At 57.7% G+C, this 115,343-nt stretch carries 96 protein-coding genes and 5 pseudogenes (1 of these 101 running past the window's edge); 53 read left to right on the top strand and 48 right to left on the bottom strand.

Annotated features, from left to right (window positions below):
• Window positions 1-137 carry the 3' portion of a hypothetical protein gene (locus P0D84_RS18980; RefSeq protein WP_408338856.1) on the top strand. It extends 577 nt beyond the left edge of the window, so only the last 137 of its 714 coding nucleotides appear in the window; its start codon lies off the left edge, out of view; its stop codon occupies window positions 135-137.
• Between the two features lie 333 nt (window positions 138-470).
• Here the strand turns inward: P0D84_RS18980 and P0D84_RS18975 are convergent.
• Window positions 471-1,076: pseudogene (locus P0D84_RS18975) on the bottom strand (ATP-binding protein); the annotation flags it as partial.
• A gap of 504 nt (window positions 1,077-1,580) precedes the next feature.
• Window positions 1,581-2,114 carry a helix-turn-helix domain-containing protein gene (locus P0D84_RS18970; RefSeq protein ID WP_408338854.1) on the bottom strand — a complete coding sequence of 178 codons (534 nt, stop codon included), beginning with the start codon at window positions 2,112-2,114 and terminating at the stop codon, window positions 1,581-1,583.
• On the opposite strand from P0D84_RS18970, the gene P0D84_RS18965 reads away from it, so the two are divergent.
• The 6 genes from P0D84_RS18965 (at window position 2,113) to P0D84_RS18940 (ending at window position 7,126) form a co-directional block, all read left to right on the top strand.
• Window positions 2,113-2,496: a hypothetical protein gene (locus P0D84_RS18965; protein WP_408338852.1), complete on the top strand. Its 384-nt coding sequence runs from the start codon at window positions 2,113-2,115 to the stop codon at window positions 2,494-2,496. The two genes, P0D84_RS18970 and P0D84_RS18965, sit on opposite strands and share 2 nt — an antisense overlap.
• Before the next feature lie 201 nt (window positions 2,497-2,697).
• Window positions 2,698-3,381: a hypothetical protein gene (locus tag P0D84_RS18960; RefSeq protein WP_408338850.1), complete on the top strand. Its 684-nt coding sequence runs from the start codon at window positions 2,698-2,700 to the stop codon at window positions 3,379-3,381.
• A gap of 33 nt (window positions 3,382-3,414) precedes the next feature.
• Window positions 3,415-3,795, top strand: a complete 381-nt coding sequence (locus P0D84_RS18955; protein ID WP_408338848.1) for a hypothetical protein — start codon at window positions 3,415-3,417, stop codon at window positions 3,793-3,795.
• A 122-nt stretch (window positions 3,796-3,917) separates the two neighbouring features.
• On the top strand, window positions 3,918-4,472 hold the full coding sequence (locus P0D84_RS18950) for an HAD domain-containing protein (RefSeq protein ID WP_408338846.1): 555 nt from the start codon (window positions 3,918-3,920) through the stop codon (window positions 4,470-4,472).
• Between the two features lie 1,010 nt (window positions 4,473-5,482).
• The gene (locus P0D84_RS18945; RefSeq protein WP_408338844.1) at window positions 5,483-6,319 is read left to right on the top strand and encodes a hypothetical protein; all 837 of its coding nucleotides are present in this window, start codon (window positions 5,483-5,485) and stop codon (window positions 6,317-6,319) included.
• Window positions 6,320-6,346: 27 nt separating this feature from the next.
• Entirely contained in the window at window positions 6,347-7,126 is a 780-nt protein-coding gene (locus P0D84_RS18940; RefSeq protein WP_408338842.1) for an alpha/beta fold hydrolase, read from the top strand.
• Here P0D84_RS18940 and P0D84_RS18935 read toward each other — a convergent pair.
• The 9 genes from P0D84_RS18935 to P0D84_RS18895 all read right to left on the bottom strand — a co-directional run bounded on the left by P0D84_RS18935 (window position 7,123) and on the right by P0D84_RS18895 (window position 17,818).
• A complete protein-coding gene (locus tag P0D84_RS18935) occupies window positions 7,123-8,085 on the bottom strand; it encodes a helix-turn-helix transcriptional regulator (protein WP_408338840.1) in 963 nt (320 codons plus the stop codon). The genes P0D84_RS18940 and P0D84_RS18935 overlap by 4 nt on opposite strands.
• 244 nt (window positions 8,086-8,329) lie before the next feature.
• On the bottom strand, window positions 8,330-8,770 hold the full coding sequence (locus P0D84_RS18930; RefSeq protein WP_408338838.1) for a hypothetical protein: 441 nt from the start codon (window positions 8,768-8,770) through the stop codon (window positions 8,330-8,332).
• Window positions 8,771-9,063: 293 nt separating this feature from the next.
• Window positions 9,064-9,639: a hypothetical protein gene (locus tag P0D84_RS18925; protein WP_408338836.1), complete on the bottom strand. Its 576-nt coding sequence runs from the start codon at window positions 9,637-9,639 to the stop codon at window positions 9,064-9,066.
• 710 nt (window positions 9,640-10,349) lie between these two features.
• Entirely contained in the window at window positions 10,350-12,053 is a 1,704-nt protein-coding gene (locus tag P0D84_RS18920) for an SEL1-like repeat protein (RefSeq protein WP_408338834.1), read from the bottom strand.
• A 148-nt stretch (window positions 12,054-12,201) separates the two neighbouring features.
• Entirely contained in the window at window positions 12,202-12,765 is a 564-nt protein-coding gene (locus P0D84_RS18915) for a hypothetical protein (protein ID WP_408338832.1), read from the bottom strand.
• A 112-nt stretch (window positions 12,766-12,877) separates the two neighbouring features.
• Window positions 12,878-15,178 carry a CHAT domain-containing protein gene (locus P0D84_RS18910; RefSeq protein ID WP_408338830.1) on the bottom strand — a complete coding sequence of 767 codons (2,301 nt, stop codon included), beginning with the start codon at window positions 15,176-15,178 and terminating at the stop codon, window positions 12,878-12,880.
• Window positions 15,179-15,399: 221 nt separating this feature from the next.
• Entirely contained in the window at window positions 15,400-15,939 is a 540-nt protein-coding gene (locus P0D84_RS18905) for a hypothetical protein (protein ID WP_408338828.1), read from the bottom strand.
• Window positions 15,936-17,030: a sensor histidine kinase gene (locus tag P0D84_RS18900; protein WP_408338826.1), complete on the bottom strand. Its 1,095-nt coding sequence runs from the start codon at window positions 17,028-17,030 to the stop codon at window positions 15,936-15,938. The genes P0D84_RS18905 and P0D84_RS18900 overlap by 4 nt, the downstream gene beginning before the upstream one ends.
• 2 nt (window positions 17,031-17,032) lie before the next feature.
• Window positions 17,033-17,818 carry a LytR/AlgR family response regulator transcription factor gene (locus tag P0D84_RS18895; protein WP_408338824.1) on the bottom strand — a complete coding sequence of 262 codons (786 nt, stop codon included), beginning with the start codon at window positions 17,816-17,818 and terminating at the stop codon, window positions 17,033-17,035.
• A gap of 829 nt (window positions 17,819-18,647) precedes the next feature.
• Here P0D84_RS18895 and P0D84_RS18890 point away from each other — a divergent pair.
• The 6 genes from P0D84_RS18890 (at window position 18,648) to P0D84_RS18865 (ending at window position 24,281) form a co-directional block, all read left to right on the top strand.
• Window positions 18,648-19,352, top strand: coding sequence for a hypothetical protein (locus P0D84_RS18890; protein WP_408338822.1), 705 nt, complete (start codon window positions 18,648-18,650; stop codon window positions 19,350-19,352).
• Window positions 19,353-19,584: 232 nt separating this feature from the next.
• Window positions 19,585-21,315, top strand: coding sequence for a M30 family zinc metallopeptidase (locus P0D84_RS18885; RefSeq protein WP_408338820.1), 1,731 nt, complete (start codon window positions 19,585-19,587; stop codon window positions 21,313-21,315).
• Window positions 21,316-21,396: 81 nt separating this feature from the next.
• Window positions 21,397-21,708, top strand: coding sequence for a hypothetical protein (locus P0D84_RS18880; protein ID WP_408338818.1), 312 nt, complete (start codon window positions 21,397-21,399; stop codon window positions 21,706-21,708).
• Between the two features lie 55 nt (window positions 21,709-21,763).
• On the top strand, window positions 21,764-22,828 hold the full coding sequence (locus tag P0D84_RS18875) for a CAP domain-containing protein (RefSeq protein WP_408338816.1): 1,065 nt from the start codon (window positions 21,764-21,766) through the stop codon (window positions 22,826-22,828).
• 637 nt (window positions 22,829-23,465) lie between these two features.
• The gene (locus tag P0D84_RS18870) at window positions 23,466-23,750 is read left to right on the top strand and encodes a hypothetical protein (RefSeq protein WP_408338814.1); all 285 of its coding nucleotides are present in this window, start codon (window positions 23,466-23,468) and stop codon (window positions 23,748-23,750) included.
• Window positions 23,751-23,777: 27 nt separating this feature from the next.
• Entirely contained in the window at window positions 23,778-24,281 is a 504-nt protein-coding gene (locus P0D84_RS18865; protein WP_408339941.1) for a hypothetical protein, read from the top strand.
• Here P0D84_RS18865 and P0D84_RS18860 read toward each other — a convergent pair.
• Together P0D84_RS18860 and P0D84_RS18855 are read right to left on the bottom strand one after the other, a co-directional pair.
• Window positions 24,247-25,017: a hypothetical protein gene (locus P0D84_RS18860; protein ID WP_408338812.1), complete on the bottom strand. Its 771-nt coding sequence runs from the start codon at window positions 25,015-25,017 to the stop codon at window positions 24,247-24,249. The two genes, P0D84_RS18865 and P0D84_RS18860, sit on opposite strands and share 35 nt — an antisense overlap.
• 123 nt (window positions 25,018-25,140) lie before the next feature.
• Window positions 25,141-25,503, bottom strand: coding sequence for a hypothetical protein (locus tag P0D84_RS18855; protein WP_408338810.1), 363 nt, complete (start codon window positions 25,501-25,503; stop codon window positions 25,141-25,143).
• A 183-nt stretch (window positions 25,504-25,686) separates the two neighbouring features.
• On the opposite strand from P0D84_RS18855, the gene imuA (P0D84_RS18850) reads away from it, so the two are divergent.
• A complete protein-coding gene (gene imuA / locus P0D84_RS18850) occupies window positions 25,687-26,391 on the top strand; it encodes a translesion DNA synthesis-associated protein ImuA (protein ID WP_408339894.1) in 705 nt (234 codons plus the stop codon).
• 2 nt (window positions 26,392-26,393) lie between these two features.
• Here imuA (P0D84_RS18850) and P0D84_RS18845 read toward each other — a convergent pair whose 3' ends face one another.
• The 3 genes from P0D84_RS18845 to P0D84_RS18835 all read right to left on the bottom strand — a co-directional run bounded on the left by P0D84_RS18845 (window position 26,394) and on the right by P0D84_RS18835 (window position 29,159).
• A complete protein-coding gene (locus P0D84_RS18845) occupies window positions 26,394-27,086 on the bottom strand; it encodes an SOS response-associated peptidase (RefSeq protein WP_408339892.1) in 693 nt (230 codons plus the stop codon).
• Window positions 27,087-27,732: 646 nt separating this feature from the next.
• Window positions 27,733-28,050 carry a hypothetical protein gene (locus P0D84_RS18840; RefSeq protein WP_408338808.1) on the bottom strand — a complete coding sequence of 106 codons (318 nt, stop codon included), beginning with the start codon at window positions 28,048-28,050 and terminating at the stop codon, window positions 27,733-27,735.
• The gene (locus P0D84_RS18835; RefSeq protein WP_408338806.1) at window positions 28,047-29,159 is read right to left on the bottom strand and encodes a hypothetical protein; all 1,113 of its coding nucleotides are present in this window, start codon (window positions 29,157-29,159) and stop codon (window positions 28,047-28,049) included. Before P0D84_RS18835 ends, P0D84_RS18840 begins: the two co-directional genes overlap by 4 nt.
• 146 nt (window positions 29,160-29,305) lie before the next feature.
• On the opposite strand from P0D84_RS18835, the gene P0D84_RS18830 reads away from it, so the two are divergent.
• Window positions 29,306-29,524: a hypothetical protein gene (locus P0D84_RS18830; protein WP_408338804.1), complete on the top strand. Its 219-nt coding sequence runs from the start codon at window positions 29,306-29,308 to the stop codon at window positions 29,522-29,524.
• A 453-nt stretch (window positions 29,525-29,977) separates the two neighbouring features.
• Here the strand turns inward: P0D84_RS18830 and P0D84_RS18825 are convergent, their stop codons facing one another.
• From P0D84_RS18825 to acnA, 6 genes are all read right to left on the bottom strand, one after another.
• Window positions 29,978-30,322 (bottom strand): helix-turn-helix domain-containing protein, encoded by a 345-nt coding sequence (locus P0D84_RS18825; RefSeq protein WP_408338802.1) that lies wholly within the window; start codon window positions 30,320-30,322, stop codon window positions 29,978-29,980.
• Between the two features lie 135 nt (window positions 30,323-30,457).
• A complete protein-coding gene (locus P0D84_RS18820) occupies window positions 30,458-30,766 on the bottom strand; it encodes a hypothetical protein (protein ID WP_408338800.1) in 309 nt (102 codons plus the stop codon).
• A gap of 490 nt (window positions 30,767-31,256) precedes the next feature.
• Window positions 31,257-31,994, bottom strand: a complete 738-nt coding sequence (locus P0D84_RS18815; RefSeq protein WP_408338798.1) for an ABC transporter substrate-binding protein — start codon at window positions 31,992-31,994, stop codon at window positions 31,257-31,259.
• Window positions 31,991-33,157, bottom strand: a complete 1,167-nt coding sequence (gene prpF / locus P0D84_RS18810; RefSeq protein ID WP_408338796.1) for a 2-methylaconitate cis-trans isomerase PrpF — start codon at window positions 33,155-33,157, stop codon at window positions 31,991-31,993. The genes P0D84_RS18815 and prpF overlap by 4 nt, the downstream gene beginning before the upstream one ends.
• Window positions 33,158-33,160: 3 nt before the next feature.
• On the bottom strand, window positions 33,161-34,234 hold the full coding sequence (locus P0D84_RS18805) for a lactonase family protein (protein WP_408338794.1): 1,074 nt from the start codon (window positions 34,232-34,234) through the stop codon (window positions 33,161-33,163).
• 2 nt (window positions 34,235-34,236) lie between these two features.
• Complete coding sequence (gene acnA, locus P0D84_RS18800; RefSeq protein ID WP_408338792.1) at window positions 34,237-36,834, bottom strand: aconitate hydratase AcnA; 2,598 nt, start codon at window positions 36,832-36,834, stop codon at window positions 34,237-34,239.
• Window positions 36,835-37,059: 225 nt separating this feature from the next.
• On the opposite strand from acnA, the gene P0D84_RS18795 reads away from it, so the two are divergent.
• From P0D84_RS18795 to arsN2, 5 genes and pseudogenes are all read left to right on the top strand, one after another.
• Window positions 37,060-37,992 (top strand): GntR family transcriptional regulator, encoded by a 933-nt coding sequence (locus P0D84_RS18795; RefSeq protein ID WP_408338790.1) that lies wholly within the window; start codon window positions 37,060-37,062, stop codon window positions 37,990-37,992.
• Window positions 37,993-38,110: 118 nt separating this feature from the next.
• Window positions 38,111-39,403 carry an MFS transporter gene (locus P0D84_RS18790; RefSeq protein ID WP_408338788.1) on the top strand — a complete coding sequence of 431 codons (1,293 nt, stop codon included), beginning with the start codon at window positions 38,111-38,113 and terminating at the stop codon, window positions 39,401-39,403.
• A 406-nt stretch (window positions 39,404-39,809) separates the two neighbouring features.
• A complete protein-coding gene (locus P0D84_RS18785; protein ID WP_408338786.1) occupies window positions 39,810-41,741 on the top strand; it encodes a sensor domain-containing diguanylate cyclase in 1,932 nt (643 codons plus the stop codon).
• Window positions 41,711-41,992, top strand: a pseudogene (locus tag P0D84_RS18780) (MFS transporter); the annotation flags it as partial. The gene P0D84_RS18785 and the pseudogene P0D84_RS18780, both read left to right, overlap by 31 nt.
• A gap of 34 nt (window positions 41,993-42,026) precedes the next feature.
• Window positions 42,027-42,470 carry an arsenic resistance N-acetyltransferase ArsN2 gene (gene arsN2, locus P0D84_RS18775; protein WP_408338784.1) on the top strand — a complete coding sequence of 148 codons (444 nt, stop codon included), beginning with the start codon at window positions 42,027-42,029 and terminating at the stop codon, window positions 42,468-42,470.
• Here the strand turns inward: arsN2 and P0D84_RS18770 are convergent.
• The 5 genes from P0D84_RS18770 to P0D84_RS18750 all read right to left on the bottom strand — a co-directional run bounded on the left by P0D84_RS18770 (window position 42,467) and on the right by P0D84_RS18750 (window position 47,533).
• Complete coding sequence (locus P0D84_RS18770) at window positions 42,467-42,667, bottom strand: hypothetical protein (RefSeq protein WP_408338782.1); 201 nt, start codon at window positions 42,665-42,667, stop codon at window positions 42,467-42,469. The two genes, arsN2 and P0D84_RS18770, sit on opposite strands and share 4 nt — an antisense overlap.
• A gap of 178 nt (window positions 42,668-42,845) precedes the next feature.
• Window positions 42,846-44,315, bottom strand: coding sequence for an NAD-dependent succinate-semialdehyde dehydrogenase (locus P0D84_RS18765; RefSeq protein WP_408338780.1), 1,470 nt, complete (start codon window positions 44,313-44,315; stop codon window positions 42,846-42,848).
• A gap of 70 nt (window positions 44,316-44,385) precedes the next feature.
• On the bottom strand, window positions 44,386-45,735 hold the full coding sequence (locus tag P0D84_RS18760; protein ID WP_459252212.1) for an IS4 family transposase: 1,350 nt from the start codon (window positions 45,733-45,735) through the stop codon (window positions 44,386-44,388).
• Between the two features lie 272 nt (window positions 45,736-46,007).
• Window positions 46,008-46,721: a glutathione S-transferase family protein gene (locus P0D84_RS18755; RefSeq protein WP_408338778.1), complete on the bottom strand. Its 714-nt coding sequence runs from the start codon at window positions 46,719-46,721 to the stop codon at window positions 46,008-46,010.
• Between the two features lie 107 nt (window positions 46,722-46,828).
• Window positions 46,829-47,533 carry a glutathione S-transferase family protein gene (locus P0D84_RS18750; RefSeq protein ID WP_408338776.1) on the bottom strand — a complete coding sequence of 235 codons (705 nt, stop codon included), beginning with the start codon at window positions 47,531-47,533 and terminating at the stop codon, window positions 46,829-46,831.
• A 198-nt stretch (window positions 47,534-47,731) separates the two neighbouring features.
• Between P0D84_RS18750 and P0D84_RS18745 the strand changes: the two genes are divergently transcribed.
• From P0D84_RS18745 to P0D84_RS18735, 3 genes are all read left to right on the top strand, one after another.
• The gene (locus P0D84_RS18745; RefSeq protein ID WP_408338774.1) at window positions 47,732-48,307 is read left to right on the top strand and encodes a TetR/AcrR family transcriptional regulator; all 576 of its coding nucleotides are present in this window, start codon (window positions 47,732-47,734) and stop codon (window positions 48,305-48,307) included.
• Window positions 48,308-49,311: 1,004 nt separating this feature from the next.
• Window positions 49,312-49,815: a hypothetical protein gene (locus P0D84_RS18740; RefSeq protein ID WP_408338772.1), complete on the top strand. Its 504-nt coding sequence runs from the start codon at window positions 49,312-49,314 to the stop codon at window positions 49,813-49,815.
• A 79-nt stretch (window positions 49,816-49,894) separates the two neighbouring features.
• Window positions 49,895-50,599 (top strand): hypothetical protein, encoded by a 705-nt coding sequence (locus tag P0D84_RS18735; RefSeq protein WP_408338770.1) that lies wholly within the window; start codon window positions 49,895-49,897, stop codon window positions 50,597-50,599.
• Window positions 50,600-50,690: 91 nt separating this feature from the next.
• On the opposite strand, the gene P0D84_RS18730 is transcribed toward P0D84_RS18735, so the two are convergent.
• The 5 genes from P0D84_RS18730 to imuA (P0D84_RS18715) all read right to left on the bottom strand — a co-directional run bounded on the left by P0D84_RS18730 (window position 50,691) and on the right by imuA (P0D84_RS18715) (window position 57,279).
• A complete protein-coding gene (locus P0D84_RS18730) occupies window positions 50,691-52,436 on the bottom strand; it encodes an SIR2 family protein (protein ID WP_408338768.1) in 1,746 nt (581 codons plus the stop codon).
• Window positions 52,437-52,607: 171 nt separating this feature from the next.
• Window positions 52,608-53,360: a helix-hairpin-helix domain-containing protein gene (locus P0D84_RS49070; protein ID WP_459252214.1), complete on the bottom strand. Its 753-nt coding sequence runs from the start codon at window positions 53,358-53,360 to the stop codon at window positions 52,608-52,610.
• Window positions 53,248-55,143, bottom strand: a complete 1,896-nt coding sequence (locus P0D84_RS18725; RefSeq protein ID WP_459252207.1) for a PHP domain-containing protein — start codon at window positions 55,141-55,143, stop codon at window positions 53,248-53,250. The genes P0D84_RS49070 and P0D84_RS18725 overlap by 113 nt, the downstream gene beginning before the upstream one ends.
• A 35-nt stretch (window positions 55,144-55,178) precedes the next feature.
• Window positions 55,179-56,642, bottom strand: a complete 1,464-nt coding sequence (locus P0D84_RS18720; protein WP_408338766.1) for a Y-family DNA polymerase — start codon at window positions 56,640-56,642, stop codon at window positions 55,179-55,181.
• Window positions 56,566-57,279 (bottom strand): translesion DNA synthesis-associated protein ImuA, encoded by a 714-nt coding sequence (gene imuA / locus P0D84_RS18715; protein ID WP_408338763.1) that lies wholly within the window; start codon window positions 57,277-57,279, stop codon window positions 56,566-56,568. The genes P0D84_RS18720 and imuA (P0D84_RS18715) overlap by 77 nt, the downstream gene beginning before the upstream one ends.
• Window positions 57,280-58,041: 762 nt before the next feature.
• Between imuA (P0D84_RS18715) and avs1a the strand changes: the two genes are divergently transcribed.
• From avs1a to avs1c, 6 genes and pseudogenes are all read left to right on the top strand, one after another.
• On the top strand, window positions 58,042-59,220 hold the full coding sequence (gene avs1a, locus P0D84_RS18710) for an AVAST type 1 anti-phage system MBL fold metallo-hydrolase Avs1a (protein ID WP_408338761.1): 1,179 nt from the start codon (window positions 58,042-58,044) through the stop codon (window positions 59,218-59,220).
• Window positions 59,213-62,089: a trypsin-like peptidase domain-containing protein gene (locus P0D84_RS18705; RefSeq protein ID WP_408338759.1), complete on the top strand. Its 2,877-nt coding sequence runs from the start codon at window positions 59,213-59,215 to the stop codon at window positions 62,087-62,089. The genes avs1a and P0D84_RS18705 overlap by 8 nt, the downstream gene beginning before the upstream one ends.
• Entirely contained in the window at window positions 62,005-62,490 is a 486-nt protein-coding gene (locus P0D84_RS18700) for an ISAs1 family transposase (protein ID WP_408338757.1), read from the top strand. The genes P0D84_RS18705 and P0D84_RS18700 overlap by 85 nt, the downstream gene beginning before the upstream one ends.
• On the top strand, window positions 62,471-62,956 hold the full coding sequence (locus P0D84_RS18695; RefSeq protein WP_408338755.1) for an ISAs1 family transposase: 486 nt from the start codon (window positions 62,471-62,473) through the stop codon (window positions 62,954-62,956). The genes P0D84_RS18700 and P0D84_RS18695 overlap by 20 nt, the downstream gene beginning before the upstream one ends.
• A gap of 27 nt (window positions 62,957-62,983) precedes the next feature.
• A pseudogene (gene avs1b, locus P0D84_RS18690) lies at window positions 62,984-66,067 on the top strand (AVAST type 1 anti-phage system protease Avs1b); the annotation flags it as partial.
• A gap of 26 nt (window positions 66,068-66,093) precedes the next feature.
• Complete coding sequence (gene avs1c, locus P0D84_RS18685; RefSeq protein WP_207909690.1) at window positions 66,094-66,345, top strand: AVAST type 1 anti-phage system protein Avs1c; 252 nt, start codon at window positions 66,094-66,096, stop codon at window positions 66,343-66,345.
• A gap of 447 nt (window positions 66,346-66,792) precedes the next feature.
• Here the strand turns inward: avs1c and P0D84_RS18680 are convergent, their stop codons facing one another.
• From P0D84_RS18680 to P0D84_RS18660, 5 genes and pseudogenes are all read right to left on the bottom strand, one after another.
• Entirely contained in the window at window positions 66,793-67,377 is a 585-nt protein-coding gene (locus P0D84_RS18680; protein WP_408338753.1) for a hypothetical protein, read from the bottom strand.
• On the bottom strand, window positions 67,370-69,610 hold the full coding sequence (locus tag P0D84_RS18675; RefSeq protein WP_408338751.1) for a hypothetical protein: 2,241 nt from the start codon (window positions 69,608-69,610) through the stop codon (window positions 67,370-67,372). The genes P0D84_RS18680 and P0D84_RS18675 overlap by 8 nt, the downstream gene beginning before the upstream one ends.
• Before the next feature lie 2 nt (window positions 69,611-69,612).
• On the bottom strand, window positions 69,613-71,631 hold the full coding sequence (locus P0D84_RS18670; protein WP_408338749.1) for a hypothetical protein: 2,019 nt from the start codon (window positions 71,629-71,631) through the stop codon (window positions 69,613-69,615).
• Window positions 71,632-71,658: 27 nt separating this feature from the next.
• Entirely contained in the window at window positions 71,659-72,768 is a 1,110-nt protein-coding gene (locus P0D84_RS18665; RefSeq protein WP_408338747.1) for a site-specific integrase, read from the bottom strand.
• Between the two features lie 294 nt (window positions 72,769-73,062).
• Window positions 73,063-73,323 (bottom strand): annotated as a pseudogene (locus P0D84_RS18660) (ATP-binding protein); the annotation flags it as partial.
• A 105-nt stretch (window positions 73,324-73,428) separates the two neighbouring features.
• Here P0D84_RS18660 and P0D84_RS18655 point away from each other — a divergent pair.
• The 7 genes from P0D84_RS18655 to P0D84_RS18625 all read left to right on the top strand — a co-directional run bounded on the left by P0D84_RS18655 (window position 73,429) and on the right by P0D84_RS18625 (window position 85,187).
• Window positions 73,429-75,264: a recombinase family protein gene (locus P0D84_RS18655; protein WP_408338745.1), complete on the top strand. Its 1,836-nt coding sequence runs from the start codon at window positions 73,429-73,431 to the stop codon at window positions 75,262-75,264.
• A 2,308-nt stretch (window positions 75,265-77,572) separates the two neighbouring features.
• Complete coding sequence (locus tag P0D84_RS18650; protein ID WP_408338743.1) at window positions 77,573-78,463, top strand: LysR family transcriptional regulator; 891 nt, start codon at window positions 77,573-77,575, stop codon at window positions 78,461-78,463.
• A 288-nt stretch (window positions 78,464-78,751) separates the two neighbouring features.
• The gene (locus P0D84_RS18645) at window positions 78,752-79,966 is read left to right on the top strand and encodes an enolase C-terminal domain-like protein (protein WP_408338741.1); all 1,215 of its coding nucleotides are present in this window, start codon (window positions 78,752-78,754) and stop codon (window positions 79,964-79,966) included.
• Window positions 79,967-80,023: 57 nt separating this feature from the next.
• Entirely contained in the window at window positions 80,024-81,097 is a 1,074-nt protein-coding gene (locus P0D84_RS18640; protein WP_408338739.1) for a maleylacetate reductase, read from the top strand.
• A gap of 168 nt (window positions 81,098-81,265) precedes the next feature.
• Window positions 81,266-82,270, top strand: coding sequence for a TRAP transporter substrate-binding protein (locus tag P0D84_RS18635; protein WP_408338737.1), 1,005 nt, complete (start codon window positions 81,266-81,268; stop codon window positions 82,268-82,270).
• A 146-nt stretch (window positions 82,271-82,416) separates the two neighbouring features.
• A complete protein-coding gene (locus P0D84_RS18630) occupies window positions 82,417-84,174 on the top strand; it encodes a TRAP transporter large permease (protein ID WP_408338735.1) in 1,758 nt (585 codons plus the stop codon).
• A 41-nt stretch (window positions 84,175-84,215) separates the two neighbouring features.
• The gene (locus P0D84_RS18625; protein WP_408338733.1) at window positions 84,216-85,187 is read left to right on the top strand and encodes a 2-hydroxyacid dehydrogenase; all 972 of its coding nucleotides are present in this window, start codon (window positions 84,216-84,218) and stop codon (window positions 85,185-85,187) included.
• A 264-nt stretch (window positions 85,188-85,451) separates the two neighbouring features.
• Here the strand turns inward: P0D84_RS18625 and P0D84_RS18620 are convergent, their stop codons facing one another.
• Window positions 85,452-85,682, bottom strand: a complete 231-nt coding sequence (locus tag P0D84_RS18620; protein WP_408338731.1) for a hypothetical protein — start codon at window positions 85,680-85,682, stop codon at window positions 85,452-85,454.
• 601 nt (window positions 85,683-86,283) lie between these two features.
• Between P0D84_RS18620 and P0D84_RS18615 the strand changes: the two genes are divergently transcribed.
• The 8 genes from P0D84_RS18615 to P0D84_RS18580 all read left to right on the top strand — a co-directional run bounded on the left by P0D84_RS18615 (window position 86,284) and on the right by P0D84_RS18580 (window position 95,078).
• Window positions 86,284-86,841 carry a phage replication initiation protein, NGO0469 family gene (locus tag P0D84_RS18615; protein WP_408338729.1) on the top strand — a complete coding sequence of 186 codons (558 nt, stop codon included), beginning with the start codon at window positions 86,284-86,286 and terminating at the stop codon, window positions 86,839-86,841.
• A gap of 80 nt (window positions 86,842-86,921) precedes the next feature.
• A complete protein-coding gene (locus P0D84_RS18610) occupies window positions 86,922-89,912 on the top strand; it encodes a plasmid replication protein, CyRepA1 family (protein WP_408338727.1) in 2,991 nt (996 codons plus the stop codon).
• Window positions 89,913-89,996: 84 nt separating this feature from the next.
• Window positions 89,997-90,335, top strand: coding sequence for a hypothetical protein (locus tag P0D84_RS18605; protein ID WP_408338726.1), 339 nt, complete (start codon window positions 89,997-89,999; stop codon window positions 90,333-90,335).
• A gap of 214 nt (window positions 90,336-90,549) precedes the next feature.
• Window positions 90,550-90,792, top strand: coding sequence for a hypothetical protein (locus P0D84_RS18600; protein ID WP_408338724.1), 243 nt, complete (start codon window positions 90,550-90,552; stop codon window positions 90,790-90,792).
• Between the two features lie 359 nt (window positions 90,793-91,151).
• Complete coding sequence (locus P0D84_RS18595; protein WP_408338722.1) at window positions 91,152-91,745, top strand: tyrosine-type recombinase/integrase; 594 nt, start codon at window positions 91,152-91,154, stop codon at window positions 91,743-91,745.
• A 59-nt stretch (window positions 91,746-91,804) separates the two neighbouring features.
• Window positions 91,805-91,966, top strand: coding sequence for a hypothetical protein (locus P0D84_RS18590; RefSeq protein WP_408338720.1), 162 nt, complete (start codon window positions 91,805-91,807; stop codon window positions 91,964-91,966).
• 1,514 nt (window positions 91,967-93,480) lie between these two features.
• Entirely contained in the window at window positions 93,481-94,155 is a 675-nt protein-coding gene (locus tag P0D84_RS18585) for a hypothetical protein (protein ID WP_408338718.1), read from the top strand.
• Window positions 94,152-95,078, top strand: coding sequence for a hypothetical protein (locus P0D84_RS18580; RefSeq protein ID WP_408338716.1), 927 nt, complete (start codon window positions 94,152-94,154; stop codon window positions 95,076-95,078). The genes P0D84_RS18585 and P0D84_RS18580 overlap by 4 nt, the downstream gene beginning before the upstream one ends.
• On the opposite strand, the gene P0D84_RS18575 is transcribed toward P0D84_RS18580, so the two are convergent.
• The 6 genes from P0D84_RS18575 to P0D84_RS18550 form a co-directional block, all read right to left on the bottom strand.
• A complete protein-coding gene (locus tag P0D84_RS18575; RefSeq protein ID WP_408338714.1) occupies window positions 95,068-95,892 on the bottom strand; it encodes an SIR2 family NAD-dependent protein deacylase in 825 nt (274 codons plus the stop codon). The two genes, P0D84_RS18580 and P0D84_RS18575, sit on opposite strands and share 11 nt — an antisense overlap.
• A 12-nt stretch (window positions 95,893-95,904) precedes the next feature.
• Entirely contained in the window at window positions 95,905-96,612 is a 708-nt protein-coding gene (locus P0D84_RS18570; protein WP_408338712.1) for a hypothetical protein, read from the bottom strand.
• 29 nt (window positions 96,613-96,641) lie between these two features.
• Window positions 96,642-96,968 carry a hypothetical protein gene (locus P0D84_RS18565; protein WP_408338710.1) on the bottom strand — a complete coding sequence of 109 codons (327 nt, stop codon included), beginning with the start codon at window positions 96,966-96,968 and terminating at the stop codon, window positions 96,642-96,644.
• A gap of 117 nt (window positions 96,969-97,085) precedes the next feature.
• Complete coding sequence (locus P0D84_RS18560) at window positions 97,086-97,244, bottom strand: hypothetical protein (protein ID WP_408338708.1); 159 nt, start codon at window positions 97,242-97,244, stop codon at window positions 97,086-97,088.
• Window positions 97,245-97,299: 55 nt separating this feature from the next.
• Window positions 97,300-98,892 carry a hypothetical protein gene (locus P0D84_RS18555; RefSeq protein ID WP_408338706.1) on the bottom strand — a complete coding sequence of 531 codons (1,593 nt, stop codon included), beginning with the start codon at window positions 98,890-98,892 and terminating at the stop codon, window positions 97,300-97,302.
• Between the two features lie 157 nt (window positions 98,893-99,049).
• Window positions 99,050-99,388 carry a hypothetical protein gene (locus P0D84_RS18550; RefSeq protein ID WP_408338704.1) on the bottom strand — a complete coding sequence of 113 codons (339 nt, stop codon included), beginning with the start codon at window positions 99,386-99,388 and terminating at the stop codon, window positions 99,050-99,052.
• 1,533 nt (window positions 99,389-100,921) lie between these two features.
• Between P0D84_RS18550 and P0D84_RS18545 the strand changes: the two genes are divergently transcribed.
• Window positions 100,922-102,097, top strand: a complete 1,176-nt coding sequence (locus P0D84_RS18545) for a porin (RefSeq protein ID WP_408338702.1) — start codon at window positions 100,922-100,924, stop codon at window positions 102,095-102,097.
• Between the two features lie 43 nt (window positions 102,098-102,140).
• Complete coding sequence (locus P0D84_RS18540) at window positions 102,141-102,872, top strand: response regulator transcription factor (RefSeq protein ID WP_408338700.1); 732 nt, start codon at window positions 102,141-102,143, stop codon at window positions 102,870-102,872.
• Window positions 102,873-103,081: 209 nt separating this feature from the next.
• On the opposite strand, the pseudogene P0D84_RS18535 reads toward P0D84_RS18540, so the two are convergent.
• A pseudogene (locus P0D84_RS18535) lies at window positions 103,082-103,840 on the bottom strand (magnesium chelatase domain-containing protein); the annotation flags it as partial.
• Window positions 103,841-103,961: 121 nt separating this feature from the next.
• Entirely contained in the window at window positions 103,962-104,219 is a 258-nt protein-coding gene (locus P0D84_RS18530; protein ID WP_154564624.1) for an accessory factor UbiK family protein, read from the bottom strand.
• 398 nt (window positions 104,220-104,617) lie between these two features.
• Between P0D84_RS18530 and P0D84_RS18525 the strand changes: the two genes are divergently transcribed.
• The 7 genes from P0D84_RS18525 to ptsP all read left to right on the top strand — a co-directional run bounded on the left by P0D84_RS18525 (window position 104,618) and on the right by ptsP (window position 112,392).
• Window positions 104,618-104,956, top strand: coding sequence for a P-II family nitrogen regulator (locus tag P0D84_RS18525; protein ID WP_006048089.1), 339 nt, complete (start codon window positions 104,618-104,620; stop codon window positions 104,954-104,956).
• 43 nt (window positions 104,957-104,999) lie between these two features.
• Window positions 105,000-106,517 (top strand): ammonium transporter, encoded by a 1,518-nt coding sequence (locus P0D84_RS18520; RefSeq protein WP_408338698.1) that lies wholly within the window; start codon window positions 105,000-105,002, stop codon window positions 106,515-106,517.
• A gap of 233 nt (window positions 106,518-106,750) precedes the next feature.
• The gene (gshA, locus tag P0D84_RS18515; protein WP_408338694.1) at window positions 106,751-108,040 is read left to right on the top strand and encodes a glutamate--cysteine ligase; all 1,290 of its coding nucleotides are present in this window, start codon (window positions 106,751-106,753) and stop codon (window positions 108,038-108,040) included.
• 101 nt (window positions 108,041-108,141) lie between these two features.
• Entirely contained in the window at window positions 108,142-109,098 is a 957-nt protein-coding gene (gshB, locus tag P0D84_RS18510; RefSeq protein WP_408338692.1) for a glutathione synthase, read from the top strand.
• A 335-nt stretch (window positions 109,099-109,433) separates the two neighbouring features.
• The gene (locus P0D84_RS18505; protein ID WP_408338690.1) at window positions 109,434-109,961 is read left to right on the top strand and encodes a PTS sugar transporter subunit IIA; all 528 of its coding nucleotides are present in this window, start codon (window positions 109,434-109,436) and stop codon (window positions 109,959-109,961) included.
• A gap of 117 nt (window positions 109,962-110,078) precedes the next feature.
• Window positions 110,079-110,348, top strand: coding sequence for an HPr family phosphocarrier protein (locus tag P0D84_RS18500; protein WP_054035732.1), 270 nt, complete (start codon window positions 110,079-110,081; stop codon window positions 110,346-110,348).
• A 295-nt stretch (window positions 110,349-110,643) separates the two neighbouring features.
• Window positions 110,644-112,392 carry a phosphoenolpyruvate--protein phosphotransferase gene (gene ptsP, locus P0D84_RS18495; RefSeq protein ID WP_408338688.1) on the top strand — a complete coding sequence of 583 codons (1,749 nt, stop codon included), beginning with the start codon at window positions 110,644-110,646 and terminating at the stop codon, window positions 112,390-112,392.
• Window positions 112,393-112,474: 82 nt separating this feature from the next.
• Here the strand turns inward: ptsP and P0D84_RS18490 are convergent, their stop codons facing one another.
• Window positions 112,475-113,233 carry a HesA/MoeB/ThiF family protein gene (locus tag P0D84_RS18490; RefSeq protein ID WP_408338686.1) on the bottom strand — a complete coding sequence of 253 codons (759 nt, stop codon included), beginning with the start codon at window positions 113,231-113,233 and terminating at the stop codon, window positions 112,475-112,477.
• A gap of 234 nt (window positions 113,234-113,467) precedes the next feature.
• Window positions 113,468-115,054: a S41 family peptidase gene (locus P0D84_RS18485; protein WP_408338684.1), complete on the bottom strand. Its 1,587-nt coding sequence runs from the start codon at window positions 115,052-115,054 to the stop codon at window positions 113,468-113,470.
• Window positions 115,055-115,343: the final 289 nt, after the last annotated feature.

The following is a 115,343-nucleotide window of genomic DNA, read 5'->3' as shown; positions in this document are numbered from 1 at the left end:
CCCAACACGAAACGCGTACCGTCTATGCACGGCTGGTCGCGCGCGGCCGACATGTTTATCAGGCCGCGATCATTGCTTCCAAGCCATTGCAGCAGGAGCAGGTCGACCAATTTTTTTCGTCGTTCCAACTGTATTGAGAGCGGTAGTTTTGGCCGATTCGGCGCGCCGGTGGATCGTAGGGCACAGTGAAAGTTCCTTCGTAGCATCGCGCGCTAATTCCCGGTTTACGTTGAGGTTTTTTGGTTACTCACAGCTCCTGTGGATAACTCTGTTGAGAACTCCGCGCTTTTTGCCGCAGAGGCCCATCCGGTGGGCATTCTGTCAGAGTGAGGTTACTCAGGGCGTGCAAAAAAACCCAATTAAATCAATGTCATTTGGCCGCATGCTTCCGTGCGCCTTTCAGATGTTTCAAAATTTATCTGGAACGCGCACATGTGCATAAGTCAAGACTTGACAGTAGATTTTTCGCCTTATGGCGACCCAAAAGCCCGGCGATATTGAATGGCTTCACCAATCTGCGCGGCGCTCGGCATGGCGGTGCCGGCGAGGTCGGCGATGCTCCGCGCCACCTTCAGGACTCTGTAGTAAGCACGCGCCGACCAGCCGAAGCGCTCGCCGGCCTGACGCAGCAACGCTTCGCCGGCTGCGTCAGGCCGGCAGACCTCGTCCACTTCCCGCCCGCCCAGTTCACGATTGGTTTTACCTTGGCGCGCTAGTTGCCGCTCGCGAGCGGCATTTACCCGCAGTGCGATCGACGCACTCGATTCACCGGCGACGCTGGAGCGTGCCGACAACTCCGCCGGCGTAAGCGCGGGAATCTCGATCTGAATGTCGATCCGGTCGAGCGGCGGCCCCGAGAGTTTGCGCAGATAGCGCGCCGCGATCTCCGGCGTGCAGCGGCAACGGCCGTTGGGATCGCCGCGCCATCCGCATGGACAAGGGTTCATCGCGGCGATCAGTTGGCAGGCTGCCGGAAAGTCCGCTTGCAGGGCGGCCCGCGAGATTGTGATGCGACCGGCCTCGAGCGGCTCGCGCAGGGTTTCCAGCACATGACGTTCGAACTCCGGCAACTCATCCGCGTTTATGTTCGGGAATAAATCACCTATAATTACGTTTATTGAGAAAAATCATGCACTTACAATTGCGACTTGGGTGTTGAGCTAGCCGTAAGTTCTGAGCGGAAAATAGTCATTCAGTTGTGGCTAGCATGGTCCGTTTCGGCCCCAACCCCTTATGGCAACGTCTGTTGGACTCAGGGCGAGATGACCGGCGCGCGGTCGCGCGTGGTTTCGAGGCGGCGTATAAACACTTCTGGTCAATACCCAACGTTGCCCAACGTTGCAGCAGCGTTGAGCAACACGTCTTCTCGGAACCGCTGATAAGCGGGTGCCCGCCCCCTTGCGGTGCGGGCCCTGAGGTCGTGGACAGGGGATGCCCTTATGTCAGCGCCGACCACTCAAAGTATTCAGACAAATTGGTGCGGGGCCGATGAACCAACACCAGCAATGTTTCCAACGACGGGGTTTGAGGCGCATGTTGCACCAGTCAGGCGCTCTTCGAGATGTGTTGCGAAGCTCCTCTCACTTCTTTTGCGTGCGAGCGATAGTTTCTTCGAAGCTCACGGTGAGTTCGTTCAGCGTGATTCCTAGTGCGGCGCACCACTCTCGAACTTCAATAAAGTCGAGCCGGCGCTGTCCGCTCTCGCATTTACTGACAAACGGTTGGTCGACGTCAAGCCTCGCGGCTAGCTCGCTCTGCGGGATGCCTGCGGACTCCCTTGCCGCTCGGAGAGTGGCGAGAAAAAGGCCGTATTGTTGTGTGTAGATAGATTTTTCCACGGTCGGACCGAACTGGCACAAGGCAGACAGCTTGCAGTCCAAATCCGTATATGCCAAAATCGCATATGCGAAAATCGCATATGCGAAAATCGCATATCGCGGTTTATACGTGAACACGGTCAATGGCGAGGCGTCGGCGCCCCGGCATCCGGTCAGGCCCCCAAAGAGCAGCTCTCGCGGTTGACTTGTTGCAACCTTAAATGTTTTTTCGGTTGACTTGATGCTATTTACTGACAGCAGTTGGGAAGAGCCGCATCCCATAAAGAAGAGGCTCATGCAGCCACTTCTTGCGTGGCGCTGCGTTGGATGGACGGACCTCACGCCGAACTTCTTTGTCGTGGCCTCCTCTCGCGGTGCGGACTGCGCGAGCGCGGATGGTTGGGTGGTGGACGGTGCCGAGGCGCTGATTCAACTGGTACTTCAACTTGGCGATGTCAGCTTTTCGGTTCACCTGTTGGCTCGCAATGAAGCTGACGCTTCCGTCACGCTCTGCCGAGTAAGCGGGTTGTGGCAGGAGGCAGAGGGCAAAGATACGGACGTCGTGAACTACTGGTATTCGACCGCCGACGGGGAGACGAGACGGTGTTCGCCTGTCGCGTTCGGTCGGCGTGTTGAGAGACCACGGTTGGTGAAAGTAATGAGCTTCGAAAGCCGCTGAGTACGAAGCGAGAGTCGAAATCTGCTGCCGGCAGCTGAACGCGCGCATCTCGGAAGGACGTGACCTACGTCAGAAGTCAGGGGGGCGGAGCTCGGTTTAGTCCTGCGGCGACAGGGAGCGGCAGAGATACTGCAGCAAATTCGAAGGCGCAGCTTGGAGACCATGCAGGCCCCGACGGTCTCGCTTAAGTAAGGAATGACCATGCCGCGCGCTACGCGTGCTACAACGAACGAAACATCGCTCAATGACGAATGGGTGCAACATATCATCCGGCGCGCTGTCGTCGCGGCCATCTTGTGCGACCCGAAGGTCGTAGAAACGCTGCTGCAAATCCCCGATGCGGTGCTGGGCCAAATGTTCAAAAATCATCTCTGTGAAGTCACGGGCACAGCCATGGTGTTCGGAATTGACCTACCTGCGCTTCGAGAGGAAGGAGAGACTCTTCGCAAGCGCGTCAAACGTGCGTCGAAGGGGACACTAGGACATGAGCCTTTGCCGGCGGCTAATAAAGCGAACTCCGAGCGCTACGCTCTTGTGCTTCAAGGCAAAGTGCTTCGGACCCACGACTTTTGCAATGCCGCCGGCATCACGGAAAAGACGCTGGATAAGTATGTCGCCTCAAATCGCATGTTCCGTGTCTACTTTGGTCCCGACGCCTATTGCCCGGCGTTCTTCCTCTCGCCCATGATTTTCCGTGATGACTTCAGAAAAGTCATACGTGGTCTGGGCAAAATCGACTCGTGGACCATGTTCGACTTCTTCATGACACCGATTGAGTCGCTGGACGGCGCTACGCCGCTCCAGCGGCTATCAGCCGAAGATGTCAAGCCAGTAGTAGCGGAAGCCGCGAACTATGCGGAACAATATGCGCGACTGTTTCCGTAACTACGAGACCTCAGGTTCTAACGTCTGCCGGCCATGAAGGAACTCCTGACGTTCGCCCTCAGTAACTCCGCACTTCTGGTCGTGCCAGCAGTCGCGTTCGTACTCAGCTTGGTCATGCTGCGCATCAAAAAGAGGTACTTGAATGAAGGGATTTTGTTCGGATGCAAGCCTATCGCGGAACGCGACCGTTGCGCATCGAAAGAGGGAAATGAGATGAACTCGGGTACCGATATTGACCTGGAGATTGCGCTTCGCACGTTTCACCGGCTAGGCCTCGAAGGGGGCGATTTGGGTTACGAATATTGGCATGCAGTGGGACAGCTACTGAAACGAGCTGCTGGCATGCAGATGGAAATAGACTCGCTGAGCAGGGAACTCGAACGGTGTCGTGCAATGTGCCGGAAGGCGGATTGAAAGGGATGCAACATCACGGCAACCAACGCAACGCTTCGAACTGACCCTGGCGCCATCGGATACCGCGGTGTCTCTCGAGCCGACCGCTTCATATAACTCAAGCTATTGTCTGAGGCCGAACCATGAGCAATGACTCAAAACCGACGGCACTGGTGCTGGACGAACCGACACCGACTCTTTTCGTTGACTTCGATGGAACGCTTCACCGGGGTCGAGGACTCCTGGATGTCAGCGGCAGTATTTCGCTCGACACTGGCAACGCCCCCTTCGAATTCGCTCCTTTGCTTGCAGGTCTGCTCGAACCGTATCCACGGGTTGAAATCGTCCTGACCACCTCGTGGTTATACAAGCTACCGCTCGAGACAGTCGTTTCATATTTGCCAAAGCAATTGGCGATGCGTGTCGTTGGTTCGACGCGCGGATACAAGGCCAGGTTCGGTTATCTGCAAGACGGCTCTGCTCGAACGTACATCATTCGGTCGTACGTGTTTGAGCATAAGTTGAAACACTGGCTTGCTCTCGACGATTCGGTATTCGGCTCGCATCATCTGAGCACGGACTTCCTCAACCTCGAGCAACATCTTGTGTTGCTCGATAGTCAGCTGGGAGTTAGCGCCCCGGAAGCTCAGCGGCGAATTACTGATTGGTTGATTGAGGTGCACGGGGCAAACGCTTGACTGCAGAAGAGAGCTTCCACCGCACAGCGCGAAAAGGCGGTGGCCCTGCGTTGAACGAGGCATCCGGTATCCAACCCAGCCCTTAAATACTCAGCTGCTCTAACGCCTTGGTGGCCTCGAGCCCGGAAACACCAACCCCTTTTACAATCGATGCGTTGATGGCAGTAGTAGCGCCAGTAAGCGACGAGTAGCAATGGACTTGTTCCCTAGCTAACAGATTCGTAACGCAAAGGAATAGAGGCGTCTCAATAGTGGGGCGCCTAGCCGCGCTGTGGCGGACTGTACCGCCGCACCGCGTAAGGCGCTGCCGCCTCGATTTTCCATCTGGTTGTCTGCCCGGGAGCCGGCGGCATAGTGAATTTTTACTATGGTACAAACCTGCGGCTCGACCGATAAATGCAGTGAATTCGTTGAGGAGAACAGCTGCTGAATCGCTGCTCAACGGGTTTCAATCTATCGGAGCGGAGGCGCACATGGACCTGTTAAACATTCGCCGCAGGCAGATGCTAAGGATTGCAGGCGGGCTCGCATTAATCCCGGTTCTTCCCGGCTGTGGGGGCGGAGGCGGAACAGACGGCGGAACAGAGGGCGGCACAAATGCGTCCGCGGCCCCGGCTACGAACGCTCAAACTGACGCAGCGCCCTTCTCAAGCCTCCAGGTAACCGTGCCAGCCGTCCAGGCGGGCGATAGCTTTGAGGCGAGCTGGAGCAACCTGAAGCGGGCAGTCAAGCCAGCTGTGGTCGATAGCACCACGCTGGCCGTTCCGGTGCCTCCATACATGACATCCGATTCGGCTTGGAATGCAGGAAGCGCAACAGTCACGGTCGCGCGTTCAAGAGCTGGCGTTACGTCGACAGTGGCTACCCGACAAGTGACAATTTCGGCGCTGCAGCACAGTCCGTATCTAGCGGGAACCATGATACGTGAGACTGTTGCATTGAAGATGCGGCTCAGCCAGGCCTCTGCAACGAAGGTAATGCCAAGGTCCGGGAGTGGATACCTGGGTCGGATGCAGTTCCTGTTTGGTCCTCTCGGCCTGGGCACAATCTCGATGACCGCGGAGCAAATCGATGTGCTAGAGGCGATACTATACAGCTCGTTTCAGGCGGCCGGTTTGACGCTCCAGACTGCAACACGCAAGCTACTCGTTACGCCCGGCGCGGTGATACGCGCAGCGAGCATCGCGGATTTCTCGGCAGCCGACCTTGATTTGAAGGGCATGGCGGAAAACCTCGCCAACCATGTGCACGAATCCGCGGGCACGTTCATCAAATATGGCGGGGCCGCGATAATCGCCGGTGAAGTATTGGCGTTCGCGCCCCTCGCCGTAGCAGGGGCTGCTGCAGTCGCGACGGGTCTGCTGTTCGGCACAGCCGAGGGTGCGATACTGCAGAATGCCAGTGTTTTCGGAAGTCTTGATGCCGATACCCGGGTCCAATGGAAGGAGACCGTGCAGTTCTTTGTGTCAAACGTTTCCGCCAACTACTTCGACAATCTCCTTGCAAAATACACCGGCGTCGTCGGAGAAAACACATCAAACCACATCACAGCGTTTCTTACGGACCTCAGCAGGTCGCGCGTGGCAGACAAGCTTGGAGAGGCGTTTGCGAGAGCAACAACCAGCGTCACCTCATGGGTAAGCGACGATTATTCGCCGCCGGAGACATCCTCTGCCTGGCTTCAGTTTGACCAGACTCCAGATGGAGCGGCTATTAACGCTACAGGCGCAATTTCCGGCTCCAGCGACCCGTGGGGTATCCAGGCCGCCGATGCTGCTTCTTCGGCAGGAGGCGCAGGGCAGGTGGGTTATTGCCCAAGTCTGGTCTACGGTATCCCGTGCAATTGAATAAATTGTCGTAAATGGGAGGACCGTGTGAAACAGGCAACGACGCTATTCCTGCATGGCGGGCCGGGCCTATCGGCCATCGTGGAGCGGGCGCTGTACGGTGAGACGCTGCCGGTGGTCTGGTGGGACCAGCCTCGCTGCGAGGTGCTGTTCGCGCGGCCCTACCAGGCGCTGCTCGATGACGTCGCGCTTGAGGCAGAACACCTGGCCAGTCGCGGGGGAGGCAAAATCAATCTGCTCGCGCATTCCTTTGGCGCTCACCTAGCGCTCTACCTCGCCATGCTGATGCCGGAGCGAATCGGGTCGATAACGCTTCTTGCGCCTGTCTTCAATCCTGCAGACGCGCTGACGCGAGTCGGTGAGCACCTGACGTACCTCGCGCCGGACCGCGGGAGCCTGCGCGACGCGCTGGTGAGCAACCGTGAACAGAACAGCTTCGACTCGTTCTGGACACTGGTTGAGCGGATACTCGAGGTCCCAGGATTTCTTGATGTGTATTGGGGCCCCGAGTCTCATGAGCGCCGGCGCTGGTTCCTCTCGCTGATAGAGCGGGAGCCGTGGCTCGACATCAATACGCTGCGGACAATCCTGCTGGATTACTGGGCCGGTCGGGCGCTCACCGTCCGGACGACGGTGAGAGGACCAGTGGGCCTGGTGTTTGGCGTGCACGATGTGCTGGTCGACGCCGCGCAGGAGGCAGTCGCCTGGAAGCGATATTTCCCGCAGGCAACGTCGCGTCAGCTGAACGCCGGTCATTTCGTCCATCTTGAGACGCCACCTCACCTGTGGCTGCCGGGACGGACCTAAAAACGTGCGTACCGTAGCTGGGCGACCAACTCCGCATTGTTGCGCGCGCCTATCCGCTCATGAATTGTGTGAAGATGGTTGTTCACCGTAGACGGTGCGATGTGCAGCGCCTTTGCTACTTCCTTGTGCGTGAGGCCGGCGGCAACCAGTTCAGCAACTTCGCGTTCGCGGTGGGTCAGATTGTCGACCGGTTCCCGGGCCCGGCACTTCAGGAACATCAGGCTCCTGGTCGGAAAAGGCGCGACTACAATCCTGCGGCCGTAGAAAGGCTTGCAGGGCGCATCCTGCAGCGTTCGAAACAGCTCGCGCGGTAGAGAGCCGGACGACGTGCCGGGCCATTCCATGTCGAGCGTTGTCGTAAATTGCGCTTCGGCAAAGCAGAAGAGGCCGCCCCGGTCGACCACTGCCACGCTCCACCTGCTGTCATCGAGCTGCCGGATACGCTCAGCTTCAAGTCGTTGACTGATTTTCAAGGCCTCGAGCAGGTGCGGAAAGACCGTTTGCATGAGGCTGCGCTCGGCTTCTGTGAATGGTCTTCGCTCATAGGCGCCATACAGCGAGATGGAAGCCGCCAGTCCTGTTGCGGGATTTTTCAAGCCGGTAACGAGGCCGTGTTCATGCCGGTAACGATGAGCGTATCTCTCCAGTTCCGGCGCGTCGTGGCAAAGGTCAGGCAAATAGCAGTTAAGCGTCACACCCGAGTGCGTCGAGCAATGGAACGCGACCTTGTCATGGTGACGGACGGGCTCGTAGTCTTGCAGGCTTTCCGGTGAATCGTTGTAAAGATAGGGCGCATGGAATACGAGGCCGTGGTCGTCGAAGCGCCCGGTGCCCCACCTGGCGACATCAAATGGCAAGGACGCTTTAAGCAGGAGCAGCGCCCTTTCCTGAAACTGTGCGAATGGCACTTCATGCGCACATTGGTAAAGGCCCACTACCAACGCATTGAACTCATCCACACCTTCGCTCCCTGCTTATTGTTCGTGGACGATTTCGCCAATCGTGGGGCGTTTCACATCGATGAAATATAGCCGCATGTGCGGATTATTCACGTGGTAATTACACTTAGCTGTCACGGATGGAGTATTGAATTAGAAGTGACAGACATCAGAAAGCGGACCTGAAACTTCCTAGCCCGACTTCGGACTGCGGTGAAGAAGACCCGGACTGGGTAGTGACCAGTCCGGGAGAATTGATGCGCCTCTATTGCCTCGCCGGTTCCGCCATATCTTCCCGGGAGCGGGCGTCGAGAATCGTCAGGCGTTGCGGGTCCAGTGTGATGACGATGTCGACCCTGCTACGCAGTTCCTTCACCTCGATGGTGTCGCAGCCATCGGCCAGCAGCTGTTTGCGAACCTTCGTGTAAAACTCGCGCTCCAGCTCGCGAATCGCCCGCTCGTCGAACAGGTCGGCGCATTCCTGTCTGCACCGGCTATTCAGCGCCGCCAGCTCGCTCAGGGGCATCGCGTATGCGTTGCCGACATCCGCGTCGACCTCGAGGCAGCGTTCGCCATAGCGTAGCGCGAGGTCTGGCTGGACAGCCAGCCAGACACCGAGAAAGCTGTTGCCGGAGATGCCGGGGCGCGCACTGTGGTCCATGCTGAACCGCTCGAATACCGCGTCGGTGCCGTGAAGAAGCTTCATCTTTTCCTCAAGAGAGATAAGTCCAAGGGCGTATAGCGCCGCGGGCTCTACCGGGCGTGGCCCTGTAACCAACTCCCGGAGGACAGAATGGAAAAGCACCGTTGCACACTCTTGAATTTGCACCGATTAGCAATGCCAGGCGTCTCCAGCTACGCCGCGACCTGGATAACCTGAAGGCGACCGCGGCACGCAAGCAGGTCACGCTTGACCGTTATGACGAGCCGCCGACGACGACGTATCGAACGATTCCCCACTTAAACATCCTAAAACTCACTAGCGCTCCGTTCATTCAGTTACTTTTGCCAGCGCTGCGTGAGCACGACCATAGTGAAGGAGGCTCGAAATGGAACCACCGGAAGTTCGGAAATTTCGTCGGACTGCAAGGGACCGCCCTCCGCCAATGCCACCATTCCATCCCAGATGAAAGCGTCCGGCTCCTCTCCCTTGCCAAACCACCCGTGATATTCGAAAGGGTCAGTATTCGGCGGCAAATCAAATGTGCCAAACGTGGGACATTCCTGGCCTGCGCAGCCAGTGTCGAACAGTATGGGAACGCGTCCTGCTGTTTTCCACATGTCGATGGCTTCCCAGACTTCCGGGTCAGAGATGTCAACCAGCCAATAAAGTTCTACATCTCTAACCCGCAGTCGAATGAAAACGCTTGCGGCGAACTCATAAGACCCAAAGGTTAGGCAAGCCTCCTCTTGGCCGCTGGCCAAGAGGTCCGTTATAGAAGCTGGTGCTGAGCATGTGAGAACTGGCGTGTTTTCCCCCAATTTTCCCAGCTTGCGCGGTCCGGGCTTAAAAAGCCAAAGAGGCACCAACGTACCGAAGTTCCCACATCGACGATGTATATCAATCTTGCTCATTCGTTCTCTCTCCATCGCCGTCCTATCTTGAAGGACTTCCATTCGTATAGCGTTTTTTATAGGTGATGATTTGCTAGGAGCGACAGGATTTCGACTCAAGACTTTGCGTCGTGAGTAAGGCATTTCGACAGTTAGACAGCCCCTCACGACCGATGACTCAGTCGACGGAAACGCCGGCCGGGATGCACAATCCGCGCGCAGGTCAAAAGGACGAGCGAAAATCAAGGACATTTTCGGGTGCATGGGCGCGCGGCGCCTCGCGATATTCCGGATGAACATCGACACTCGAAAGCAGTGCCTTCGGACAGGGGCGCATGGCGATTGCTGATGTCGGTGGGAATATGGTAGGCGCTCGATACTTCGTAGTCGGTTCCTCTGTTCGAGCGCCTGGTCAAACTGACCATGAACTGGCCGAGCGAGATGCCGTACTCGCTCTGAGCCATGTCCGGGCGACGGCTAGATGCAAGCACGCAATGAGCGGCAAACTCTGCGTTCGGTCACGTTCTCGCGATGCAACTGTTCTGTGGAAGTTCATCGACATGACTTGACCTTCAGCCGACGAAGAGATGTATTGTCGTCGTCGGCTGGTCGAGGCTTGCCCTACAAGCTCCCAGTTTTTCCAAAAGCGTATTCTCATGCCGAAGGAAGCGCGAACCGAAGCGACGCTGCCTTCTCCAGTCCCCTTCCTGCATTTTTGAGCGCGTCTCGACTTAACGTCTTGCCCTCCAGGTGCGACTCTTTGTCGGCAATGGTGTACCAACATTCCAAGCTGACGATAGTGTCTGACCTTCCTCGACTTGCGCCGTTGTCAATTCATTTGCTAATTGCGATTTGCTGTGAATGGCGGATTCGTCGCCAGTTGCAGACGCCAGATTGAATAGTGTGTAAGCAATGACCTTGTCTTGCCTTACGGCCTGACCACTGTTATACAACACGCCAAGGTCGTACTGGGCAACCCCGTGACCTTGCTCGGCGGCCTTTCGAAACCAGAGGACGGCTACACTGTCGTTTTCAGGAACACCTTGACCCTTCAAATACATGAAGCCAAGATTGCTCTGTGCAAGAGCATCACCTTGCTCGGCGGCCTGTCGATACCAGTTAGCGGCTTCCTGGTAGTTTTGCGGAACGCCTCGGCCATCATCATACAGGATGGCCAGATTGGTCTGAGCATCAGCATCGCCTTGCTCGGCGGCCTGTCGATACCAGTTAGCGGCTTCCGGATAGTTTTGTGGGACACCACTACCGTGGTCGAACATCTCGCCTAGACAGAACTGAGCAGCCGCACTACCTTGCCCGGCGGCCTTCCGAAACCAGCGGAGGGCTTCCTCATAGTTCTGCGGAACGCCATTGCCATCCCGATACATGATGCCCAGATTTTTCTCGGCATCAGCATCACCTTGCCCGGCGGCTTTCCGAAACCAGCTGAGGGCCTCGTTGTAGTTTCGTGGAACACCTTGGCCGTAGAAATATAACTGGCCGAGAGAGTTTTGAGCATTAACTTGAGCTTGCCCAGCGGCCTTCTGAAGCCAGTCGACGGCTTCCCGGTAGTTTTGTGGAACACCTTGGCCATTGCGATACATCGAGCCAATGTTACGCTCTGCCTCAGCGTTTCCTTTCTCGGCAGCCTTCCGAAGCCAGTTGAGCGCCTCCTGATAGTTTTGGGAGACGCCCTGGCCATCGTAATACATTGAGCCGATGTTGTTCTCCGCGATAGCACTGCCTTGCTCAGCAGCCTTTCGATACCAGTTGAGTGCCTCCTGATAGTTTTGCGAAACGCCTCGGCCATTTTGATATAAGTTGCCAAGATTGGTTTGAGCATCGGCATAACCTTGCTCGGCAGCCTTCCGATACCAACTAGCGGCTTCCTGGTAATCTTGAAGGACACCACTACCGTTTGTGAACATCAGCGCAAGACTGTACTGGGCGCCCGCATTGCCCTGCCCGGCGGCCTTTCGAAACCAGTTGACTGCTTCCTCAAAATTTTGAGAAACACCTAGGCCCTGGGAGTACATTAACCCGATGTTGTACTCCGCATCAGCGTTTCCCTGCTCGGCAGCTTTTCGGAGCCATTCGAAGCCTTTTTGATTGCTTTGAGGAACACCGTAGCCTTGGGCATACATCAGCCCAAGGTGTGTCTGGGCGTCAGCGTTTCCTTGCGCAGCTGACTTCAGGAACCAGTTGAGAGCTTCCTGAGAGTTTTGAGGAGTGCCCTCGCCGTCGGAATACATTTGCCCAAGAACGGCCTGGGCTCTAGCATCACCTTGCATCCCGGTGTCAAGAAATTCATTAAACGCAGTTTTGTAGTCCCCTTTTTTATAGTCAGACAACGCTTTATCGAAGTCTGCATAGGCGGGAACCGAAATTGCACTTGCTACGACAGCATAAAGGAAGGTCGTCGAAAATTTGATTGTCATTAGGAGATTTCTGAAAAGGCAGAGTCTAACAAGTGGAACCCATCACTTAACGCGCAAAATTTGCATCTCGGACCAGCCCCGACGTCCGATGACCTTTCGAATGACGTTCAAGATGGTAATTCCTACGTCTCATTTTTCGAGCAACACATCAAAGCTGATTCGTCTTTTTCTGCGCCGATTCCTTCTGCTGAGCGGTAACCCATTTCTTATAACTGACCTCAGCGCCCGGTGACCAGTAATCCACGTCGAAACTGAAATTCATAAACGCGTATTGGAGTTCAATTGATGCATTGGGCGCTTTCCAGAGGGCGGAACCATCGGCAAGTTCAGGAAGATTCTTGCGCACCGGAGAGTATTTGCTATCAAGTTGATGGGCTGTCGACTGAACCGCTGGATTACCCATTCCTCCCTTGTTGAATGTCATCTCGACCAGCATCGTGACGTTTGATGGCCCGCAGACTATTAACATCTTCTGCAGACCGTCCACACCAAAACCATCTACCTTGTCGAGAACGAACATGGTCCCTTTCGACCAGGAGGACTGGTCCTTGTTACCGCTTACACCTTGCGTACCGTTCAGTTTGGCTTCCACTTGGTCGCACGTGGTTTTGCCTACCTCGATTCCCATGGGTGCGGCGACCGATGCAGCATAGCAGTTGGCGCCCCACGTGGTCACAGCGCTGATAACAATTGCTTGAACAAGACTTCGCATTTTTTAATTCCCCGTAGTGAGTGGATTTCTATTTCAAAATAGGACGGCAAGCCGTTCATTAGTCGCGCGCATCTCGGATGCGCGGCGGTTCCTTCTGCAAATGCTGTTGGTTCTACCTCGCAATACCATTTGGAATGGCGTCAACGCGCAACGGAGTATCATCTCCCGCGAGCAAAAATCCTGCCCAGGCGGACACTGGATGCCCCGTTTCGCGTAATGAAAGTTTTGCCAGCCTTAGCGCTTCGCCCTTCTTAAGCCCGCGCGATAGCGCGTTGTAAAACGTCGCCATCAGTTCGACGGTTGCATGGCTCGGCACGGGCCACAGTGACGTTACGGTGCCTGCTGCGCCGGCGCTTTCCAGCGCGCGGCGCAGGCTCGCCACGCCTTCTCCGATGTCAATGTCCCCGTTACCGGTGTCGCAACCGGAAAGAACGGCCAGTTGTGTTTGGTCGAGCGACAATTGTGCGATGTCGTTGGCAAAGAGAACTTCAGGTCCCGCTGTGCCCGCTAAAACCAAGGCTGCGCGACGCCCCGGGAAGAGCATGTCAAAGACGGCTTCACTCAATGGGTCGTGCTCCGTGTCGCTCGCGTCCGCAAGTGCTTTGTTGTCGAGAATCACTGCGTGACTGGCAACGTGAAGGACCGGGGGGGATGAGCGCAAATTCAATAAAGCGTCGCGGGTTGCATCTGCCCGTTCAAACGAAGTTGACGCGATTCCTATGCGGGCGAGACTACCTTGCACCGCGTGTGCCTCATCTGCCGTCTCCGGTAAAGGCGGAACGTCAATTTCGCTACGCGCAAAGATACCTGCGGACAGGCGCCATCCATCCGAGGGCGCACCGTTATCTGAGATGTTCCCGGAAGGTGGCGCGTACGTTGGGTTAGCGACAATGCAGGCGCGCGCAGTCGCTACCTTACTGGCGCGCTTTATAGTGAGTTGCGCGAGTGACGTTACATATCGGATTGAGCGATGAAGAAGTTGTAGTTGCCCTTTGTTATCAGGCAGCACCTCAAATGGCACCAAGGTGATGGGACCGTCGGGGTCAATGACCCATTGGGTATTCCGTTCGACTGTGGCGGGGAGTTCCCCGAGCAGATGCTGCGCAAGGAAGCGCCCCTGCTCAGTCCAGTCGCTGTTGGCCAGTATTGCACGCCGCATGGCAAATACCGCGCGGTCGATGTGGTCGCAGGCGCCGACGTCGCGGACTTCGATTATTGTGTTTGAGATGCAATACCGCAAATAGCGCTTCGATGTCAGGCTTCCGTTACCTTCCGTGAGCCCGGTGACGTATTGCGCGTAACCAATCGCCACATCGCCGTTCAATGCGGTGCGAACCTGGGGCAACAACGTGCTACCAGGTACAATAATGTCGCCGAGTCCACGTGCGCGAAGTTCCGGCATCGCCTGCTGCATGGCAAAGCCCTGCTGCATCGTCAGCTTGAACAAATTGGCGAGCCCACTATTTGTGGGCTCAAGCGCCATCATCTGGTCGTCTATCTCGCGCAGGCACTGCCGAACCTGGGCGGTTTCGGAGTCTGAGGAAGTTTCGAGCAACAGATTTGCCCGCTCCGCGTAGCGAAGACCAAGGCCCTTGTTCTGGATTACGAGTGCGACAATTTCCTCGGACACGTTTGCCGGAAGAATCCTGCTATCGGGTCCAGATAGTCTGAATCCGAGCCTGACCGCCATCATGTCCCGACTAAGGGAAAATCCAGCGAGTTGAGCGTGATAGCTTGGCACCCGTGCGACCATGCCTTGCTGCCGCTCAAAGCCCAGATTCAATGCTTTGTGAAACGCCTCATCGGCCAATTGCCGTTGTCCCGCACGCGCGAGGAGTACGCCAAACTGGAAGAAGCGATGCTCGGCCGCAAGGCGGGCATTGGCGTCGGCAGACGAAGGAAGGCGCACCCCGGCCGTACTATCCTGATAGAGCTGCGCGACGGACTCCGGCTTGCCACACGCCACATACGCGCGTGCAAGCATGAGCGGGATTTCGGCGGTATTTACGTTGCTTTCAGCAATCAGGTCGCTAATGGTGTGGACCTGCGGCGTGCCCAGCATGGCTTGGGCGATTGCACCTTGTTGCTTGAAGCGCCGGAATAGCTCATCGCCCATTAACTGAGGTGTAGCAAGCAAACTTTGAGAGATTGCTCCAGCCAACTGTAGCCTGAAGCTCTTGAACAGTTCTTTGCCCAAGGCGTCGTCGTGCATCTGCAGATAGCCATAGAAAGGCTCAACGCGCTCGCTGCGTAACCGCGCGTCGGCAGCCCTAGCCTGTTCGAGAACGTTGAGTGCATCCGCGTTGCGACCAAGAGAGAGGAGCGTGTATCCGTAGTAGAGGTTCACGCTCAACCGCCATGGCCAGCGAACCTCGGGCCGTTCTTCGACCAGGGCGTGAGCTTGTGCCAGCATCGGATATGCCTCAGCAGGCTCTCTCTTCTGGAGCAGGAGCATCGCAGGCCCAACCAACTCTCCAAGTTGTTGCGAAATGTCCTCAGACGTGCCGACGGCCGCTTGGCTAAAGCTCGAGCGAAATGGGAAAAGTGCCGCCAACCCGGCAAATACCAGGATTCGTCGTGCTCGTGATGGTGCACGGGTAGCGTGAACTCGTGTTGGGTGACACCTGAAGCGGTTCATGGCTTGTCATGTTTCATGTAGATGGCCACCCAGTGCTGCCACTCGTCAGCGGTAGGCGCCACGCCGATTGCGTTCGTGAGGCAGCTATGCAGTACACCCAGACCAGCTGTCTGGGATAGGCAATGACGAACCGGCTCAAGCGCCGCCGCTCGGACGAGTAGTTGTTGTTGCAGCGAGGCGCGTATTTCGCCGACCAGTCGGGTCGGTTCATCCGTGGACGCAATCGAACAAGTCTCTGCGGCATCGCGAATGCGATTCAGGGCAGGCTGCGGCACGTCGTCCTTGCCGGGCGACGCGATAGTCACGCCCTGCTGGCGCACGGTGGCATCGACGCAGACGGCGACGGCCGGGGGCAGCCGGTCATCCAGCACTTCGTCATATTGGATAAGGCGAAGCAGAAGTTGGCTCGCGGGCTCATCGATTGCTGCGGGTTGAGCTGCCGTAAAGGCAAGAGACATCCCGCAGACGGCAAGTCCCAATGAAATTCGAAGCGACCGTGCGACCCAGTCGGGACGGAAAAGCTTGATGCGAATCATGCGATTCCGTTGTGCGTCATCGGCACAACCATGCGCGCAATTACTCCGCCGCCGTGCGCCTGGGCCACCTGAAGGCTCGCCCCGGCGCCGTACAGGAGCCTGATGCGCTCCCGCACGCTACGAAGACCGAAGCCGGTCCCTCGAGTTGGCGGTGACTCCTGCAGTCCAACACCATTGTCGATGACCTCTACCACGACCCCGTCGACCGCGTTCTCATCCGTTCGCGCCTTGAGTGAGACCGACACAGGCCCCACCTTCGGCTCGACTCCGTGTTTGATTGCATTCTCCACCAACGTTTGAATCAGCAGGGGGGCAAACGGAATATTCCGAAGCGCAGGCGGAATTTCAATCAACAAAGTCAACCGTGCACCCATGCGAATTTTCATCAATTCCAGATAAGCCGCTGCCGAATCGAACTCTGAACCCAGCGTGGTGGAATCGCCTCTCATTTGCGGTACGGCGGCTCGCAAGTATCTAATTAAATGGGCAATCATGTGGTTTGCCTCGCCCGGACTCTTCTGAATCAGGAATTGCAGATGCGCAAGCGTGTTCCAGAGAAAGTGCGGCTCGACCTGAGCGCGCAGGAGCATCAACTGCGAGAGCGCGAGCTCTCTTTCGTGCTGGGCGACCGCCGTGAGGGCTTCGGCCGCCTTGAGTTCTGAGCGCATCGCACGGGATTTCTGCTCGCTATAGCGGTGCCAGCTCCGTAGGGCGACGAGGAGGCCAAGCCCGACCAGCGCAAAGACAATCCAATCCGTTGCCGAATTGCCATGAAATAGCCGGAAACTAATGGGAAACGGGAGTGCGAGTACCGCGATGGTCACAAGCCCGAAAAGAAGTCCCGCGCCGAGCAACAGTTCCACTGCAGCGCGCAGCGTTGCGTAAATGGAGGCGCTTAGCGGGGTGGACGAGCGGGTCAGGCCAACGGTCAAGGCAAGGACCGCAAGAGTCAACGCGACCCCAGTCAATACGCCTCGGCTACCGATTCCGCCCTCCATTGAGGACGACCACAGTTCCATCCCGGCAAGCGTGCCAGACAATGTAACCGCCGTGGTTACCCAGCCAACGTGGCTTAACTTCATCATGGCCATGCTTACATCGCCTTGAAAAGGTGATGATTGGCCACCGAAATTTTGATTCGTTCGCGTCGACCCCGCAATTCAATTTCCATTGACTCGCCCTCGCGATGAACCGCGCGAATGAATCTGCGATTGACCACCGCACTGCGGTGGGTCTGAAGGAATTGTTGGCTGTCGAGACGGTCCAGCAATTCCTTCAATGACACCCGAATCAAGCCTTCTGTGTCGTCACTGACGACGCGCGTATACTTGGTGTCCGACTCGAAATAGCACACGTCATCGACATGTACCATGTGAACGCGTTGACCAATCGCCACCTGCAGCCACTCAAGTCTGGGTGCGTTTGCGTCATTCGCGGACCGGGACGGCACGGCACCCAGAGCATGCACTCCCAGTCTGGACAGCGCCTCCGTGAGTTGATGCATGGAGAGGTGAGCGTCGGTGTCGAGTGATTTGCGGAGTTTCCCTATCATAGTTGCGAGGCGGGCAGTCTCGACTGGCTTGAGGATGTAGTCCAGCGCACTCGCCTCGAATGCCTCTACTGCATGCGTATCGTACGCGGTCACGAAGACTATCCGGCTCTGTACCGTCACGCCGCGGGCAACCTCGAGACCGGATAAGCCAGGCATACGGATATCCAAAAACGCCATATCTGGGCGGCGCGTTTCGATTTCCACCAGCGCCGAAGGTCCATCGCCGGCTTCTGCAAGAATCTCAAGCTCCGGCCAGAGCATATTGAGCTTGTCGCGCAGCATTTCACGCATGTGAGGTTCGTCGTCGGCGATGATGGCTGTGGGCATGGTGAGGGACCTGGAATCTCTTTATTGACAAGCCTGCGTTGACTGACCGCGCAGATATAGCGGAAGTCTATCTTTCGGTATTTTTCTCACCATGCCAGTGTGACGAACGGGCACCACGGGCGACGAATGGGTGCTAACGGCGACGAACGCCGTACCCATGAGCATTCGAGGGCCTGACGGTCTCGGGCACATTTGTGGCTGCAAGCCCTTGCGGTCGCTCTAGCCAACCTATATCGGCAACCTTCGTGGTTTCTTTAGCTCTACGCGGGCCGACTCCAACGCTCCCCAGATTCCTGTCACATGAGTGGTGAGCTTGACGCCTCTCGTATCCTGAGTTCGTCGGACGTAGTCGGGTGTTTGTCGCACTATGGCCTCGCCCGTCACACCGGACGCGAAGTCGAGACACCATTCCGCGACACTTGCCGTGTCGTCGTTACCACTAATTTCGACCGTCTCATGGAGCTAGCGCTTGAAGAAGAAGGGATATCGCCGGTCGTTCTCTCAAGCACTGACCAGCTTGTGGGAGTCGTGCCTCTGATATGCACCACGCATGTCCACTGCAACGTTTGTGGTGCGCTACGACGAAATGTTGAACTCTAATCTGCCACAAGGGATAGCGCGAAAGGCTGGATTGCTCCTGCAGAGGTGAGATTCGGTTGCAGCCACGCGAACGCTGCCGGAAATCAAAAAAAAATTTAAGTATTTACTAAAGATTTCACTCGGTGCTCCGATATCCGAAAGGTACTTCCGGTGAATTACCGAGGGTATATGAGACAGCGCGGACCCGGAGGGCTGGTCCGCGTGCATAGCTATATTCACGGGGAATCAGATGTCAAACAGAAAAATAACCAAGCTGCTCGGGCTATCGGCCTTGACCGGAATGAGCCTTGCGCTCGCCGGGTGCGGAGGTCTTAACCAGGTCCTTGCAGACCGCAGCGAGACGACTGAGCTGTACCATATCTTCGACATCAAGACGACCGCAGACATCGACACTGTCATCAACTCGGCGGCTGACGGACTGGCGCAGAATTCAAACAGCGTTCGTCAGAATCGCCCCTTGATGATGGGCGCGCCCACTCCGGCCGCGCCAGGAAGGTTCCAGCTCGTCGATATGTCGGCGGCTCTCCAGGGAACGGGAATGGGTGTATTCCTGCAGATGGCATCCAATAACGCTGGCGGCACGACGCTGCGTATGGCCAAGTGTGACGGTGCGGTGTGGACCTCGCATGCGACGCGTACGATTGCGGGCTACACCAATCTCAACCTTTACAACTGTCTCTATGAGTACAAGGGCGGTTACCAGCTAGACGTCTATGGAGTGTTCCAGAAAAATTCCGGTGGCCTCAACGGCCTTACGCAGAGTCTCGCCAGCGACCTCGTAGGTACCCCGGAGCAGTGGGTCAACAAGACGATTATGGATACGGTCCGGTCGATTTCAGCGGCAACCCATTCCCGCGTTGTCCAAATCGAGGGGCAGCCCAAAATCGCTGGCGACCAGTTGCCTTGGGTGGACAAGCTCTCGAACAACAACTAGCGTCGACCGGAGTCCCGGCTCGGACGTCGAAATATCCGGCTTGATTCTGCCCAACCATGTGTGGAATCGGCCGGGTTGTCCGGGTTGCCATGGCAAGCGAAATTCAGCCGCACGCCGCACACCGGGTGGATACGGGTGCACGACGGTAAGAGACTTGAGAACAAGAGAACCTCGCAAGGCCGGAAGAGCGGGCGAAAAAACATAGATATTCAACATTCAATAACAATAAGCTATGCAAAGTATTCGCATCGAATCAATCCTTGGAAAGGCTGCTGCTTTCGTTCTGCTCGCAAGCCTGGCCGCATGTGGCGGCGGCGGAGGGAGCGACTCCGCTGGTACCGTCACTCAGGGCAGCGGGGCGACGGGTAGCAGTGGTCCGCCGTCGACATTCACACCGACTGAAGATGGCAAGCTGCACGCCGCTTGTACGAACTGCGGCGCAGTTGACGACCAGACCTACGTGGGTAGTGGTGTCGGGCTGTGGCAGGCGCTCAACACGAGCGCTCATAACGACGTGGTCAACGTCGCGCTCAAGAACACTACCGGCCGTAACGTGACGCTCGTTTTCACGAACGAAGGCACGAATCAGGCGATGCACCCGGTGACCGTCAGCGAAAGCGTGGTGGGTGCCGCGAACATGAGCATGATGGGAGCCTCGGACCTGACGACTTCTGGCTCGTCGGAACCGGCGCAGCTCAAGGCGATTCACCAGTTCAATCAGAACGGCTGGACCTCCCTGACGACGCGTCAGGCTGACGCTGCGGTTGGCGTGGCTGCGCAACGCAACGTCGTGGGTGCCCCGTCGCAGAACGTGGTTGGGGTGGTGGGTACTACGACGCGCAGCTTCTGGCTGGCCGACGGCACCAATCGTGCAACCACGCTCGAGGCAACGCAGCAGACGTCGGACGGCACGACCGTCAACATCTGGGTGCAGACCTCCGAGTACACGGCGCAGAAGGTAACGCCGGCAATCGTCCAGCAACTGATGCAGAAGTACGCTGGCGCAGGCGGTGTTTACGACGTTGACACCAGCATCGGCGGTCCGTTCTGGGGGCCGAACAGCAACACCGGCATGATTGCTCCGACAGGTCAGCCGATTGACCTGGTGGTGGCGAACATCACGCCGGACGGAAAGCCCTACGGCGAGGTCGGCTACTACTACGCGCTCAACAATTTCGTGGCCCAGGCAAGCGGCCAGACGTACACCAGCAACCAGGACCTGTCGCTCTATCTGGACTCGGAAACGTTGTATCTGGGTGGTACTGCTGGCATGCAGGCGATGCAGACAACCATGGCGCACGAAAGTACGCACATGCAAAACTTCTATCGTCGCGGCATGCTGATGGGCTCGCAGTACATGTACGAGACGTGGCTCGAGGAAACGACGGCCATGATGATGGAAGACTGGGCAAGCTTCAATCTCGACCCGACCTACAACTCGGTGCGTGACACGCGCTTTCCGGCGTTCATGACTTACGCCGGTCAGGGCAGCTACGGTTGCGGGTTGACGACCTGGGACCCGATGGACACGACGTGTGACAGCTACTCGACCAATGGTGCGTTCGGCGGCTTCCTGAACCGTCAGCTGGGCCTCGGCTTCTACAAGGCGCTGCTGAACGACAAGAGCTCGACGGATTCTATGGCCATCCTCAACGACGCCATCAGCCAGTTCCGCTCTGGTTCGACCGTGGCACAGGAACTGCGTCACTTTTCGGCGGCTGCTGAAGGTCAGATTCCGCTGGGCGCAAACATGACCCAGTATGGCTTCCCGGCTCACTCAGAAGGCGGCTTCACGCTGCCGGCGATTGACCCGTCGGCCGTGACGCGAGACCTCCTGTCAGCGTCGCCGGGCGTGTTGTTGGGCCTGGCAAGCTTCCCGGCGACCCGCTCGCACGTGCCGAGCACGTATCAGGAAACGGTGACCGTGCCACCGGGGGTCACCCTGTCAGTGGTGGTCCGGTAACGTGAAGCAAGATTGATACAGATGGCTGTTCCCTCCCTCGGGACAGCCTTGACCTTCTAGTAACCACTGCGAGGTAGCGCGATGATTCGCCGCTTTGCGCCATACCTGTCTGCTTTGGTTTGCAGCGCTGCGCTTGCCGGCACGATAACAGTTGGTGCCCCGGTGGAACTGACCGGTCGGCTTGCCCTGCGCGGCAATGAGCCTTTCGTTTATGCCGTACTGTACGAGCCGACAGGCGTTTGGGAACTCCAGGGAATCGCCATCGAAAATGCCAGACAGCTGCAGGGAAACACTGTCGATGTAAAGGGCATTGTTGAACGAACCGGGTCGTCAGGCGTCCAGCTGCCAGCCCTATTGGTGAGGAAGATGGAGGTCCGTACCGTCGAGCCGTGACTGCAACACCTTCGTTGCTGCTGTAGAAACTACCAATCTGAAAGGGAGGAGTATCTTGAAATACGTTTTGCGGTCGTTCTCGAAGATTCGTCTTGCTTTTGTCGTGCTAGCCAGCTCGGTGATGATTGCAGCTTGCGGAGGTGGCGGTGGGGGTGGCAACTCCAGCCCGTCCACGAACAACAGCAATCCGAATTCGTCCAACTCGACACCGGCCACGCTGATGCAGCCGGCGGCAACCCCGCAGACTGTGATGGCCAGTGGTGACCCGACCGCTGATGGCATCGCGTTCATGAACGCGGTCCGCCAGAATGTGGGTTACACGACCCAGCTCACCACCGACGCTACCCTCGCATCGGCGTCGAAGAATCACACCGTGTATCTGGTTGACAACCAGGCGACCGGTCACAACGAAACGGCGGGCCTTCCGGGGTACACAGGACAAACTCCGTTTACCCGTGCACCGAGCGCTTCTGGTGAAGTTGTTGTCTCGGGCGACCCGCTCGCGTTTCCGACGACGCTGTCGCCTGTTGAGACCATCTTCAACGCACCGTATCACCGGCTGCTGATGCTCGACAACTTCGCGTCGATGGGCGTGGCGAGCACGACGGGCACTTCGACGGGCGGAACTCCGTGGGAGGCGTTCAACATTGACTTTGGCGGTGGCATTACCCCAGCAAACGCCTCCCAACTTGTTGTCTATCCGTATCCCGGCCAGACCAATGTTCCGACACAGTGGTTTGCAGCCGAAGAGCCGGACCCGTTTGCGTCGCAGACGAAATACGACAACACCTTTGTCGGCTATCCGGTTACGGTGCAGGGTATCCTCAGTGCTAAGCTGAGTTCCCTCAACATTGTGTTGACGGACAGCGGTGGTAACAACGTCCTGTGTCAGCAACAGACGCCGGACAACGATAACAACCTGACCAATGGTGCGATGTGCATTCCATTCAGCCCGCTTAAGCCGAACGCGACTTACACGGTGCATCTAACGGGTGTGTTGGCCTCGGATTTGGCGCAGGCAAGTCCGATTAATCTGACCTGGACGTACACGACGGGTCACGTGACTTTGAGCAACGAGATGGGTGTTGTACCGCAGCCGCGCAAGCTTCCGCAGTTCTAAGTTTGCGTACGTTAGCACGAGGTGACCGATTCCAGGTCAGCGGCTACCTCCCTGTAGCCGCTGTGAGGGTGCCTGACCGGCACATGTCGAGAACGAGTTTTTTGTAGAGAGCAAAGCTTGATTGAAGGGCGAAGATGACCTTGAATGTATTCGAGCGTTTGCCAGCTACGGCGTGCATAGCATGCATGGTGTTCTCCTGATAGGCGCACCGGCTGATTCCGGGCGTGCTCACTATCGCTGGAGAATCGCCGGCCGCCTATGACAATGTTTTACCACGCCATGGCATGGGCCTCAAAACTTGTTCCCATCCGACGCCTGCATGGCGTTGAGCCGAGTGGACCAAGCCTCGAGCTCCTCGACGCCTACCGATGCTGTCAATTAGCGAGCGGTCATTCGTGACCTTCTTGAACCACTTCTGAAGAACCGGTCCCGGTATGTTTTCTGATGACATGGCTTCCCCGAGGTGTGCCGCTCGCAATCAACTTTGAAAAATCAGCTTGCACCCAGAAGATTATGCGTGAATTGCCGTTAACGCGGCCAGCCACCGCGCGATACAAAGCGGGCAACCAGGCGAACGACTTGCCTCGCTCCGGCCGACCCGGCCGACTTGGAAATTAACAATAGAGGAAACTTTCAGATGCAAGAAACCCTTTTGTCATTGGCTGTACCCGTGTTCATTGCGGGCGTCGCCATTCTTATCGTGACGACGAGCATGAAACGCATGAAGCGCATGCGGGCAAAGAACTACCAGTGGTATCGCGCGACTTATCCGGAGGCTGTTCTGGGCAAGCGTGTTGCCTGCCATAGCTGTGGACACGACCGCATCCAGGTTCGTAATGTCATGCAACGAACCTTCATGCGCGAGCACTTCTGCGGCCAATGTGGCGAGAGTCTCTACTACAGCCCGGAAGGAAAGGCCTAGCCTTGGGAACGACAGTAGGTGACCACCATGACCTCAATTATGCTGGCTGCCTATGAAGCGCCGGTGTATTGCGCACTAGAGGCGCGGAAGCTTCTGTCCAATCCGTACGTCCAACAGACGATGCCGCCCGTGGACCGGCTTTCGTTCAAGGCGTTGCGCGATATTCTTGAGCGCTTCGAGGATGCGCGCCCGCCCACCACCGCGCCCTTGAGGCAGCCTGCGGCGTTTGCCGTGCCTGCCGTTGCGAAGGCCAGTGTCGTTGCAATCAAGGCGATTCTTATCGGGTTCGCTTTCATTCGACGATTCTCAGAGGTTGGATTTCTCGGATGTGGCGCCTTCCAGGGTCGTTTCAATACCCGCGCCAATCAAGACGCTCGCGCCACTCGTGCCCACGCCATTCCTGACGGCGCCATTCACGTTCACGCCACACGCGACGTTCGCGCAATTCGCGGGCTCGCCAGTCGTCGTCAAGCGAGCAAACAAAAAAGCGGGCCTATTAAACCGACTTATGTTTATCGAGAGCCTTCTTGAGAAAGAACTCGATGACGCTTACGCCTGCGAGCTGGAACAAAAGACGGTCGAGGCGTGCGAGTGTGATTCCAGCCTTTTCGCAGACCGTGCGCAACGCAGACTCAACCGATAGGTAGACGGCATCATTCCCTTGCACCTGAGAAGCCGTAAGGGGAAAAGCGAGGTGGTCGCGAAATACACCTACAACGCGGGTGTCCAAGGCGATGACGTCTTGCGATAAATGGGTCGAAATCATGAAGTCTGACGCACTCTTCAAGCGGAATCGGGGGCATCGGGTCATGAGCGCGGTACGTAGTTTTTCCCGTGGCATAGAGGCCGACAGACCTTTGAGCAGGACGACGCGGGTGCCTTGGACAATCGTAGGCGTAACGACCATTTCACGCAGCTTCTTGGCAGTCTTGGCGGGGAAGCGGCATGCGCTAGCCTTTCGCAAGACTTCGGCCATGTACTTCTCGTCAAACCCTACTTTGGACCACTTCCGAAGTGACGTCGCCTCCTTGAATGCAACGAAGTCATCTGCGTTTTCAGCTCTGGCAAGTTCTTCCATACCGCGGGCGCCACCCATCACACAGACTTGCGAGACAAGGCGATGCCAAAGGTCTTCGCTGCTATTCTCTGTCGGTGCCGGCATTTTGACGCTAGAAGCGAGCGCTTCAATCCCATACAGCAGCATGGATTCGCTGCGTCCGGAAATTGTAGTTTCGACGGTCCCGTTCTTATGGCTTGTAGTATTCATCTTTAGTCTTAGGCTTGCAGGTTCATACTGCCGACATCGCTGGCTAGGAGGTGTTCGGATAGTGGCTCGCGACTCAGGCAGATTTGGGACAGTCGCGGTACCGAGACAACGCGAACCCGCGCGTCACTTCGAGAATGCACTGTTACATCGCCTCCAGATTTTGGCAACAATGGGAGACGCGTATTGAACCGTCATTGCAGAAGTAAATAGCTGCTCGGGCCGCGCATCGCGTTCATCGTTAAGTTCATGCTCTACGACCGCGCGAGCGATTTCACGCGCCTCGGCGACAACTTCAATCCGCTCAAGCCAGCTTGCCGTCAGCCCGTTCCGCTGCAGCCAGATACGCGTGGACTCCACAAGGTGGTCATTGCTGAGCCAGTCCCCTTGCAACGAATAGGCTGCCACGTCGCTGACCGCGAGGTAGCAGCGAAGCACTGACTTGTGCGCGTCTGTGAGCAAAGGCAACCCGACGATGTCTTCAAACATGGCGCCCTCCACGCTGGGCAGTATCGGCTACGGGCATGAGTGTCCGTGCAGTTTCTGAACAATCGAATTTTGCGCCCGCTGGCGTCGGCGTGGCCGCTTGAGAAGCTGAATCCGGCGGCGACGCGCGCCAGTGCGCTGAATCGGTGTAGGATACTGTACATCCATACAGTATTTTCGGCAATCATGACAGCAACCGCGCCCGCCCTTGAAAGCATCCATCCATCCCTGTGGCGGGCTTCCCAGCTTGCCCGCGGTCGCGGAAATGCCATCGACACCGGCTATCCCACGCTTTCGGCGAAGCTTCCGGATGGTGGCTGGCCGCTGGGTGGACTGGTTGAGCTGCTTGTGCAGCAAGGCGGCGTCGGCGAACTCCGCCTCCTCCAGCCGGCATTGAAGTTGGTCGGCACACGTAGCATCGCGCTCCTGCAACCGCCGCACGTGCCCAATGGTCTTGGTCTGGGCTACATTGGTGTGCCGCCGCAGAAGCTGATGCACGTTAAGGCCAGCAAGACCGCCGATGCATTATGGTCCGCCGAGCAAATTCTTCGAACCGGGAGTTGCGGCGCTTTGTTGTATTGGGCCCAGCATGTTCAAGCTTCGTCGCTGCGCCGCCTGCATCTTGCTGCGCAGTCTTCGGACACGCTTTTCGTTATGCTGCGGCCGCTCGCTGTCGCGCAAGACGCGTCGCCCGCGATATTGCGACTTGCTCTAAAGCCCGCCGCGGGAGGCCTTACCGTTGAAATAGTTAAGCGTCGTGGTCCCGTCAGTATCGAACCACTTAACATCCAATTGCAACCGACACCTGTGCTTCTATCGCCACGGGGCCGCACCGTCAGGCCAATTGCTCCAGTGGCCGTTCCACGTGTCCCGGTGGAGCTGGCGCATTGAGGTCAATCAAGCAGCGACGGCTGCTGGTCGCCGTCAATCGGTTTCGGTTGCGGCGCTCTTGGCGGCACCGGAAACGCTTCTGCATGCATTTCCTCAGCCGGATAGAGCTGCAGGAATGACCTCGCCTCGTCTGTACTTCGACACGAGAGCCAGTCCTCATACGCGTCTGGCCGAACAATGACCACGGACCGCTTCTCGTCGCTAGGTTTGTGGAAGCGCCGCATGAGCGGGTGTTCATCTGCGTTCACCGTGAGCATAGTGAACGATACTGAAGCGGCGCCCTCAGGCTCGTCCCATACGCGCCACAAGCCAGCTATTGCGGTTGGCTGATTGCCAGCAAGGCGGATGCGCCAACGTACGGCTTTTCCCGTTTCATAGTTGGGCTCAAAAAATGCCCGACAGGGGATGAGGCAAAGCTGCAGTCGATTCCATGCACTGCTGAAGCTGCGCTTTTCACCGACCGATTCAGCACGCGCATTCATCGTGTCGAACGCCTTGACGTGCGGCGGAATTCGTTTGCGCGGCACCATGCCGAAACTGGCGCCGTCGGTCTTCAGGTCGTTGTCGACGCGTCGGAATATGGGAGCAATGTAGTCCTTGTATATTTCGCCTCTATAGTCAAAATCTGGCGATGGAAACATGCTGAAGGCGTCGAAGCGTTCCGCCGGATTGTTTGACTCGTAACTTGTGCACACCAGGTCGCCCTCCTTGGAAAGAACATGATATTCCACCTGAGCGATGTTCCCGTCCGCCGGCCATCGCACGCGAGTTATTCAATCGGTTTTACATTAGATATATGTATACGTAGTAGCAGTTAACAAGCACGCGTTGCTTCTGTGGACAACCGCCAAATCCGCATTGCAGTCAGACGGTTGCTGAACAGATAACTGTTTGTACGGGTTTTGAGAATGCGCCGGGAGGTTTGCATAACTCCGGTAACTTTCCCCGGCGTCGCCAGTTATCCAAAATCCACCCACAGCAATCGTGGCTGGCTATACCGAGGTTGTCCATATGGCGCTGTGGACAACTTCGTCACCGGCCGGCCACCCACTGGTCGAGACGCGACGCGCGGCATAGTCCGGTCATCGACAATAGTAGGAGCAACCACAGTGGCAAGCCGACCAAAAGGAAAGCGCGATTCGTGTGACGATGGCATCCAGATTTTGCGATTTCAATCGCAGCCGAGGATTTGGCCATGTCCGTACAAAAGAGCGACGGGCGCGGCGAACGTGTCCAAGTCTTGTAAAACAGGAACAAGCAAAGTGCTGGTGAGGACCAACGCCAGTAAGAACGAAGGCCACCCATCGGGTGGCCTCTTTCATTGCACGGTTTGCGCGTCGATTAGTCCGGGTACAGCGGAATGCCGTCCTCGTCTTCGTCATCCTGCTCGTACTCGGAGCAGATTTCGGCCGTCACATCTATTTCGAACCGAACGCGGGCCAGCAGCACCTTGAGCGGGATGCCGTAGCGCTGGCCCAATTCGCCGGCCTGCCATCCAGCCGCCGGAATGCTGGCATGCCGGAAGGACTGCATCTCGCTGAAGCCCTGAATGAAGCCGAGCACCCACTCCGGGTCGTGCGTGGACATCGTGAAGGCGTCCGGGGCGTCATCGGCGACAAGGCCGGCTTGGTAGCCGAGGTCGAAGAGAGTGCCGCTCATTGCGTGTCCTCCCCCGGAAAGAGTTCCGTCTTCGGGTCCATCCCGGCTGCAACGGCCATGAGCCGATGCTTCTCCGCGACGACCCGGTCCGACTCGACCGCGCCCCGCCAGAGCTGCGTCTGTACCGCACGGCACGCGAAGTAAACGTCGCGAGCGCTGGGCCCGTTACCATAGCCGGCGCCAGCCTTGGCTTTTTCAAGCGCCAGCGGCAGGTTTTGCGATTGGCCAGGCTGCTTCAGGACGTAGCAGTACGTCAAATAATACTCGATGTACGACTCATCATTTGTCCACGTGCACGTGGTCAGACTCTGGCCGACGAGTTCGAGCAGTGACTTCGCGCGCTTGAGCCGTGCGCTCTCCTTCATCCGGGGCGGCGTGCCCCAGCCATGCGCCAGCGCTTTTGCCAGCGTCACGCGCGGATAGGTGAACTCGCCGGTCGATGCCGCCTGAAGCGTATCGAGCAGACGGTAGCCAAGCGGGGCATAGCGGTTCTCGTAGTCATTAACAAGTTTGCATCCCAGCGGGCCCACAAACGTTTCAAGCCATTCGCGGATGGTCGTCCGCGCGCAACGCACACCGATGCGCAGCAACTCCACCTCAGCCTCGTTAGGAATCCGGCATTCACGCTCTAGCTGCTCGGCCAGTTCGAGGCAACGCTTGTCTTCCCCTTTTTTCTGCCACTTTGTGCGCCGGACATAGGCCAGTGCGGATTCTTCGGGCCGCTTGGCCGAAGGCTGCCAGCGGTCGACGATTTCGCGTGCTGCCAGCTCGAACTGGAACTGGCCGACGTATTCGGCGAGGCGCGCAGCCTGGTATTCGCGGCGCTCCTCGAGCTTTTCGAGGGTACAGTCCTCGTCGAAAGCAGACTGGTCCTGGGTCTGTGCGCAGGCGGTCGTCCACGCGGACATATCGGGGTGACCGAGTACGTAAGCCGCCGCGTTCTGGAAGTGGAATTCTACCGGCGGGATGACGCCGCAGTCTGTCAGCACGTCGCGCAGGACGTCTGCGGACTGCTTAGCTCTCTGCGGGTACTTAGAGAAAAATCTGTGCTGCATGTCAACCTCATGGGACGAAACAAACTGCAGCACCAAATTACTGGTGCCGACCAAGTTGTTCGCGCCGCCGATAGGCTGATGAGTCGCGAGGCAAGGAACACCCTTGCCAACCTAATCCCTATGGAAATCTTACCACGGGCGGCGAGGCCGTAGCGACGCCGACTAACGGGTCGAGGCAACTTCATAGGAACACGAAGACGATGCAGCAGGCTTCCTATAAAGGTTACGTGCTATGGGGCCACGCCATCGAGCAGCAGGAAGAGGTTCTCGCACCCGAGCGATACGCCGCGAGCGGAACGATTACGCGAGAGCGGAAATTCATCGAAGCCTCCGGAGTCCTCGGCGTCTATGACACCGAGGAAGAAGCGCAGGATGTCGGACTATCGTGGGCCAGAGCGTGGGTTGACTCGCATGGTTAGTTCTTCACTGGCTCGCCGCCGATGGGTCGAGCATAGTGGCGCGAGACGTAGGCATAGCGGATTGCGGACGCGGACTTTTCATAATGATTTCGCGTTCCGAGCAGCGAGTTGATAGCATCCGGGCATAACAACCCTAAGAGGCTCACTCATGAACCCAAACCACGTATCTTGCCGGGAAGTCCGGGCACAGCGAACCTTGGACCGCTTGGACATCGCAGTCGCCCAACAGAGAATTCAGTATTGCCGCTTCCGTGAGCGCCGAATCCGGCGCTGGTCGAAGTATCTTGACAAACTGTGCGCAAAAGCGAAGAAGCGCGGCGACAACGCGTCTGCTGTCTTGTGGGAGTTGCAACGCGTATATTGAATTCGGCCTGAATCATCAGGTATCCGAGGGCCGCCGACTGGTCTGCTTGCACACAGACTCGTCGCGCGGCGCCCGAACGCTCCCCGAGCCTAGAGCGCGAGCCTCATTTGCTGGCTGGCCGCCTCGCGGGGCGACTTCGAAGCTCTGGTGATTGCAACGCCCTCTGCCTTGTCCGTGAGGGTATACAGACCGACCGAGTGCAGCCGCCCGCACTCGGACGGCTGGTGCACCCAAGAGGTGTTGATACGGTATCCCTCCTTACGCAGCTCAACAATTCGCGCTCGAGGGTCGACGATGTCGAGAAACCGCACCGCCTCCAGCGTCGTTACCCCTCCGCGTACCCTCATTGCCTCAAGCAGGCGTGCGCGCTGATGCGCGGCGGTGTTATCGGGCCAGTTGTCGATGATGCGGTTGAACGACAGGAAATTGTGCATTCGAAGCAGTCGTAGTAAAGACAAGGCGTATTGTTCGCCTCCTACCTCGAAACACTGCTACCGAAATGCCCGGCAATTTCACGGGGAAATTATCCGGCCAAAATTCGGCAGATTTTGACGCCTATTTCGGCCGCCTCATTCTGGTGGAAAGTCCGGCTCTATTCCGGTTTCATGGCGAAGCATGTGCATGTAATTGACTGCCGCGATTGATGTAGTCTCGTCCGGAATGCGCTTCGCGAGCGCCAGCATTGTTTCAAATATCTCGCTGGTCGTCTGCGGCTCTTGGGTCTGAGGGGAAGCCTTCGGTGGAATGCTTGCGCGGCTCAGCAGCAAGTGCGCAGCGTTTTCGCTTTCAGCGATCCGCCGCCGGTTGTTCTCGGCGTGCCGCTTGATGGAGTCTCGCTCGTCGCCCGTCAATATCTTGCGGACAGTGCGGTCTCCCAAACACTTAGTCCTGCGTCGTGGCCGATACCTCCTCGCGATGAACGTTATGTTGAAGCTCATCGACACAACTTGACTTCCACCCACGTTTTACTTGTCCTTCACACACAGAAAACTTGTCCTTCACCCACATTTCACTTGCCCCTTACACACGGAAATTGGGTATCCACATCGGAGAACTCCGCTGCAGACAACGTGTTTTTTCGGCCGAACGTCTCGGTAATCTCTAATCTTTAATCCGTGTAATGACCTATGCGGAGGCGACACGGTCTCTGAGACACGCTTTGGCTAAAGTCGTTGCTCAACCGTTAAGGCTGGGATTTGGTTTGTCTGCGAGCGTGGATAACAATGGCAACCAGGGCGAGCGAGGGGCCGGTGCGCGAGTCGCTCGCATCATCAAATGTGTGCCACTTTCGCATTCACTCGCGACGCTGTTTCCTCCAGATGCGACAGCGCAATCCCTAGTTGCCCGTCTGCGACTTGCAAGCTTGTGTTACGGCGCCATCTGAGGCACGGACACACCATCAATTTGATGCCGAGTGATAGCGGCTCGCACAAAGCCGCCTCGGGTCGCCTCGGAAATGAATTCATCCAGCCACGCGGCGGCATCCGCTCCACGAGATTTCGCGATACCCATGGCCTGTCTAATGACCATGAAGTTTCCATGCAGCAGCCGGAGGCCGCCAAGGCGCTCGGCGTCAGCCTGAAGCTGCTGTGTGACGCCAGCCGCAACGTCAAGCTCATCGCGAAGAAACGTGTTCACGACCTCCGGTGAAGTTGAGCCCCGAACGATTTCAGCGTGCTTCAGTTCGCGGGTCAGAAACAGGTCGTACGCGCTACCTGTGCCGACGGCGACCCGCACGCCGCTCCTGTCTACATCGTCATTTGACTGGATGCGCGATTCTGCCCGGACCAGATAACTGCCTTCAATGAGCACATATGGGCTGGTGAACGCAATTTCTTTGCCGCGGACTGGGTCTATCGCGAAAAAGCCGAAGTCAGCGTCACCCGCCGCAACGCCCGCGACAGATTTGCCGGCCGCGTCGAAGGTCACGAACTCTAGCGGCAGCTCAAGCCGCCGCGCAATTTCAGTCGCCAGGTCGACGGAGATGCCTCGCGGCTCGCCTTTGGTCCCTTGTATCGCCAGAACCGGGTTACCGAAGTTTATCGACGCTCGCAGTACGCCGGTTGGCGCGAATGCCTCGCGCAGTGCGTTATCGACTGCGGTCATTGCTCAACCACACAAGAAGGGACAAGAACAAATCCTTCCATCAACCGGCGCGCACTGCGACTCATGATTGCTTTGGTGACCGTCCAGTTTCCATCGCTTTGTCGTGCCTCAGCGCCCACTTCGAGGCTACCGGACGGATGCCCAAAGCGGATTGAACCCGTCGAGTGTGGCACCAGCCGGTTGACCAGGGTCCCGGGGATAACGGCAGCAACCGCGATAGCCACGGCTCCTGTGCCCGTCATCGCGTGATGGAGCTTGCCCATCGAGAAAATACGAGCGTTGAGGTCCAGACTGGTCGCGTCGACCTCTTTGCCGCTGGAGGAGATGTAGCTCAATGGTTTTGCGACAAACGCCAGCTTCGGGGTATGAGGACGCAGGTTCGTCGCTTCTTCAGCGGACTTCGCGAGACCCATTCGAACCGCTGCGTGTGAGCGGATAGCTTCAGCCTTGCGAAGCAGCTCTGCGTTGCCATTCACATCGCGCTGCAGTTCGTTCCCTGTCAGGCCGAGTGCTGATGCGTCGACAAAAATTGCGGGGTTGCCTGCATTTATCATCGTCAACTCGACTGGGCCCACTCCTGGCACGTCGAGTGTTTCCAGGGCGCTTGACGTCGGAAACATGCTGCCGCCTTCGTCGTCGCCGTCCCCGCTGGGGTCAAGAAACTCAATCTTGATTTCCGCGGCGGAAAAGGTGACGCCGTCCAGCTCGAAGTCACCTTCCTCGATAACGGCACCATCGCGCATCGGTACGTGGGCAACAATCCTGGCATTGATGTTTGCTTGCCAGATTCGAACAGTTGCAATGCCATTTCGCGGTGCGTCAACAAGACCTTGAGCAATGGCGAACGGACCCACAGCAGCCGTGAGATTCCCGCAGTTTCCCGACCAGTCAACCACGGGCTTGTCGATGGCGACTTGACCGAAGCGATAATCGACATCGCAGTCGTCGCGCGACGAGGGTCCGACGATGACCACCTTGCTCGTGCTCGACGTCGCGCCACCCATGCCGTCAATCTGCTGGCCATACGGGTCGGGACTACCAATGACGCGCAACAGAATTTTGTTGAGCTCTTCGACTTTGGACGGCAGGCTGTCTACCCGGAAAAACACACCTTTGCTCGTGCCGCCGCGCATATAGGTAGCCTTGATGCCAATCTGTGTCATGTTCTAGTCCTCTGCAATTGCAAATGTGATGCTTACCGGGCTTCCCGTCTTGATGGAGCGCCCGGTCGCAACTGGGTTTTTACTGTCTGCGTCGAGTTGGTACTGCACGATACTGTGCGAGTTCTCGTTGGCGACGTAGAGCGTCTGGTTGTCTGGGCCAATGCATAAAAAGCGGGGGCATTGCCCTCTGGTCGACTCCCAATGCACATCGCCGGGCAGGCCAGTAAGCACGTCGAGCTGGAAGGTCGCAATCGTGTCGTGACCACGGTTGCTGACGTACACGGCACGTCCATCTGGAGATATGGCGATGCCGGCCGTGCGCGTGAAACCGTGGTGGTGCGAAGGAATTGTCGATGTCGTGTGCAATGCTTCGAGGTGACCTGTGCGAGTGTCAAAGGACCATGTCGTCAACGTTGAATCGAGTTCGTTGACGACGTAGACCAGCGGCAGCACCGGGTGGAACGACGCGTGCCTTGGACCGGCGCCTTCGCGAGTGCGCGCTGCCCGAACTGCCGGGCGGACGTCGCCAGCCAAGCTGATAGCAAACACGGTGTCGAGCCCTTTATCCGGCACGATGTGCCAGTCCGTGTCGAAGCGTTCTGTGACATATCGCGCGATGAAATGCGGGTGGGACGATGACTGTTCGATGCGATGCGGACCAGGCTCTCCCCCGAACATGTGAGGCGCACAGGGAGGTTCGAGTGACCCATCCTTCGCCAGCGGAAACAAGGTCGCAGTGCCAGTGGCGTAGCCAGCAACCGCAAGCATCGTCCCATCGCGGGTGAAATCAAGGTGTACCGGATTGCGGCCGGCGCCCGTCTGGCTATTGAGGAGCGTCAACAGTCCAGTACGCGAGTCGACTCTGAATGCACTGACCGCATCACCGTCGCCATGTACTGTGTAAAGTGTCTTTCGTGACCGACTGAAGGCGAGGAAGCTCGGGTTGGTGATGGGTTCAACTGTCTGCAGATGCTGCCAAGCGCCAGAGGCATGCACCTGATAGACACAGATACCCGTTCCCTCGGCGTGGCGCTCGCGCGTTGTGCGACAACCGACATAGGCAAAGGTGCGCATCATGATTAAGCCGCCTTGCAGAGCTCTTCTGCTATGCGCGGCAGCAACCCGCCAGCGCTGAAGATTTCTGCTTCCTCCTCCGTGTCGATGCGACAACGCACGGGCGTGGTTATCTTGTCACCAGATTTCCGTGTAATGCGAAGGGTTAGCGACATCGCGGGTCTGAGGCGTTCACCCATGCCTTCGATTGCGAATACTTCTGAGCCGTCGATTTGAAGGGTCTTGCGATTCACGCCTTCGGAGAATTCCAGCGGCAACACTCCCATCCCCACGAGATTCGAACGGTGGATACGCTCGAAGTTCTCGCAGACAACCGCGCGCACCCCGATGAGCCGTACACCCTTGGCAGCCCAATCGCGAGAAGAGCCCGACCCATAATTTTTGCCGGCCACGACAATCAGCTCCTGGCCCTTCGCCATGTAATGCTCTGCGGCGTCAAAGAGACGCATCATCTGGCCTTCGGGCTCGACGCGCGTCACCGAGCCTTCCTTTCCTCCAGCCATTTCGTTGTGGAGACGGTTGTTCGCAAACGTCGCGCGAATTGCAACTTTGTGGTCGCCGCGCCGCGTACCGTAGGAATTGAACTCGAGTTGATTGACCCCGTGCGATATGAGGTACTCGCCAGCCGCGCTTTCCGGCAAAATCGCGCCCGACGGGGAGAGGTCGTCGGTCGTCACATTGTCACCAAACACGCCGATTGCGCGCATTGCACCGAAGGTTGCAGGTTGTGTGAGACTCGTTTGCCAGTATGGTGGGCGGCGAATATAGTTACTATCGTCGCGCCAAGGGAAGCGCGCCGGGACTTCGCTAATGGAATCGAGTTGCTCGTTCTTCCGGAACATCTCCGCATAGATGCGAACGTATTCCTCGCCATGAACGCTTTCCTTGAGTAACTGGTCGATTTCGTCGTCGCTTGGCCAGAGCTCGTTCAGGTAGACAGGGTTACCGTCGGAATCAGTTCCCAGCGCGGCACGTTCTATGTCGATGTCAATCGTTCCTGCAATCGCATACGCTACAACCAGCGGCGGGGATGCGAGGAATGCTTCCTTGACTCGCGGGTGAATACGGCCATTGAAGTTGCGGTTGCCGGACAGCACCGCGACCGCTTGGACGTCACGGCTCACGATTTCATCCTCGATAGGCTTGGGCAACGGGCCTGACATTCCGTTACATGAGGTGCAGCCGAACCCGATGATGCCGAATCCCAAGGCTTCAAGCGACGTCATGAGGTTTGCCGCTCGCAGATAGCTTTCCACCGGTTTCGAGCCAGGCGCAAGCGACGTCTTGACCCATGGCTTGCGTTGCAGGCCTCTTGCGAGTGCCTTCTGCGCGAGCAGGCCGGCGGCAATCATGTTGCGAGGATTGGATGTGTTGGTGCAGCTCGTGATGGCTGCGATAACGATTGAGCCATTAGCGAGCTGGCCAGCAGGAGCCCGGTCACTCTCTTCAAGCTTCCTCTGAGGCTTGGCAATGCCCTTGGAAACCAGGCTCGAAAGCGGTACGCGGTCGTGCGGATTTGCCGGTCCTGCGAGTGCCCGACCGACGGTCGACAGGTCGAACGAAAGCACCCTGTCGTATTCAGCGTCGGTGAGGTCATCGGCCCACAGACCTTGTGCCTTTGCATATGCCTCCGTCAGCGCAATCTGCGCATCGGTCCGGCCGGTCAGACGCATGAAATCGAGCGTCTTTTCGTCGATTGCAAACAGGGCAGACGTGGCGCCGAACTCGGGCGCCATGTTCGAGATGGTCGCCCGGTCGCTCAGCGTCATCGCGCGCGCGCCTTCACCGTAGAACTCGATAATCGTGCCGACCACTTTTTGCTGCCGCAGAAACTCTGTGATGGCGAGCACGAGGTCAGTTGCCGTTACGCCGGCTTGTCGCCGTCCCTTCAGTTCGACTCCCACGATGGTCGGAAGGCGCAACCAGACCGCGCGGCCCAACATGACCGATTCCGCCTCGATGCCGCCGACACCCCAGCCAAGCACGCCAATCGCGTTAATCATCGTTGTATGGCTATCGGTGCCGACCAGGGTATCGGGAAATGCAACTCCATCCTTCATCTGGATGACAGGTGAGAGATGCTCGATGTTCACTTGATGCAGGATGCCGTTGCCAGGCATGAGGACGTCGAGGTTCGAGAATGCCTGCTTACACCACCCGAGAAACTCAAATCGTTCCGCGTTTTTCTGCTGCTCAATCGCCATGTTCTTTGACATGGCCTCGGGGTCGCTGCCATCAATCTCAACGTTCAGCGAATGGTCGACGACCAGCTGGGTCGGCACGACGGGATTGATGGTGCGCGGGTCACCGCCGCTTTCCGCAATCGCATCGCGCATGCCAGCGAGGTCGACCAGGGCAGGCGTGCCCAGCAAATCCTGCAGGACAACGCGCGCCGGGTAATACGGAAAGTCGACGTCGCGGCGTCGCCGGGCGAGTACCTCCAGATAACGGGCCGCATCACGCGCCGGCTGCCGGCGAACGATGTTTTCGGCAAACACGCGGACGCTGTAAGGCATACGGGCGAAGGCTGTGGCGTCGAGCGATTCCAGCGCCGCGGCGACGGGGGCGAATTCAACGGTCTGATTGGGAAGCAAGGTGGACATCGGGGTTTTCTCCAGGGTATTGCAGAGCTGCTTGCGCTCGGATGAAGTGCATTCTATGATTAGAAAACGCAATGTGCAAACGCAGTTGAGGTTGGTGGTTTCCCTGGCGGCAACCATCCAACCGGTCACTGGAGGTATCTGGCAATGGCACAATCACATCCCGGCTTTTCAGCAGCGTCGCCACATCCGGCGAGCATGAATGGCCCATTGCTGCCCGCGACAGATATGACTGCATCCTCTGAATCCTCTTCTGCGCTTACGCCGTTGCAGACCCGGGTTGCGCGTGAAATTCTCGCGCTCGCCCGGCGTGAAGACCTCGCTTACGGCGACCGGCTTGCAGAATCGGTGCTTGCCGAGAAAATCGGCACCTCGCGCACGCCCGTCAATGTGGCCCTTCATCACCTCGTATCTCTGGGGGTTGTCTACTACGACGTGAATCGCGGGTTCTTCATGGCGAAGCCCGCGCGCGACGTCACCGACGTTGCCGAGCATTTCTTCAACGAATCGGATGACCCGCTATATCTGAAGATTGCGGAAGACCGCCTTGCCCATCGGCTTTCCGACGATGTGACAGAAGCCGACCTGATGCGGCAGTACGAGGTCTCGCGCAGCGAGCTTCGGCGCGTACTTTCGCGCATGCAGGAAGAAGGCTGGCTTGAGCGGCAGGTCGGCCACGGCTGGCAGTTCATGCCGATGATTGACTCGGTTGAGGCGTACGAGGAAAGCTATCTGTTTCGTACGGCCATTGAGCCGACGGGGATACTGTCGCCGACGTTCAGCGTGAATCGGCTGGAGCTGGATGAATTGCGGCGGCGCCAGCGGTTCATTGCCGACGGTGGCTATCTGACCATGAATTCAGTCGAACTCTTCGAAGCCAACAGCGAGTTCCATGAAACCATTGCGAAGTGGTCGGGAAACCGGTTCATTGCGCAATCGGTACGTCGCATGGACCGTCTTCGCCGCCTCGTTGAGTATCGGCAGGCGAAAGCTCGCAAGCCCCGGCAGGGACAGGCGCTGGAGCATCTGGCTATTCTCGACGCCATCGCTCAAAACGACCTGCTTCGCGCAGCGGCGCTGCTGCGCGACCACATCGAAGGTGCGCGCCGTGCCAAAGTTCACGCGCAGGAGGTGTTCACAACCCATCCTGAGGCACGTTAGCCATTGCGGTCTCCTCGACCGCATTTTTTTGCAATGAACTGCGTTTTGTTGTCACAAAACGCTAAAATCCGAGCCGCCCCTTATCGGGTGTCTGAGACTCTGGAACATGGAGACGAGCATGTCGTATCGCCGAGGCTGGATAGCCCTTTTTCTGTTTAGCTTGTCCATGATTAATTACATGGACCGTATCGCGCTCTCAATTGCAGCGAAGCCAATTGCGACTGAGTTCAAGCTGTCTTCTGTCGGGCTGGGTTATCTGTTTTCGTCGTTCATCTGGAGCTATGCGCTGTTCCTCCTGCCGATGGGCTACCTGATTGACCGGCTCGGAACAAAGCGCATGGCCGGGGTTGGGATTTTCGTGTGGTCAGCAGCTACCGCGCTGACGGGAACTGCGACGTCATTCGTCAGCCTGATGTGCGCTCGCCTCGTGATGGGTGCAGGTGAATCCACGAGCAACCCGGTCGGTGCGAAAGTCATCCGCCAATGGATTCCCGCGAGCGAACGAGGAATGGTGACGTCCATGTTCAACAGCGGCTCCTACGCCGGCCCGGCAATCTGTTCAGTTTTGCTGGGCTCGCTCATCGCGCTTTTCGGGTGGCGAGTTTCGTTCGTTATCGCGGGCGCGATTGGCTTTGTGTGGCTCGCGGCATGGCTCATGTTCTTCGATGCACCGGAGAAGGTTCGGTGGCTGAAAGCAGAAGAGCGCGAAAAAATTGTTCATGAGCGCGAGTCGAAGCCGGCGGCCGCGACGTCGCATTCGGATGGCCAATCGAGTTTCCTCTCGTTGATGCGCTCTCCGACGCTGTGGGGATTGGCTATTACGCAAGGCTGCAATGTCTATACGCAATATCTTTTTCTGACTTGGCTGCCCAGTTATCTGCAGGCGACGCGCCACTTGAGCATCACACACACCGGGCTCTTCTCGGCCGTCCCTTACGCGGCATCTGTGATTCTTTGTATCGTGGCGGGCCGACTGAGTGACCGGTATCTCAAAAAGGGGGGCGTGGCCACGGGACGTCGTCGTAATGCTGTCGCGCTCGCAATGTTGACCGGCGCGACAATCCTGACCGTTCCATTCACCTCGAATCTTCTGGTTTTGCTGGTCGTGTTTTCCGTCACGCTTACCGGAATTGCGTCCACCACGTCGCTTAATTTCGCGCTTCTGAATGACCTCTTGCCGAGCTCACGTGATGTCGCGAAGGCTATGGCATTCGTCGTGGTTGGCGGGCAAATCTTTGGCATGATTGCGCCGATTGCGACGGGATACGTCATCGCAGAGACGGGCAGCTTCGACTGGGCCTTCGGCATTGCTGGTCTGCTTTTGTTGGCCGGTGCGACAGTGGTAATGACTATGACACGTTCTCCGATGATTCCTGAACGCGATGAAACGAACGCGCAAGTTGCAACGTAATTTGGGCAGTTTGTCGCCGGCGCGGTGCAGGGAGCGACAGAGGCTCAGCAACGTGCTCGGCCGACAAACGGTCCCTCTTGTAAGTCGATATTCGAACTTCTGTCCATCACCTGGCATAAACGGTTGGATTTGCATTGAGATGTGAGCGTGGCCGGGGTACAACTGCTACCACCACCTCATGAAGTTTAGCTAACTGCCGCGGCTGCACGTACGCACGTGTGCGCACTGTGTTCGAGATGACTCGCCGAAAGAGCCGTCTGACGGGTCTTGGCCGACACATCGCGCAAACGTCAAATTCCAATCCGGTGTGGATTGTCCTCTTGGCACGCTCAAGTTTTGGGATTTTCCGCCGTTATGTCGAAGTCCGAGGAACCCACCGTAAAGAAGAAAATATAAGGCGGCACAGATGGCTGACGTAGAAGTGCGCGGGCTCGCCAAGAAAGCTCGCGCCGGCAAATCAAATCTTGATGTCAACGCGATGCGCCGTCGGTTTTCACGCCACGAACTCTGGCAATTGACCCGCGTCGGCCTCGTTGGCCTAGCAGCAGCCTTCGTGCTTCTCGTCATCAGTGGTCAACTGAAAACGATGGCGGGTGAGCTTGTTGCCATATGGATTGTCGACGGCTATCTCCTTGGCCACATGATGTTGCTTCGACGACGCTACAAGCCCATTTTTCTTGCCGGCGCCTCGGTAGGGCTCGTGCTTGGAAACTTGATGGGCGATGAGAGCCTCTACGTCGCGTTTTCATTCACAGCCGCAGGCGTAGTTGAAACATGTGCCGCGGCGCTCATGCTGCCGGGGGTGAAATCGGCGAAAGAGCTCCTGCAGCCTAAAGTATTTGTCCGGTTCGTAGTGGGACCCTGCATTATTGCTTCGATGCTTTCTGGTGTGGTTGCCGTTATCCTGCTCCAAGGCATTTTTACCACCCACCCATTTCCATCGTTTTCGAACTGGGTGATATCCGACGCTCTGGGGTTCCTGATATTCACGCCCGTGACGCTCGTCATGCTTTCTGGGGAATGGAGAACCCTGCTCCAACCGGGTAACCGCATCAAGTCGGCGTCGCTTCTGGCGTTGATAGGAATCGTTGCGACCGTAATCTTTTCGAAGACTACATACGACGACCTGTACTGGATGCTTCCGCCCCTCGCGCTCCTCGCTTTCCGGGCTGAACTGTCGACAGTGCTTCTAGGTACGCTGATATTCATTACCGTTTCGGTCCCACTCACGATACATGGCACTGGGCCGCTTTGGCTTTTCCCGTTTGCCACGATGCAGGACCGCATCCTAGCATTGCAGTTGTTCACTGTCGCGGCTCTGTCCATAGTGCTACCAATCACCGTTTTGCAGACACAGCGAAACACGCTGCTATCCGCGCTGGCTGATGGTCAACGCCGATTTCGAAACCTTGCCGAACGGTCAGAAGAGGTTTTGATGGAGCTGTCCGCGGACGGAATATTCCAGTATGTTTCACCGCGGGCGAGCGTGGTTCTCGGTTACGAACCGGACATGCTACTGGGACGGTCGGTGCTTGAACTGGTTCATCCGGACGGCCGGAAGGAGCTTGCTGCGGTACTCGCGCAGGCGTGGAAAATCGGCGTAGAGGAATCGGCGCAGTACCGATTTCGTCGAGCGGACGAGACCCACATCTGGGTGCGCAGCTTTATCAGTGCAATTCCTTCCGGCATACCAAGTGGCCTCATGGCCCTCGCGTTCGCAGTCCGCGATGTTGACGCTGCAGTCGTTGCAGAGCAAACGCGATTGAATGAGGAGCGGCAGCTTCGAGACATGGCGTTTATCGACAGCCTCACGGGCTTGCGTAATCGCCGCTACCTTGATAGCAAGGTGGAAGAGTTATTTAGTTCGCCTGCGCACGCGACGTCCGCTCGACCGGTTGCCGTTCTGTTCGCAGACATCGACTACTTCAAAAATTTCAACGATGAATACGGTCACCAAGCTGGTGACGAGTGTCTGAAGACTGTCGGCCAGTGCATTGTAACGACACTTCGGAAGCACGATTTGGTCGCACGCTATGGCGGAGAGGAATTCGTTATTGTGCTTGAGAACTGTGAACAGACCGAAGCGGCGGCTACGGCCGAGCTCACCAGAGCCGCTGTCGAATCATTGGGGTTGGGTCACCGGGGTAGCCCTCTGGGCGTCGTTACACTCAGTATCGGCGTGGCGCAGGGAGAAATGCGCCGTCCATCGGACGCAGCAGAGCTGTTCGAACTGGCGGACTCAGCTTTATACATGGCAAAGCGGATGGGGCGGAACCGCGTGGGTAGAGTGCAGGACGCGATAGCCGCGCCCTTTGTTACGGCGCCGCGAATGGCATGATGACAATCCTGCGGGGAACCATCGTGCAGGACCTGATGTGGACAGAAGGATACGGCGCGGTGAGTGGAATGCCTTCGTTCCCCTCAAACGTCGCGAAAGGAATCGCGCCAATTGCGGCCGCGAGTATCTGGAGTTTCGCCCGTCACGATGAGCCCGTCGAGTGGACGGTGTTCGTCGTCTCCATACTGTCCGCTATCGCCTTTTTCGTGGCTGTCAGGGTTAGTCGTCACTCGGCGACTCGTCCCGCCTGAAACGTCCTGTTGAGTTCAACACGGAACATCCGTCATGAAGATACGTGCCGCAAGACCCGAAGACCTCGACGCCATAATCGTCTTGCTTACTGAGAATGCGCTGCCAGCGTCCGACATCAGCCATGAACTGTTGTGTGACTTTGCCGTGGCGGAAGGCGACGGTGGCTTCGTCGTCGGCAGTGTCGGGGTGGAGAGGTATGACTCTAATGCGCTGCTGCGGTCACTGGCTGTTGCGCAGACAGCACGCAACGCGGCGTTGGGAAGCCTGCTTTTGGCGCACGCGGAAGGCCTTGCGCTAGACAGAGCTATCTCGGAACTTTGGTTGCTCACCACTACAACCTCCGACTTCTTCCGGCGAAAGGACTACCTGGACGTCGCACGAAGCACTGCACCTGCGAACTTGCAGGCAACGACGCAGTTCACACAGTTGTGTCCAGCGAGTGCCGTCTGCATGAGGAAAATCATACGTCCGCGCTAGCCGTGCCCATCGACCCACGCGCGACACCATGAAAGGCCCACCAGTTCTGCTTCTTCATCCGTATCGAAAGAGCCAAGTACCCCGGATACCCCCACGACCTTGGTGTCGCGCGTGACTGTGCCGCTTCCGGCAAATTGCGCCGGCTGCAGGATGGCATGACCCCACAGCGTGTATCCACGATATTTCTCAGTTTGCATTTGTTGAAGGCCACCTTTACCACTCCTACCGCGATTTCACGCGTGTCGGGCGGCCATCGCCAACATCGGGTGTCGCGCAAGCACGGCGCTACAAAGAGCATCAGCACGGCAGTGAGTGCACGCCCGCTCTGGCGCGCGCTCACCATCATCACGGCCTTCGCACAAACGTCTGGGCGGCTTACAGACCGGCGAGGCTGAGATACTTCAAGTTAAGGTATTCTTCGATGCCGTGCGCCGAGCCCTCTCGACCGAGACCACTGTCCTTCACACCACCAAATGGTGCTTCGGCTGTCGTAATGACCCCGGCATTGATTCCAATCATGCCACTTTGAATCGCCCGCGACACGCGGAAAGTGCGTGCAAGGTCTCGAGTATAAAAGTAGGCGGCGAGACCAAATTCCGTCGAGTTCGCCGCCTCGACTGCTTCATGCTCTTCCTTGAAGCGGAACAGTGCAGCGACTGGGCCAAAGGTTTCCTCGCGTGCAATCAACATGTCCGGGGTCGCGTCAGCGATGACAGTCGGTTCAAAGAATGTGGCGCCGAGCTCATGGCGCTTTCCGCCGAGCAACACGCGGCCACCTTTCGCTTTGGCATCCTCGACTTGCGATTCCACTTTCTCAACCGCAGCCAGGTTGATGAGAGGTCCCTGCTCGGCACCCTCCTTCAAACCATTATCGACCTTCAGCTTCTTGACGCGGTCCGTCAGCCGGCGCGCAAATTCTTCGTAAATACTTTCCTGTACGTAGAAGCGGTTCGTGCATACGCATGTCTGTCCACTGTTTCGGAATTTGCCTGCCACAGCGGTCTCGACAGCGAGGTCAAGGTCGGCATCGTCGAAAACGATAGTCGGCGCATTGCCGCCTAGCTCCATTGACAGTTTCTTCATGCTGTCGGCAGACTGCTTATAGAGCAGCTTTCCGACGCGAGTTGAGCCCGTGAACGTTATCTTGCGAACCAATGGATTTCGGGCGAGTTCGCCGCCCACCGCAGCGCCGTCGCCCGTGACGACATTCACGACGCCTGCTGGAATGCCAGCTCTTTCAGCCAGTACCGCGTATAGCAGGCCAGAGTATGGAGTGAATTCCGATGGCTTGATGACGATAGTGCAACCAGCAGCGAGTGCCGGCGCAACTTTGCGGGAGAGCATTGAGAACGGGAAGTTCCACGGTGAAAATGCACCCACTACTCCGACAGGCTCGCGCGTCACCAGAATCTGCCTGTCTTTCCATGGCGAAGGGATGATTTCGCCATTGATGCGACGCGCTTCTTCGGCGAACCACTGAATATAGTCTGCACCAAGCTTCATTTCTCCACGTGCTTCGGCGAGGGGTTTCCCTTGCTCAAGCGTCAGCATCGTTGCGAGGATGTCCAGATTGTCTCGTACCAGTTGCGCCATGCGTTGAAGCTTCTCGGCCCGCTCGGCTGCCGTCGTCATTGACCAGGTGAGAAAGGCTTCTTGTGCTGCATCGATAGCACGGCCCGTCTCAGCACCGGAAACCCAAGGAATGGTACCGACGCGTGTTCCGGTTGCCGGGTCCTCTACATCATAAGTGCTGCCGTCGTCGGCACCCACCCAGTTCCCAGCAACGTAGTTCGCTTCCTTTAGCCAGCCAGCGACCTTGATGTCATTCAATTTGAACGTGTTCATGGCGTATATCCGTTTTCGGATTCAGGAGCATGGCTGAGAGGAGCCCCATGCCCTGGTTAGAAGCATCGGCTTATACACAATTTCCAGCGTGACCGCCGGCACGTAACTTCTGCAATGTCTTGGCAGCGACATGAACCTCTTTGAGTCCCAGCCAAATAGCTTTCGTGCCGGGTTCGCCATCGCCCTTGCGGCCGAGGAATCCGCCCAGGCGCGCGATCAGGCGCAGCACCTCGTTGAGCTTGGGCTTGTCCGGCTGCTTGACGTCGGTCAGCAAATACGCGCCACGAATTTCATCGACATCGAAGAACAGTTCGGCATCCAGATCGGGGCAACTGCGACCCATGTGCATCAGACGGACGATTCGCCAAGCCACGACCAGAAACAGCGCCAGCGCGCGTTCGAGCCGTTCGATCGCGCCCAGTTGCAGCGCCTCGACCCGGCAACCGTTCTTCAGCACGTTGAACAAGATCTCGATTTCCCAGCGCGCCCGATACCAGTCGATCAGTTCAATCGCTTCCTGCAACGTCGTGGCTTCGCGGTTGGTCAGCAAGCGCCATTCGATCGGCTTGACGCCGCCTGGTGCATCAAACTCACGCGCCACCAGACACGTGGCCGCAACGCTCTGACCAACGCCTGCCGGCAGTTCGATGCGCCGCAACCATACGTGCTGACGCACCTGGCGCGCCTTCACGCCGTGACGCGAGCCCATCGTGAAGGCAATCTCGCCCAGCGGTGTGCCTTCTGTCGTCGCTGTCCATAGCTTGGCTCCCTCGGGCAGCGCGCGGTCGTGGGTCGAGCGAATCAGCCAATCCGCCGGCGTGCCCAACTCCTGCGCCCGCACCATCAGCGCGAGCATGTCTGCCTCGCGATCAGCGACGTACACCAGTCGCGTGTGTGGCAGGCTCGATGCCGTTTCCGCTACGCGCTCGTAACCCTCGATCCAGCGCAGGCTTTCCTTGAGGCCGCCGCGCTGGCCCTGCGCGTCCTTGGGCTCACGCGCCCACATCCATGCGTCGAGTACACCCAGCGGCACCCGCTCAGGCGTCACCGCATAGGTCGGATGCAAATACATCCCGCGCTGCATCTCATAAGACAGTGGCCCAAGGCCCGCGGCCTGCCGGCCGTTGAAATCCAGTTCCGTGGTGTCCTGCAGGCACAACACGACCGACTGAGCGGCCATTCGTTGCTCGGTCTGCCGCCAGTGCGGTTCCAGAATCGCACTCCACTCGACCTCGCCGTTGTCGAAGAAGCGGTACGCCGCCATCGTCTCGCCCCAGCCCCGACACGCCTGCGGCACGCCAGCCGTCGGCTTGGCCGCCAATCGTTCCATCAATGTCCTCGCTCGCTTGTTCAAGCGCGCGTCGCCAAGGTCGAGGTCAGCAAATTCGGTTTGCGTCCAGCACGGTGCTTCCAGGGCCAAGGCGTTCACGCAAAAAGCGAGAGTAAACGCGATGCGCCGAAAGTTTACAAGCCCCCGTCGATCTCATTGCCCGACGACGGTTTGTTCCGGCCTACGGTTGCGGAGGGCTGACTTGTGTATAAGACGATGGGTTAGAAGGAGGTATCTTGCTGTAAAAATCGTGCATGCATACGCGTGACGCGTGCTGGTTGGAGCATCTCTGATTTAGCAGGACAAGCTGACTCTATTTACTATTGCCGCTATCCCGGAGAGCTCCTTCCCAGCTGTTTGCCTTACTTTCGTTGTGGATTGTCCAGTTCCGGAATACCACTCTGACGGTCAGCGTAGGCCGCCTTGAAGCTGGGGCGTTGCTGCCAGCGCTTCCAGTACGCGTCCAGAAACTCGAAACGCTCGTCAAGCGGGGTGGCGTTCACCGGGAACTTGGAGAACGCGATTGCAGTTGCCAGCGTGATGTCTGCGAAGGTGGGTTCTTCACCGCCGAGCAACCAGTCGCGCCCGTCTGAGAGGTGCTTGTTGACCAGTGCCGCATGGGCGAGTGCTTCCTTGCGGCTGTGTTCACCCCATGCTTCGTTTTTTGTCAGTTCGAGCTTGAAACCGAGGCCGGTGTGCAGCACGTGGAAAGCCGTAACTATCCGATAGAGGATATGAACCCAGATGCGGTTATCCCACATGTTGTCGAGGCCCTGTTCCAGCGGGGTCTCGCCCATAATCCTCCGGCCTGGGAAGGTCTGGTCGAGATAGCGAACCACGGCGGCCGTCTCCGAAATAAAGCTGCCGTCGGCCAGCTGGAGCGTCGGTGTTTCGCCCCATGGATTCATCTTCAGGTGACGCCAGCCGCGCTGCTCGCCAACCGGCGTCATGTCGTAAATCGTCTCGTCGAAATGCTCGGCGATGCCTTTCTCGTACATGAAGAGCCGCAGTCGCTGAGGATTGGGGAATGCAGAGGGCGAAGTGAAGACTCGAAGTTTGGAAGAAGTGGGTGACATGGTATGGCTCCTAGAATTAAGGGGAATTCTGTCTCCACAAACAGGCTACCAATCACTTGGTAGAATATTTGCGGAAAAAAAGTGACCTGACTTGGTGCGAAATCGATTTAGAGGTTTGCGGGATTGTCGAGCTCTGGAATGCCGCTTTGACGGTCGGCATAGGCAGCCTTAAAGCTTGGGCGTTGTTGCCAGCGTCTCCAGTACGCGTCCAGGAACTCAAAACGCTCGTCAAGCGGGGTGGCGTTCACCGGGAACTTGGAGAACGCGATTGCGGTGGCCAGCGTGATGTCGGCGAAGGTGGGTTCGTCGCCGCCGAGTAGCCAGTCGCGCCCATCCGACAGGTGTTGGTTGACCAGGGCCGCATGGGCCAGTGCTTCCTTGCGGCTGTGTTCACCCCATGCTTCGTTCTTCGTCAGTTCAAGCTTGAAACCGAGTCCGGTGTGCAGCACGTGGAAGGCCGTGACGATTCGGTACAGGATGTGAACCCAGATGCGGTTGTCCCACATGTTGTCGAGGCCTTGCTCCAGTGGAGTCTCGCCCATAATCTTCCGGCCCGGGAAAGTCTGGTCGAGATAGCGAACCACGGCGGCCGTCTCGGAAATAAAGCTGCCGTCGGCCAGTTGGAGCGTCGGCGTTTCACCCCACGGATTCATCTTCAGGTGCCGCCAGCCGCGCTGCTCGCCAACCGGCGTCATATCGTAAATCGTCTCGTTGAACTGCTCGGCGATACCTTTCTCGTACATGAAGAGGCGCAGGCGCTGCGGGTTGGGGAAGGCAGAGGGCGAAGTGAAGACTTGAAGTTTGGACGACATGGTGCGACTCCCGAGGGTTTTAGGACTCATCTCTACGAAGTAGGCTACCTGCCACTTGGTAGACTGCTGCGGTGCAAAAAAAGCAACTCGCGTTGCCGGATGCCCACTACCAAGATTGACTACCTGCCACTTGGTAGGATGGACTTTATGAGATAGAATCGGGCCTGTCAACACATTTTGCAAAAAGAGGTAGCGCCGGTGAAAACTGAGGGCGGTTCAAATTCGAGGGAGAACATCCTTGCTGCCGCGACAAAGGTCGCGGGGGCGCACGGGTACGGCGGGCTGAACTTCCGAGACATCGCGGCGGATGTCGGCATCAAGGCCGCCAGCATCTACCACCACTTCCCCACAAAGGCCGAGCTGGGCGCCGAAGTGGCTAAACGTTATGCGGAGCAGTTTGCCGTGATGCTCGACGCGCGACTGTCTGCCACCGGCGACCCGATTCTCAGCTTGCGCGGATACCCTGATACATTCAGGACGGCGCTGCAGAACGATAATCGCATGTGTCTATGCAGCTTCATGGCCGCTGAATATGATGACTTGCCGGACATGGTGAAGAAGGAAGTTCAGAGGTTCGCCGATGTGAACGTCAGTTGGCTGGCGAAAGTGCTCGTTGCCGCCGGGGTGGTGAAGCCCGAGGAAAGCGCAGGCCGCGCGCGCGCCATTTACGCCGCCATTTCTGGCGCGCAACTCATGGCGAGGGGCCGCGCTGATATAGCGGCCTACGATTCGCTGGTTGAGGACTATCGTAAAGCTGGTCTTCTTCCAAGCTAGCGGCTTGTTCGACCTGCGCACCACAAGCGACAAGTCCAATCATTCCGGGATGCACTAAAACCGCATCTGAACGTGAAATGGTGTTGCCCGAGGCCGGCGCGGACATCGGTCGCGCAAATGCGCCAGAATAATGGTTCCGGACTGTCCGACGCCATTCGCCAATGGTGCTTTCAATCTGGCTAATGCAGCACCTTGCGACGTCTCAGAGTTCGCTCTAGCGTATATCTCTTGTTTTTATGAATGCCCTTGGTGAGGTTGAGCCCCGCCTTATCTTGAGCGAGGCCTTCAGACACGTTCCAAGCATCGTGAGATGCCCCTCGGAGCCAGCGTCGCCCGTCAGCCGTTCGCCTCAGGGCGCTAACTTCGCCACCCTGTCCGGTATCTCAAGGCTATCCCACAGTACCGGCTGTCCCGCGACTGCTGCCGTTGATGTCCGACCAGTCACGCGGCCGCACCGAGGAACGGGCAGCAGTATGTATACCGCGCGACAGGGGTGATGATTTCCTGTTTGGAGACCGTGCCCGCCAATCTCGCCGAGTGCTGGGGAGATTTGCCAGAAAAAATATTTCGGCGGACTGGCGATGCGCGTATGCGACCCTCGACGAACAGCCCGTCAACGACTTCCGCGAGGTGCAGCGTTACCACGCCCACCGCCCGACGGATTTCCAGTCGTGCTCGGCCAGTTACCGCCGGAAGAGCCACTTCCCGACCGGGCGCCACTCCCGGATGATTTGGCCCCGCTGGACGAGCCCTTCGATGCACCGCCCGAGTTGCCGCGCGCGCCACCTTGGCTGCTGCCTGTTCCTTTGCTCATCGCTGCCTCCGTTAAAAGCACTTGGCGTCGCTCGCCGTGTCTGGTGAGTAAAGTTGGGCACGGCGTTGGCGTCCATCAGGCAACGATACTCCTGCTTGTGACGTCCGGCATGCGCCAATTCGGCAGCCTGCACCCAGTTGGTAATATCGAAGGCTTTTGACAAACAAATTAAACAACCGAACGTCGCTGAATGGACATCTTTTACTACTGGCAACGGCTCGCAACCGACCTCCGAGACCGCAAAGTCGGATACTTTGCTTCCAAGAGACCGAAACTGGCCGAGCAGGCTGCACGCTGGCCCAAGCGAATCTGGGTGTTCAAGTCGCCAAAGGGCGGGCAAGGCACAATCCAGCTCATAGGGTCGCTATTGGTTTGCGATGAACCACTCGTTGCCGTCAACACTGACGACCCTCACCTGATTTACTACGACCCGTTTTCGCCCGAGTCAGTTATCTACACAGACTCAGATACCTATGAGCGAATCGCCGAAGCCTCGGGACTCTTCCAGTACCGCTTTCATGCATCGTTCAGCGCCAACTTCCAAGGTGACGCAGGAATACACCCACTAGAAACCAACGTTGTGCGCGAGCTCGAGACCATGGTCGCGGACTGGCCGAAGGTCCAGATGCTTGAGCGCGTTAAGGAGCCTGAGAAGGTCTACCCCGTCAACCCATTCGCTAAACCATCGCGGTAGAAGTCGGGTTCGTCAAATTTAAAACAACAGAGAGGCCGTACAGCGCATGCCTTGCCAAAATTGCGGAAACGCCAAGACGATGCGAGCTCACCTGCTTCCCAAATCCATGTGTGAAGAGGTAAAGGTGGGGAAGAGCTTTGTCACCGGCCTTGTCGAAGGAAGAACAGATTTTCCTTCACCTGTGCAAACTGGAACCTTTGACCCCAACATCCTGTGCATCCGGTGCGATGGGGTTCTTGGCGAATGGGAGAACGAGGCCATCAAGACGTTTCGCGCAATCCGCGAACGCGCCATTGGCATGGTGGATGGCGCGCATGGAACGGTAGACGGCGATTCGTCGAGCATCCTGCGTTTCTGCGCAGGACTTCTGTACAAGTACAGTTTGACGACCGCTCAATTCGGTCGCATTGAACTAGGCCCGTATCAGGAGCCACTTCGACAAGTTGTGTTTGAATCTACGGAAATTCCCCCTCTTCTTAACGTTGCGCTGTTCAGGTTACGGTTGCACCGAGACGATGGCTCGGTTTTCGCGTATCGCGCCCCCGTGAACGACCGGGACAAGATAACCGGAGCCAACATGTTCCGCGTGCTGGCAGGCGGAGTCTTTTTGTTTATTCGCGTCGACAAGCGGCCGATGATTCCGTCTCCGCTCAGTCCTCTTTGGCTTCGTGGACGTCGAGACATCATCTTCAACGCCGCTCCTGCCCAAGCCTTCGAGGAGTACCGGATTCCGGGGCGTATTCTTGCTGGCAGCGAGAAGCTGCGGGCAATCCTGCCCGACTGACCGGTTGCTTATCGGAGCGTCGGTAATCCCGCCCAGCGCGCAGATTTGGCGGGACGGAACATTCTTTGGCACTCAGGCTGTCAACGCCGCTCTACCACCAACGAAGGTTTGGTACGAATTGATTTAAGGCAACAACTGCCTCCCGACACTCTTGTGTCGTAGCCCCAAACAAGCCCGAAAGCACATAAGGCGAATGTTCATCCAATTCGTCCAGCGAGGTGTTGATTCGAGCGGTTACCGACTCCAGTCCGGCGCTTCGGTATCCGAATGTGGCCGGTGGAAACCAATCTCTCGACTGCGTAGTGGCTCGACTCTGGCGGCAAGCAATAGCCAACACAATTTCGACCCAATCAAAGTGGTCTTCGAATTCCGACCTCGATACGAACTCATCCCCGATGAAATTGAACAACGTCTCTTCCATCCAATTGTTGACCGGAGCTCGACGTCGGTCCATTCCTTCCAAGAGCCGCCCCCATCCTTCGGGGTCTTGGAGAAAACAAAACGGCGGCAATATTTGGGCGAGAGGTGTACCTCGGTTCATCCCGCGAACCTCGTTCTCGAACATCTTGGCGACTGCCGCCAAGTTGTCGCTAAGGGACGCACCCAGCAAAGCCGCATAGCCTATGAGCGCCGCAGGGTAGCACTGATAGTTGAGCCATACGTTCAACCCACCGTTTTGTCGCACAGCGTAGATGCGGTCGAGCACACGGCGCAACTGTCGTATTGCACTGGCGTCACCCCAACGTCCGCACGCCGCAGCCACAGACACTAGCGTGCTTGTCATCGAATCGTAGGTTCTCACTCGCTGCGTCACACTTTCCCGATTGACCTGAGAATGAACATCCGCAAACGGTCCGTCGCGTAACTCTGCAGCCAAAGCGCGACCGAGACTGTCAAGCAAGTCGGCAAGCCGAATGCGATGCGAAGAGTCGCGCAGGAAGCGCTTCACAGAAGCGACCGCGACAGCGGCAGACAGCGGGTGCGGTGTGTTGAAATCCTCGATTGACTCGATTTTCGATTGCAGGTCGTCGAAGAACTCATCAGCTCCCTGAATTGGAATCGAGTGACCTGCACGCAGCGTTAGCAATGCATCTGCTGATGTACCTAAGGTGCCCCTTGCGGCCCAATACATCGAATATCTACGGGACGGCGCTCGCTCAATGCATGCGCGCAGCGCTGTATCCCAGTCGGCCGACCATCCGCAGACCAACATCCCGAACTCGTCGAATACGCGGTCGAGAAATCGGTTCATCTCTGGCGCGTATGCTTCGAGCTCGGTCGGCGTATTTCTGATGCGCGTGTCGAGGTAGTCGCCGTGGACTTTCACCACACAGCACCCCAGGTGAGCAAAAGGCGGAAGGCCAGCCAACTGGTCGGGCCCACTTACAACGATAGGTGCAATACCCTCGTCTTCGAGCGCGCGCTCGGTCAGACGGTCGAAATTGGTCGTCACTATGAGGCGGACGTAGCCCCCGCGCACGAGTTTTGCAATGGCACGGTGAGCTTTCGTTGGCATCTTGGCTCCGTCGTCCCGCTCATCGTCAGTCGGTTCGAAGTAGCTGCGCAACAGTGCCTGTCGCTCATCAGGCGTTCTCGCTATCGCATCGAGCAACTCGCCGTAATCGGGTTGCTTCTCGAACCGCTCGACATACCATGCCTCCGGGTCGGGTTCGCAATCGGCGCCTTCCAGCCGCGCGACTTTCCTCACGAGCTCGAGAACGATTTCCCAACCCGTCGGAATTCTCGATGAGCGAGACAGGCCCGAACCGAGCAAAAGCGCATACACGCCTCTGTTGGACTGCATGGAGAACGCAAGTGAAATAGATGGGTCGAGCAAAGCAACTCCTTGACGGTGACCTGAGGGAAGTAGTCTACCGGGCTTCGTCCTTAACTCACATTCTCCGGGTTGACCATTTTCCCCCTCGCCGATGCCACCTTGGTTCCACGATACGTTGACGGACAAAAGAAAAAGACAAAGCTGAATGCGTAGGCTTTTTTAATGGTGGATTCAGCAGAAGTTGCGACTGACCGCCATAAGCCCGCCGAGCAGATGCGACATATCGACAAGTCGTTGAGCGACCAGATGTCGGACTTCGCCCTCGCATTGCCATGTTCCGTACACCGCAAGCAATGACGCGGCCAGTGCTTCCTGCCGAAACCTTTCCTGCAGCGAAGGCCAGATGATAACGTTCACGTTGCCCGTCTCATCCTCGATGGTAACGAACATCACGCCCTTTGCGGTCCCCGGTCGCTGACGTACCGTCACCAATCCACAAGCACGCGCGGGCCGGCCATTCCGGTAGGTCATGAGCGTCGCCGCTGGCATAAGCCGTTGTCCGAGAAGCGCCGGACGCAGCAGCGAAAGCGGATGCTGACCGAGCGTAAGGCTTATCGATTTATAGTCGGCGACGATGTCTTCGCCTTCAGACGGCGTGCCGAGCGCCGGCGTTTGGTCGTCGACGCTCGCATCGGCGGGGATGCCGCGGTCCGGTACCGCGGCCACTGACGCCCAGAGCGCCTCGCGGCGATTGCCAGCGAGCGATGACAGAGAGTTCGCGGCGGCCAGAACATGAAGGTCTTTTCGGTCAAGTTGCGCGCGTCTCGCGAGGTCACTGACGCTGGCGAACTGCCTCACGGCTCTCGCGGCTTCAATGCGCTCTGCAGCACCGTCCTTCATGCCTTTCAGCAGCGACAGGCCGAGGCGTACCGCCGGCCTTGATGCCGATTCGTGACGCTCGAGGACCGAATCCCAGCCGCTGATGGTGACGTCCGCCGGCAGCCACGCCATGACGCTGCCCATCCTGGATGAGCTGCGATGCGGAGCAAAACCCAAGCGGCATGCTGTTGAGCATCGCGGCCAGGAACGCCTCGGGCTCATGGCATTTCAGCCAGCTGCTCGCATACACCAGCAGCGCGAAGCTTGCCGCGTGGCTCTCCGGGAACCCGAGCGCTTCGAGGTCGTCCTTATCCCGCTGGATTGCAGACCGGTCCGCCATCGCGGCGTTCTCGACCGGCACGAAGCGCGTGAGCTTGCCCCGGCTGATGACGAAGCCGCCAGAGTGCTGCGACAGATGGCGCGGAAAATTGAGAATCTGCGCAGCCAGCTTCGCCCATAGACCGATGAGCGGATTCTCCGGGTCGAGTCCTGATTCTGCGAAGCGCTGGAGCAGGTCGGCCGAGTGGTCAAACCACTGATGCGACTTCGCGACCTTATCCACAATCTGCGGGTCAACGCCCAGCGCCTTTCCGCTTTCACGCAGCGCGCCGCGCGGTCGGTATGTGGATACCGCCGCTGCAATGGCCGCCCGGTCACGCCCGTACTTCCGGTAGATGTACTGGATGACTTCCTCGCGACGCTGGTGCTCGAAGTCCACGTCTATGTCGGGCGGCTCGCCGCGTTCCTTGCTGATGAAGCGCTCGAACAGCATGTTGCCGCGCGCGGGGTCTACTTCCGTCACCCCAAGGCAATAGCAGACCGCACTGTTTGCAGCGGACCCACGCCCCTGACACAGGATGTGCTGGCTGCGCGCGAAGCGCACGATGTCGTAGACCGTGAGGAAGTACGCCTCGTATTCCAGTTCGCGAATGAGCTGCAGCTCATGCTCAATCTGCTCCTGCACGTTGTGCGGAATGCCATCGGGATAGCGCCGGTGCGCGCCGATGTACGTCTCCTGGCGCAGATACGCTTCGTGCGTGAAGCCCTCCGGCACAAGCTCGTCCGGATATTCATATCGAAGCTCGTCGAGCGAGAACTGGCATCGCTCGAGAACGTTGAGCGTCTCGTACAGCGCGCGCGTCGGATACAGGTTGCCCAGCCGGAACCGCGAGCGCAGGTGCCCTTCGGCATTAGGCGCGAGGTCATAGCCGCATTCAGCAACGGTCTTGCGCAGCCGGATTGCCGTCATCGTGTCCTGCAGCGGCTTGCGCGAGCGGACGTGCATGACAACATTCCCTGTCGCCACGACCGGCACGCGATACCGGTCAGCCAGATGTTCGACGATGCCGCGGTGGATGTCGTCCATCGCGCGCTGGTGCATGGTGAGTCCGACCCATGCCCGACCTGCGAATACATCGTTCATCCATTCGAGCTGGACGGCGAGCACGGCCTCTTTCGCGGGGAAGTCCGGCACCAGTATGGCAAGGCAGTTCGGCATGCCGCGGAGATGTGTGTGGCCTTTCTCGGGCTTCGAGATGTCGTGCGGCGTGAGCAGGTATTCACCCTTCGTTGCGCGCATGCGTCCCAGCGTGATGAGCTCGGAGAGATTGCCGTAGCCGTCGCGGTTCTGCGCCAGCAGTATGAGGCCGAATGCTGGTGTCCGGTCCGCATGCACGAGCCGAAAATACGAACCGATGACCAACGGCAGCTTCTCTTTCTTCGCCTCGACATGGGCGCGCACGACACCGGCGAGCGAACATTCGTCGGTTATCGCAAGTCCCGAGTATCCAAGCTGGGATGCACGTTGCACCAGCTCTTCCCCGTGCGACGCGCCATGGTGAAACGTGAAGTTGGTGAATGCAAAAAGCTCCGCATAATCTGGAAGCATTGACGATGGAAAGTCCACGAGCGCACCGTATCTGCTCAGCCAAACAGGCCGTGTAGGAACCAGCGGACTTCCTCGGTTTTCACGACGGGCCGTTCGCGAAAAATCCAGTAGCAGCTTTTGTCGGCAGCTTCAGCGACGTAGTAGTCGCGTGTGACTGCTTCACTGTCATGCCAACCTGCCTCAATGCGCTCGCCCATCGAGACGAGCCTGAGCGGCGAGCCGTAAAACGGTCGATGATTCTTCACCATAAGCTTGATGGGTTCCTCAAGCAGCCAGGTCGGTCGCGGGAGTTCAACGGGCAGCGCCTGCGTCTTCGCGTCGTTCTCGATTGGCACCCAGCGGTTCGCCATCTCCGGTCTATGGTCGGATGTTGGCGCCGCGCGCTCCACGTTCTCGGAGCCGAGCCGCGCGACCAGCAACTCGATGAGACGGTTGTGGTCTTCGGCTGAACCACCCGGGTCGGGGAAAAGCGACTCGCTTGGTGGCTCTGCGGGCTGCACGCTGGATGCGGTCAGGCGAACTGCGAGTACGGCGGCTGGAAGTTCGGTGCGACCAAGGCGCTCCTTCAGCAAGCGGACGAGATGCTCCTCGTGCCATGTCGGTTCTGCGAGCGCGACTTCGAGGGTGGTCGGCTCGACGGCTTCGCGGCCACGCTCATGTTCGAGCGACACAGTGGCGTGAGTGAGCGCGAGTTGCTGCGCGCTCAACCAGCCACACATCTGGACGATGAGGCGCTTCGCCGAAAACAGGATGGCTTCGGCGTGCTCGACACGGTCCGGGAGCTCGGTGCGCGCGCTGAAGGTCGGTGGCATCTCGAGCCATTGATACAGCTCTGGCGAAAGGCCATAGGCACGGTCGAGCGCATCGAGTAAGCCTGCACCGCAGCGCTTCTTCAGCCCGGCGCGCGGCAAGCGGCGGACGTCACCCAACACCCGGCAGCCAAGTCCCTGGAACCAGTCAGCAAACGGACGCAGTTCCTGCACGACCGTGAACGGCAACGCGTTCAGGTTTCGCTCAAGCGACAGCATCTTGAGCACGCGGCAGCGGCCGCGCTTTGCGAGCAGCCACGCGCCCTGGCCAGTTGGGGCGACGCTCATGCGCACAGTCACGCCGATGGACTTCACCACGTCGCGCATCAATTCGCAGACGCGGCGGATGCCGCCGAAGAGACGCAGGCTGGCCGTGACGTCCATGACGATGGTTTCCTCATCGCAGACCGCGACCTGCGGCGAGAAACGCAGCAAACCGAACGCGACCTCGCGTTGCATCTCGCGCTCGCGCTCGACGCTCCGGTCGTACATCAACGCATCGGGCGAAAGTGTCGTCACTCCGCCCCGTCTCATGCCGGGCAGCACACCGGCTTCCCGCGCCATCGTATCCGCCACCACAACCTTGTCGCGCTCGAGCACTACGCACCCGTGCTCAGTGCGAGGCGACCATCTCGGACGGAACACCTCCAGCGAAAGCCGGGGAAGGAAGATGGCGACGAACACGGCCATAGGGGCTGAGCAGAATCGGTGACGGTTGCAGGGGAATGGACAGCATTTCGCTTCGTATTGGGCCCCGTCGCTTGACGACGTCGACGACGAGGCCACCGTCAGCTGGTCTGACTCCCAGCCGCAGCGCGGCAGGCGAGGCGTCCTGTGCGCTGGCCAGCGGCCGGATGAGTACAAGCAACGTTTCCGACGCCTGCGCCGCGAGATGTAATCGCCGCAGCGCCTCGGTCCGGATGTGCTGCTGCCATAGGATGAGCGCACCACAACTCGCAGCCTGCAACACGCGCTCCGCACACCAGAGCGCATCTGCCGCCTTCGGCGCCCGCAATCTCATAAGACGGTCCACCGGCAGGCCGAGATACGAGAACGCCAGCGAATTGGGGACATGCGGAGGCTGCAGCAGCGCAATCGGTCGCGTGCTTAGTTCTGCGAGCGCCGGATTCAGGAGCCGCATTTCACCAATCCCTGGCTGCTGGACGAGCAGTTCCACGAGTGCGCCCAGTGGCCAGCCGCCGCCTGGTAGCTCGGCGGAAAGGGCTGCGTAGCCTGTGTCGACCGTCCTGCCATGCACGCGGGCGAGCTGTGCCCCGCGCCAAAGCGCTGGGTGAATCGACTCGACGTGTTGTGGTAAGGCGGTCATTTTGCAAAAATACTGTATGGATGTACAGTATCGTATATCAAAAACCTGCTTTATGCAGTGCCCCTTTTTGGTCGCGACGGGAGACGATGATGGATATGCCTGTGCGCAAGCACCCGATGCCCGGGATAGCGGCGTTCGTGGCCGAATTGCGTCACGCGTTTGGGGATGCGACCATTGACGAAGCAGTCGCGCGTGGCAGAGCGGGCGAGCCGACGTTCTTCGCAAGCGAGAACGACCGAACGGTCGGCACGAGGTCACCGGACGCTACGAACAGCTGGCGAGTCGACGGCAGCGTGCGGGACCGGCACTTCTGCCGCGGATGTGACGGGTCATGCATCGGGACCGAGATAGGATGCAGTCAACAGAGATAACGCATATGCTATGCGGCGCAAATCTGGGTGGGATTGTCGAATGTAGCTAGAGCCGAACGCTGAACTCTTGAGATGCACCTATTATATTTTATTGAGCAATGCATCTCGATAATTTGCATTTTCTCTACTACGATAGCCTCGTTCGAACAGCAAAACGGCCACCTCGATTAGTTGGCCGTTTTGCTTTTATCGAATTGACAATAGTCGTCCCGCCGTGTGAAGTCTCGCCGCGTATGGAATGAGTGCATCGCAAGCCAAAGCAAGTAGATAATGCTAGGCATCCTAGTCCGGTTGCGGCAATGGCGATAAACCTTGGGAGTGAGCACAGCTGGGTATGCACACTCGGATAAGTACACTTGACGTGAAAGCGACCACCTGTTCGCCCACTAACATGTTTGGACTGAAGATGTACCCCGCCAAGAACGGCGACGCCTTTCTTGTTGACGCCGGGGGGACGTACGTTCTCATTGATGCCGGCTTCGCGACCACATACCAAGACTTCATTGCGCCAGACCTGGCGCAGCTTGCGCAAAAGGGAGCTCGACTCGACCTGGTTGTCTGCACGCATATCGACGCCGACCACATCGGCGGCCTTCTGGAGTTCTTCTCCCAAAACGGCACTCCTGCCAAACGAGGCATTGAGGTGGACGCAGTCTGGCACAATAGCCTACGGTCGTTGCCTGCTCCGACCGCAGGGCCCGACAGCATCTATGACGGCGTAGTCCTCGAAGCGATTCGGCGGCGTGGATTTCCGCGACCTCCGACATCTTCGCCGAATCCCATAAGCGCTCGACAAGGAAGTTCGCTTGCGAAGCTCCTTCGACAGCACAACTATGCCTGGAACTCGGGGAACGGCTCGAAGTGCATCAGTGAGGGGTACATGCATACTCTGCCGGGTGATGTGAGCCTCCACGTCATTGGGCCTACGACAGCCCGTCTCGAGGACCTGCGAAACCTGTGGCTGAGTGAGGTCAAAAAACTTGGCTATAAGGGTTCATCTCAGCCCAGCGACCTCATTGACGACGCATATGAGATGTGGTGCGCCAGCATGCCAGACCGTTCCAATCCTCAGGCCACACCCATAGCAGCCAGCGGAAATCTTCGTCTCGCAGAAGTCTATACGCCAGACACCTCCATTCCGAACGGCAGTTCCATCACGTTCATCGTCTCTGCGGGAAACAAGCGAGTTCTCTTCCTCGGAGATGCTTGGGCTGAAGATGTCGTAGCGAAGCTGCGGTCACTTCACGCGCCAACTACGCCTCTTATCTTTGATGCTATCAAGGTTTCGCATCACGGGAGCCTTCACAACACGAGCGTAGAGCTGCTCTCGGTTGCAGACTCGCCCCGCTTTCTCATCTCATCCGACGGAACTCGCCATGGCCATCCGGACTTTGAGGTGTTAGCCGAAATCGTGGACAGACCGGCTCCATTCACAAGGCACCTGTTTTTTAACTACGAGACCGCTGCGACAAAGCAGCTTGAGTTACATACATCGAGGTCCGGCACTGCTTTCAGTGTCCATGTGGCTAAGAACGACTGGATTCACCTGGGGGAGGTCAACAATGACTGAAGACGAAATCAAGCAGGCCACGTGCCTAGTCGAGGGTAAGAACGAATCCGGAACCGGGTGGCTTATCAAGGCGGACCTCGTCCTCACGGCGTATCACTGCGTCGAAACCGCAATACTTGATGGCGCACCGGTGACTGTTCGGTTTGGAATTGGGTCGTCCGCTACTGAACTCACGGTGGCTGTGGGCCAACACGACGAAGACCTCGATATTTGCCTGCTGCATTTGGCTACGCCGCTCAGCGTCGAACCCATACCCATTAATGTTGATGGCCTGCGTCCTGGCGAAAAGTGGTTCGCATTCGGCTACCCGGCAGCAAAACTACTGCTGGGCCATGTCGTCAGGGGAGAGATACAACAAGTGCTGCCCGAGCGGGTACATGGCGTCGACTTGGACCTGTCGATAGAGCCAGGAACGCATTTATCGGATTACCACGGGTTCTCTGGCGCCCCATTCATGGTCGGCGCCGCCTGCAAAGGATTGCTGCGACTCAACGTAGACAGTGCCATCGGGGGCCTAAGCTTCTCCATTCTAAAGCCCTTCTTGCGCGCAAATGGCCTGCTGCCTGATGAGCCAACTGACAACGACGACCCTGTACCAATCGGAACGCGGCCGGCCTTTAACACACTTTTCGAATCCGCCATTTCCACCAAGCGCGGTGGCTACGTCTTCATCGAGGGCTCGCACGGTGTCGGTAAGTCTACGTATTGCCAACAATTCAGCCCGGAGTTACCAGAGCTGGATAAGCTCGGCGCTTACCAATTTACTGAGCGTGTCCGTGGCTCAACGCCGGCGCACCAAGCCCAACCAGAGGTTTTCTTCGACTGGGTAAATTCCCTACTTTCCGAAAGAGCCACGGGCAAGCCAGCCAGGCTAATGGAACTGTCATACAGTCAGCTCATTGAGAATACCAATGACGTGCTTCAATCCTTAGCGAAGCGCTGTGCGAAGGTAGGGAAGGTGGGCGTGCTCTTCATCGATGGCATCAATGAGGCTGCTGCTGCAGGCGAAGAAACGTTAAAACGATTCATCAATCTGCTGCCGCAAAAGGTGCCTGACGGCTTGGTGGTCGCCATCACTGGCGTCGGACTAGATTCAATTGCTAGTAGCCTCGGGACAATACTCCAGGGTGCGGAGCGCTTGACCCTGCCCCCCCTCGACCGCGACATCCAATACGGGGTATGTCTCGAATTCCTTGACAAGGACAAGGCCAGCACGGAAATCGTCGGGACTCTTTGCGACAGGGCGATGGGACACCCCCTATACCTTCGGTACTTAGTCGACCTGGTGAACAACGGGGCCACTCAGGGTGACATTACTGAGTTGCCAGTGTTCAGTGGTTCAATTCAGGACTACTATGAGACTATCTGGGCCAAGCTTATGCCCAACGCTGACGTCGTCAACTTGCTTGGCATCATTGCCCGCCTGCGTTGGGGTATCCCGGCCAGCAATTTAACAAGCATGCTGACCTCGGCCGAATCGGGGGTCTTCCCGTCCACACTCCTTCGTGTTCGGCATCTGCTCGCCCATCCCGAGAACACTGAAATTTATCACCCGTCATTCTCAGAATTTGTCGTTCACAAGACAGCATCTATCGACGAATGGGTGCACGGACGTCTCGCAGGCTATTGCAACTCAATGGAAAGCGGTGACTATGGAGTTCTTAATAAAATTTCTCACGGGCTGAGAGGTGGCCGAGAGTCCGTGCTGCTGGCCATTCGCGACTGTCAGCAGGCGTGGGTTGACGACTCTGTGCTACTTGGCGCGGAGCCAGATGTCTTGCTCGCGGACATTGATGAGACCCTCACTGCGGCCACCAGCGTCGGGAGTGCAATCGACATCATCAGGCTGCTGCTACTTTCCCAGCGCCTTACCTTTAGGTACAACACACTCTTTGTACAGTCGGCCGAGCTCGTCGCGTTGGCGCTCATCTCACTAGGAAAAACTGACGACGCGCTTAGGCATGTCGTTCGCAACGGCCGCCTCGTTGTCTCGGCAGATGAAGCCTTCGCTGTAGCAAACGCCTTGACCCAGCAGGGAAGCCCTGAGCCGGCCTCAGAAGTCTTGGAGCTTGTTCAGCGGGACGTGAATAGAGTATTTGAAAAAATGGATTCCGAGAACGGTGTCGGTGTCCAAGAATTTCTCAGTGCGGTGAATTATCGACTGCATGCTTTTTCCCTTGCACACGCCGCTGGTGACAACCCATCGTTCACGAGATTCCTTCGAGCCGTTACTGAAGGCTACTTGCTCCGCCCCGGTGGAAACTTCTCGCGAGAGGAAGGGGGCGAAATAGTTAGGCAGCTAACCGGTGAGATTACAGGGGCGTACCTTTGCCTAGAGGGCGGGTATCGACCTTTCTCGAGCCTGGGCGTGCCGGTCGACGTTGACTTGCGTCATCAACTGCTTCTCTTTCTGCAGTCCCTGGCGCATGCCGAAATGTACTCAGAGCACTATGGAATCGTGCTTAAGCGCGAGATGGTTGACCTCTTGCTCTCCGACATCGAAAGAGCTATCAACGCGCCTCTATGCTCGGAGGACCGACGATTTGTCTTTACAAATGCCTTGATTGAAGCTGGAGCTTCCCCACGTATCGTCGAGACGTACTCCGCAGGCGTAGATATGGGTGACGGAACGCTGCCCTTCTATGAGAAGAACCGAGCAGAGCCTGACGAAGCTATCTTCGAGAGTGCGATGATACGCCTTCGCGCTTCCTCGTTCCGTCAGGACGGATATACCAGGAAGAATGGGGGCTTGCCAACGAAGCGAGGCTTCGGCAATACCTCGAATTGCCCCATGGCATCCCGGGGCACGACACCATCCGACGGATCTTCGAGGTGCTCGATCCGAAGCAACTGGATGCGTGCCTGCTGAATTGGGTAGGCGAGGTGTGTCCGGATCTTCATTCGGTCATCGCAATCGACGGCAAGAGTGTGCGTGGTTCGGGCACGCACGCCAGGGGTGTGCGTGCCTTGCATAGCGTGACGGCCTACGCGAGTCTAAGTGGGCTGGTGCTGGCGCAGCAGCGCTGCGAGGAGAAGTCAAACGAGATCACTGCCATTGAAGCTCTGCTGCCCGTCCTGTCGCTCAAGGGCAGCCTGGTAACCATAGACGCCATCGGCACTCAGGTGGCCATCGCCCAGAAGATCACTGAGCGTGGTGGCGACTATCTGCTGGTTGCGAAGGATAACCAGCCCGGTCTGGCTCAGGCCGTTGAAGACTATGCGAATCGGCAAAGCCCACGATTGGGCGCACATGAATCCATCGATCTTTGAGACGCTGGATAAAGGGCATGGTCGCCTTGAAACCCGTCACTGTGTCGCAGTGGCAGCGCCGGACTATCTCAGCGAACTGGACCGCTGGCCCAGGCTTAAGAGCCTGGTGCGCATTGAGCGGACACGCGAGATCGCGGGCCAGGTCAGCTCGCAGACGCAGTACCTGATCAGCTCCGCAGCACCCGACGCCAAATACCTACTTGAGGCGAGCCGCATGCACTGGGCCATCGAGAATGGTTTGCATCATTGCCTTGACGTGACCTTCCGCGAGGACGCCAGCACCGTGCGCTTGCGCAATGCGACGGCCAATTTCGCCACCTTGCGCCGCATCACTTTGAATTTGCTGCGCATGCGGCCCGAATCCGGTAAGAAAAAGCGCAGCGTGGCCGCACGTCGCAAGGTCGCCGGCTGGAATCCCGACTACTTATTCGAGTTACTCCAGCTCACGCGACTTCCCAGAATTTGATGCTCCGGCCCTGGATATACCACGCCTTCGGTGCATATGCCGACCAATAATGATTGGGAGAGGACACTCGAGGCCATCGCACGAGCAGTTGCATGGTGTGACGGCAAGGGCCGGAGGGCCATGGCGATAAAAGACCAAGCCGGCCTGGATGCCGTATGGTCGTTCCTAGCCGATGACCTTCTTCCTTGCTTTGCGTTCAAGCTTGAATCCCGTATTCACTGGGAGTCAAGCTACTTCATTCCCGAGACCGTAATTCCGCAACTGTACCGGCGCGTTGCAAAGCTGGTGCTTGAATGTTTTCCGACGAAAGCAGCGGTTTTGCTCGACGCAATTGAGGGCAGTTTCGAAGTACAGCTTGGCATCTACAACGAAGGATTCCGGCGGGGGCTCCACGAGGTGCTGCGCCTCTTCATTGAGCGCCGTCCCGAAGGGGTAGTCGCGGACAAGGTCTTCTCACTCGTCTTGCGCTACAGGGATTACGTCGCAGCGAACGTTGAGAATAGGTTCGAACTGGTGCCAGAGCTTCTGCAAATTGTCCCGCTGTTCGCCATGCTGGACGCCCATGAGGAGGCTCTCCGAACCTATAAGTCGATGTTGTCGTTCTCGATGGGGCCGAGCTGGTACAAGGAAGACCAGTTATCCATGATGACCAGCACCTTGGAGGCGCTACCTGCTACGACGCCCGTCGATGCTTCGTCGCTAGCCCAAATCGCTGGCCTCTTGGAGAGAGCGACGGGCGAGATGACATTTCAAAGATTTATTCGCGCCGACAAGGGAAATTTCATCGGCCAGCTCTGCCATAGGTCGTTTTTCTCGGATGCAGTCCGATACTTCCAACATCAGACCTGTGGCACTCTCAGCGAGTTGTTCGCACAAGCAACGAGTGGCAACCTCGACCGCGTCTCAACCCTCGTTGGTATGCGGTTTCCAGGAGCAGCGTTGGAGGAGCAGGCTGCCCTGCTTCCGCTGTTGCGCCACAGTCGTGAACAGGCGAGCTGGCAGCTACGTTGGGCACTCCTCGAGGTGTATCAACATGGCGACGAACGGCACCTGACCGACTGGGGGCAAGAGTACGCTGCCATCATCTCGCAACTGGTTGATTGTCCTGACGACTTGGAGCGAGCAAAGGACCGGGTCCGCTCGATTGCAAATTCGTTGAATAATGAGCGCGCATGGCTACTATTGAGGAGTTTCGTTCTAAGTCTGCCGTCCAACCTTCAGCCGGACTTTGTGCGTCTCCGCGATGATGTGATGTCTAACCTGGACGCAAGCCAGATTGAACGGCTGACATCGAGTTTCGGTCTTAGCTATGAGCAAGATGAAGCGGATAAGACACCGACGCCTGAATCTGACACCAATGCGCCGACCGATGACGTGGCCGAAGCGGATGCCGAGGATGACCGCTTTTTCATGCCCGGTACCTTTGGAAAACGTTCGACAGTAAGAGACGCCCGTGCTCAAATTGATAGCGCACGTACACTGATAAACCGACGCAACTTCTCGGCGGCGACGCAAGAGTGCATACGGGCACTACAAACGTTACAGGCAGGAGGATGGTCGGTCTGGTCGAACAACCATTCCGGCAGCGACGCCGACCGGCTCATCGACGCTCAAGTCCAGAACGCAGATGAGCTCGCCAGACTGTATGGCCCCCTGGCTCTCGAAGAGCGCCATACGCAACGGTGGGCGGTTTCATCCCACCTCATATCGCTGGTCGGCAAAAAGATTGACGCAGCCCAGCAGACGGCACTCTTGGCGGTAGCCGTTGACCACGTCAGGCAAATCGTGGGTGACGCCTCCCCGGCGCCGTTCGCATACATCGGTAGCTCTGCGGCGGGCGGCGCATCTGAGGCACTGCTCGAACTCTTGCTTTGGACTTTAGACCATCCTGCTTGGGAACGCCGTGATAGCGGCGCGGCGATGGTGCTGTGGGTTGCCCGAATGGACGGAGACTGGCTCTCAAAACTCGCCCGTCTTGCTGTCTCGATGGACAGGCGAAATAGGGCAGATATTGCCTCCGCTACCTTGGACATCCTCTCCCGTGAAGACCCGGCGGGGTTGTGGCTGCGCATCGAGCCCTACATCGAGCTTGCACATGTTATCGAGGAGTGTCGGCATGTTAGCCGGTTCATAACGTTCGTGCGAATCGTTGAGCGCGCGAGCAAACGTGGTGTCGATTCGGCCGTGACGGCTTTTAGGACGCTGCAGGAGCGATTCCCCGAGGACTGCCCCGTCTCCACTCCTGCCCCCGATAAGAGGCCGCCTAATTTTGTCCCGCTGACGCTGCACAAGCTCTGGCGCGACTTGTCCCAACTCGGTCTTTTTACCGAAGGCAGCCTACGAACTTTCGCAGCTCAGATGGTTGATTCATGTCAGCCGTTGACGGTCGAATTGGCCTTTGAGTTGGAGTCGCTCGTCGCGAAGGGTGGGCGAGAAGACTCGAGTCTTCCAACCGGCCGTTGGGCTTCAATTGTTCGCTATGCGCTGAATACCGCACTCTTTCAGCCCATGCCCGCCAGCAAGCTCGGAAATGCTGAGGTCGTGCTCAGAGTTTATAACCCAGAAACGCTTCGGGAGCCCGAGAACGGACGAGACCTGCTGGCAAGCCTGGTCGCGTGCGTGGAAAGCGGCAGCGAACGAAATTACGTGCCATCGCATGGGAACTTGGTCTTCCTCGATTTTCAATGCCTCATGGAGATTGAGCACCGTACCACTGACGTAGAGCTTACATCGCATCTTGTGCCTCCCGGCCAGTCCCAGCCAGCACCGCCTACGCCGCCTAGCTTCAAGGCAACGGAGCTGCCACGGCCCGGCCCCGATGAACCCATCGCTACTTGTGGCAGAGCCTTGCCGACCATTGCGTACTTCGGTTCCGTTAGTCCAGCCATTCCAACACCCCGATTTCTGCAGCTTGTTCGCGCTCAGGCGTCGAAAACCGTCCGATACCATTGGAGAGATGGAGGTACTGTGACGAGCCCAGCGTCAAGTCGTCGACATGAGAACACGCTACTTGCGATTGAGCGGGATGCACTCGCATTGCCTGAAGGCTGGCAAATGCGGTGGATTCTACGAGTCAATGGTAAAGTCCGAGCAGTCCTTCACAAACTATAGAGAGTAATGACAGTATGTATACGTCTATGCAAACGCCCTCTACTAGAGCCGAGTTTGAAGAGCGGATGAACTATGCGCGGGAACAAGTGATAAACGGGAAAATGCATTTCGCTAAGGGACTCCGAGGCCCCGATAGTTTGCTCAGTGTGCGCTACCTTCCAAATGGTCGAATCGACCTTCTCAGTATCGACGAGCTGGCGCGCCTGACCGCAAACCAAACCTATCAGATGCGCAACATGGACTTTGGCGGTTCATTCTTGGATGACAAGGGACGGTAATCTCATCAGCCGTCGTTCGACCTCGCTTTGTAGCTGGTTCCAAACTGTCCTGCGCCCTGGTTGCGGCTTAGCAGCTCTATATCAGGGCTTCGGGCAGCAGTGACATCCATTGGTCAGGAAACGAAATCTAACCACCAGCAAATAGCGCGGCGACGTGTGTGCAAGCAGTAGTCCATTAAACACGTCTACGCGCAGACAGCTACGCAAATTTGGCCCTGTCGCCGGCAAAGGCGGATACACTGCGATGCCCAGCTCGCGTTCGGGCATACTTTCTTCGATTGCCACGATTGGACTAGATAAGAACGGCGGCCTGCGCTGCACGCGCGAACACGCCGGTATGATTACCGAACGCGCAGAGACCATATGCAACGTATGAAGACGCCGAATATCCGAACCTTCGACATGAAACTCGTCGATGACCTGTTCGAAATGAATGGCGGGTACCAACTACGACGGTTTGTGCCTTTTTGCGCGCTTGGCTAACGTGAAGGTATCGAATAGTTGAGATGTATTTCGACGTGACCGCGGTTGCTCTTTCAACCTGTTGAGAAGAATTCGCAACTGTTTTCGAAGTTTCTTGTTTTCTTTGCGCTCGTCGTCCAGCAACTGCTTTGTGTAATCGAGGTCCGTCTCACTCAGTCGATGAGAATCTGCAAGGTTTTCGTACAAGTTTTTCCATTCATTCGCCCGACTGGTAAGCTCTTTCCGAACACGGGTCTTACCTACTATTGCCCCCTGCTGAAGACTTTTCAGCCAAGTATCCAGGTCTCCTTTGAGCTGGCGATAGTTCTTTTTATGGAAAGTATTCGGATGAATTTCGCACCGCCGCGCCACCTCCGCTAACGAGACCGCCCCTCCGTTGTGTGGATACACTCCTTGATTGGCGGCCATCTCTTGTTGAATGGTGGTCATCATCTGCCGTACTTCTTCTGCTCGTTTTTCACTCCCTGCGCTGCCGCGAGCGAGTGCTGATTCTCGCATCTTGGCTCGAGAACCTTCCGAGTAAGTGCGTTTTCCTTTTGCATCAGACATGAGCTTCCTTGCCAGAATCCAGTGACATCAGGCTTTTGACGGTCGGATGCAAAAGCCACTTTTTATACAAATCTTTGAAGCGAACAACGTGACTGCGAATTTGGGCTGCCCAATGAGATGCTATGAGAGACTCCTCATCTCTCACAGCATCTTCGTAAGACGCGACACATTGCTCGATGGCACCATCGACATCGTCATGTAGAAAGCGTTGTTCGAGTCGATGCGCGCACTTACTTTGGCATTTAGATGGCTCGGGGTATCCCCTGTTTCGGTTACAGGGACCCGACTCACCCGGGAATTTGGTGCAAATAACCCCAGGGCGAACCATCTCCCACGCTTTGCCCTGAAGCGTTAGCAGCTCTCCGAGTTCTGTCGCACTTTCCGCGCCTAAATCCTCTCCGCGGCGATGCCGCTTTTCTCGTTGAATCTCGATGGTTTTATGTATGGCCTCCGCTGCGGGCCCTCCAAAACCACCTAAGTCGTCGGACCCAGCCAAATCAGCAGCGAGCATTGCTTCGACGACGTCCGTCGCAAGCATGACGCGTAACTCGCGGGTGACCTTTTCAATTTCGGCGCGAATCCCCTTGTCGGTGAGGATGTAGTGGAGCGTTGCATCAATCGTAGCGTGGCCGAATATCTCCATAAGCAATCTTGGCGCTTGCGTTAGAGCTAGAGCGACCAATCTTGCAAGGGTCTTCCTAAAGCGGTGAGCACGGATGCTTTGGCCTTCAGGTTCCAGGTCCATGTCCATCACACGAGCGAAGGATTTGAGCATCTTCGACGTGTACTTTAGCGCCGCACCAGCGTCGTTTGACCCGGCTGAAGAAATTTGCCCCCATAGATAAGAGCCGGATTCGTTACCCTTTTTCGTCGTTTTCCCCGGCTTAAGCGGCCCTAAATATTCTAAAAGCGCGATTAGTCGAGCTTGCTGCTCGATAGCTATCCGGGCTACCTCAGGCAATAACCAATCGCGATATTCTCCTTCATGCAATTCGACCAGCTTGTACGTCAGACCGTTAGCATAAGCATGGCCATCAATCGCATACTGGACACAAGACCTTTCGAGTCCCAAAATCTCAGAGCGCCTCGGCGCAAGACTTAGCAACGCCACAAACATGTGGGCGTTTTGAAGACACCCGAACAAGCCTGTGAGGTCCTGGAAGTTCTTGGGAGGCCATCGAAGTCCTTTGTCACTGACGTCATTCTTGGCGCCGAAGCCTTTCCTTGTCGGAAGCCGGAGAACGAAAGGAGGGGTTTCTATGATTCGACCATCCCGGTCGCGCCATTCAAAATTTCTAAGGAACGCTCTGACGAATCTACTTCGTTCTTTACCAACGGTTGCCGGACCGATACCCACCCTGGCTGCGTTTCTCCACTCGGGGCCTATCAACTCACATATTGAAAGGAGGTTTGGCCCCAGGTCGAGCGTAAGCCAGAGTGCGTTTGCACCCATTTGCGCGACGTACTCGTCCGGCAAAGGAAGATGCGGGTCGCGGGGAGTAGGTCGCGGGTTCTCCTTCTTTGCGCCGGCGATAGCCTTCGCGCGAGATTTTTCCTCAAATTTCGGAACGTCGTCCCAGTACCCCATGGCAGCTAACATTGCCATGCGATACCACTCCTTCATAATGCCCTTAACCGCGCCAGACGTGAGGTTAGCGAGGTCGTCACGGGTAAGACGGGAGAGTATCTTGGATGATGGGGAGACCAGATCAGGAGCAATGCTGCCGTTGAGGTTGATTATTTTGCGATAGTGCTTGGCGACCGCAAGCGAGATGATATGCGTGACGTAGGAGTATGCGATTGACTTGACGGTGGACGGACCGAGTGCGCGGTACCCATCGCGCCCTTTGCCAGATGGACCCATTCGAAGCAGTGTCAAATAGCGGGTTGCGACAAGAGCTCCGTAGTCAAGCAGGGAGTCCATCAACCCGTCAGGACGAATGCGAAGGGGCACTGGCAAGAAGTTCCAGATGCGGTCGCGAAGGTCAACGTGATTTTTCGACGAACCAGGTGCGAGCCACTCAGCTGGTGTCTCCCAGAGCCCGAAATGCCGACCATGTTGCAAGATGGACTGAACTGAAACGACGTCCTCGCGTTTCAGCTTCCATAGTGTCTCTACCGAGAACGCCAACCGCGCACGATTACTGGATTCCTCGATTTCTGGGTGTGAATTTTCGGTAGACGTTTTTCTTGGAGGCCTAAGCTTGAGCGCGTCTGCTTGAGTTTTGGTCATAGTCACTCCTCGGCCCCGTCGAACTCCACCACACGATGCGAACCTTCCGCAATTTTACGTTCCCAATCGCGGACGGTCTCGTTTGCAAGCCATGGGTCAAAACCGAGGAGTGCAAGCTCGATGTTCTCCATTTCTTCACCGAACGATGATTGGCTGAATGAGATGACGCTCATGTTGGCGCGTAGATAGCGGAGTTCTGCTAGGCGCTTGCATAATCCCTGCAGGCTATCCGGAAAGAGGACCGCTTTTTCAAGACATAGCATGCAGCGATGCACCGAGCACATTTTCTTCCCATCGGCGACGAAGTTTGGAGCGATATGCTTGGGTGGATTATGAGGGTCCTTGCATCCAGTGCCTATTCGACTTCGCAGTAGCTTGCGATACAGCGCGAGTCGCTCTTCGTTCTGCGGGCTGACCGCGCCATGGCGCGACCACGCTGCTAACACGGTAGGGTCGACTCTTCTATTGACTCTGATGTCGTGCCATAGGCTGTTACTGAAAGTCGAATATAAGACCCGATGCTCTTCACGAAGTAGAGTATTGTTGAGGTAGTCTTGTGTCGAACTCAGCCTGCTATGGTTGAGTGCTTTCATTACGGCCAGAATGGAGCCTCCGCTGGCGTGATAGACGCGCGCAGCATAAGCGTCACGAAAGTCCGTTGCCTTGAACACTTCTACTTGTCTGTCTGGTGCTTGATGTTGATTGACTTCTGCGATGAATTTCTCGAGAAAATCGTGTCTTGCGTACGAAACATCGGCCAGTGAGGTGATGCCATCTTCATTTCCAGACCCGGTAAAGTAGAGCCAAGGAGAACGGATGCTTTTTTTCAGGGTATCTATACGTTTTTCAAGCGCAATTCGGCTTTCCTTGGTCGGTTCATGAGCATGCTGTTGTTCCAGTAAAAGCTCGTCTAATGTGCTTTTCAGCTTCTTTCGCAGAGGAGCCGTTTGGGCAATTAAGCGGCGGAGAATGAATCCCGGACCGAAGCGGGTTTTGATGAGCCCTTCGTAGACTTGCTCTTTCCCTCGTGCTCTATCTTTCCGCGCACGAAGTATGTAACGCGAAGGGTCTTTCGGATGCGGCTCGACGAATTCGTCGTCTACGTCAAGGTCGATGAGCGTGGCCGGATTCCAACCGGTGATTGCCAGGCACAGGTGAAATGCAACGCGGATGTCCTGAGAATCCGGGTATCGACTTCGGAGCATTTCGCCTTGCTTGAATTCGTCGTAAAAATCGTCTTTCGAATTTTTACCGAACAAGGCTTCGACGGTCGGGCGCGCATCGCCAGTCCGCTTAATCGTCGTCTCGAGGCGTCGGTAAGATTTGAGCAGGCGACTCTGTTCCGCATACATCGCAGCGTCGTCCATTTTGCTTACCAACGGCTTCCGCTTCACTAAAAGCGCTTCGGCCGTGTCCCACCTGTCCACAGTTGCGAGCCAAGCATGCTTGAGTTTATGGCGCACCAAGTCGGTCTGCCATTGAGGCGGCAGATGGCGTGTGGGCGTACGCGGTCGAGGACGCTGCCAGTAGAGCGGTTTGAGTCCAAGCGCTGCGCGGGTTTTGTTGACTACAATCAGGAAGTTGCCGAAGATGAGCCTGTCCATACCTTGGTCATATGCTCTTTGCCGATGAAGCTCAGTGAGTTGAGAAACGGAGGTGAGCTTTGGCAGGTCGGGAGCCTTCCCTTCTACAGCATCAAACAGGCGCCACCACGCGCGTATCGCGTTCAGATGTTGGTCTACAGATTTCGCGGCTAGGGGCGACAAATGGTCGACTATGGCTGGCGCTAACTCTTCAATCAAACCTGGCCTGCCGGTATACGAGCCAACCCCTGAGCCGTTTTTCGAAAATTTGCCAATCTCGAAGCTGGTCAAATCGACGAAGCAAGGTTTGTCGGGGTGTGCGGTCCAAAATTGAAGGGCGTTCCTTTCAGTAGGAACAACGATGTCCGCGTTCGCAACATTACGATTGCTGCCCTTTTTTTTGCGGTCTTTCGTATTCGTGTTAGCGCGGATGCTCATCGTCTTCTTCGGTTTCGATGCAGACTCTTAAAAGTCCGTGTCTTCTTCAAGATTTACGGAATGCCCAACCATTTGAACAATCCAGTTGATATAGGTCTCGGTTGTGGAGGTACTGCTGTGTCGGAGCTGTGGTTGAATTTGCAGTTTCAATATGCTCTGTGCAGTTGCCGTTAGTAGGACCACCGGCGTTTCATTGCTCACCGGACTGAAGTTCTTGTTGATTTCTCGCCAGAGCACCACGCACGCCCACCAATGCCGACCTTTATGCGGGGACCAACCACGGCACGGCAGTTCGACTGAAACCCACAGGTCGTAGAACTGCTTCCCCGAGAAACGCTCGCCGTCGGCTTCGTGAAGGAAAAGATGGACCGCGTCAGCTGCACGTTTCCGGCGTGCTTCGGCACCTTTGACCCCGGCCATCCAATTCTTAAAGGCTTTTAGACGGTGACCGTTGCGGTACTCATGCCACTTTTTGGCCAAACCAAGAGGTATGAGGATGGGGTCTTCAGGCCCGATTTTGTCGCCGTGGTCCCTTCCATAGCTTGGCCCTTTCGTTCCAAACTTAATCAAAATTCGCACGAGCTGCGCACTCTCCGGCGCGTCTGGATTCGTTATGTGCCAGTCCGCGGGATTCTCGGGCAATGTGTCGACGCGTAGGCAGACGACCTCCTCCCTCCGCATGGCCGTTCGAACGACGGTCTCACACATCAAATATGAGATAGGTCCCGAGATGTCGTGGATTCTCTGAAGCCACTCGCGAACTGCCGCGCTACTGGGCATATTTAAAGCGGTCACCGGGGTTCGGACTCGGCCTCTTCTTGCCCGGCTACTTCGTTTCTGCGTGCGAGCGGTTGATGGCTCTGCTTCGAAAGGCAGGGATGACGATTCGTAAGGCACTTCAAATGACTTCCGAAATCCTCGACTTACCATCCAGTTCAAAAAATCACAGGCTTGTTGGACGCGCGCGTTAACTGTTGATGCCTTCTTCGGAGCCCCGTCTTTGGACCACTCTCCATTGAGCATTTCGCTTTGATATTTCCCAGCTACGTCGGTTGCATAACCACAGGTGTCGAGCGCAACGTTTCGCCGCTCCGCCCATTCGAGAAAGTTTGCAAGCCATTCCGCATAGTCAAACATAGTTTGGTCAGTAGGAATGCGGTTCGAGCGGCTGCCTGTTGGCTTCCATAGGTTGAGCCCTCTGTCTACTAGGTAAGCGTTCCCAAGCCGGTGGTAGCCAGGGCGGCTGTCGAAGATGCAAGGGAGGTGCGCGAGAGCAGGGAAGCGCCGAGCAAACTCGCCGTCCGGAGGGGAACCAAACACTCTGAAACTACGTTGCATGGTTAAAAATTTAGAGTCTCCATAAGCTCTAAGCTACCACACCAGAGCCGAAATTTTACGTTGCGGCTAGTAAAAAGAAGATTTGAATATAACCAGAAACAGCACACCCAGATGCGCCAAGGTGATTTCGCCGGGTTGCGGCGGATTGCGCCCGCCGACCAGCGCCGGTGCGCTCGACGAATGATGCGGCGCGCGAAACGGCCGTTGCCGCCATTGCGACGGCGTAAAGCCGGCCCGGCTGGCGGACAGCAAGGCGGCCGAGCTGAGCGCTTCGTCATCGGTCATGGGTGGGAGGAGGCCAGGCAGGCGGGCGGCGAGCATCGATTTGCCCGCGCCAGGCGGCCCGATCAGCAAGGATGTGAGGCCAAATAAACCCAGTTGGCCAATTAAGCCCAGCCGGGCGGCTATGACATATGGCCTTGTGATAGATTAGCCCTCCCTGTTTCCACTATCCATGCCGTGCCTCCTACCCCAACCCCGAAGGCTTACTCGTACATCCGCTTTTCTACGCCTGAGCAGCAGAAGGGCGATTCATCTCGCAGGCAGACAGAACTTTCACAGAAATATGCCGAGGCTCATGGGCTGACGCTTGATGAAAGCCTGACGTACCGCGATCTCGGCGTGTCAGCTTTCGACAAGTCGAACATCAGAAACGGCGAACTCGGTGCTTTTCTCCGTGCCATCGATTCGGGTGCTGTCGAGCCGGGATCGTATCTGCTTGTAGAGTCGCTCGACCGGCTCTCGCGAGCGAGAGTCACCGATGCGCTCGAAGTCTTCATGTCGATCATCAATCGTGGAATTCGACTGGTGACATTGGCGGACGGCAGGGAGTACAGCAAGGAAAAGATCAACGAGCAATTCACCGAACTGATCATTTCGATTGTTGTCATGTCCCGCGCCCATGAAGAATCGCTAACAAAAAGTCGGCGTTTGAAAGAGGCATGGAAGGCGAAGCGTGGCAGAATCGGTGACACGAAACTGACCGAAATGGCTCCAAGGTGGCTGAAACTAAATGAGGATAGGACAGCCTACTCGCTCGTACCGGATCGCGTGGAGCTTGTTCAGCGCATGTTCGAGTGGTCGAGAGACGGGATCGGTTCGGAAACCATCGCGCGGCGACTGAACCAGCAAGAGATTCCCACGCTCGGGACACGTTCAGCAAACCAGTGGCACGCGTCGTACATCAAAAAGATCCTCGATAACCGGGCAGTCCTTGGCGAATTTCAGCCGCATACGCTCGTCAATGGCAAGCGTATTCCCGAGGGCGATCCGGCTCCCGACTACTTTCCGCGAATCGTCTCGGACGAAGACTTCGTTCTTGCGAAGACGGCTCGGCAATCGCGCCGAACGAATAGCGCCGGTCGGAAAGGGCAGACCTTGTCGAATCTGTTCTCTGGCATCCTCCGCTGCGGTTACTGCAACGGATCAATGGTGTATGTGAACAAAGGGCACAGCGGGCCACGTGCAAAGTTGTTGGTCTGCGCGCGAGCGAAAGCGGGAAACGGTTGCCACTATGTGCCGTGGGAATATCCTCAATTCGAACGTAGTGTTCTCACGTACTGCAAGGGGCTGGATTTCGATGCATTCCTCCAGACCCGCGATACAGTCAAGTCGGAACTCGCTGCACTGAGCGCGCGCATCGCGGTGCTCGAATCGTCAATGACTGACAACGAGCAGAAGCAGGCGAACATTCTCGAAGCCATTGAATCTGGCGGCTCAAAATTCCCGCAGTTGCAGGCGCGTATGGACCAATTGGAACAGGACCGTATGCAGCTCGGTGCCGAACTGGAAGAGACGCGACAGAAATATGATCTCCGCGCGAATGCGACGGTTGACGTAACGGCGGTTCGCGCATCGATTGACGAGTTGCTACAGCGGATCAGCGAACTGGAAGGTGACGAGCTATACGATGTGCGAGCGCGGTTGAGCCAGCATATCAAGCGGCTCATCGTTCGAATCGCCATGTATCCTGGCGGATATATCGACAAGCCGTATCTCATCGATAAGTTCCGGGCGCGCATGATCGCCAACGGTGCCAGTGAGGATGAAGCGAACACGCACATTGCGGCGAACTTGCGTCTGACGCCAAAGGTCAGCGAGCGATTTTTCACGATGATCTCGCGAAGCGATGCCGTCCGGATGATTCGGCCTGACCTCGAAAATCCGGAGGTAGTGCATCTCCAGTCCGTTGAAAGCGGGCAAGGTCTGGCCGCTCCTGCTGAGCCCGTCGGCGCGATTGTCGCGATGGTGGAGAAGCTGACGGAGTTTGCACAGAAATCGCAGGGAAAGGCCTAAGACCGCGCTTGACCTGCCGGTGTCAACACGCGCCCTCTAGGTATTAACTGTTGTTTGCAGTGTGTTATCGCCGCCACGTCCAGAGCCGCAAAATTCCGCGCCCATACCCTGTAGGCTCGATAGAATTTTCCTACAGTTTCACTACAAGGGAGAGTTACATGGCAACGAAACCTGTGCGTGACGGGATGGGCCGCATCATCGGCTTCGAAGAAAAGACCAGCAACGGAAGCACTGTCGCATACGATTCGCAACGTCGGCGGCTCAGATTCTACAGTTCGCCTTCGAAGAACACGTACGAATCGGATGGGCGTCGGGTTAGACCGGGCGATCAGACGGGCCGTTTGTTCGGACGGCCTGAACGAAAGAAATAACGCGTCGCAGATTGATTCCCTTTGGCGGTTCGATACGCTGCGCCGACAGCCGGGTGAACAATCGTCGATTCGTCGCTGTTCGGCCACAAGCGGCCGTTCGACATCGCCGGTGCAATCGTTGACAATATTGCGAACGCGTAGATTATGACGTGCCGCAAGTAGGTGTTTTCGTCGATCTAAACTTAAAAAAATGAGTTCGAAAGCCGATCATCGAATCTATTTTCGACAAAGTTGTACGTCGTCGAATCAGGGTCAGGGCGAAGGTTCTCCCTATTGAAGTCGTCGATTTTCTGAAATATAACCACAATCTTTTTAGTGCATATCATCCCACTCGGCGAGTTGGCACGATCGATTTCATTTCTAGCTGGCGTTTATATCTGATACGCTGGCGCCATCTGAACATCCCCGAAATTACGCCCACCTTCATTTCATATTAATTATTCTCTCGTCTGAATGTTATGGTTACCCACATACGTGGGCAACAGCGGCGCTCCATTTGAAGGTCACCGTTAAGGTTAGCGAGTTATTCTACTTTTACGGAGGTCATTTGAAACAGACTGGAGCGGCCCTACTGAATCACATGTCGCACTCTCCCACTTAAAACAACGGGTATCGGCCCTACGCAATCCCTAGTCTGGCCTCAGAAAATAGTCTGACCATGTTTCCGGGATTCCGTAGTCACGATGCTTGAACGCTCGCGAGCACCGCACCCTGGATTTTGCAAAACCGATTATTTTCTCAGCAGAGACCGCCCATATGCGTATCGTAGTCGAAGCAATAACATATTCCGTGGTCACAGGATATTTCTGTCCCTCTGAATACTATTGGTCTCACCATAGGCTCCGCGCCGCGCGATCTATGGCTCTCGGGTATAAGCATGACCTCATGATCCTTGCTCAAAGTGGCACCCAACGTTCTTGCGACTATCTGTGCCAATTCCTCAAGCGCCTTATTTGCCTCAACGTAGAGACGCTTTGCCGTCTCTGAATCTTGGTCGGACAACTTGGCGCTTCGTTCGTTCGATTCAGCATTCATGATGTTCTCCATTATGGGAGCGTCCCGGTGAACCCTCCAAAGAAGACGCTGTTAGCTTAACAAATGCTTGCGGTGTCTCCATTAACAATGGCCACGTGCATCATCGCCATTTTCCGGATTATTTAAGTTTTTCCAATCAATCAGTTTTCATACCTTTTTCTCATTGAGTGACCCGGCGCGCATAGTCGCTTGTCTTGGCTGAAAACTACTCCGCTTTATGTTCGTTCATTTCGTATTGATTGTTGTCTAACTCGACGGTTATGGCTACCCTCATACGTAGGCGATAACGCTGCTACATTTGTGGGTGCCCGTAGGAGTTGGCGACCTGCTGCGCTGCCGAACGACCTCTCTGTAGATAGCCGAATGTCTCATGTGGGTCGCGTGCTGCCGATCGCGACTTTGCGAGGTTCGGGCGGTGCATGAGGTTTGGATGAGTCAGTGACCGGCCACCTACGGTCGTTGGCCCGCGCTCTCGCACGACATTCGAACGTCGGCTTCGCCCAGCTAACAGACCTTCGCGTGCCGATTCTGTCCGGCACGTCGTCGGCCATTGACGAGTGAGCGTAAACTCAATCATCGCGGAGCATTCGCGAAAGAAATTCGCGGTGTCGCGCGTGGCCTTCTTGCCTGACGCGAATCACTCCAATGGGAGCGCTTTACCCATTTGTGCGCGGTGCGCTAAGGCAGAGAATGGGCTGAGACAATTCAGCGATGCTGCACCGTTCCGCGGACGGCATTGCATACCAAACCGAAAGGCCGGCTCTATTACGCTCGCGAACGTGCAACGATCCCAAAACCACCTGCTATCATCCGTGGTAATAACTTTCGCTTATCAAGCTGACCTTCAAGGGGCGGCGGGCAAAGCGGCTTGCAGGGACCGATGCACGATGATGGGATAGGGCATGGATCGTCGACGACTAGAGTGCTTCCTTGCACTCGCGGAAGAATTGCACTTTCATCGCGCTGCCGCGCGCTGCCACATGACCCAACCGGCATTGAGCCAGCAGTTGCGCATGCTCGAGGCGTACCTGCAAGTGCAACTGGTGTACCGCAACAAGCGACAAGTTTCTCTTACCCGCTCGGGAGAAGTATTTCTCCTACAGACTCGCAAGCTGCTGCGCGACATGGATCAAGCGATGGAGCTCACGCGTCGCACCGATAAGGGCGAGATCGGTCAGTTGGCGATCGGCCTGACCGCGACGGCGCTGTACATCGTATTTCCCGAGATTCTGCGAATCTTCGCGCAGCGCCTGCCCGAAGTCGGCGTCATCGTCCACGAGATGACCACCGCCGAACAGGAAGATGCACTTCGGGCGGGTACCATCCAGCTTGGCATCGGTCACCCGCCGTTGGACGATCCGTCTCTGGCGTGCCGCACCATCGCTACCACAGCCTTCAATATCGTGCTTTCAGAGAGTAATCCGCTGGCCAAACGCAAGACTCTGACGTTGCGCGACCTGGCTGGCGAGCAGTTCATCATTTTTCCCCGCAAGGTCGGGCCGCAGCTCTACGACCGCATCATTAGCCTGTGCCAGGAAGCCGGCTTCAGTCCTAAGGTGATCCTCGAAGCGTCGCCGGCACAATCGATCATCGCGTTGGCCGCCGCCAACTTGGGGATCGGTTTTATCGCCTCAGAATTTCAGCGACTGGTGCGCCCCGGCGCGACCTACCGTAAGCTGGAAGGTCCGACACCTTACCTGTCGCTGGGCGTGGCTCATCATGCCGATGACACCTCGCCCGCCGTACAGGTGTTCCTCGACGCAGCCGCAGCGGTAGGAAAGACCGTGCGATAGACGCTAGGGACAAACCCGCAAGCGCTTGCAGCACGCACGGCCTCGAATTCAACGCAGGCGGCTCCGCATACAGCACCAGCGCAGTTCGCGCAGTTCCCGGGAAGCCCTTGCAGATAAGCCTCTCGCGCACATCTACGTACCGTCGCCCGGTGTTTTCGCATCCTCCGATTTGCGAGCCAGTGATAAGAAAGAGTTTTCAATCAAGATAAAAGAAATATTGGCGCTTCTTACCGGATCAAATGTAACGTTGCCATCGGGAGCCACATCCAACAGCTCATGGAGACACCGATGGAGCAATATCAAAGCAGGCCCGCCGACGATGGGTCGGCACTTAAGATCGTTGGGGTTCGCACAATGGTCGTCAACGCGGAGATGCGCAATTGGATCTTCGTCAAGGTGCTCACCAATCAGGACGGCTTGTACGGGTGGGGCGAGGCAAGCTTGAACTGGAAGACTCGCGCTGTGACCGGTGCCGTTCAAGATTTCGAGCCGCTTCTGCTAGGCCTCGACCCGCGCGACATCGAGCATTGCGTGCGCACTATGAACAAGCATAGCTACTACAAGCTCGGCATTATCGGCGCTACCGCCATTAGCGGCATCGAGCATGCGCTGTGGGACATTTTTGCCAAGAGCATGAACGTGCCCGTCTGGCGTCTGCTGGGCGGCAAGGTGCGCGACAAGGTGCGGCTGTACACACATCTGGGCTTGGGCGATATGAAGGCGGTGTACGAAACCTTCGACCACGGCAAACTGCGCGACAGCGCACTGCAGGTCGTGGAAAAAGGCTACACCGCGCTGAAGGTCGTGTTCATTCCATACGGGAACCACGTCGCCTCGATTCCTGCCCGCAAACATGTCGGCCGCTTGATGAACACCCTGCGCTCAGCCGTGGGCGACAACGTCGACATCATGATCGACTTCCATGGCCGGCCCGCGTCGATCGCCGCGGCCATGAGCTTCATCGAGGAACTTGCACCGTACCGGCCGATGTTCTGCGAGGAACCGGTACTGCCAGGCGACACCGAGGCGCTGCGCCAGATTGCCGCGCGTGCGCAATGCCCGATCGCCTCGGGCGAGCGGCTGGTCGGGCTCAATGAGTTCATGCCAGTACTGACCTCCAAGGCAGTGCATGTCGCCCAACCCGACTTGAACCATACCGGCGGCTTGCTTGAAGGCAAGCGTATCGCGGCGGTGGCCGAAGCCGAACTGATTGGCATCGCGCCGCACAACCCGAACGGACCGATCGCTGGCGCTGCGGCGTTGCATTACGACGTATCGACGCCGAACTTCCTGATCCAAGAAGAGATGAGTGGTGCCGTGCCCTGGTACGACGACGTGGTCCAAAGCCCGATGCGGCGCGTCGGCAGTTACTGGGAAGTGCCGTACGGTCCGGGCTTGGGGGTTGAAATCAATGAACGGGAAGCTGCCAAGCACCCCTTCAAGGAAGAGGTGATGCATACCCGCGGTGCAGTGCTGGAGGACGGCACGGTGGTCGACTGGTAGGCACAGGCTAGCTTCAGTGCAGCTCGGAATCGGAGACATTACGTGACAGGAAGCGATATGAGAAATTTTGCGTGCCCAGGAGACATCTATAACGCTACGCCGCCACGCGTCGTATTCGGCGTTGGCGCGCTGGAGGGCATTGCTGCGGAGGTCGAGCGCCTGGGCGCGCGCCGTGCGGTGCTGGTAACCACGCCGGGACGCAGCGCGCTGGGCGACCGGGTCGGCGGACTGATTGGCGAACGCTGCGTCGGGCTATTGGCGCAAGCGGTGTCGCAGGTGCCCATCGAGCTCGCGCGTACCGCACGCGAAGAAGTGAAGGCGCGCGGTGCGGACTGCATCGTCAGCATAGGTGGCGGGGCTGCGATCGGGTTGGGCAAGGCGATTTCGCTGGAACTGGGCCTGCCTATCGTGGCGGTACCCACTACTTACTCCGGTTCCGAGGTGACGGGGTTTTGCGGCATCACCATCGATGGCGTGAAGCGCATGCACACCAGCCTGAAGATGCTGGCTAGCACCATCGTGTACGACCCGTCCCTGAGTGTGAGCCTGCCGTTGGATGTGAGTGCAGCAAGCGCACTCAACGGGCTGGCCCATTGCGTCGACGCGGTGTACGTGCCTACTGTCAGCCCGATGGTGCGACTCGCCGCGGCTGAAGGGGCACGCGTGATTGCGGCTGCCGCGCCGCGGGTCATGGCGCAGCCCGACGACCTCAAGGCCCGCACCGAAATGCTCTATGGCGCATACCTCGGTGGGGTCGCCCTGACCGGAGGTTTTGCGCTACAACACGGCTTGGCGCACGTGCTCGGCGGCAGCTTCGGCGTGCCGCACGGAACCTCCCACGCGCTGGTGCTGCCATATGTGGCGGCGTATAACAGCCGTTACGCGAACGGCCACCTTGGACCGGTCGCCGCAGCTATGGGCACCGACGACTTGGGTGGCGCGATTTATGATCTTGCCGGCAAGCTCGGCGTAGAGATGGGCCTGGGCCGTGCCGGCCTGAAGCAGGATCAACTGGATGAGGCCGCGCAAATTACTGTCGATACCGACGACGGCATGAACCCCGGACCGGTCACGCTGGCTGCCGTGCGTGGGATTCTCGACGCGGCATGGGCCGGGGCGCGGCCAGTGTAAGGTGACGTCTGCCTCGCGTACGGCCGGTGTCTTGTGTGGTCCGTGCCGCCCGGACGCGCTGCGGCGCGCCTGCCGACCGCAGGCCACGCAACGTCTCGCGCAGAACAATAGACCGTCCCGGTACAGCCGGCGGCCGCAACAGAAGCGTTACTCCAGGAGGAGCACAGTATGAGCATGTCCCGTAGAACTTTCGTCCAGACGCTCGGTTCGCTCGCGCTGAGTGCGGTCGCGTTGCCGGCCTCTGCCGCAGAGTTCAGCTGGAAATTCGGTCACGGCTTTCCGGCCAGCCATCCACTGCACGTACGTGCGCTCCAGGCCGCTGCTCGCATCAAGCAGGAGAGCGGCGGGCGGGTGGACATCAGCGTGTTCCCCAATAGCCAGCTCGGCGGCGATAACGATCTGCTCTCGCAGGTGCACTCCGGTGGCATCGACATGTTCAGCACAGGCGGGGTAATCCTGTCGACGCTCGTGCCCAACGCGGCGCTCAGCGGCATCGGTTTTGCCTTCGCCGACTACAGCACTGTGTGGCCGGCGATGGACGGTAAGCTTGGTGCGTACGTACGCAATGCGTTCCAAAAGTCCGGTCTGCACGCACTCGACCGGGTCTGGGACAACGGTTTTCGCGAGACCACGACCAGCACGCGGGCCATCGCGAACCCGGCCGACTTCGCGAACCTCAAGATCCGCGTGCCGATCAGCCCGCTGTACGTGTCGCTGTTCAAAGCCCTGAACGCCTCGCCCACCAGCATCAACTTGGCCGAGGTATACACCGCCTTGCAGACCCGCGTGGTGGACGGCCAGGAAAACCCGCTGATCGTGTCCGACACGGCCAAGTTCTATGAGGTGCAAAAATACTGTTCCCTGACCAACCATATCTGGGACGGCTGCTGGATCGTCGTGAACGGCGACTCATGGGAATCGCTCACACCCGATCTGCGTACCATCGTGAGCCGCGCCTTCAACGCCGCTGCGCTGCAACAGCGCGGCGATATCGCCGCGCAAAACACTGCGCTGCGCGACGGATTGCAGAAAAAAGGGCTCAAGATCAATCAAGCCGATCCCGCGCCCTTTCGCGCGATGCTGCAAAAGGCAGGCTTTTATACCGACTGGAAGAATAAGTTCGGGCCCGAGGCCTGGGGTGTGCTGGAAGCGTCGGTGGGGAGGCTTACATGAAATCGCTATCGATCGAACAGAGACCGCACGGCGGCTTGGTGCGCCCAACTGAGAACCAGGACGGCCACAGCCAGTTCGCACGCGGCATATGCAGGCTTGAAGTGTGGCTCGGCCGATTGGTCGAATACCCGGTGGCGGCGCTAGTGGTGGCCGAAGTCGTGATTCTGTTCACCGGCATGACGGCGCGCTACGTGCTGCAAATGCCGCTGACCTGGACCGACGAGGTCGCGTCCATCTTGTTTTTGTGGCTGGCGATGCTCGGCTCGGTGATAGCGCTGCAGCGCGGCGAGCATATGCGCATGACCGCTCTAGTGGCGCGGGCGTCGCCGTCGCTGCGTGCTTTTCTCGAGCTGATTGCGATCGGCGCAGCGCTGCTGTTCATGGCGCTGCTGCTGGCGCCCTCCCTTAACTTCGCGGTGCGCCAAGGCGAGTTCATCACGCCCGCGCTCGAACTATCGGGTACATGGCGCGCCGCCGCGCTGCCGGTGGGCGTGGTGCTGATGGTTTGCGCCAGCGTGCTGCGGCTGCTGCGCACCGGCAACCCGCGGGTGGCTGCTGCAGCGCTGGTAATGCTGGTGCTGGTCGCTGCCGCGTTCTACCTGCTGCAGCCCTTGTTGGCCAACCTCGGCAAGATCAACCTACTGATCTTCTTCTTCGGCGTGGTGATCTGCACGGTGTTTGCCGGCATACCGATTGCGTTCTCGTTCGGGCTGGCCACCTTCGGCTACCTCACCCTGACCACGCACGTGCCGCTCACCGTGTTGGTGGGCCGCATGGACGAAGGCATGTCGCACCTGATCCTGCTGGCGGTGCCGCTGTTTGTATTCCTTGGCCTGCTGATCGAAATGACCGGCATGGCGCAGCGCATGGTGACGTTCCTGGCCAATCTGATCGGGTATCGCCGCGGTGGCTTGGCCTATGTGCTGGTCGGCGCGATGTACCTGGTATCGGGTATCTCGGGCGCCAAAGCGGCCGACATGGCAGCAGTCGCTCCGGCGCTGTTTCCTGAAATGAAGAAGCGCGGCGCCAAGGAGGGCGACCTGGTCGCGTTGCTGGCCGCCACCGCGGCGCAAACCGAAACGATTCCGCCCAGCATCGTGCTGATCACGGTAGGTTCGGTCACAGGCGTGTCAATTGCCGCGCTGTTCACCGGCGGGTTGCTACCCAGTCTGTTGCTCGCGGCAGCGCTTTGCTGCGTGGTGTGGCTGCGCTACCGCCGCGAAGACCTGTCGCATTTGGTGCGGCCGAGCCGTCGCGAAATCCTGCGTTCGCTGTGGATCGCGGTTCCAGCCCTAGTGCTCCCGTTCGTGATCCGCTACGCGGTTGTCCGGGGCATTGCCACCGCGACCGAGGTGTCCACCGTCGGCATCGTCTACACGCTGATCGTCGGCCTGCTGATCTACCGCTGCTTCGATCGGTCTCGCATCGTGCCGATGCTGGTCGACACCGCCGCCTTGTCCGGCGCAATCCTGCTGATTATCGGCTGCGCCACCGGGATGGCCTGGTGCTTGACGCGTTCGGGGTTTTCCGACGATCTGGCCACCGCGATGGCGGCGCTGCCGGGCGGTTCGGTCAGCTTCATGGCTGTCTCGATCGTGATGTTCATCGTGCTGGGCAGCGTACTGGAAGGGGTGCCCGCCATCGTGCTGCTCGGCCCGCTGCTGTTCCCGATCGCCAAGCACCTGGGCATCAATGAAGTGCATTACTCGATGGTCGTGATCCTTGCGATGGGCATCGGCCTGTTTACGCCCCCGTTCGGGGTCGGCTACTACGTTGCATCGGCGATCGGCCGCGCCTCGCCGGATGCCGGTATGCGTTCCATCGTCAGTTATATGCTCGCCTTGCTTGCCGGCGTGATCGTGATCGCAGCGGTGCCGTGGCTTTCCACCGGATTCATCAACTAGAACGGCTGTGTCGACGGCACGGCTATTAAGGAAACAAGCAGATGAAAGTCTTCATGATCGGCGAAGCCGCCAACCATATCGATAAGCTCGCGCCGCACGTGCCGTCCGAGTTCGAACTGGTGCCGCTGCCGCGCGAAGCAGCGTATAGCGCGGCCTACGATGCACAGATCGGCCCGCAGGATTGTGTGGTATCGCTGCGTTTGTCACGGCGCGGCACGGCGCTGCCGCGGTTTCGCATGCTGCATGTCCCGGGCGCCGGGCTAGACGGCATCGAGATGGAAAGCCTGCCGCCCGAGTGTGTCGTCTGCAATGTGTTCGAGCATGAAATCCCGATCGCGGAATTCGTAATGCTGGCGATGCTCGAGTGGCAGGTGCGCCTGCGCAGTCTGAGCAGCGAGTTCACCGCCGAGCGCTGGTCGGAGATCTACCGGCAGCGGCGCCCGCATGGCGAACTCTACGGCAAAGTCTTCGGGCTTGTCGGCCTAGGGCGTATAGGCCGCGCGGTTGCGCGGCTTGCGCGTGCTTTCGGCATGCAAGTGCTCGCAGTAGACAAATATGCCAGTGCGATCGAGGGCGTGGTGGATCGCCTGCTCGCGCCGGACGAATTTCCCGAGTTATTGGCGCAGGCCGATTTCATTGGCATCACTTGCCCACTGACTGCCGAAACCCGTGACCTGTTCGATGCCGATGCATTCGCGCGGATGAAGCGCAGCGCGGTGCTCATCAACGTGTCGCGTGCGGAGATCGCCAACGAGCAGGCGCTCTACGCCGCGCTAAGCGAGCAGCGAATCGGCGGCGCGGTGCTGGACGTGTGGTATCGTTATCCGGCCAACGAAACTGAAACTGTCGCGCCATCGAACCGACCGTTCCACACCCTGCCCAACGTGATCGCGACACCGCATTCATCGGCGTGGACGACCGACCTGCCGTACCGGCGCTATGCGGTTATAGGCAAAAACCTTACCAGCCTAGCGCGCGGCGAGCCGCTGCTGAATGTGGTGCGAAAGCCCTGAATGTTAAGATCAGGCGCCGACGTCAGATCGGTATCTCTACCGTCTTCCACCCACTTGCACATCCCACAAGCGAACGCTGAGTCACAATAGCCGCGGACGGATCGCAGATGACCGCTCCGGCCGGCCGAGCAAGTGCCGGCCGACATGACTGCACGAATGACCGTTGAACCTGGAAAGCTGCCGTTGACGTCACGGCGGATCGGAGGGCTGAAGTGGGTCGATCAGGGACGGACGCGATCATTTCACGTGGCGTCGGATTGCCTTTCAATTCGTTAACGTAGCGGCATCATCATCATCGTCATTGCATTGAGCGTTCGCGATGATCATCCGAATGCATGCGTTAGCTTCGCGCGTCCATTCGGCCTCAACCTCGCGGCGCTCTTCTTCTTCCATCGTCGGGTAGCGACACTGTTCGCGTGGCACCCAGCCATACTTTTCCGTCCAGCGTCTCTTGTGTTCGGCGATTGCCGCCTGTAGTCGTTCCAGTTCGTCCATAGTTTTCCTCGTTTTTTGCCTGGTTTGGTTGTCGGTCGAGCATCGACAGTATTTATCTCTGTGGCTCGAACCGGCTTGGTAGCGGCAGGAATGGACCGGCCTGAGGCCGGGAACAGCACACGCTCACTATATGTATATAGGTGTGGTGGTGAGTGTTGTCCCAAAGCCATCACAGGTCGAAAAATTCACGTGACAAACGGCCAAAGTAGTGCGGTTCTGCAGCCGTCAATGAATCAGCTGAGATCAAGTTATCCGACCAAAAAATTCACGTGACTCGCGCATTCGGGTAGTGCTACATTTCTCAGCGTCGAGTTTGAGTGCGATACGCAAACAACCTACGCTATAAAAGTTAAAGATAGCGTCGCGTCCCAGGACACCCCCTGTCCTGAGCATTTACATCTTGGGCGAGCGCCCCGGGTGGCCCGACAGCGCCAGTACGCCAGTGAGGCCGTATCGCGCGCTTGCACACAAAACTTTCCTGCACCAAAACCTAGCTAACGTCTGCCAGCAGGCAGGCGTGCGCATTCGCTTCGCCCATCGCTATGCACGCGACTAATAAGTCCAGCGCCGGGCGGGACAACTACATTCTGGAGAAACAAACATGAGAATTTCGCAATTCAATAACCGAGCTGCCTTTCCCTTGATTACTGCCGGTCAACATCCGGCCATCTGCACCGGTGTCGTCGATCTCGGCACGCAAACCAGCGTGTTCGACGGCAAGCCGAGCATCGGCCGCAAGTTGATGAAGTATTTCAACGTGCTCGATCAGGTCAATCCGAAAACGGGAAGGCCGCTCAGTCTCGCCGAGATGCGCTCGGCGACGATGCACCCAAAGGGACGGCTGCGCCGCGAGATGGAAAGCTGGATCGGTCCGTTTCCCGATCAAGGCGCTGCCAATGACTTCGACCTCAAGGAATTGGTCGGACGGCAATGCCAGTTGATCATCAAGCACACAGATAACCCGGTTGCGCCGCGTGCCGTCATCGAAGCAATTTTGCCGCCGCTGAGCAACGTCATTACGTCGCTGGCCATGAACGACGACAACATGTATTTCAGCCTCGACAAGCCCGACATGTACGTGTTCGAGCAACTGCCCGGCCGTGTGCAACGCATGATCGAGGCCAGCCCGGAATGGCAGACCATCGTTTCGGCGGCGTGATCAACGTCTGCAACATCAACCCATAACCAACCAGCGGGTCGTCCTCTGGCGACCCACACCAACAACAAGAGGTACAAAAAATGACCCAACGTAACAAACTCGCAGTATTGCTCGCCGTCGTCAACAAGATCGCAGAGGACGACACCGAGTCATGGGAGCGCACGGCAACCGAATTCGAGAACGTCGAGATGACGATTTCGGAGCTGGCCGATCACATCAATCGCGGTCACGCGTTCTGCGTCCAGCATCAAGGTCGGCGTCGCGAGAAGCACTTCCTGTGCTCCGACATTCTCACGGTCGATATCGATAATGGCTGGCGCGTCGAAGATGCGCTGACGGATGGCTTCGTCCAGCAGCAGGCGGCGATGCTGTACACCACACCATCGCATACCGAGGCCGAACACCGCCTCCGGATCGTGTTCCGGCTTCCGCGCACCATCACGAACATCGCCGAAATGCGGACGGCCTATACTGGCATCATCCGCAAGTTTGGCGGCGATGGGGCGTGCAAGGACGCGTGCCACTTCTTCTTCGGCTCGAAGGACTCGAACCCCATCGTGTTCGACAACGTTATGAGCAACGAGGCACTGGAAGAGATCCTGATCCTCGGGCGTGAAGAAAAGCTGTCAGACTCGAAGCGCAATGCAGACGGGATTGCCGTGGCGAGCGGCCCGGCTACGCGGCGCTCGGAAATCTCGCTCGCAGTAGATCAGCAGGTGTCGCTCAAGAACGGTCGGATCATGCCGGTCGCTGATCTGCCGCATTACACGCCAGTCCATTGCCCTGTGCATGTGGATCGACACGCGAGTGCATTTGTCGTGCGCAGTCAATCTGGCGTCGCTGGTGTTCACTGCCGAAAATGTAACGCGACGTTCTGGCCGCCGAGCATGAAGCGGCGGTCCAACGTGATCGACTTCTATCAGGTCGAGGGCATTGTCGCCGACAAAGAGTATGAAGAAGACCCGGACCACCTCGGCGAAGGTGCGCCGGAGGGTTTCGTGAAACTCGCTGAGGTTGATCGCAGCCACTTCACGTTCGGGTCGAAGTATCTGGCTCACCTCGACACGACGCCGTTCGACGGCGTGACGTTTGTGCGCAGCCCGAAGGGGTCCGGCAAGACCGAGTGGCTGGTGAAGATCGTGCAGCGTTGCAAAGACGAGGGTAAATCGGTCCTTCTCTTCGGCCATCGGCGGACGCTGATCAGCAGTATGGCCGAACGGCTCGGGCTGACGTGCTATTACTACCGGGAGGGAGGGAAGCTGCGGAATGAGTTGCCCGACAGCCACTATACCGTCTGCCTCGATAGCGTTGGCAAGCTGCTGAACACGGAATTCCACAAGTACGACGTGGTGATCATCGACGAGTCCGAGCAGGTGCTCTCGCACCTTACCGGCGATACCATGCGCGGCAAGCGTCGGGAATGTGCACTCAAGCTGTTCCATTACCTGCGCTCGGCGAAGTCGGTCATCATGTCGGACGCCGACCTCGGCCAGATTACGGTCAACGCGGTTTTCCAGTCGGTGAACGCGGACACGCCGTACCGCTTTTACGTGAACACGTACCGGGAGAGCCGTTGCCCAGTCTATTTCTACGAGGACGACGGCCAACTGACGGAAGAAATGGTTCAGACCGTGAAGGCTGGCGGACGGCACTACGTCACGACCAATTCGAAAAACAAGGCCGAAGTGCTGGACGAACTGCTGCGTCGTGAGTTTGGCAACGCTCGGCGAGTTCTGCTGGTCACGTCGGATACGGTTAGCGATCCGGATGTGATGAAGTTCATCAACGGAGTGAAGAGCGAATTTCTGAACTATGACGTGGTGATCGCGTCGCCCACGATGGGAACCGGCATTGACATCACGTTTCCAAACGACGCACAGTTTGTCGACAACGTGTTCGGCTTCTTTGAAGCCCGCGTGAATACGCACTTCGACATCGACCAGCAGATCGCGCGTGTACGGCACCCAAAGGCAATCCGGGTCTGGGTTGCGCCCCAGCAGTTCAGTTTCGAGACTGACCCGAACGTGATCCGGCAGGAGGCCAAAGACAACGGCGCTCTGAGCGATGCGCTGCTGCGGATTCACCCGGATGGCACTCTGGAAGTGGACGAGACCTATTTGAGCGTGTACGCCAATGTGGTTTCCGTTTCGCGGGCATCGAAGAATCGGCTACGGAAGAATCTCCATGAACTGCGTGTACGCAACGGCTGGCAGGTCGAAACAGTGAAGCCCGCGCCCGGAAGTGGCGTCCTGACCGGCAAGGAAAAGATGGATGCAGCGAAGATTGCAGTCGTTGCACGGCGCAATGCGGCGCTATGCGCTGCGACTCAGATCGATCACGACCGGTATCGCGTACTCAGTGAACGTAGCTCTGCTGGCATGGTGATTCGCAAGGACGATGAGCTGTCCATGCGGCGGTACGAAATCGAGGTGTTCTATCGCACTAACGTAACGCCGGATCTGGTGATGCTGGATGAGCGCGGCGCATACAGGGAGAAGGTGCGGCTCATGCAAGTCTATTTGACGCCGCTGGCGCACCTAGAGGCACGGGCGCGGGCCGAGCACGACGCTCAATACATGGCAACGGACCGGTCGCACGAGCCGCTGAAGAAGCTGTTGCTTCATGAATTGCTGTCTGCGGCGGGCATCGCGGACGACGTAACGCCCATCAAACAGAACGTGCGCGTGTCGCAGGAAACACTTGGGCGCTTTGCCGAGGTCTGCCAGAGCAAGGCCAGTAAGATTCAGGAGTTGTTCGGCATCTCTGTGCGGCGTGACGTGTCGAAGAAGGCCGCTCGGCAATTGAGCGACATCCTCGACCTGATGGGCCTCAGTTTCGGCGACACGATCCGGCAGAAACGCGACGGCGTGACCACGAACATCTACCCGCTGGACGAGGCTTCGTGGGAGACGGTGAAGAACATAGTGGATCGGCGCATGTCGTCGGCGGCTCAAAAATCGGTACCTACGCTCCAGTTCGAGACCGATACTCAGCGGGCAAAACGCAAGAAGAAGGAGCAAGAGGCGATGCTGCGCAAACGCAAGCGCGGCTACGTCGCAGTCGAATATTGACGGCGCAGCCGGTGCAAACAGAATCCTATGCGTGGTAAGTATCGTAGGTCGTGAGTTGGCACCGGCAATACCTTAGGAGAAGACATGCAAGTTGATATCGCAACGCACACGAGCTGGAAGGACTTGCAGCAGCTGCGACGGCATATTCTGGATGGAACAGAGACGACCAGCGTGAAGTACGTCAAAAAGCTCTTGATGAAGGGGCTCGCAGACGCAATTGCGGCAGAAAATTGGCGTCGCGACGCAAAGAATGGTGGTGTGGCGGGCAATGGGCTGATAGTGACGATCGATCTGAGAGTTGGACCTTCGGGTCACAAATCATCGGGTCCCGAGAAGGCACATAGAGGCATCAGCCTGATCGCACAGCTCGATGATGCGCTGACCAAAAAGAAAAAGACGCGCAAAGACCTTCTGAGCTGGTAGGGCCGTGCGTGTGCACAGCCCTGTTTGCACCGACCTGAGACGCGGGTCGGTGCAAACACAATCAAGCTTGCGGTAAGTATCGTAGGTCACGAGTTGGCACCGGTACGATCTTTAAGGATGACAAATAATGGAAATCGATATCGTAAAAACAGACGCGGGATACCTAAACCGTCTAAGAACACACATTCAGCACGGTGTAAGGTCGAGCGTCGTGATGGACGTCGAGGCACTGCTGATGAAGGGACTTGCGGACGCAATCGCGGCGGAGCATCGGCGCAGCAACGTGATCGATGGAGACCTATCGGATTACGGCCTCATCGCGACGGTCGATCTGAAAATCCGGCGTCGTCACTGCGCGGCACCTGAGCCAGCGAAGAAACGCGAGCTGAGCAGCTTGATGGTGGAGCTTGATGACGCGGTGACGAGCAACGCAGGCAAAGACCTCGCCGAAGGCTAGGTTGGCGCGCGCGTGGGCCGACTTGAAAAGCGGCGGTGCAAACACAATTCTGTGTGTGGTAAGTATCAGAGGTCGCGAGTGAGCACCGCGAGGACTGACAGGACACCCATCGGACACGCGCAGATCGAAGGTCAGCCGCGCAGATCGCCGTCAGGGACTGTCAGGCGGTCCCGTCCACTGATTCATATCTGGCATGCCAATGACCGTCCCTGCCCGATCAGCGGAATGTTTACTAATTACAAAAGGTAAACATTCCGAACACCTAAGCCATCCTGCCAGGGTACGAAGGCCCGAGGGCTGGATAGAATGTTTAGAAAGTACTCGATCAACGAACTTAATAAACATTCTAGGGGCTATCCATGCGGGAAGGTCAGGCGAAGGTGCTGACTGAATCGGAGTTCCGTCGCGTCGTCAATGTGGTGAAGAAAGAGGCTCACGCGAAGCGCAATATTGCGCTGCTCTATTGCTCGTTCGGCCTGGGCCTTCGTGCGAAAGAGATGGCATCACTTCGAATCCGTCATGTGCTCGATGCAGACGGCAAACTGCTCGATGAAATCAATCTCGATGGGTCGATGACCAAGGGCAATAAGCAACGCCATGCATACCTGACGAATCCGAAAGTTGTCGATGCGGTTCGAGACTATCTAAACGAGCGGCGAAAGGGCGAAGGCATCCTGTTCAACTTCGATGCGCCATTGTTCCGTTCGCAGAAGGGTGGACAATTCTCACCCAACACGTTGCAACAGCTTTTCCATCGAATGTACTCGAAGGCTCGATTGCAGGGCGCATCGAGCCATTCGGGACGGCGCACGTTTGCGACGACCTTGATTGAGAAAGGCGTGGACATCAAAGCTGTCTCGACATTGATGGGTCATGCGTCCATCGGCATGACTGCACGTTATGTTGAAGACAATCCGGTACGATTGAAGCAGATCAGTGCTGATATCCTGTAACGCGGGAGACGATCATCGTGAAGGTTAAGAAGCGTACCAAACGCGCAAGCGTAGAAAGGATGCGACGTTACCATGAACTGTTAGCCCGGATCGCTGCGACGAACGATACCGGTCTTTCGGACGAAACCGTGCTTGCGATTCTGAATGCGGACCGTGGTCCGTGGACCGAGTACGCAAGCGTCGAAGAAATGTTTGCGTCGATGGGAATCGAGATGCCGTGATTCGATGCAACTAGGGGGGTTAGTGCACGGTAGTTGATCGCGTTTGGCAAATGCGTCCCGGTGCCATCCGGACCGAGTTGAGGTTGCGATAGCGAGGTATTCATGTCAATATTGATCTGCCACCAATTAACATTCAAGAACACAGGACATGGCTCTGTTGGCTTTTCTGAAATCTGCATCACGCGGCGCTACCCATCTAACGCTAGCTGCGCTCGTGACGTTGGTCGTGAAGGTTCTACTCTTGAACCGGTGGCCCGCTCCGACTACGTATATATATGAATTTGGTGTTCTATTCGAAGCCGTACTGGAATCGGTGGTTGCAAGCTATGTTTTCTACCTCTTCGTCGTTCATCTAAAGGATGTGAGCGATAGAAGGGCAGTCGGGCCATATATTGACCGCCACACCCTTGCCGTAGTGGGAACTTGCGAGAGTCAATTGCAGGGTATCGCGAAAGCCGGTGGTACTTCACTCTCTCTAGAGACGGTTTCGCTGCAGGAACTCACTGCTGCGTTCACAAAAATCCCGCCCTATTCGAAGGCACCACTATTGATGGGATCCGTGGACAAGTACGCGAATTGGTTTGAGTACTTCGATTATCACAAACGTAGGGCGCGCGAGAGCGTCGAGAGAGTAATGTCTCAGATCATATATGTGGATGCAAAACGGGTGAGCCTTCTAGCCAGTGTCGACGACTGCTCACACTTTTCGGTAGTCTCGCATTTTTTGCATACGTCAGTGAGCAATCCCGATTTGTCCGCGTTCGCTTCTTCCTTTCACGATTATTGCGGGTTTTGCCTCGCTTTGAAGCGGCACATGATGGAGGGGAAAAGTGCTGTATAACAGGCCAATCGATTAAGACGCCCTCTCGACACGATTTGCCCGACGACCGGCCTTCGATCATAGCTAACGTACAATTTCCGCTACCTGGCCAAATTCGAAAGCTATTAGGGCCGACATGGACAGAGCAACCGCTTGTCCTTCGCATCGGTTATCAAACGCTTCCGGCCATCCACTGCACCGTAATCAGTGCGCCACTACGCATGCCGGTATCCTTCTTCGGCAATCCCATAAGCGTCTGGACTGATCCGAATGACTAGCGGCTCGCCCCTCTCGCCCGCATCGTGAACTGTCGGTATGCCCGTGCCCGCAACTACAGCAGTTGTTCCGTCGCAGACGTTCGAAAACTCGTATGCGGCGCTCATGGAGCCGTTCGGCGCGTCACCCAGTCGTGCCGGCCTTGATCGAGAAAGGCGATGACGATTTCCTCTGTGTATGTGATCGCGCCCGTAATCAATTTATAGTAAATATGTTACATTTTCACGCTTAGAAGCGGTTCACGCGCTATAGGCGTTCTGCCGCGAAAAGACTCGAGAGACCAAATCCGATGCCCGTGCCAATCCTGAATTCGTCCGCGTGGCGCGAATTCCGCGGTGTCCCCAGTAGCGCAGGGATCAATCCGACTACGCACCTCGCCAGTGTCGCTGACGCAACCGGCAGGCTGCGCAGCTGCTACGTGAAGTTGCTTCCCCCGAATTCGCCCGCATTGCTTTGCGAGGCGATTGGCTGGACACTAGCGAACTCGGCTGATGTTTCGGTGGCATCGTTTGGGGCGGTAGTCCTCGTGCCGTTGGATAAATTGAGCAAGTGCATGCCTCTGCCACCGTGGACAAACGGGCAAACTGTCTGCGCAGCTTGGTGCACTGAGATCGTCGCTGGAAAGTCAGTTCGGCAAGTTCATAAATGGGCATTTTGGCTGGCACGGAAGAGATGTCTCAATAGCAAGGATGTTCGTAGCATCGCGGCCTTCGATGTGTGGACCGATAACCGCGATCGTAATTTCGGAAACGTAATCCGATCGTCATCGGGGGGATACATCGCAATCGATCATGAAACGTTGCTTCACGATTTACTATGGCTGCCTACTGGCATGTCATACGAACTTCGTAGCTTGGTCGAAGAGGCAAAGAAGAACCTTTCGTTGAACGAGATGATGCAGTTCAATGTCGAGATGGCGGGAGCTTCCGTTAAGCATTCTGCTGGATTGACAGCTGTTCAAACCCAACTGACTTCATTTATTGACGGGCTTTTTCCGAAAGCCGCACCGGGTTTGAGCGGCACGATCATTGGGTACCTGAGTCTCCGGTCGCAAGCTGGATGGCTCGCGAACGAGATTGGGGTGATCGCATGAACTTGATCTCTATTTTCGGGGATTCCGAAAATTCCCAACACCTGCTACGTCTAGCGCAAGAAATTCCATCTCCGGGTTTTTCTGGCTTCTGGAGTACGCTGGAGCTACAGCCGGACGTTTTCGTCCCACAGTCGTTTAGTGTCGGCATTGTCGTGCAGCCGGAGGGCGATCGTTTGCATTTCAAACTTCTTGACGATTTTAAAAAGTTTGAATGCATTTACGGCGATCGATTTCCTCAGCGTTCAATTCGTGAAGTGATGACCTACGCAGAGGAAGCACTTCGTCTTGCTGCACAAAGTCGAAAATCGGTCTCGGCGATTTCGCTAGATACGGACGTGTTGCGTCTTTCTGAGCCGAAATATACTTCAGGGGAGGATTGCGAAGCGACAATCGAACGTCTCTTCGATGAAGTCATAGTGATGGCCCCGCACGCGAAGCGGAAGGGGCGCGAGTTCCTCTCGATTGACACACCGCGTGCGCGCGCTTTAGTCAATCAAGAGCTTAAGCGCATCGCGCAGATGGATTTCGAGAAAATTGTAGTCCCTGGGGCGAGTACAACGGGAATGCTGGTGGATGACGGTGGCGCTAGGCATCACCTTGACTTCAATCTCAGAACCGCTCATGCTTGCGGGAGTGTGGTTTCAGCGGTGTACAAAAGCCATATCTCGGTTGAGTTAAATTTGTTGAAGTCCAGCCGCGACCTAACAACCTATGCGCGCATAAAGAGTCTGCGCGACACGGGCTTGTTTCTTTTGCTTCCGGATGAACAGCTTCTTGGACCGAAGGAATACAAGCACATCGTCGATACCATTGACGAGCAGGCATGGAAGCTTGAACGTGATGGCTTTCGCGTCGTGAGCCTATCTTCTGAGGCACAATTGGCGCAGGAAATATACGACTGGGCGCTTCCGACTATAGGTTAGCCCCTGCAGCTAGTGCTGCGATGGTTTCGAGTGCGCCACAGCCGATGCCAATACCCTTCTTCGGATCAATTCCATAAGCATTTGGATTGATCCGAATCACTGGTGCTCCGGCTCTTTCGCTCATGTTGCGAACGGTCGGTATGGCAGTGCCCGCGCCAAATTCGATGACGACCATCCGTTCGACGCTCAGCAACCACGCTTCGAAACGCATGCGCTGACGCTTCGCGCGAGTTTCGATCCAATCCCAGTCATCGAACATCAGGATATTCGGTCGAGCCACGCTGCCGCACTTCGGGCATGTCGGAAGCGGTGACGTCAGAAAGCATTGTTCCTCGTTTACTTCGGGATGGAAGTCGTCTGCGGACCAGACATCGTGCGAACAGGCTCGGGAGCATTGCAGGAAGTGGATCGAGCCGTGACATTCTTGAATGCGGTTCTCTGCAAAATCAGCCTTCTGGAAATGTCCGTCCACGTTGCTGGTGAAGACGAACGCGCCATGTTCCTTTTCGGACGCCCAGCGATGAAGTATGTCGAAACCCTCATGTGGAACGGTGCGCCGATAGAGGTTGAGCCTGTGACCGTAGAACCCCCAAGCCCGTATCGGATTGCGTCGGAAGGCTTCACCGTTAGCGATGTCCTGAAAGCTGATGCCTTCGGTCTTCAATGCTGGGTACGCGTTCCAGAAGCCATGTGCGCCACGGAAGTCCGGCAATCCCGAATCGACACCCATGCCTGCGCCAGCCGTAATCAGGATTCCGTCAGCGTCGCGTAACCACTCTGCCGCGATCTTCAACTGTTCGTATCTAGTAGGCATGGGTCGTCGCCTCTATCGTTCTTCATTGTGCGTTACGGTAAATGCGTTCACGACACAGAAAATCAATCGTTCGACCTCGTTGCCGATGTGATCTTCGCGCAAGAACTTTTGCAATTCGGCGTGCCGATCCCTATATTCGGCGTCGAGTCGTTCAGCAAGCCCGAGCCTCACGAACTCTGTCTCGGGCAAGTCCATCATCGACCTCTTCGTCAGCCCGAGTTCTTCTAGTATGTCCGGTACGCTGTTTGACCTGCGATGCTGGTCCCATCGAACTGCAAGCGCAGCCAGTTGGTCCGAGTTCACTGCGGACAGCCATTTCAACATCACCGAGTCGCACAGATCGCACTCCGCCTGATTTCGTTTCCTAAACGACTGTGCGATGGGATAGAGGCGTCGCTCGAAGAAACCCGTGATCTGGTCGTCTACTGTACAGCGCACCGAGCCAACAAAATCCGTAAGGCTATCGATGCACAGCGCAGGGTTCGATGCGAATTCGGCGTACCAGTGCAAAAGAATTCCGGCATACGGCTGGTCGGAATCCTCGCGTTCAATTTCAGCGGGCGATAGATGCCCTGTGACGATTCGAACAGGCAACAGGAACGGTAGCGCCGCTATCAGTAGTTTGACGGCATGGTGTAACGATTCCGAGGAAATAACATCGGTCACGCCGAGCCCCTTTCTGGCGCAGCCTAGCAGGTCTGCAATGCTTGTTGGCTTCATTTTGTCGGTCTACAGTTTCCGCTAACGGATCAGTACTCGCTCGGAAATAATACAGCGGTCGAGGTCTGATCGGCTTCCGTGATGATCCATACGCGCTTGCCCGCGACCTCATAAGCCGAAAAGATTCGCGCACCGTGGATTGCTGCAAGTAGGTTCGTTTCGGCATCCTTCAGGGTAACGTCTCCCCAATCGCCATGCTGATGCCGACGCAGGTACGGCTCGATATCGATAGCTTTGTGTTCGAGGTGTTCGAGTACAGCGGGCGTGGCGACAACCCTACCGAGTTCGATCAATGGAATGGCGAAGTCAGCGAATGGGTTGGCCGGTGAAGCGGATTGGTCGTCATTGTTGGACATTGGAATGCTCCGAGTGGTATTGGCTCAAATCGATAGGCGAAAAAAAACCAGGGCGGGGTGACCTGGTTCGTTAGTCTGATAAGCGACGCGTTTTAAGTGTCTGTGATCGCCGACGTCTCATGTCAGTTCGGTCGATCCATGCTGGTGTAGCGCGATTAGCGCTATTTTCTTTAGATTGGGGCGCCATGAAGCCCGCTTGATCCACGCCGGTTTGATCATGCCCGCGATGAAGCCGAGCATCGTCAGCGAAAAGATGATGTGGAAGATCGTTGACATCGTTTTATCTGCGAGGTTTTCGAATGACGGTCCAGCAAGGGACCGTCTCTATTGATTATTGATGCAGGAACACGTGGAACGTATCCTGGTAGTAGACGTTGAAACCGCCTTCGGCTACGGGCGCAGCCCAGCTCCGAACCAGCAGGTCTGTTTTACCGGAGCCAAAGTTCCCATAGGTGAAGATAAGTGGCGTATTCACATCAGTACCGATCTGCGACGCAATCGTGTTGATGTCAGCACCATTGAAGATGTCCATGTACCCGAATTGGCCGTTGACCCAATGCAACACCGGGCGCCACGAACCCATCTGGCTAAGTGACGTACCAACCAAAGAGCCAATCCAGAGTTCGGTGTCACTGTTGCCGTTGATACTGATTGCTTGCAATGACGACGCGGGCCACCGATTGCTGCCTTGAATCACGTCGATATCAGGAACATTCGCAGACGACGTGATGTCAGTGAAATTGCCTTGGCCATCGTTGTGAATGAGTTGCAGGTAAGCGTCCCCACTACCTTCCCACATTACCGCAAGGTCAGGATGTCCGGTTCCTTCGAAGTCTGCCGCAACAATTTGCGAAACGCCGAGCATGTTTGTCGCGCTCACCAGGGTACCGGTGCCATTGCCGGGTATGTCTGCGTACTTGGCCGGAATCGGAATCGTCGCGTAACGCTGATAGACACCGTTCACCAGCTTGTAGATGAACACGGCGTGTTGATTCGTGATCGCGGTGCCACTTCGATAAGTGCCAGCTACCAAATACGGCGAGCCGCTGCTATCAAGATTCGCGAGCAGGGCGGTGCCCTGGCTCACATAGTCAACAGTACCCCAGCCGTTATTTGAGTTGAGCGTGTACGCCAACTCCGGAGGCAACTGCGACGTACTCGCGGTGAAGCCGCCCGAACCATTATTCGTCAGGAGCTCGGTCCCGAAGCCTGCAACTGCCGGACCACCAAGGCGCGTCAATACAATCGTTTGTCCACCGGGCACGTTCGCGTTGTACAACGTGCTGACGTGGTTGAAGTTCATCCCGTCCTGCGGAAGGTCGGTAGTCGATACGTCTGTGAGCTTGCGGCTTTGATTCAGTAATTCGTGATTCACCGAACCCGTGAATCCCGGATTGTTAGAATTCGAATTTTCGAGCCCTTGGTCACTGAAGAAAATACTGTCAGCACCGGAATTGTTGAAGTCGCCGACTAGCGTTGCGTCGACAAAGCCAGTGGTAGGAACTATTCCGTTGATCACATTTGATGTGCTCAGGGTGAAATTCCCGTGGCAATCGCTGCTCCAGATTTGAACCGGCAACTGGGGGGCGACGTCGTAGTACGTCGGCGCATTGACGATTGCCGGGCATCCGTTGCCGCCAAAATTCCCAACACCGAAGCCGCGTGAGTTTGCGGTCGGGGTCTTATAGCTGCCGCTATCCTCTGCATCAGCGATCGGTGCCGCATACGTGTCGTTGCCCGCACTCGCGACTTGAGCCTTATAGTTAACCTGCAATCCGACTGGCGCGGAGGCCGCCGTGGGTGTTGATGCTGCGGCGGGCGACGAAGCCGTAGATGAACTGCCGCCACTACCGCCTCCACCACAAGCGGCGACCAGACCTGCTGTTACCCCGACAGCCAATGCTGCTACAAACTTCAGTCTCATCTGATCCCTCACGGGTTGTTATAAATTTTTTGCGCCCTTCGGACGCTTCTCTTGGAGGCGAATTCTGCCCAGCTCGTATAACGGCACCCAAGCGGGTAACTTTATGAGTTGCCTGCTTAGACGTCGTTTATTTCATTTTTAAACCGATTGCGCCGAGTCAGAGCTGGACGAGCTGATAGACGATGGCCTGCACTTCCGGATCGTTCTTTCGAAGCAAGGACGCAAACCGAGAAATGAGCAGACGGTTCTTTTGCGTCTCGATCTTGTTGATCTGACGGATGACTACCGGATCGAACGGGCGGCCGGGCTTCAAGTCTTCGATTGCCGATTTCGCGAGCGCCGTGCGTTCCGCGTCCAGCTCCTGCAACGCAGCGCGGAATTTCTCGGGCGTCTCGGTTGCGGGAGTTTTCCGGAGGGGCTTCGGGTTTATGCTCGCTTGAGCTTCGGTGGTGGTGACAGGGGCAACCATCGTCTTCGAGTCCGGTTTTGTGCTCATAGTTTTCTCCAAATAGTTCGTCAAATCGACAGTTAAATACTATCCAGAGTTTTGGACTTCGTACATATTTTTTGGCGAAAATAAAATGGTTGCGAGGTCGCTCCGTTGCTCCCAAAAGCGTTCAAAACTACGCAGTGTCGGAACCCGATCCGTCTCACTCATTACGGCGCTTTCTGTAACTTAGCGCCAGATGCAATGGTTGCAGTTTTTGCCGTTAAATTATGTTCGTCGCTACACGCAAACTCTCGGGGTCATTCGACGATGGGATAGGAAGCTATCGATTCGAACTAGCGGCCAGAGGACGTTCGAAGTGCTACTAATCACTGTCTCGCCGCATCCGACTGATCAAGCGAAGACGCTCATTGCTTCCTTGGAAGACCTGTCGCCGGGCCAGCGGGACATCGTCCTTCAAAATGCTCAGAACTTGACTGCGCTGTTACGCGAGGAATCACTCATGTGGGTGGCGACAGCGTAGATGATGAATCACTCAAGCTACATCTCCTCCCTTAGCTTCGCACTTTGTCTGCGCGGATGCGGACGCTGACGCGGCAATGCAAGGCCGAGCCGCACCGTTGCAGTAAATCATGCTTTTGGGGTGAATCGATTGGCGCAGCACGGATTCTTGAAACGTGCGCAGGGCAGCCGTGCGGGAGGGCAGTTAGCCTCTCGGGGCGTCAGTTAGTCAGCAGCTAGTCTTCAGATTGGGTTTAATTGGATACACGGCAAGATGTTCGGCGCACCGAAATCGATGGCGGTGTTCGTTGCATCGATCACGCTGGCGGTTCGAACGATGCCCCAGCTTTTTGTGTTCGCAATGGATACACGGCAGTGTTCGAATGGGTTTGTTCCGAACTGGTGCGGCAGGTATCGACCCGCAACGGCCACTGATCTTGACTGCAAGCGGACGCTAAAACGAAGCACTACTGCACGAAGTGGCGACAAATTTGGCGACCAATTGCGGTCGCCCGTTCAGTTCAAATTGCACCACGGCCTACGTATCGAGGTCTAGCAGGCTGTTGAAAAACTGTTTCGAGGGGTGCTCGCAAGCCGTTTTCGGGGTGGTCTTACCCTTACCGAGGTCGCGCGAGCGGCTTGCAGGCCGTTTTGTGAGGCCCGTGATTTTCACTGGCGCTTCGTCAGGGAGAATTTCAACAGCCTGCTAGATACTATGGCAGGGCCATGCGAGGGCATCCATTGGCATGCTCCTTTCGAGAAACAAGTCTGCGGATCTCGTTTTACTCCAAGGGGCTTACTTCCACAGCCCTTCCATAGTATCTAGCGAAAGTGCCTTGTGGCCGCCCGGTTTGAGGGCAGCCTGCTAAGCCTAATCGCTGTCGTGGTCCCGTTCCAAGCACCGTTGCAATGTTGTCAATTAGCAACATCAAGTGCGCTGAACAACGTGAAAATGAAGCCTTGACGCGCGCACTTTGCTATCTTCTCGGTCAACTTCTCGCGAAGTTGGACATGCAAGGCCTCAACGCTAGACAAATATTCGCCTTGTACAAAAGATTCGTAATCCTTGGAGATCATTCGATGAAAAAGTCGCTTCTCGCTCTCGCAGCACTGGGCGCATTCGCAGGCGTCGCACATGCTCAGAGCAGCGTGACCCTGTACGGTATCATTGACGAAGGCTTCAACATCAACACCAACGCGGGTGGCAAGCACCTGTACAACGTGTCCAGCGGTGTTCTGCAAGGTTCCCGTTGGGGCCTGCGCGGCACGGAAGATCTGGGCGGCGGTCTGAAGGCAATCTTCGTGTTGGAAAACGGCTTTGACGTGACCAACGGCAAGCTGGGTCAAGGCGGTCTGATGTTCGGCCGTCAAGCTTACGTCGGTCTGTCGAGCCAGTTCGGCACGGTCACGCTGGGTCGTCAGTACGACTCCGTGGTTGACTACGTCGGTCCGCTGGAAGTGGGCGATCAATGGGGTGGCTCCATCGCTGCTCACCCGGGCGACCTCGACAACTTCAACAACACGTACCGCACGAACAACACGGTCAAGTACACGAGCGCGAACTACAACGGCCTGACGTTCGGTGGCACGTACAGCTTCGGCGGCATTGCTGGCAACGTTACGTCGAACCAGATCTGGTCGTTGGGCGCTGGCTACAGCAACGGTCCGTTGGTCTTGGGCGTCGGCTACTTGAACGCACGCACCCCGGCAGCATCGGGTGGCCTGTTCAATGACGGCGGCACGACTACGACGGCAGCAGTCTTCGCTGCGACCGCGTCGCCGGTGTACGCTGGCTTCACGTCGGCAAACACGTACCAGGTGATCGGTGCAGGCGGTGCATACACGTTCGGCGCGGCAACGATCGGTGTAACGTACTCGAACATCCGCTTCGGCAACCTAGGCGCTTCGTTCGCTTCGCCGTTCAAGGGCCAATCGGCCACGTTCAACAACGCAGAACTCAACTTCAAGTATCAGTTGACCCCGGCATTGCTGGTCGGCGCAGCGTATGATTACACGCGGGGCGCGGAAATCGACGGCACGTCGCGTGCTCAGTACCACCAAGGCGCGGTTGGCGTGGACTACTTCCTGTCCAAGCGTACCGACGTGTACGTGACGGGTGTCTACCAGCACGCTTTGGGCGAGACGCTGACTGCTACGGGTGGTCTGACTGCTGCAACTGCATCCATTGCTAGTATCACCCCGTCGGCAAACCAGAACCAGTTCACGGCTCGTATCGGTATTCGCCATAAGTTTTAATACGTAGTTAAATTTGATGTGAGTCAAATTCAAAGAGGCGCGAATGCGCCTCTTTTTTTATATGAAAATTGCCTTATGTCCAGAGCAGGGCACGTTAACACGAAAAGCAGCGGAGTATCTGCCTAGCGGCGTCGAGCATTACCAATTTTTCATGACGCCAGCGTCGTTGTTTCGTGCGCTCAAAGAGTTCCATTGGGATCTTGTTATTGTCGGTTGGAATTTTCGTGATTTACAGGGATTGGATCTGATGCGATGGTTCCGCGCCACATTCCCTGAATTGCCAAAAATAATTGTTGTCACCAAAAATCAAGAGGCAGAATCAATAATTGGCGCACTTGATGGTGGCGCGATAGATTATATTTTTGCCCCAATTCCAAGCCCGGTACTTCGGGCAAGACTTGACGCGATTTCAAGACGTCTCCAGCTCCAAACGCCCCAGAAACTTGGGCCTTCGGTGTCAGAGAGTCCACAGTCGACGCTCCAATTTGGTCTGTATGTATTCCATCGGCGCCATCATTTCGTCGATATACGGGATAAAAGAATTGATCTTCGTCCAAAAGAATATGCGCTAGCGCTGTTGCTGTTCCAAAACCTTGGGCGGGCGATCAGCCGCGAGGTTTTGCATGAGGCACTTTGGGGAAATCTGGACAACTTTCCAACCAGAACACTAGATACTCATCTGTCAAGGTTGCGAGCCAAGTTGAATATTGTCAAAGACAATGGTTTTGAAATTACGCAGATTCGGGGAGTCGGATACCGGATGGATGCTTGTTGACTGAGCAAAGTCGCTGTAATAGCCGTTCATTCCGTAAAGGTCGACGATTTATGCCTGACAGGTGAACGGCCGGTAGTGGCCGATAGTCGCCCGTTGCGGGCAGTTGAACTCATCTAGCGTTTATCTATAGCGAGGCCACCACTTGGTCGGATGTGCGACCACGGGCGAACGCAGGCGACGCTAGGCCGGTTACAAATGGGGTTTAATTGGCCACAAGTCAAAACATGGTGTCCGCCGGCCGCAGCGACTTCCAGCGCGCGGCGCGCGCCGCGCTGGCCGATCACATCGGCCATGTCGGGAACAGCGGCGGGTGCGGTCTCGCTGAGTTCGGGGGCCGCGACAGGGTAGAGCCGGGCATCGGGCGCTCCGGCCAGATGCGCGCACAGTGACGGCAGATCGGTGGCGCCATAGACATCGACGCCCGGCACGAGCGCCGCCTCGGCCGCGCTGGCAGCAGGCAAATAGAGCTGCGGGGTACGCTGACTATCCACCTCGTGTGCCCCCTGCTCGCCGGACGCAACAAAAGTTGAAGCACCACTGGGGACGCCGCTCAGAGCGCCGTGAGAAGCGCCGCTGCGGGCCGTCCCGCAAGCCATCGCGAAAGCCCCGCGCATTGGCCGCAACGCACCGGTCAGTGATAGTTCGCCCGCGAATTCCCGATTCAGGAGGGACTCGGCCGGAATCTGCCCGCTCGCCGCGAGAATGCCCAAAGCGATCGGCAGATCGAATCGGCCGGATTCTTTCGGCAAATCGGCGGGAGCGAGATTGACGGTGATGCGCCGCACGGGGAAATCGAAGCTGCAGTTCTGCAGCGCCGCGCGGACGCGTTCGCGGCTTTCGCGCACTTCCAGGTCGGGAAGGCCGACGATCGAAAAAGAGGGTAATCCGTTGGCGAGGTGAACCTCGACAGTTACTTCGGGCGCGCGGCCAGAGGCCGGCGCGCGACTGCGCACCACAGCAAGCGACATGTTTTCTCCCGTCGGACGGCGCGCCTTGGGCGCGCGCGAGTCCCCTAAAACGCTGATGACGTCACGGCTCGCTTGCCAGTGATGTGCAGCACTGCGCAGCTAAAGCGCTGCGAGCAAAGCTTCAGGGCGTTTGCGTGGTGACCGGCAGCTTCTGTTCGAGTTCGGCGACGCGGCGTTCCAGTTCTTCGAGGCGCGCACGGGTGCGCACCAGCACCTGGGTCTGCGTATCGAATTCCTCACGCGTGACCAGGTCGAGCTTGGAAAAGCCCTGCGACAGCATGGCTTTCACGTTGCGTTCGACGTCTTTGGCCGGCGAGTTCTTGAACAGCTCGCTCATGCGGGCCTGAAAATCGTTAAAGACATCGTTCGGTTGTTTCATGGTGTTCCCCTTGATGCACGAAAAATGTGCATGTTTCGTTACGCCTGTGCTTTGTCACGGTTGATGGGCCATCTTGGTGCATGACCGATTGTCTGCTGCTGCCGCATGAGCCCGTTTGGTGCGCGCTCAAAACGTTAAAAGCCTTCGAATACTCTAGCAATGATCCATACGCCGCGCCACCGTCCTCCGCCAACGCTGGCCGTCCGGCCAGGGCGGCTTGCGCCCCTTTTGTAGCGTGGTGAGAGCGAAGTCTGACACAACATGGCATGCGAGTTGCTGTTACTGCCCCGCGCGCACTGCCGGGTGCTTGCTACCGGCAGCGAAAACGAGACCACGCGAACGGGTTAAAGGTACGCAAATAGGGTTAGCAACGGTTACGCAACTTAGCGAGGGATTTCATGAAACTCATTACCGCAATCATCAAGCCGTTCAAGCTCGATGAGGCGCGCGAAGCCTTGTCGGCCATCGGTGTCTCCGGCATCACGGTGACCGAAGTCAAAGGCTTCGGTCGTCAGAAGGGCCATACGGAACTGTATCGGGGCGCCGAATACGTCGTCGATTTCCTGCCGAAGGTGAAGATCGAGGCAGCGGTCTCGGACGACATCGTCGATCAGGCGATCGAGGCGCTCGAACGCGCGGCACGCACCGGCAAGATCGGCGACGGCAAGATTTTTGTCACCCCGATCGAGCAAGTGATTCGGATTCGCACCGGGGAGACCGGCGCGGACGCTTTGTAATACCAAAAGATAGCGACACAGATAGCGACAAGAGGAAACGAAGATGCGCAAATTATTGATGTCCATGCTGATGGCCGGTTCGCTGCTCGCGGGCGGTATCGGCGCCGCCCTCGCGGACGACGCTTCCGCCCCCGCGGCCGCCTCGGCCGCTGCTTCCGATACGACGGCGAGCGCGCCGGCGCCGGACGCCTCGGCAGCACCTGCTGCCGCAGCGGCCTCGGCACCGGCCGCTGACGCGTCCGCCGCACCGGCTGCCAGCGCCGCAGCCGCACCTGATGCATCGGCCGCATCCGCTGCTGCCGCACCGGCAGCTCCGACCGCGCCGTTCTCGGTCGATTCGTCGAAGATCAATTCGGGCGACACGGCCTGGATGCTGACCTCCACCGCACTCGTGCTGTTCATGACGATCCCCGGTCTGGCACTGTTCTACGGCGGCATGGTCCGCAAGAAGAGCGTGCTCGCGATCCTGATGCAAAGCTTCGCGATCACCTGCCTCGTGTCGATCGTCTGGGTGGTGGTGGGCTACACCTTGGCCTTCACGCCGGGCAACTCGTTCATCGGCGGGTTCTCGCGCTTCTTCATGGCGGGCATGAACTACATCAAGGGTGACAAGGCCACGACGTTGACCGTCAGCCACCTCGCACCGACGATCCCGGAAACGGTCTACGTCGTCTACCAGATGACGTTCGCGATCATTACCCCGGCCCTGATCACAGGCGCATTTGCCGATCGTATGAAGTTCTCGGCGATGCTGGTGTTCATGACGCTGTGGTCGATCATCGTCTACTCGCCGATCGCGCACATGGTTTGGGAACCGACCGGCTGGCTGGCTAGCGCGGGCATCCTCGACTTCGCGGGCGGCACGGTGGTGCACATCAACGCCGGTATCGCGGCTCTGGTCTGCGCGCTGGTGCTCGGCAAGCGTGTCGGCTACGGCAAGGAAGCGATGGCGCCGCACAACCTGACGCTCACGCTGATCGGTGGCGCCATGCTGTGGGTCGGCTGGTTTGGCTTCAACGCGGGTTCGGCAGTGGCGGCAGACGGCCGTGCCGGTTTCGCGATGTTCGCAACGCAAGTGGCAACCGCAGCAGCAGCACTCGCATGGATGTTCGCTGAATGGGCAACCAAGGGTAAGCCGTCGGTACTGGGTATCGTGTCCGGCGCCGTGGCAGGTCTGGTGGCGATTACGCCGGCTTCGGGCTTCGTCGGTATGACGGGTTCGCTGGTGATCGGCATCGCGGCAGGCGTGATCTGCTTCTGGTCGGCAACGTGGCTGAAGCACAAGCTCGGTTACGACGACTCGCTCGACGCGTTCGGCGTGCACTGCATCGGCGGTATCGTGGGTGCGCTCCTGACCGGCGTGTTCGCGGTCAAGGACATCGGCGGCGCGGACGGCAGCGTCATCCTGCAAGCCAAGGGCGTGCTGACCACACTGGTCTACAGCGGCGTGGTGAGCTACATCCTGCTGAAGATCATCGACATGGTGATGGGCCTGCGCGTGACGGAAGAAGAGGAGCGCGAAGGCCTGGACGTGACCCTGCACGGCGAACACGTCGAATAAGGATTCCCCCGCAAGCTCCAGGGCTTGGGGATCAGAATCAACAAGCGCAGCGACTTTGGCCCGCCTTTTATGGCGGGCTTTTTTCTTGCGGCTTATCTTGTTAACGGTAGATTTCCCCGCCTATCATGGCGATAGCGAGAATGCATTCGCGTCCGCTTGCGAATGGAGAAACCGTCCCCAAATGGGCAAAGCATTTGCTCTACAATCTTTTTTCTCCAGTCTGCGAGTGATCAATGGTTCCGCACCTAGTTACGGCGTTAAACGGCCCGCTGCTCGACCTCGAGCGGAAGATCCTCGACGCTACCCCCGCCATCGAACGCTGGTTCCGGCTCGAATGGCAGGAGCACACGCCGCCGTTCTACTGTTCGGTTGACCTGCGTAACGCGGGCTTCAAGCTCGCGCCGGTCGACACCAATCTGTTTCCCGGCGCATTCAATAATCTGCCTCAGGAAGTGCTGCCGCTCGCCGTGCAGGCCGCGATGGCGTCGATCGAGAAGATCTGCCCGGACGCGAAGAATCTGCTGGTGATTCCGGAGCGCCATACACGCAACGCGTTTTATCTGGAGAATGTCGCCCGTCTGGCCGCGATCATGCGCCAGGCTGGCTTGAACGTGCGGTTCGGCACGCTCGACGAAAGCATCGTCGGGCCGGTTACGATCGCCTTGTCCGACGGCCAGAAGCTCGTGCTCGAACCGCTCGAGCGCTCGCAACGGCGCCTTGGTCTGAAGAACTTCGACCCCTGCTCGATTCTGCTGAACAATGATCTGTCCGGTGGCATTCCGCCTGTGCTGGAAAACCTGCACGAGCAGTATCTGCTGCCGCCGCTGCATGCCGGCTGGGCCGTGCGTCGCAAATCCACGCATTTCTCCTGTTATGACGATGTCGCGAAGAAGTTCGCGAAGATGGTCGAAATCGACCCGTGGATGATCAATCCGTACTTCGCGCATGTTGAAGGCGTCGATTTCCAGGAGCGCACGGGCGAAGAAGCGCTGACGGATGCGATCGACGGCGTGCTCAAGAAGATCGCCAAGAAGTATCGCGAGTACGGCATCTCCGAGAAACCGTATGTCGTCATCAAGTCGGATGCGGGCACCTACGGCATGGGCGTGATGACCGTGCACGACGCGGCGGAAGTGGCCGCGCTCACGAAGCGCGAACGCGCGAAGATGGCCGCCACCAAAGACGGTCTCGAAGTGCACGACGTGATCGTGCAGGAAGGCGTGTACACCTTCGAGCGCATCGGCGAAGAAGTTGCCGAGCCGGTCGTGTACATGATCGACCGTTACGTCGTGGGCGGTTTCTACCGCGTGCATGGCAGCCGCGAGCGCGATCAGAATCTGAACGCGCCCGGCATGCACTTCGTGCCGCTCGGCTTCGAGCATACGGCGCTGCCGGACGCGCACGCCAAGCCTGGCGCCGCGCCGCCGAACCGCTTCTATATGTATGGCGTGGTGGCTCGGCTCGGCTTGCTGGCCGCATCGGTCGAACTGGAAAAGACCGATCCGGAAGCGATTCAGGTTTAAGCCTCGCGAGGTGGCCGATGGCGGCATGCGTGCCGCCATCGCCATTTTCAGCGACACTATTGACGATCAATGCCAAGCCCTAAGGGCGCACCGGAATTCCCATGGACATTCTTTTCATCGCCGATCCGCTTACGCAGTTCAAGATCTACAAAGATTCGACCTACGCAATGATGGCCGAAGCCGCGCGCCGCGGTCACACGCTCTACACGTGCCAGCCGAAACATCTCGCGTGGACGGGCGGCGACGTCGAGGCGAACGTGCAGCGCTTTGCGATCGTCGGCGACGTGACGGACCTGCATCGCGAGCCGTGGTACGCCGCGGAAGCGGCCGCGCCGAAATCGCTGAAAAGCTTCAGCGCAGTCGTGATGCGTAAAGACCCGCCGTTCGACATGGAATATGTGACGTCGACCTGGCTGCTGGAAATGGCCGAGCGCGGCGGCGCGCGCATCTTCAACAAGCCGCAGGCGATTCGCGATCACTCGGAAAAGCTGGCGATCGGCGAGTTCGCGCAATTCGTGACGCCTACTTTGGTCACACGCGACGCCACCCGTTTGCGTGCCTTCCACGAAGAACATGGCGACGTGATCCTGAAACCGCTCGACGGCATGGGCGGCATGGGCGTGTTCCGCGTGAAGGCCGACGGCATGAATCTCGGCTCGATCATCGAGATGCTGAGCCACGACGGTGCTCGTTCGGTGATGGCGCAAAAATTCATCCCTGAGATCAAGGACGGCGACAAGCGCATTCTCCTGATCGGTGGCGAAGCGGTGCCGTTTTCGCTCGCGCGGATTCCTCAGGGCAATGAAGTGCGCGGCAACCTCGCTGCGGGTGGCCTGGGTGTGGCGCGACCGCTCACCGAGCACGACCGCAAGATCGCCGACGCGCTCGCACCGGTGCTCGCGGCGCGTGGCTTGCTGCTGGTCGGGCTGGACGCGATCGGCGACTGGCTCACCGAGGTGAATGTGACGAGCCCGACGTGCTTCCGCGAGATCATGGATCAGACTGGCTTCGACGTCGCCGCGATGTTCATCGACGCATTGGAACGCGCAGCGGCTTGAGGCCAAACAAGCCCTTGAATGGCCGCCATTGCTCCCAAACTGTGTAGTAAGTCCGTATCGAGCGAAACACCGGGTTTGGCGCGAAAATGAGCCTGCTACAATGCCCGCTCTCCCGCGCCAAGCCAGATCGATAGCGTTTGCCGGACGCACGAGGCATGGTTTGCGGACTGTAAGCGAGCAGTGTTTCCGCCAGTGCCGTCGCTACATTCGGCGCCGCGGGCCGCTCGTCAGATGATGCGTTCCGGCCCTCACGACCCACGGCCGGTCGAGGGCGCTTGCGAACCGGGTTTCGTCCGGTTCATGGTTCGGGGCCGTTCTTTTGCAGTAAGGCTGACATGGCAGGCATTCTGATCATTGCGCACGCTCCGTTCGCCACCGCGTTGCGCGATTGCATTTCGCACATCTACGGTGGCTTGCCGGCTCGCATCGGCGTGATCGACGTATCGCCGGATTGCGATCCCGCGCAGCAGGTCGCGTTCGCGCACTCCGAAATCGAGCGGCTCAAGGAAGAAAACGGCGCGCTCGTGCTCACCGACATGTTCGGCGCCACGCCGGCGAATATCGCCGGCAGGCTCGCGTCGGAGCCGAATGTCCGCGTGCTATGCGGCGTCAATCTGCCGATGCTGGTGCGCGCGGTGTGTTATCGCGCTACGCCGCTCGACACGCTAGTCGACAAAGCGCTCGCCGGCGCCACCAAGGGCGTGCATGCAATCGGGCCCGCCACGCCGGCGCCGGTTGCGCCTTGCGCGGAATCCGGCGACTGTTTGCCGGCTTTGCCGCCCGAGGCCGCTTCGGCGGACTGTTTGCCCGCCTTACCGCCCGAGGCCGACTTGACTCAGAAAGCCGGCTCGACCGGCTTGTAAGCGAATCGCACGGCTTTAAACGGTTGCAATCGGGTTGCTGCCCGCTTGCAACCGATTTGCAACTAATTTGCAGTTTCACCTTTCACCACAACACTTACCCGCGCTTCGGACCACCACATGCTGCAACAGGAAACGACTATTGTGAACAAGCTGGGGCTGCACGCGCGCGCGTCGGCCAAGTTGACGCAACTCGCGGGCAACTACCAGGCGGAAATCTGGATGAGCCGCAATGGCCGCCGTATCAATGCCAAGAGCATCATGGGTGTGATGATGCTGGCCGCGGGGATAGGCAGCACGGTGCTGATCGAAACAGAAGGTACCGACGAAAAAGAAGCAATGGACGCACTGTTGAAACTGATCGCCGATAAATTCGGCGAGGGTCAGTGATTCGCGCGCTCCTTGCCTGAGCAAAATGCCGCGGATGTCCGCGGCATTTTTTTTAGCGCGTGACAATCGGCGCGTGAGTGGTGCGACGGCGCATGTGCCGGCAACACGTGGAGGGTCCACGTTGCCCGACCGCAAGGTGGCTCATGGCGCATTGTCGCGGGTGGTTAGGGTATTTTGTGCTGCGCTGCACACAGCCCTAACGTATCTACACGGGGCGCGGAATTTATAATGACGACGAGAGTCTGAGAGCATTGCAGCGGTTTGCCGCGGCATCACACAACTAGAGGAGGTGCGCGTGTCCTTCACGCTGCATGGAATTCCCGTGTCACGCGGTATCGCCATCGGGCGGGCTTATCTGATCGCCCCGGCAGCACTAGACGTAGACCACTATCTGATCGAACCCGCCCAGATCGAGGGCGAGATCGAGCGCTTTCGCGCGGCCCAGCAACATGTGCATTACGAGCTCGACGCGTTGCGCGCCGATCTCGCCGCGGATGCACCCAGCGAAATGGGCGCGTTCATCAACGTTCATTCAATGATCCTGAACGATGCAATGCTCGTGCAGGAAACCATCGACCTGATCCGCACGCGCCGCTACAACGTCGAGTGGGCGCTGACCGAACAACTCGAGCGCCTGTCGCGCCATTTCGACGATATCGAAGACGAATACCTGCGCGAGCGCAAAGCCGACATCGAACAGGTGGTGGAGCGCGTACTGAAGGCGCTCGCCGGCGCCTCGGTGGCGCTGGTGGACGGCGTGCACGGTACCTGCGATGAGATGATCGTGGTCGCGCACGACATCGCGCCGGCCGACATGATGCAGTTCAAGACGCAAACGTTTCAGGGTTTCGTCACCGATCTCGGCGGTCGTACTTCGCATACGGCTATCGTCGCGCGCAGCCTGGGTATTCCGGCCGCAGTGGGCGTGCAACATGCGAGCGCGCTGATCCGCCAGGACGACCTGATCATTGTCGACGGCGATCATGGCATCGTGATCGTCGATCCCGCGCCGATCGTGCTTGAGGAGTATTCGTACCGCCAAAGCGAAAAAGCGCTCGAGCAACGCAAGCTTCAGCGTCTGAAATTTTCGCCGACGCAAACGCTGTGCGGTACACGCATTGAACTATGCGCGAACATCGAGTTGCCGGAAGACGCGCGCGCGGCCGTCGATGCGGGCGCAACCGGGGTGGGCCTGTTCCGCACCGAGTTCCTGTTCATGAATCACAAGCACCAGTTGCCGGAAGAGGAAGAGCAGTTCGCCGCCTATCGTCGCGCGGTCGAGTTGATGAACGGCATGCCGGTGACGATTCGCACGATCGACGTCGGCGCCGACAAGCCGCTCGATTCGATGGGCGGGGGCGATGGCTACGAAACTGCCCCGAACCCCGCGTTGGGGCTGAGGGCGATTCGCTGGAGCCTCTCCGAGCCGCAGATGTTCCTGACGCAACTGCGCGCCATTCTCCGCGCGTCGGCGTATGGCAAAGTGAAGATTCTGATTCCGATGCTCGCGCACGCGCAGGAGATCGATCAGACGCTCGACCTGATCCGTGAAGCCAAGCGTCAACTGGACGATGCCGGCATCGCCTACGATCCGACCGTGCAGGTCGGCGCAATGATCGAGATTCCGGCCGCCGCGATTGCCTTGCCGCTGTTTCTCAAGCGGCTCGATTTCCTGTCGATCGGCACCAACGATCTGATCCAGTACACGCTGGCAATCGATCGCGCGGATAACGCGGTCGCGCATCTGTACGACCCGCTGCATCCCGCAGTGCTGCATCTGATTGCCTTCACGCTGCGCGAGGCGAAGCGGGCGGGTGTGCCGGTGTCGGTGTGCGGTGAGATGGCCGGCGATCCGGCGTTGACGCGTCTGCTGCTCGGCATGGGGCTTACCGAGTTTTCGATGCATCCGAGCCAGTTGCTGGTAGTCAAACAGGAAGTGCTGCGCTCGCATCTCAAGACGCTCGAGAAGCCGGTGGCCGACGTGCTGGCTTCGTTTGAACCGGAAGAAGTCCAGGCGGCGCTCAAGCGAGTCGTGCTGGCTTGAAACTGAAAGCCCGGATTGGGTTCCAATGAAAAACGCCGCACAATGTGTGCGGCGTTTTTCGTTTCAGCGTCTTATTCAGACTTCAGACCTGATGCCGTTGCCCGCATACCGGGCAATCCGGCTGGCGCGCAATGCGCATCGTGTTCCATTCCATTCGCAGCGAATCGAGCATTGTCAGGCGGCCCACCAGCGGCGTACCAATTTCGCCGATCACTTTCAGCGCTTCAGCCGCTTGCATCGAACCGATGATGCCGACCGTCGGCGCGAACACGCCCATGGTCGAGCAAGCGACTTCCTCGAACGGTTGATCCTCCGGGAACACGCACGCGTAGCAGGGCGACGCTGCGTCGCGGAAATCGAAGGTGCTGATCTGGCCGTCGAAGCGCAAGGCCGCGCCCGACACCAGCGGCACACGATGTCTCACGCACGCCCGGTTAATCGCGTGACGCGTGGCAAAGTTATCGGTGCAATCGAGCACGACGGTGGCGTGCGGCACCTCGCGATCCAGCCATGCATCGTCGACGCGTTCGGCCACTGCGTTCACCACCACCTCAGGATTGATCTGGGCGATCGCGTCGCGCCCGGACTCCACCTTCTTGCGCCCGACCGACGCGCTCACATGCAGAATTTGCCGCTGCAGATTGGTCAGGTCGACCGTATCGGCATCGACCAGCGTCAAGCGGCCGACGCCTGCCGCCGCCAGATACATCGCCGCAGGCGAACCGAGGCCGCCCGCGCCGACGATGATCGCGTGCGCGTCGATAAAGCGCTGCTGCGCCTCGATGCCGATTTCGTCGACGAGGATATGGCGGGAATAGCGGAGGAGTTGATCGTCGTTCATGGCGGGGCGCGTGGAGTGTCGCGCAATGAGATGCAGGGCCGGTGGCCTGCCGTGCGCGGTTTCGTTATTTTAGTCGCGCGGGGAGCGGGTGTTCGTACTGGTGCTGAGTATTGCAAGACTGCAGCAGGACTGCGGCATGACATGCGCCAGTACGTGCGGCACTGGGTACGGCAGCGTGTCCTGCTACATGCCTTCGCAGCATGTTCGGCTGCGAAGACATGTCGGGTTTGCTGCCTAGTTGCTTTGGGTAGCAGGCGCCGCGGCCGGAGCCGAGCCCGATGCGCCCGGTACCGGTTGCGTGGGCTTCACCGCGACCGGCGCGGAGGCCGACGTGGCCGGCTTGTTCTGCGCCAGACGCCGCTCGGTCAGCGACTTCGATTCCTGCACCGGCTTGCCTTCCAGCTTGTTCAACGCCTGTTGCAGCATGTAGTCGTCGGTCGAACCGAACTCGACCGGCTTGCGCTCACGATCCTTCTGACGCTGTTCCGGCGTCTTCTTGTCGTTCTGCTCTTCAAGCTGGCGCAGTTGGTCCATGCGCTCCTGTTCGCGCTGTTCCGCTTCCTTCTTCTCGTTCGGATCCTGCGTGTTCGCAAGGTGGTTCGAGTAGTCGACTTCGCGGGTAACCAGTGCGTCGTCCGGATCGCCTTCCGCGTACTGATCGACCGCGATGTCAGGACGGATGCCCTTGTTCTGGATCGAACGGCCGCTCGGCGTGTAGTAATACGCCGTGGTCAGACGCAGCGCGGTGTCGGCTGTCATCGGACGGACGGTTTGCACCGAGCCCTTGCCGAACGTGGTCTTGCCGACGATCAGCGCACGGTGCTGATCCTGCAGCGCGCCCGCGACGATTTCAGACGCCGACGCCGAGTAGGCGTTGGTCAGCACGATCATCGGCACGGTCTTGAAGATTGGCGCTTCGTCTTTCAGCGGATCGCTGTCGAACGATTGCAGGCGGTAGTTATCGTACGTGTCGCGATAGACCTGCTTCGAATCCGGAATCTGACCGTTGGTGGACACCACAACCGAATTCGGCGGCAGGAACGCGCCCGCCACGCCGACCGCGCTTTGCAACAGACCACCGCCGTTATTGCGCAGGTCGAGCACGAGACCCTTCAGGTTCGGCTGTTGACGCGCGATGTCTTGCAGCCTCGCAGCCAGATCAGGCGTAGTGCGTTCCTGGAAGCTGGTGATGCGGATATAGGCGTAGCCTGGCGCAAGGATCTTCATCTTGACCGATTGAACCTTGATGATCGCGCGCGTTACCGTGAGTGGGAACGTACGGTCGTCAGTCTTGCGGAAGATGGTAAGCGTGACCTTGGTGCCCGGGTCGCCACGCATCTGCTTGACGGCCTGGTCGAGCGTCATGCCGCGCACCGGCTTGTCATTGATGCGGGTAATCAGGTCGCCCGGCCGGATGCCGGCACGCGAGGCGGGCGTGTCGTCAATCGGCGAGATCACCTTGATCAGGCCGTCTTCAGACGAAATTTCGATGCCGAGACCCGCGAAGCGACCCTTGGTCTGCTCCTGCAGTTCCTCGTAATCGGTCTTGTCGAGATACGACGAGTGCGGGTCGAGGCTCGACACCATGCCCTTGATCGCGGCAGTGAGGAGCTTTTTATCGTCGACCGGTTCGACGTACTCATGCTTGATTTGCCCGAAGACTTCGGCAAAGAGCCGGAGTTGGTCCAGTGGCAACGGAGCAACGGCGCTCGAGGCGGCGCTGGCGGGTTGCTGGGCCGAGGCGGAAAGTTGCAGGGTGGCAAATACGCCGGTAGCAAGGCCCGCGGCAATCAGGCCGATATTTTTCAGGTTCTTTCGCATAGAGTCTGTTGCGGTCGGAAGCGCGTGGCAGCGTCGATAGAGATGGGGACGGACAAGTATAACTGCAGCCGCCCTGTCAGGGCGCGGCGCAGACAATCGTGATTCGACAGCACACGCCGGGCCTGGTTCGTAGGATCGGCGCTGCGCGGGTGAAGTAATGTGCGGTAACAGTCGGATGGCGGCCAGAAAGGCACGCATCGGGGATGCAGACCGCGCCAACCGTATGTCTTGCCGGTCGGCGCGGCTCGTTTAGCCGCCATTGCGCCGCATTTCTGACGGCAGCATGGCG

The organism is Paraburkholderia sp. RL17-337-BIB-A (genome assembly GCF_046025895.1).
In the GTDB taxonomy this organism is placed as follows: Bacteria; Pseudomonadota; Gammaproteobacteria; order Burkholderiales; family Burkholderiaceae; genus Paraburkholderia; species Paraburkholderia fungorum_C.
This window is presented reverse-complemented; position numbering and strand designations above follow the sequence as displayed.

What these genes read in the sequence shown, in the direction of transcription:
- P0D84_RS18665 (WP_408338747.1), bottom strand. Translation starts at nt 72,768, where the DNA reads ATGTTTGACTATGCGGAATGGCTTGCAAACTTTCTCGAATGGGCGGAG.
- P0D84_RS18500 (WP_054035732.1), top strand. Translation starts at nt 110,079, where the DNA reads ATGCTGCAACAGGAAACGACTATTGTGAACAAGCTGGGGCTGCACGCG.
- P0D84_RS18580 (WP_408338716.1), top strand. Translation starts at nt 94,152, where the DNA reads ATGAACTTGATCTCTATTTTCGGGGATTCCGAAAATTCCCAACACCTG.
- P0D84_RS18485 (WP_408338684.1), bottom strand. Translation starts at nt 115,054, where the DNA reads ATGCGAAAGAACCTGAAAAATATCGGCCTGATTGCCGCGGGCCTTGCT.
- P0D84_RS18790 (WP_408338788.1), top strand. Translation starts at nt 38,111, where the DNA reads ATGTCGTATCGCCGAGGCTGGATAGCCCTTTTTCTGTTTAGCTTGTCC.
- P0D84_RS18960 (WP_408338850.1), top strand. Translation starts at nt 2,698, where the DNA reads ATGCCGCGCGCTACGCGTGCTACAACGAACGAAACATCGCTCAATGAC.
- P0D84_RS18765 (WP_408338780.1), bottom strand. Translation starts at nt 44,315, where the DNA reads ATGAACACGTTCAAATTGAATGACATCAAGGTCGCTGGCTGGCTAAAG.
- P0D84_RS18720 (WP_408338766.1), bottom strand. Translation starts at nt 56,642, where the DNA reads ATGGCCGTGTTCGTCGCCATCTTCCTTCCCCGGCTTTCGCTGGAGGTG.
- P0D84_RS18590 (WP_408338720.1), top strand. Translation starts at nt 91,805, where the DNA reads ATGCGACGTTACCATGAACTGTTAGCCCGGATCGCTGCGACGAACGAT.
- P0D84_RS18595 (WP_408338722.1), top strand. Translation starts at nt 91,152, where the DNA reads ATGCGGGAAGGTCAGGCGAAGGTGCTGACTGAATCGGAGTTCCGTCGC.
- P0D84_RS18645 (WP_408338741.1), top strand. Translation starts at nt 78,752, where the DNA reads ATGGAGCAATATCAAAGCAGGCCCGCCGACGATGGGTCGGCACTTAAG.
- P0D84_RS18860 (WP_408338812.1), bottom strand. Translation starts at nt 25,017, where the DNA reads ATGAATACTACAAGCCATAAGAACGGGACCGTCGAAACTACAATTTCC.
- P0D84_RS18695 (WP_408338755.1), top strand. Translation starts at nt 62,471, where the DNA reads ATGAATCCATCGATCTTTGAGACGCTGGATAAAGGGCATGGTCGCCTT.
- P0D84_RS18615 (WP_408338729.1), top strand. Translation starts at nt 86,284, where the DNA reads ATGAGAATTTCGCAATTCAATAACCGAGCTGCCTTTCCCTTGATTACT.
- P0D84_RS18805 (WP_408338794.1), bottom strand. Translation starts at nt 34,234, where the DNA reads ATGATGCGCACCTTTGCCTATGTCGGTTGTCGCACAACGCGCGAGCGC.
- P0D84_RS18750 (WP_408338776.1), bottom strand. Translation starts at nt 47,533, where the DNA reads ATGTCGTCCAAACTTCAAGTCTTCACTTCGCCCTCTGCCTTCCCCAAC.
- P0D84_RS18625 (WP_408338733.1), top strand. Translation starts at nt 84,216, where the DNA reads ATGAAAGTCTTCATGATCGGCGAAGCCGCCAACCATATCGATAAGCTC.
- P0D84_RS18725 (WP_459252207.1), bottom strand. Translation starts at nt 55,143, where the DNA reads ATGCTTCCAGATTATGCGGAGCTTTTTGCATTCACCAACTTCACGTTT.
- gshB (WP_408338692.1), top strand. Translation starts at nt 108,142, where the DNA reads ATGGACATTCTTTTCATCGCCGATCCGCTTACGCAGTTCAAGATCTAC.
- P0D84_RS18900 (WP_408338826.1), bottom strand. Translation starts at nt 17,030, where the DNA reads ATGGCCATGATGAAGTTAAGCCACGTTGGCTGGGTAACCACGGCGGTT.
- P0D84_RS18830 (WP_408338804.1), top strand. Translation starts at nt 29,306, where the DNA reads ATGCAGCAGGCTTCCTATAAAGGTTACGTGCTATGGGGCCACGCCATC.
- P0D84_RS18575 (WP_408338714.1), bottom strand. Translation starts at nt 95,892, where the DNA reads ATGCCTACTAGATACGAACAGTTGAAGATCGCGGCAGAGTGGTTACGC.
- P0D84_RS18825 (WP_408338802.1), bottom strand. Translation starts at nt 30,322, where the DNA reads ATGCACAATTTCCTGTCGTTCAACCGCATCATCGACAACTGGCCCGAT.
- P0D84_RS18815 (WP_408338798.1), bottom strand. Translation starts at nt 31,994, where the DNA reads ATGACCGCAGTCGATAACGCACTGCGCGAGGCATTCGCGCCAACCGGC.
- P0D84_RS18955 (WP_408338848.1), top strand. Translation starts at nt 3,415, where the DNA reads ATGAAGGAACTCCTGACGTTCGCCCTCAGTAACTCCGCACTTCTGGTC.
- P0D84_RS18870 (WP_408338814.1), top strand. Translation starts at nt 23,466, where the DNA reads ATGCAAGAAACCCTTTTGTCATTGGCTGTACCCGTGTTCATTGCGGGC.
- P0D84_RS18635 (WP_408338737.1), top strand. Translation starts at nt 81,266, where the DNA reads ATGAGCATGTCCCGTAGAACTTTCGTCCAGACGCTCGGTTCGCTCGCG.
- P0D84_RS18680 (WP_408338753.1), bottom strand. Translation starts at nt 67,377, where the DNA reads ATGTCTGATGCAAAAGGAAAACGCACTTACTCGGAAGGTTCTCGAGCC.
- P0D84_RS18570 (WP_408338712.1), bottom strand. Translation starts at nt 96,612, where the DNA reads ATGAAGCCAACAAGCATTGCAGACCTGCTAGGCTGCGCCAGAAAGGGG.
- P0D84_RS18795 (WP_408338790.1), top strand. Translation starts at nt 37,060, where the DNA reads ATGACTGCATCCTCTGAATCCTCTTCTGCGCTTACGCCGTTGCAGACC.
- P0D84_RS18545 (WP_408338702.1), top strand. Translation starts at nt 100,922, where the DNA reads ATGAAAAAGTCGCTTCTCGCTCTCGCAGCACTGGGCGCATTCGCAGGC.
- avs1c (WP_207909690.1), top strand. Translation starts at nt 66,094, where the DNA reads ATGCAAACGCCCTCTACTAGAGCCGAGTTTGAAGAGCGGATGAACTAT.
- P0D84_RS18505 (WP_408338690.1), top strand. Translation starts at nt 109,434, where the DNA reads ATGGCAGGCATTCTGATCATTGCGCACGCTCCGTTCGCCACCGCGTTG.
- arsN2 (WP_408338784.1), top strand. Translation starts at nt 42,027, where the DNA reads ATGAAGATACGTGCCGCAAGACCCGAAGACCTCGACGCCATAATCGTC.
- P0D84_RS18755 (WP_408338778.1), bottom strand. Translation starts at nt 46,721, where the DNA reads ATGTCACCCACTTCTTCCAAACTTCGAGTCTTCACTTCGCCCTCTGCA.
- P0D84_RS18855 (WP_408338810.1), bottom strand. Translation starts at nt 25,503, where the DNA reads ATGTTTGAAGACATCGTCGGGTTGCCTTTGCTCACAGACGCGCACAAG.
- avs1a (WP_408338761.1), top strand. Translation starts at nt 58,042, where the DNA reads ATGTTTGGACTGAAGATGTACCCCGCCAAGAACGGCGACGCCTTTCTT.
- P0D84_RS18965 (WP_408338852.1), top strand. Translation starts at nt 2,113, where the DNA reads ATGCAGCCACTTCTTGCGTGGCGCTGCGTTGGATGGACGGACCTCACG.
- P0D84_RS18560 (WP_408338708.1), bottom strand. Translation starts at nt 97,244, where the DNA reads ATGTCAACGATCTTCCACATCATCTTTTCGCTGACGATGCTCGGCTTC.
- P0D84_RS18550 (WP_408338704.1), bottom strand. Translation starts at nt 99,388, where the DNA reads ATGAGCACAAAACCGGACTCGAAGACGATGGTTGCCCCTGTCACCACC.
- P0D84_RS18525 (WP_006048089.1), top strand. Translation starts at nt 104,618, where the DNA reads ATGAAACTCATTACCGCAATCATCAAGCCGTTCAAGCTCGATGAGGCG.
- P0D84_RS18950 (WP_408338846.1), top strand. Translation starts at nt 3,918, where the DNA reads ATGAGCAATGACTCAAAACCGACGGCACTGGTGCTGGACGAACCGACA.
- P0D84_RS18540 (WP_408338700.1), top strand. Translation starts at nt 102,141, where the DNA reads ATGCGCCTCTTTTTTTATATGAAAATTGCCTTATGTCCAGAGCAGGGC.
- P0D84_RS18490 (WP_408338686.1), bottom strand. Translation starts at nt 113,233, where the DNA reads ATGAACGACGATCAACTCCTCCGCTATTCCCGCCATATCCTCGTCGAC.
- P0D84_RS18770 (WP_408338782.1), bottom strand. Translation starts at nt 42,667, where the DNA reads ATGCAAACTGAGAAATATCGTGGATACACGCTGTGGGGTCATGCCATC.
- P0D84_RS18905 (WP_408338828.1), bottom strand. Translation starts at nt 15,939, where the DNA reads ATGATTCGCATCAAGCTTTTCCGTCCCGACTGGGTCGCACGGTCGCTT.
- gshA (WP_408338694.1), top strand. Translation starts at nt 106,751, where the DNA reads ATGGTTCCGCACCTAGTTACGGCGTTAAACGGCCCGCTGCTCGACCTC.
- P0D84_RS18925 (WP_408338836.1), bottom strand. Translation starts at nt 9,639, where the DNA reads ATGAGCAAGATTGATATACATCGTCGATGTGGGAACTTCGGTACGTTG.
- P0D84_RS18840 (WP_408338808.1), bottom strand. Translation starts at nt 28,050, where the DNA reads ATGAGCGGCACTCTCTTCGACCTCGGCTACCAAGCCGGCCTTGTCGCC.
- P0D84_RS18885 (WP_408338820.1), top strand. Translation starts at nt 19,585, where the DNA reads ATGCAAAGTATTCGCATCGAATCAATCCTTGGAAAGGCTGCTGCTTTC.
- imuA (WP_408339894.1), top strand. Translation starts at nt 25,687, where the DNA reads ATGACAGCAACCGCGCCCGCCCTTGAAAGCATCCATCCATCCCTGTGG.
- P0D84_RS18785 (WP_408338786.1), top strand. Translation starts at nt 39,810, where the DNA reads ATGGCTGACGTAGAAGTGCGCGGGCTCGCCAAGAAAGCTCGCGCCGGC.
- P0D84_RS18865 (WP_408339941.1), top strand. Translation starts at nt 23,778, where the DNA reads ATGACCTCAATTATGCTGGCTGCCTATGAAGCGCCGGTGTATTGCGCA.
- P0D84_RS18640 (WP_408338739.1), top strand. Translation starts at nt 80,024, where the DNA reads ATGAGAAATTTTGCGTGCCCAGGAGACATCTATAACGCTACGCCGCCA.
- P0D84_RS18520 (WP_408338698.1), top strand. Translation starts at nt 105,000, where the DNA reads ATGCGCAAATTATTGATGTCCATGCTGATGGCCGGTTCGCTGCTCGCG.
- P0D84_RS18735 (WP_408338770.1), top strand. Translation starts at nt 49,895, where the DNA reads ATGCGAGCTCACCTGCTTCCCAAATCCATGTGTGAAGAGGTAAAGGTG.
- P0D84_RS18530 (WP_154564624.1), bottom strand. Translation starts at nt 104,219, where the DNA reads ATGAAACAACCGAACGATGTCTTTAACGATTTTCAGGCCCGCATGAGC.
- P0D84_RS18605 (WP_408338726.1), top strand. Translation starts at nt 89,997, where the DNA reads ATGCAAGTTGATATCGCAACGCACACGAGCTGGAAGGACTTGCAGCAG.
- P0D84_RS18620 (WP_408338731.1), bottom strand. Translation starts at nt 85,682, where the DNA reads ATGGACGAACTGGAACGACTACAGGCGGCAATCGCCGAACACAAGAGA.
- P0D84_RS18895 (WP_408338824.1), bottom strand. Translation starts at nt 17,818, where the DNA reads ATGCCCACAGCCATCATCGCCGACGACGAACCTCACATGCGTGAAATG.
- P0D84_RS18945 (WP_408338844.1), top strand. Translation starts at nt 5,483, where the DNA reads ATGCAGTTCCTGTTTGGTCCTCTCGGCCTGGGCACAATCTCGATGACC.
- P0D84_RS18565 (WP_408338710.1), bottom strand. Translation starts at nt 96,968, where the DNA reads ATGTCCAACAATGACGACCAATCCGCTTCACCGGCCAACCCATTCGCT.
- P0D84_RS18920 (WP_408338834.1), bottom strand. Translation starts at nt 12,053, where the DNA reads ATGACAATCAAATTTTCGACGACCTTCCTTTATGCTGTCGTAGCAAGT.
- P0D84_RS18890 (WP_408338822.1), top strand. Translation starts at nt 18,648, where the DNA reads ATGTCAAACAGAAAAATAACCAAGCTGCTCGGGCTATCGGCCTTGACC.
- P0D84_RS18705 (WP_408338759.1), top strand. Translation starts at nt 59,213, where the DNA reads ATGACTGAAGACGAAATCAAGCAGGCCACGTGCCTAGTCGAGGGTAAG.
- P0D84_RS18915 (WP_408338832.1), bottom strand. Translation starts at nt 12,765, where the DNA reads ATGCGAAGTCTTGTTCAAGCAATTGTTATCAGCGCTGTGACCACGTGG.
- P0D84_RS18670 (WP_408338749.1), bottom strand. Translation starts at nt 71,631, where the DNA reads ATGAGCATCCGCGCTAACACGAATACGAAAGACCGCAAAAAAAAGGGC.
- P0D84_RS18675 (WP_408338751.1), bottom strand. Translation starts at nt 69,610, where the DNA reads ATGACCAAAACTCAAGCAGACGCGCTCAAGCTTAGGCCTCCAAGAAAA.
- acnA (WP_408338792.1), bottom strand. Translation starts at nt 36,834, where the DNA reads ATGTCCACCTTGCTTCCCAATCAGACCGTTGAATTCGCCCCCGTCGCC.
- P0D84_RS18740 (WP_408338772.1), top strand. Translation starts at nt 49,312, where the DNA reads ATGGACATCTTTTACTACTGGCAACGGCTCGCAACCGACCTCCGAGAC.
- P0D84_RS18650 (WP_408338743.1), top strand. Translation starts at nt 77,573, where the DNA reads ATGGATCGTCGACGACTAGAGTGCTTCCTTGCACTCGCGGAAGAATTG.
- P0D84_RS18910 (WP_408338830.1), bottom strand. Translation starts at nt 15,178, where the DNA reads ATGCTGGCACAAGCTCACGCCCTGGTCGAAGAACGGCCCGAGGTTCGC.
- prpF (WP_408338796.1), bottom strand. Translation starts at nt 33,157, where the DNA reads ATGACACAGATTGGCATCAAGGCTACCTATATGCGCGGCGGCACGAGC.
- P0D84_RS18555 (WP_408338706.1), bottom strand. Translation starts at nt 98,892, where the DNA reads ATGAGACTGAAGTTTGTAGCAGCATTGGCTGTCGGGGTAACAGCAGGT.
- P0D84_RS18610 (WP_408338727.1), top strand. Translation starts at nt 86,922, where the DNA reads ATGACCCAACGTAACAAACTCGCAGTATTGCTCGCCGTCGTCAACAAG.
- P0D84_RS18970 (WP_408338854.1), bottom strand. Translation starts at nt 2,114, where the DNA reads ATGAGCCTCTTCTTTATGGGATGCGGCTCTTCCCAACTGCTGTCAGTA.
- P0D84_RS18600 (WP_408338724.1), top strand. Translation starts at nt 90,550, where the DNA reads ATGGACGTCGAGGCACTGCTGATGAAGGGACTTGCGGACGCAATCGCG.
- imuA (WP_408338763.1), bottom strand. Translation starts at nt 57,279, where the DNA reads ATGACCGCCTTACCACAACACGTCGAGTCGATTCACCCAGCGCTTTGG.
- P0D84_RS18930 (WP_408338838.1), bottom strand. Translation starts at nt 8,770, where the DNA reads ATGAAGCTTCTTCACGGCACCGACGCGGTATTCGAGCGGTTCAGCATG.
- P0D84_RS18880 (WP_408338818.1), top strand. Translation starts at nt 21,397, where the DNA reads ATGATTCGCCGCTTTGCGCCATACCTGTCTGCTTTGGTTTGCAGCGCT.